Here is a 111,653-nt window from a genome sequence, read left to right as displayed (position 1 = left end):
CAATTACGGCCGCGGCCCTGATGGCGCGCTGACGCTGATCGACGACCCCGCCAGCAGCCGCTTTGCCGCGCCGCGCGCCATCTGCTCCGGCGGCGGCGGCCTGTGCTCCACGGCCGGGGATTACCTTCGCTTCTGCCAGATGATGCTGAACAAGGGCGAGTTGGACGGCGTGCGCCTGCTGGGCCGCAAGACCGTCGAGCTGATGACGGCCAACCACCTGGGCGGAGACATGGCCGCCATGGGGCAGCCGCGCTTCAGCGAGTCCAGCTACGAGGGCATCGGCTTCGGCCTCGGTTTCTCCGTCATGCTCGATCCCGCCCGGGCCCAGGTGCTCGGCACGCCCGGCGAGTATGCCTGGGGTGGCGCCGCGAGCACCGCGTTCTGGATCGACCCGGCGGAGGAGATGGCCGTTATCCTGCTCACGCAACTCATGCCTTCCTCCACCTACCCCATCCGGCGGGAGCTGCGCGTGCTGACCTATCAGGCCCTTGTCGACTGATGCGCGAGGCAGGGCTTCCGGCCGTCCGGCAGGACGGGGTGTTCGCCATCGAGATCGCCTTGATGCTCACCGGCCTGACTGAACGAACCCCAGGTTGCACGCGGCCCGCGACGCCGGCACCCGCTGGGAGGGGCAACGCCCGACGCGCATGACCACACACCCGATCATCGACTGCCACTTCCATCTCTACACCACCGACATGCCGCGCGTGGCCAGCGCCTGGCATCAGCCACCCTTCGACGCGACGCCGGAGGGGTTCCTCGAGGTCATGGACAAGCACGGGGTCACGTTCGGCGTCATCGCGGCGGCGAGCATGTACGGGGAATACAACGACTACACGATCCGGGCGACGCGTCGGCACAAGCGCCTGCGAGGCACCGTCATCCTGTCGCCCGACGCGGATTTCTATCGCATGGAGAGGATGAAGGAGGACGGCATCGTCGGCGTCCGGATCTTCTACCGGCATGTCGCAAGCCCGCCCGACCTGAAGTCGCCCGAGTACCAGCGGCTGTTGCGCCGGGTGCGTGACCTGAACTGGCACGTGCACGTCCTCGCCGAGAGCCATGACCTGCCGGCGGTGATCGAGGGGACGGAAGCGGCGGGCGTGAAGCTCGTGATCGACCATTTCGGTCGACCTGACCCTGGCCAAGGGGTGAACGCGCCCGGCTTCAAGGCCATGCTGGCCGCCGTGGAGCGGGGCAACACATGGGTGAAGATCTCCGCGGGCTACCGCATGCCGTCCGCGCAGGCGGCACGCGACTACGCGGCGGCCCTGCTCCGCGTGGCCGGGGGCGAGCGCCTTGTCTGGGGAAGCGACTGGCCCTTTGCCGCCTTCGAGGACCGCGTGACCTACGCCGATGCGGTCGCCACGCTGGCCGACTGGGTGCAGGACGAGCGGGTGCGCCAGCAAATCGCCGGCGAGACGCCACTCCGCCTGTACTTCAGCGACTGACGCCTTCCGGGCTCACACAGACGGTGCCGCGCGGGAGAGTCGCTGGCGCTACCGTGAGGCTGGTGCCGGAAAGTCGTACAGCTCTCGCGCCTGGTCCGACAGGATACGGTTGCGCACCGCCTCGTCGGGCACCCATTCCAGCAAGAGGTCGAGCAGATCGCCGTCATTGGGCATGACCCGGCCCGCCATGTTGACGTGCGGCCAGTCCGACCCCCACACCAGGCGTTCCGGCGCATGCGCGACGAGCGCCTTGGCGATCGGCGTCACGGACGGATAGGGGAAGTCCTCCTTCGTGCAGCGCATGGGGCCCGATACCCGCACCCAGACCCGCCCGGTGTCGAGCATCCGCAGCAAGGTCGTGAACGCGGCCTGCTCCGTGCCGCCCGCCGCCGGAATGGCCGCGAAGTGGTCGAGCACGATCTGTCCCGGCAGGTCTAGCAATCGGTCAGCGAAGCTCTCCAGTTCACCCTGGCCCGGATAGAATTGGATGACCCAGCCAAGATCGGCCGCCATGGCAGCGACGCGTTCGGAAATCTGCGGAAGGTGTGTGCCGTGCCGCGGGCTGACGAAGCGCGTCCCGCGCACGCCCAGACCGTGCAAACGCTCCATCTCCGCCGGCTGCGTGTCGCCGGGCAACAGGGCCACCCCACGAAAGCGGTCGGGGAAGCGCTGCAGGGTGTCGCAGAGGTGCCGGGTGTCCATCCCGTAGCCCCCGCCGCTGACGATCACGGCGTGGTCCAGGCCAAGTGTATCCTGGATACGGATCGATTCCTCCGGCAGCCTGTCCTCGGACACGTATTTGCTGCCGGGATCGAAGGGGTACTCGGTCGCAGGCCCGAAGAGATGGATCTGACAATCGACGGAGCCGGGCGGGCAGCGCAGCCGTGGCGCTCGCGGGTTTGGATCGGGCGGTGGCGTCAGCGGCGGGGTCATCGGTCTACTCCGGGCGGATGTTCGCGTCGCGGATCACGTCCCGCCATTGCGGGATTTCCTGCGCGATCCTGGCGGCGAAGGCTTCGGGGCTGCTGCCCACGACCTCGGCCCCTTGTTGGGCAAGCACCTTCCCGAGCGCGGGAGCTCTCACGGCCTCCTGCACCGCCTTTGCAAGGCGGCCCACGACCTCGGACGGGATACCAGCGGGCGCAAGGTAGCCCATCCACAGAATGCCCTCGAAGCCGGGCAGGCCCATCTCGGCAACCGTTGGCACGTCCGGCGCCATCGTGGATCGCCGCGGGCTGGCGATCGCAAGCACGCGGATGGCCCCGGCTTCGATCTGCGCCGCGGAGGTGGCGTAGGAGTCCAGTTTCAGCTGCACCCGACCTGCGACCAGGTCCGTGAAGGCCGGCGCCGCGCCGCGATAGGGCACGTGCATCACCTCCAGGCCCAGCCGGTGCAGCATCAGCTCCATCGTCACATGCGGGTGGGAACCGATGCCGGCGGAGGAATACGTCAGTTCGCGCGGATGACCGCGGGCGTAGGCGACGAATTCCTGGAAGGTCCGGAACGGCGCATCCTTGTGGCAGACCAGGATCTCGGGGATCTGCGCGCAAAGGGAGATCGGCGCGAAATCCTTTTGCGCGTCAAACCCGGCGTTCGGCATCAACCCGGGGTTGATGGTGTGGTTCGGCGCCGTGAACAGCAGCGTGTACCCATCCGCTGCCGCGCGCGCGACGCGTTGCGTCCCGACATTGCCTCCTGCCCCGGGCTGGTTGTCGATGACGATGGGCTGTCCCAGGATTTCGGATACGGCCGCGGCGATCGGCCGTGCGGTGACATCCACGGTGCCGCCCGGCGGGAATGGCACGACAAGCCGGATCGGCCGATCCGGATAAGCCGCAGCCCGCGCCGGCCAGGCAAGCGAGGTGCCCGCTGCACCCGCCAGAGCCCGCCGGGTAAGGGTGATGTCGATCATCTCGGGGTGTCCTCCGATGCAGCGCGTCACTGGCGCTGGATGTTCGCCTTCTCAATGACACTTGCCCAGGTCGCGACGTCGCGGCGGAGGAGCTCGCCCATCGCCTCGGGCGTACCCGGAGCGGGCTCGATCCCGAGGTCCAGGAGGCGCTTCTTGACCTCCTGCGTTTGGAGAACCTCCACAACATGGCGGTTCAGGATGTCCACGATCGGACGGGGCGTGCGGGCGGGGGCGAACAGCGCGTTCCATCCCACCACCGCGTAGGAAGCCAGGCCGCTTTCCTGCAGGGTCGGGACGTCCGGAAGAAGGCTGGAGCGCTTGGCCCCGGTGCTTCCGATGGCGCGAAGCTGGCCACCCTCCAGAAGGCTGCGAGCCGCCGCGTAGGACTCGAAGCCAATTTGCACGTCGTCGCGCTGCACGGCCGTCAGCACGTCCGCTGTCGCACGGTAGGGGACGATGGTTGCATCGGCGCCGATCGCCACGCGCAGCCATTCTCCGGCGAGGTTCTGCGTGCTGCCCGGGCTGATCGTACCGATGGCGAGGCCATCGCGCTTCGCGGCGAGCAAGTCGGCCAGGCTGCGAAGGCGTGAATTGGCGGCGACCAGCAGCAGCAAGTCGAAGTTGGCGATGCAGGACACCGGCACAAAATCGGCGAGCGGGTCGTAAGGCAGGTTGCGGAACAGGGTTTTGTTGATGGCGTTGCCCGTGCTCAGGATGGACAGCGTGTGGCCGTCGGGCGCGGCGGAGGCCGCAGCCATCGCGGCCGGCGTACCGGCCCCGCCCGGGTGGTTGTCGACCACGACCTGCTGGCCGAGGCGCTGCGACAGCGCCTCCCCAACCAGGCGCACGGTGATGTCGGCCAAGCCGCCGGCAGCGAAGCCGACCACAACCCGGATGGGCCTGGAGGGATAGCCGCTCGCCTCCTGCGCGATGCCAGTGGCAGGGTTGGCCAGGGCGCCCGCGGCGGAAAGGAAAATGCGCCGGTTAATGCGCGGATTGCCGGCGGTCTGCATCGTCGGCGCCCCGTGCAGCGTGTGCTCACTCATGGCATGGCGCATGACGTTCCCCCTTCCTCGGCAGCAACCCACCAGGACACAGGCTGTTTTCCCCCTAGCCCTGTGGGTCATGGTCGTCCCATCACTTTTCTGGTTCGCAGGACCACCCTGTCAGGGCCCAAGAATACAATTGTGCGATCAAGAATGCAGATGATAAGCTTGGACCAATAGGGGAAATGAAGCCGGGAGGGCCAGGTGTCGATGCATGACCGACGGCGGGCGGTGCGCTGATGCAGCGCGTCGCCCAGATCTCCGACACCCATCTCAGCCCGACGAAGCGGCATTTTGACGCGAACTGGGGGCCCTTGGCCGCCTGGCTGAGCGACGTCTCGCCGGACCTCATCATCCACACCGGCGACGTCACGGTGGACGGCGCGGACGTGGAGGAGGACATGCGCTTCTGCGCGGCTCGCCTCGCCGAATTGCCGGCTCCTGTCCTGACCGTTCCGGGCAACCACGATGTCGGCGAGCCCGGCCACCCCCACCAGCCCGTGAACCGCGAGCGCCTGGATCGCTGGCGGCGTCACTTCGGTCCGGACTGGTGGAGCCAGGACCTGGAGGCCTGGCGGCTGATCGGGCTGGATTCGATGCTGTTCGGCTCCGGCCTGCCGGAAGAAGCGGAGCAGATGGACTGGCTGCACCGGCAGGCCGGCGAGGCGGAGGGGCGTCGCCTGGCGGTCTTCACCCACCGGCCCCTCATGCTCGAACGCGCGAATGAGCCGGACACCGGCTACTGGTCCGTCAAGCCGGAACCGCGCTCGGCGCTTCTCCGGACCTTCGACCGGTACGATGTCGCCCTTGTCGCGACGGGCCATCTCCACCGCTCGCACGACGCGCTCATCGACGGGCGCCGGCATGTCTGGGGCGGGGCTGCGGCCTTTGCCGTCGGGCCATCGCTCTCGCCGCCGATGCCGGGCGAGGCCCGCCTGGGCGCGGTCCTCTACACCTTCGACGGGCGGGACGTGTCGGTGGCGCGCGCGGATGTGCCGGGGCTGACGACCTTCTGGATCGACGACGTCGTGCACGAGGTCTATCCAACGCCCGCGGCCAGCGCGGCGCCGGCGTAACGGCGGCGCCCGATGGCACGCGTCGAGCTCGAATCGATCGGCAAGAGCTTCGGCGACACCGCCGTCCTGTCCGGCATCAACCTGGACGTCGAGGATGGCGAGTTCCTGACCCTGGTCGGCCCCTCCGGCTGCGGCAAGTCGACGCTCATCCGCATCATCGCGGGCCTGGAGCCGCAAACGAGCGGGCGCATCCGCATCGATGGCGCCCCGGTGGACGACCTGCGCCCCCACGAGCGCCGCGTGGCCATGGTGTTCCAGAGCTACGCGCTCTACCCGCACCTGTCGGTCTTCGCGAACATGGCGCTGCCCCTGACCATGCAGCGCCTCTCCCTCTGGGAGCGCCTGCCGTTGCTGCGTCTCCTGTCGGCGCGGCGCCGTCGCGTCATGCCGGGTATTGCACAGGAGGTGCGCTCCGTCGCGGCGCAGCTCCAGATCGAGCCCCTGCTCCTCCGCCGGCCGGCCCAGCTTTCGGGCGGGCAGCGCCAGCGGGTGGCGCTCGGCCGGGCCATGGTGCGGCATCCCGGCGTCTTCCTGATGGACGAGCCGCTGTCGAACCTCGACGCCAAGCTGCGCGTTCACATGCGGTCCGAGCTGACGGAGCTGCACCAGCGGCTGAAGAGCACCTTCGTCTACGTCACGCATGACCAGGTGGAGGCGATGACCATGTCCGACCGGGTGGCGATGATGGATGCCGGGCGGATCCTGCAGCTCGGCACCCCGGCGGAGCTCTATGCCCGGCCGGCCAACGTGACGGTCGCGCAGTTCATTGGCAGCCCCGCCATCAACCTTCTGCCCGCTCGAATTGAGGACGGCGGGATCGCCGTGCTGGCGGATGGATCGCCGATCCTGCGCACGTTGCTGCCACCGGGCTCCACCGCGACCATCGGCCTGCGCCCGGAAACCCTGCGCCTGCTTCCCCCCGGCGACCCGACCCGGCCCGCGCCGTTCCAGGCGAGGCTGAGGCGTGTCGAGAATCTCGGCGCGGAGTGCATGCTGCACGTCGACCTGCCGACGCTGCCCGGGCAGGGCCTCGTCATCCGGGCTGCCTCGGCCGGCGATCTCACCCCGGGAACCATGGTCGGGGTCGCCTATGATCCGGCCGCCGCCCACGTGTTCGACGCCAGCGGAAACCGCGTCGCGGCGGTGGCAACGGCCGCGCCGGCCGCGCGCCTCGCGCAAGCCGAGGGCCGCGTGTCGTGACGGGGCCCGGGCTGCGGCAGGCGCGGATCGAGCGGCACACGGGCCTCGCCTTCATCTCGCCGGCCATGCTGCTGTTCCTCCTGACCAGCCTGGCGCCGCTGGCGGTTCTTCTCGGCCTCAGCGTCACGGATTACGAGCTCGGCGCCATCGACACCAAGGGGGTCGGCATGGCGAACTTCGCGAAGGCCTTCACCGATCCGGTCTTTCGACGGTCGCTCGGGAACACGCTGCTCTATGTCCTGATCGTGGTGCCGGGGGCCGTCGGTTTGGGACTGCTGATTGCCGTTCTCGTTCACGGGCGCCGGCGCAGCCGTGGCTTCTACGAGGTGATCTACTTCCTTCCCGTCACCTCCACCCTCATCGCCATGGCGACGGTCTGGCAGTTCCTGCTGCATCCCCGCCTCGGGCCGGTGAACGCCTTCCTCCGGTCGCTCGGACTGGGCGAGGTCGCCTTCCTCAGCGAACCCGCCCACGCCCTGCCCACGCTGGCCGTGATCGGCATCTGGCAGCTGCTCGGCTTCAACATGGTGCTCTTCCTGGCGGGCCTCTCGGCCATCCCGAAGGACCTCTACGAGGCGGCGGAGGTGGATGGCTGCACCTCGGCGGTGGACCGCTTCCTGACCATCACCTGGCCCCTGCTGACGCCCACGACGATGTTCGTGCTCGTCACCACCTCCATCACCGCCTTCAAGATCTTCGACACGGTGGCGGTGATGACGCGCGGGGGGCCGATGGGATCGTCGGAGGTCCTGCTCTACAACGTCTATCTGGAGGGCTTCCAGTACTTCCACATGGGCTATGCGGCGGCGCTGACCGTCGTCTTCCTCGCCTTCATCCTGGTGTTCTCCGCCGTCCAGAGCCTCGTGCTCGAGCGCAGGACGCATTACTGATGCGCGCGCTCCGCCACGCCGGATCGCTGATCCTGGTCCATGGGGTGCTGCTTGCCGGTGCGGCCTTCATGCTGCTGCCCTTCGTCTGGATGATCGCCACCTCCCTCAAGCCGCCAGAGGAGGTGTTCAGCGCCACCCTCCAGCTCCTTCCCAACCGCTTCCACGGGGCGGAGAACTATGGCTTCGCGCTCACCCAGGCGCCGCTGGTGCGCTTCGCGCTCAACGGCGCCATCGTCTGCCTGGGCATCCTGGCCGTGCAGTTGCTCGTGGCCATCCCCTGCGCCTACGCGCTCGCGAAGCTTCGCTTCCCCGGGCGGGACGCGCTGTTCCTGCTCGTTCTCCTGTCGCTCGCCATCCCCGTTCAGGTCCCGGCCCTGCCGCTCTACATCGCCCTCGCCGACCTGAGCCTGCTGAACACCTACCTCGCGATGATGGTGCCCTTCCTCTTCTCGGCCTTCGCGGTGTTCCTGCTGCGGCAGTTCTTCAAGTCCTACCCCGACGACATCCTCCAGGCCGCGCGGCTGGATGGGATGAGGGAGCTCGAGATCGTCTGGCGGATCGTGGTGCCGAGCGCCTGGCCGGCCATCGCGGCCTTTTCCGTCTTCTCGGTCGTCGCGCACTGGAACGATCTCTACTGGCCGCTGATCGTCATCACCGACAGCGCGCTGGCCACCCCGCCGCTGGGCATGATGCTGTTCGCCGACGCCGAGACCGGGTCCAACTACGGCGCGCTGATGGCGGCGGCGGCGATGCTGACCGCGCCGCTGGTGGTCGTGTTCCTCTTCGCGCGCCGGTGGTTCATCGCCGGCGTGACGATGACCGGCGTCAAGTAACAAGAACCAGGGAGAAGGTGCATGGCCTGTTCAAGACGGTTCCTCTGTTCCGCCGCGCTCGGCGCGCTGGCGTCCCGCGGTGCTGCGGCCCAGGGGCAGACCACGCTGGACGTGCAGTACTGCTTCCCGGCCTTCGCCAAGTTCCACGAGGCCGTGGCGGCGGAGTTCATGAAGCTGCACCCGGACATCCGCGTCACCTTCCGGGCGCCGGCGCCCACCTATGACGACGGCCACCAGGCGATGCTGCGCGCGGCCGTGACCAACCAGCTTCCGGACATCTACTATTCCGGCTTCCACCTTCAGGCGGAACTCGTCCGGGCGCTGCTGCGCCGGCAGCAGGTGACGGACCTCGGCCCGCTGCTCGCGGCCGAGCCGAAGGACTGGGTGGAGGCCAATTACTCTCCCCGCATCGTCGATCTCGGCCGGGTGGACGGCACGCTCTACGGAATGGCCGTCAATGCCTCGACGCCGCTGATGTACTTCAACACGGAGCTGGTGCGGCAAGCCGGCGGCGATCCGGCGGCGATGCCCGATACCTGGGACGCCACCATCGCCCTGGCATCGAAGATACGGGAGAGCGGGCCGAACCTAGCGGGCCTCGCCTACAACATCCATGAATGGCCGGATGACTGGCTGTTCCGCAGCCTGATCCACCAGGGCGGGGGCAGCATGCTGAACGCCGCCGGCAACGCGATCGCTTTCGGCGACGGCGTGGGCCTCAAGGCCATGCAGTATGTCCGCCGCTTCGTCACCGAGGGCGGCATGCCGCTGATCGACTGGGACCAGTCCCGGCAGCAGTTCATCGCCGGGCAGATCGGGCTCTTCTTCGACACGCCGGCGCGGCTGCGGCAGGTCACCGACTCCATCGGGCGGCGCTTCACGCTCGGCACCTCCACCTTCCCGGTGGATGACAAGGCGAAGGGCGGCCTCCCCACCGGCGGCAACGCGGCCATCGTGATGAGCCGGGATGCGGCAAAGCGGCGGGCGGCCTGGGAGTTCGTGAAGTACATGACCGGCCCGGAGGCGCAGAAGCTGGTGGTGGAGACCAGCGGGTACCTTCCGACCAACATCCGCGCGCTCGGCCCCGACTTCCTGGGCCCCTATTACGATGCCAACCCGAACTTCCGCACGATCACCCGGCAGATGGACCGCTCCGTGCCCTGGCAGGGCTATCCCGGCGGCAATTCGGTCCGAATCTGGCGCACCCAGCGCGAGATCATCAACCGCGTGATGCGGGGCGAGGTCACGGCGGAGGCGGGGCTCGAGCGGCTGGTGCGGGAGAGCACGGCCCTGATGGGCTGAAGGACGCGGGCGGCGCGCCGGCGACGGCCCGCCGCCCGAAGGCACCGCGGCGGGACGCCACCGTCGCGCCTCCCCCGATACCGCCCCGATCAGTCGAGCCGATCCGCCATGAGCAACGCCCTCTTCCTCCACGCCGCGCATGACGCCCGTGTCGCCCCCTTCAACCTGCGGGAGGGGCGGCCCGGGGAGACGCTGCTCGACGTCGCGTCCGTCGGACTCTGCGGAAGCGACCTGCACTACTACAAGGATGGCGGCATCGGCTCCGCGACGATCAAGGCGCCCTTCGTCCCCGGCCACGAGTTCGGCGGCTGGCTGACCGAGGACATCGGGGAGCTCGGCCTGCGGCGCGGCGCCCTGGTCGCCGTCGACCCCAACAAGGCCTGCGGGCACTGCGCCTATTGCCATGCCGGCCATGCCAATCTCTGCCCGAACGTCGAGTTCATCGGAGCGCCGCCCTTCGACGGCGCGATGACCCAGCGCATCTGGGTGCCGCGCAGCCAGATCGTCGCGCTGCCCGAGGGCTTCACGCCGCTGGACGCGGTCATGCTGGAGCCGCTCGGCGTCGCCATCCACGCGGTGGACCTGGCCAAGCCCCGCTTGCTGGAGCGCGTGGCGCTGCTGGGTTGCGGGCCGATCGGGCTGCTGATCCTCCAGGTGCTCAAGGCCGCCGGCGCCGGGGAGGTCCTCGCCGTCGACCCGCTGGAGCATCGCCGGGCCATGGCGCAGCGCCTGGGCGCCGACCGCGCCGGCACCTCCCTCGCCGATATCCAGGCCTGGACCGAGGGCGAGGGCGCGTCCCTGGTGATCGAGGCGACCAACTCCCCGCTCGGCTTCCGCGACGCCATCCTCTCCGCCCGGATCGGCGGCCGCGTCGTGCTGGTCGGCATCCCCGACGGCGACACCTACACGCTGCCGGCCGCCGATGCCCGCCGCCGCGCGCTGAAGATCAAGTTCTCCCGCCGCATGGGCGAGGTCTACCCGCGCGCGATCGCCCTGGTGGCGGCGGGGAAGGTGGACGTCGCCTCGCTCGTCACCCACCGTGTCGGGCTGGAGGAGGCGGCCGAGGCCTTCCGACGCCACGCGGCCGATACGCCCGGGGTGATCAAGACGCTCATCTACCCCAACGGCGTCGACGCCGCGGCCGCCTAGGTGCGGGACGGGCTCCTGCTGGCGGTCGATGTCGGCACTCTCTCGGCCCGGGCCGGGCTGTTCGACGCCGCCGGCGCGCTGATCGCCACCGCCTCCGCGGGCTTCGACCTGCTGCGCCCGGCCCCCGGCCACGCGGCGTACCGCATGGACGCCCTCTGGGCCGCCGTGGCCGCGGCCGTGCGCGGCGCGCTCGCCCGCCAGGAGGGGGCGGCGGCGCGCGTCAGCGCCATGGCCTTCGATGCCACCTCCTCCCTCGCCCTGTCCCACACCGGCGCGCCGCCCCTGGAAGGCGGCGTGGACGTCCTCTGCTGGGCCGACCACCGGGGGGAAGCCGAGGCGGAGATGATCACGGCCACGGGCGACCGGCTGCTGCACAGCATGGGCGGCACCCTCTCGCCCGAGATGCACCTGCCGAAGCTGCTCTGGCTCAAGCGGCACGATCCCGCCGCCTGGGCCCGCGTGACCGGCGCGCGGGACCTCTGCGACGCCCTCGCCTGGCGCGCCACGGGGGAGGACCGGCATTCCCTCTGCGGCTTGGCCTGCAAGTGGGCCTTCCTTCCCGCCGAGGGCGAGCAGGCCTGGCGGCGCGACCTGCTGGACCGGCTGGGTATCGCCGACCTGCTCGACCGCGGCGCGCTCGCGCGGCCGCCGCTGCCGGTCGGCGCCCTCCACGGCCGACTGGCGCCGGAGGCGGCGGCGGCGTTCGGCCTGCCCCCCGGCGTGCCGGTCGCCGTCGGGCTGATCGACGCGGAGGCCGGCACCCTCGGCGCGCTCGACGGCGGCTTCGAGCCCGCCATGAACAACACCGCCGTCCTCATCGGCGGCACCTCCACCTGCATCATGGCCTTCGCCCCGGAGGAACGCCGCATCCCCGGCGTGTGGGGCCCCTTCCGCGACGCCGTCTTCCCCGGGCTCTGGCTGCACGAGGCCGGGCAGTCCCTGACGGGCGCCGCGCTCGACGCGGTGCTGGCCTCCCATCCCGCGGGCCCGCGCCGCGCCGGCGCGGCGGAGCACGCGGCGGCGGTGGCCGAGATCGCCCGCCGGCTGGAGGAGGAGGGCCCGGCCTTCGCCGCCGGCCGGCACGTCGTGCCGGACTGGCTGGGCAACCGGTCGCCCCTGGGCGAGGGCCGGGCACGGGCCCTCCTCACCGGCCTCGGCGAGGAGCGGGGGGAGCGCGACTTCCTGGAAGCCTACTACGCCACCGCCCGGGGCATCGCGCTCCAGGCCCGCCAGATCCTCGACCACCTGGACGCGCACGGCTACGCCATCCGCCGCGTCGCGCTCTCCGGCGGGCACGCGCGCAACCCGCTCCTCGTCGCCCTCTACCGCGACGCGCTGGGGCGGGAGCTGGTGCTGCCGCGCAGCGCCGAGCCGGTGCTGCTGGGCACGGCGATGACGGCGGCCGTGGCGGCCGGCTGGCACCCGGACCTGCTCTCGGCGGTGTCGGCCATGGCGCCCGGCGCGGTCGCGCAACCCGCCCACCCCGCCTGGGCGCGGGCGCATGACCTGGCCCATGGCATCTACCTGGGCCTGTTCGAGGCCCGGAACGCCGCGATGCGCGCCTCGGCCGCCCTCGCGGCCTCAGCCCGCGAGTGACAGCGCGGCCCGGGCCGTCTCCTCGTCCGTGACCAGCACGCGCGGGATGCCGCCGCGCAGCGCGGCCGCGATCACCGCGGTCTTGTGCCGGCCGCCGGCGGCCAGCACCACGTGGCGGACCTCCGCCAGCTGGGCCGAGGGCAGGCCGATCACCCGTTCGTTGATCGGGTGGTCGATGGGCCGGCCCGTGGCATCGAGGAACTGCCCGAGCACGTCGCCCACCGCGCCGGCGGCCTTCAGCTCCCGCACCGTGACGTCGTTCGGCAGGCCGTGGCGGATGAGAAGGGAACGCGGGCTGAGGTCGCCCAGGCTCAGCAGCGCCAGGTCCACCGCGCGGATGCGGGCGAAGACCTCGGCGAAGACGTCCAGCGCCACCAGCGTGTCGCGCGACTGCGCGCTGCCCGCGTAGATCGGCGCGGCCAGGTAGGTGCACTGCGCGTTCAGCCGCCGCGCCAGCTCCCCCGCCGTCTCGAAGGTGTTCAGCTCCAGCCCCTGGGTCAGGCCCCCCATCATCGCCGTGACCCAGAGGTCCGGCAGGTCGGCCTGGGCGATGTGGCGGATCGTCTCCCGCAGGGTGGCGCCCCAGCCGACGCCGAAGACCGAGACCTCCGCCCGCGCGAGATAGCGGGAGAGATGGTCGCCGGCGGCCATGCCGATCAGCCCGGGCAGCTTCGCCGGGTCGTCCGGGGTCGGCACGATCACGGCGTCGGCGAGGCCGAAATCCTGTACCAGCCGGGCCTCCAGCGCGACGCAGCTTTCCAGGCGGGAGGCGAGGTGGACGCGCACGAGGCCGCTGGCCCGGCACTCCGACAGGATGCGGTTCACGCGCAGGCGGGTGAGGCCCAGCCGCGCCGCGATCTCCGCCTGGGTCAGGTCCTCCATGTGGTAGAGCCAGGCGACGCGCACCTGCAACTGCTCGTCCGATCCGCTCAAGGCCTGCTCCCTTCCGGCCGGGCAGGCGGGGCGACGCGGCGCCCGCTGTCACGCGGCGGCGCATATTACAATTGTGCGCTCCGATTTACACGTGCTTACCTGCCGATTAGCCTGCGGGCGCGGCCGGGATCGGCGGGCTGTCCCCTGCCCGACCGCATCGCAGCCGCCCAAGGCACCGCAGCGTGCCGGCGTGACAAAGGGAAGGAAGAGACGAGATGTCGATGGCAGTCTCCCGCCGCGCGATCCTGGCCGGCAGCGCCGGCGCGCTGCCTCTTCTCCGCGCCCGTCCGGCCTCGGCGGCCCCCCGGGAGATCCGCTTCTGGCACGCGATGAGCGGCGTGAACGGGGAGCGGCTGGAGGAGATGACGCGGCAGTTCAACGCGGCCCAGTCCGACTTCGCCGTGACGCCCATCTTCAAGGGCACCTACGACGAGCTGATCAACGCCACCGTTGCCGCCTACCGCACGCGCACCCAGCCGCAGCTCGTCCAGATCTACGAGCGAGGCTTCATGACCATGCTGCTCTCCGGCGCTGTCGTGCCGGTGCAGGAGCTGATGGCGGCGCAGCGGCACAACATCAACTGGGCCGACTTCATCAAGCCGATCGCCGGCTACTACACCCACAAGGGCGAGCTGGCGGCGATGCCCTTCAACTCCTCCACGCCCATCCTGTTCTTCAACAAGGCGCATTTCGCCAAGGCCGGGCTGGAGAAGCCCGCCGAGACCTGGCAGGCGCTGGAGCAGCAGCTGCGGCAGGTGAAGGCGGCCGGCGGCCCCGGCAGCATCATGGCCGACGACTACCACTGGAGCTGGTTCGAGAACTACAGCGCCATCAACGACTACCAGTACGCCACGAAGAACAACGGCTTCGGCGGGCTGGACACCGAGTTTACCTACAACCGCACCCCCGTGGTCCAGCAGGTCGGCCGGATGAAGCGCTGGATGGACGACGGGCTGCTGCAGACGGCGGGGCAAGGGGTCGCGGCGGCGGCGGTCTTCACCTCCGGCCGCTCGGCCACCTTCATCGCGTCCACCGCCACCCACGCCGCCGTCATGGCGGCCGCCAACCTCGAATGGGACGCGGTGCCCCTGCCCTATGAGGAAGGGCGCACGCCGCGGAACAGCGTCATCGGGGGCGCGGTGCTCTGGGCGCTGCGGGGGCATGCCGACGCCGACAACGCCGGCACGGCGTCCTTCCTGGCCTTCGTGGCCAAGCCGGAGACGCAGGTCTGGTGGCACAAGGCGACCGGCTACGTGCCCGCGACGAACGCCGCCTACGCGCTGGCGCAGAGCCAGGGCTGGTACCGGGAAAGGCCGACGCAGGAAATCGCGGTCAAGCAGCTGACGCGGGGCGAGCCGACGGCCAATTCGCTCGGCTACCGCTTCGGCAACTTCACCCAGACCATGTTCGCGCAGCGGGAGGAGGCGGAACGCGCCTTCGGCGGGCAGAAGCCGCCGCAGCAGGCGATGGACGACGCCGTGTCGCGCGGAAACGAGATCCTCCGCCGCTTCGAGCGGCTGAACGCCGGCCGCTACTGATGCCGGCGGCGCGCGCGTGAGCGAGACCGCGATCCCGGCCCTGCCCCCGCGGCGGCTGTCCTGGCCGGCCTTCCTGCGCCGCAAGGCACGTCCGGAGAGCCTGCACGGCATCAAGTCGTCGGGCTTCGCGGGTCAGGTCCTGCCGCTTGTCCTGCTGGCGCCGCAGCTCGTCATCCTCCTAATGTTCTTCTTCATCCCGGCCATCCGCGGCCTTGCCCAGGCCTTCCTGCTGCAAGACCCCTTCGGGCAAGAGGTGCACTTCGTCGGGCTGGAGAACATCACCGCCCTGCTGCGGAGCGCCGAGTACTGGGAATCGCTCCGCCTCTCCGTCAACTTCACCCTCGCCACCACCGCGCTGACCTTCGGCGTCGGGCTCCTCCTCGCCTTCGCGACCGACCGGGTGGCGCGCGGGCGCACCGCCTACCGCGCCGTGCTGTTGCTGCCCTACGCCATCGCGCCGGCCATCGCGGGCTTCGTCTGGGCCTTCCTGTTCAACCCGATCGTCGGTCCTGCCGCCGCCCTGCTCCACGCCCTCGGGATCGCCTGGGATCCGAACCGGTCGGGTGACGACGCCCTGCTGCTGGTGATCCTCACGGCGTCCTGGAAGCACCTTTGCTACGACTACATCTTCCTCGTGGCCGCGCTGGGCTCCGTGCCGCGCTCCGTGATCGAGGCGGCGGCGGTGGACGGGGCGCGGCCGCTCCGGCGCTTCTTCTGGATCGTGCTGCCGATGATCGCGCCGACGGTCTTCTTCCTGCTGGTCATGAACACCGTCTACGGCCTCTTCGAGACCTTCGCGATCATCGACGCCACCACGCGCGGCGGGCCGGCGGCGGCGACCAACATCCTCGTCTACAAGGTTTACGTGGACGGCTTCGTGAACCTCGACCTCGGCTCCTCGGCCGCGCAGTCGGTGCTGCTGATGATCTTCGCCATCAGCCTGACGGTCATCCAGTTCCGCCTCATCGAGCGGCGGATCAGCTACGACGTGTCGCAATGATCGAGCGCGCCTCCTGGCTCGACGCCGCCTGCCACGCGATCCTGGTCGTCGCGGCGCTGCTGACCTGCCTGCCGCTCTACTACGCGCTCGTCGCGGGTTCGCTGACGACCGCGGAGGTGCAGCAGGTCCCCCTCCCCTTTCTGCCCGGCGGCGCCTTCGTCGAGAACGCCCGGGCGGTCTGGACCCGCATCGGGCTGGGGCGGCTGTTGCTCAACTCCGTCATCGTCGCGCTCGGCATCGCCGTCGGCAAGCTCGCCATTTCGCTGCTCTCGGCCTTCGCGATCACCTATTTCCGCTTCCGGTTCCGCGGCACGGTCTTCTGGCTGATCTTCCTCTCGCTGATGCTGCCGGTGGAGGTCCGCATCGTGCCGACCTTCGAGGCCATGACGGACGTGCTCATGCCGCTGCGCCTGCTCGTGCAGCTGAGCGGCGTGGACAGCCTGGTGCAGGCCATGACCGGCTGGCGGCTGGAGGTCTCGGCGAACTGGAGCCTGCTGAACTCCTACTCGGGCCTCATCTTCCCGCTGATGGCCTCCGCGACGGCCACCTTCCTGTTCCGCCAGTTCTTCCTGACCATCCCGGACGAGCTCTGCGACGCCGCGCGGATCGATGGCGCCTCCCCCATGCGCTTCTTCTGGACCATCCTCCTGCCCATGTCGCGCCCCAACCTGGCGGCGCTGGGCATCATCTTCTTCCTGTTCGGGTGGAACCAGTATCTCTGGCCCCTGCTCTTCACGACCGAGCCGACGATGACGACCGTGGTGGTCGGCATCAAGCAGCTGGTGCCGCACGGCGACTCCATCCCCGCCTGGAACCTGACGATGAACGCTGCCCTGCTCGCCATGCTTCCGCCAATCGTGGTCGTGCTGCTGCTGCAGCGCTGGTTCGTGAAGGGTCTTATCGAGTCCGGGAAATGACCACCATCGCCAAGCGCATCATCGGCCATCGCGGTGCCCGCGACCTCTGGCCGGAAAACGGCCTGACGGGCTTCCGCAACGTGCTCGGCCTCGGCGTGGCCGGCGTGGAATTCGACGTGCATCCCACCCGCGACGGCGATCTCGCGATCATCCACGATCCCACCCTCGACCGCACCACCGATGCCAGCGGCCCGGTTGCCGCCCGCAGCATGGCGGAACTGCGCCGCACCCGCCTCCTCGGCAGCGAGGAAGGAGTGCCCTCGCTCGACGAGGTGCTGGACGTGCTCGCGCCCTCGGGCGTGGAGTTGCACATCGAGCTGAAGGTGGACGTCGCGGGGGTCCCCTACCCGGGCCTTGAGGCGCGCGTGGCGGAGCACCTGCGCCGGCGCGGCCTTGCGGAGCGCACGGTGCTGACGTCCTTCTGGCCGGACGTTCTGCAACGCCTGCGCACGGCCGCTCCCGACGGCCGTCTGCTGGCTTCGGTCAGCGGTTCCTCCGCCGAGAAGCTCGGGGGGCTGGAGGCGGTGCTGGACCGGCTGGATGAGATCCAGGCCGACTACGTCGCGGTTCACCACGCCCTTCTATCGCGGGAGATGGATGTCCTGCTGCGGCGGGTTGGTCCGGCTCGGCTCGGCGCCTGGGTCATCAACGACGAAGCGGAGATCGCTCGCTGGCTCGAGGCGCCGGTGGCGCTCATCACGACGGATCGGCCCGATCTCTTTCCTTCGTCCTGAAAGACGCGTCCCGCCGGCTCGTGCCGTTCAGTCTGCCTGGATGCCGGCCTCGTGGACCAGCCTTCCCCAGCGGATCACCTCGGCCCGCAGCATGGCGTCCGCGGCGGCGGGATCGGGGATGCCGGGCTCCAGGCCGACGTCCCGAAGGCGCGCCTGCATCGTCCCCGTGGCCAGGATGGCCGCGACCTCCTGCCGGAGCCGCTCGAGCAGCACCGGCGGCGTTCCCACGCGCGCGGACAGCGCGTGCCAGACGGTGAACCGGAAGCCCGGAACCCCCGCCTCCGCGACCGTCGGCAGGTCCGGGCTGCCCGGCGAGCGCCTCTCCCCCGTCGTCGCCAGGGCGCGCAGCCGACCGGACTGGATCTGCCCCATCACCTCCGACGGGCCGGCGAACATGAAGTCCAGCGTCCCGTTCACCAGGTCCGTCACCGCCGGGCCGCCGCCGCGGTACGGCACGTGCTGCGCCACGACCCCGGTCATCTTCGACAGCAGGACGACCGTGACATGCGACGGCGAGCCGATCCCGGGAGAGCCGTAGCTGAGTCCGCCCGGCTTCGCGCGCGCGAGGTCCAGCAGGCCCCGCAGGTCCCGGACGGGGCTGGATTGCGGCACCACCAGCACCGAGGACGAGGTGGCGGGAACGGCGACGGTCGTGAAGTCGCGCAGCGTGTCGTAGCCGGGGGTGCGCATGATGGCCGGCGTGATCGCGTGGGTTCCGATATGGCCTTCCACGAGGGTGTAGCCGTCCGCGGGAGCCTGGGCCGCGGCCGCCATGCCGATGGCGCCGTTGGCGCCCCCGCGGTTCTCGACCACCACGGCGAAGCGCCCCGTTTCGCCGGGCTGGCCCAGGCGCGCCTGCAACTCCGTCCCGATCAGCCGCGCGATGAGGTCGGAGCTGCCGCCGGGCGCGAAGGGCACGATGATCCGGACCGGCCGGTCGGGCCAGTCCGCGCGGGCCGGGTTGCCGGTGAGGAACGCGGGCAGGAACAGGGCGGTGCGGCGGTGGATCGGTCTCATGTTGGGTTCCGGGAGGGAGGTCCGTCGCGGAGCGGCCGCGGCACGATCTTCCGGGCTTCGAGGATGGCGTCGCCCGAGGGGTGCAGCAGCCCGCAGCCGCCGGCGATCGACCACCAGAGGTGATCGGCCCGCTGCACGATGAGGCATTCCAGGCTGCGGATCAGGTGCTCCCCCTCGAAGGAATGGGCGAGGGCGATGTGCGCCAGCTCCTCCGGCAGCCCGGCCGCGATGCAGAGATGCGCGCCGTAGACGGGATGGCGCAGGGAGGGCAGGCCCGTGGCCGAGGGATCGCCCGTCCAGCGCGCCCGGTTGGCCGCGTCGAACTCCCAGGGCTTGCCCACGTCGTGCGTGAGCCCGCCGGCGATCACCAGGTCGCGGTCGATCCGCACGGCCGGGTCCACCGCCGCGAACTCATCGGCGATGGAGAGGGCGAGGCGGGCCACGCCGCGCAGGTGCGTGGCCTGGTCGCCCCGCCTAAGCGCGAACTGGCCAGGGTTGGATTCCCCGGGGACCTCGGAGACGCGGGCGAAGCTGCTCTCTGAAAGGGCGAGGCACCAGACTTCGATGCACTTGCGCCGCAGCTCCTCGTTCCCGATCTGCGCCAGTTCCGGGAGGTCCTCCAGGACCGTGGCTCGCAGGGCATCGGTGATCTCGCGCCGCGGGCGGCGATCGAGGAAGTTCATGGCGCGCCTACTCCAGCACGATGTTGAGGTCGCGCGTCACGCTCCCCCACTTGGTGATTTCCGCATCGATGAACCGGGCGTAGTCGGCCGACGAGCCCTGTCCCGGGATGTAGCCGCTGGCCGCGAAGCGCTCCCGCAGCGCCGGATCCTGCAACGCCCCGGCGGCGGCGTCGTGCAGGCGCGCCACGATGTCGGGCGGGGTGCCGGCCGGAACGGAGAGGCCGAGCCATCCGACCGCGGAGAAGCCGGGGTAGCCGCTCTCGGCGACCGTCGGCGCCTCCGGGTAGAGCGGGCTGCGCGCCTCGCTGGTCACCGCCAGCACGCGCAGGCGGCCCGCCCGCACGTGCGGCAGGGGAATGTCCACGTTGATCATCACGATCGGCACCTGCCCCGCGATCACGTCGGTGATGGCGGGCGCCGCGCCGCGATAGGGAACGTGGAGCATCTCGATCCCCGCCGCGCGCATCAGCATCGCCATGGCGAGATGCCCGGAGGAGCCGCTGCCGGGGCTGGCGAAGGTGAGGTCACCCGGCTTCTCCTTGGCCAGGCGGACGAGGTCCTGCAGGGTGCGGGCGGGGAAGCCCTCGGCCACGACAAGGGCGTTCGGCAGGGAGGCAAGCTGGGCGACGTGGGTGAAGGCCGTGCGGGAATCGTAGGGCATGTTCCGGTACAGCCCGTGGTTCATCGCGTTCTGGCCGTTGCCGGAGACGAGCACCGTGTGGCCGTCCGGCGCCGCGCGCGCAACCGCGGCGGCGCCGATGTTGCCGTTGGCGCCCGGGCGGTTGTCCACCACGAAGGGCTGGCCCAGCGCCTGGGAGAGGGGCTGGGCCACCATCCGCGTCACCACGTCATTGCTGCCGCCCGGCGGGAAGGGCACGACGAGGGTGACCGGCCGCTCGGGCCAGGTGGCGGCGCGGGCTGCGCGGGGCAGCGCGAAGCCGTAAGCGGCCAGGGCTATCGTGCCCAGGGCCGAGCGGCGGGTCAGCTTCTGCATGTCGTCCTTTCCGTCAGGGATGGGGTGCTCAGGCCGCGAGGCGCCAGGTCTCGCCCATCCAGGGCGCCAGCCGCTCGGCCTGGAGGTCCAGCCCGGTGCCCGGCGCGTCCGGCACGACCATCGTGCCGTCCGCCTCGAGCGGGAGGGCACCGGCGATCTCGAGCAGGGGATTTGCGGAGGCGTCGACCTCGACCCACGGGTAGTCGCCCGGCGCGCCGCGGCGCGGGCTGACCAGCGCCGCGGCCTGGAGCGCCGCGCGCATGTTCACCACCGTCCCGAACACGTGCGGCATCACCGGGAGGTCGTAGGCAGCGGCGAGCGCCGCGATGCGGAGGAAGCCCGTGTAGCCGCCGCAGACCGTGAGGTCGGGCTGCAGCACGGACATCGCGCCCGCGGCCAGGACGTCGCGAAAGGCCGCGAGGCTGGCCAGCGCCTCCCCGCCCGCGATGGCGACCGGCACGGCGGCGGAGACGGCGGCGTAGCCCGCCACGTCCTCGGGCTGGACCGGCTCCTCTATCCAGAGCAGGCCCGCCTCCTCCATGCGGCGCGCCGACTCAATGGCCGCACGAGCCGTGTAGCCCTGGTTGATGTCCACCATGAGCGAGACCTCCGGGCCGACCTGCCGGCGCACCGCCGCGGCCATCGTGCCGTCCGCCCGGGGCGAGACGCCGGCGCGCGGCTTCAGGGCGCGGAAGTTGCGGCGGAGGATGCTGTCGATCTCGGCCTCGTAGTGGCCGTAGGGCTCCGCCGCGTCCGTGGTGATGAAGGGCGCGCTGGCATAGGCCGGCAGGCGTATCCGAAGGGCCCCGCCAAGCGCCTCCGCGACGCTCACGCCGCGGTCCCTCGCCGCGAGGTCGTGCAGCGCCATGTCCACGGCTGAGATCGCCATCATCCCAGGGCCGCGCCGGTCGTAACCGAGCGTGCCGAGCATGCGATCGTAGAGGCGGCCGTGGTGATGGGGCGAGGCGCCGAGGACGAGGGGCGCGAGCCGCGTGCGGACCAGGGCGGCCGCGGCGGCCGGCGAGGCGAAGACCTCGCCCCAGCCGCGGGCACCGGTGTCGGCCACCAGCTCCAGCAGGAGGAAGTCGCGCCGGCGGATCATGCGCGAGGCGTTGCCGATGGCGGGCGAAGGCGCGAAGCCCAGCAGGTAGGCGCGGATCTCTACCACCTTCAACGCAGCGTCCCTCCGTCCCAGGGCAGGCTCTCGGCGGCCTGACGCGCCCAGTTTGCCGCGCCGGCGATCATGTGCGCCAATGCCAATATGCGCAGGGATCATGCCCGGTGGTTATGACCTTCGACCTGCGGGAGATGGAGGTCTTCCGCCGCGTCATGGAGCTCGGCAGCGTCACTGCGGCGGCAGCGGCCCTGAACATCTCCCAGCCCGCCGTCACCCGCTTGCTGCAGAAGGCCGAGGCGCGGCTCGGCTTCGCTCTCTTCGTGCGGGAGCGACGGCGCCTGCGCCCGACGGCGGAGGCGCAGATCATGTTCCCGGGCACGCTCGGGGCCTTCACCGCCATCGAGCTGGTGCAGCGCATGGCCGAGGAGTTGCGCGAAGGGCGGGCGGGCGTCCTGGCCATCGCCGCCATCCCGTCGCTCGCGGCCTCCATCCTGCCGGCTTGCATCCGGCGTTTCCGGGAGAAGCGGCCGGAGAGCGCCATCACCCTGCAGACCTTCAGCGCCCACGAGATCATCCGGCGCATCGCGTCGCACCGGGATGACCTGGGTTTCATCATCGGCCCCGTGGGCCACGAGGCCTTGACGGTGCAGGACCTGCAGAGCACGGGCCTGGCCTGCGTGATGCCGCCCGGTCATGCGCTGGCGAGGCGCCGCAGCGTCGGTCCCGCGGACCTTGCCGAGCATCCGCTCATCTGCCCCAGCCGCAACCTGGTCCTGAGCGAACAACTGGCCCGCGCCTTCGCGGAACGGAACGTCCCGTTCCGCATCGCCGTCGAGGTGTCCCACACCCACGCCGCCTGCGCCCTCGTGCGCGCCGGGGCGGGCATCGCCTTGATGGACGGCTTCGGGCTCATGGGGGCTCGCGCCGAGGACCTGGTCAGCTGTCCCTTTCGACCAACCCTCCTGAGCACGGCCCGCCTGGTCACCGCACGCTTGCGCCCGGTATCGCGGCTCGCGCAGGACTTCATCGACGCGCTGGAGATGGACCCCGCGACGCCTGTTCGCCCGCGACGGACTCGCCGGGATTGATCCTCCGGCATCGTCGTGTGGCTCCACACCGCTCCGGCACGCGGAACCCGCATGCCTTTCGTCGTCAGCGCGCGCCGAACACTGGGGGGTGACGACGCCTGCGGTCTGGAGTTTTGCTGACTGGCAACCGACGGCCGGAGGAACACCGGCCGCCGCCACCGACTCTAGCGACTTGCCGGACGGAACGCCTCAAGGTCGATGCTGTTCGCCATCGCGGTGTACCCTGCCGGGCTCGGATGCAGGTGGTCGCCCGAATCATATTCAGGGCGCATCCGCGTCGGCCGCGCCGGATCCTGCGTGGCCGCGGCGAAGTCCAGGACGACGTCGTAGGCCCCGCTGCTCCGGATCCACTCGTTCAGCGCCTGGCGCTTCGCCTCTCCCTCCGGCGTCCAGTACGCCGCACCCTCGAACGGGGTGAGGGTCGCGCCGTAAACGCGAAGACCGCGCGCGCGGGCGCGTTCGATGAACTGGCGATGCCCGGCGATGAGCTCGGCAACGCTCGGGTTGGGCTTGGCTCCTCCGTTGCCGATGTCGTTGATGCCCAGCATGATCGTGGCGTGGGTCGCGCCAGCCTGGGCGAGCACATCGCGGTCGAAGCGCGCCAGACCGTTCGGACCGACCCCGTCCTCGAGCACGCGGCCGCCGCCGATGCCGCCGTTGACGACGCTCATGCGGATGCCCGCCGCCGCGAGGCGAGCGGCGAGAAGGTTCGGCCAGCGCCGGTTCTGGTCGAGGCCGGACTGGGTGCCGTCGGTGATGGAATCGCCGAAGGCCACCAGCACGGCGGTCGGCTGGCTCACCGAGACCTCGACCCGGCTCAGGAAGAACGAGGAAGCCGAGGGCAGCCCGTCGCTGCGGCGGTAGGCCGTGGTCGCCGCGACCGGGAACGAGACCGTACCGGTGTGATTGCCCCGCGCGGACACGTAGTTCGTCTGCCAGGAGGCTGGGTGATACGTCACCGGCGATCGGGATCCCGCGGTGTCGTCCGGCAGGTAGACGTCGACGACCACGTCGGCGGCGTCCGGCACCTCCATGTCGACGGGATCGCTCACCATCAGGGCGCCGGGCGGGATGGTGGGCTGCGCGAGTCCCCCGAAGGTAAGGACGCGGTTGGTACCGGCCGTGATGGACGCGCCCTTGTCGCGGCGCGCAACCTGGGCGGCGCCAACGCGCAGCGGCGCGGTGCCGAAGGTGTTCGTCAGGGTAACCCGCACGCGGGTTCCACCCGTGGAGATCCGGGCGATCTGCCGGAGGGTCTGGTCGTTGAAATGAAGGCGGGAGCCGCCGGCCACTTCGAGTTGCTGCCTCGGGGCGGCCTCGCGCACGGCCTCGGGCACGTCGCTTGCCCACGGAAAGGCCAGCGCGGCGGCGCCCAGCGTCTGCGCCGGCTGGTCGACGCGGGCCACGTCCGGCGCGGCCCATGTCGGGATCCAGCGCTCGGGCGCGGGCTGGGCCCAACTCGTCGATGACATGGCGACGGCGAGCGCCGCGGACGCGACAAGATGACGGAACCTCGGCATTCCACCTCCTCCCCTGCTGGAATGGATCATCCGGTCGCGCGAACGCCACCTTGTGGCCCTCGCCCCGTGCCCATCCCGTTGGTCCGATCATCCGCGCAGGGCTGGCGAGCGGCAAGGCCTTCGCAGGGCTCTGCGCCCCCTGCTCGCTGGGGGCAGCAGCGTGGAGCCGCGGCGATGGCGAAGGTCAGCTCACGGCACTCGCCCCAACGAGGCGGTGCCGGGAACGAAGCGGGCCGCGATCCAGGCCGCGACGTGGTCGAAGCTGCGGGCCATCGTGTCGCCGGATTGCCCGGGCGCGCGGGCGCAGGGCTCGCAGGGCGTGAAGCCGTGCGTGGCGCCCTCGACAAAGGCGATGGACTTGTCCCGGCTCGCGGTGTGCTCGCACGCTTTTCTTAGCCGCTGGAGCAGGCGGCACCGCTCAACCCCGCCGGAGGGTGCCCTCCTGGATCGCCTGGGCCCAGCGCTGGTCATCCTCCGCCACCGTCCTTGCCATCTCCGCCGGCGTCGTGATGTAGGTCTCCACCGCGAGCGACCTCAGCCGCTCCTGCACGGCCGCGGATTGCACGACGGCGTTGATGGACGCGTTCAGCCGGTCGGTGATGGCCTCCGGCAGCCTCGCGGGGCCGAAGAGGCCGAACCAGCCCGTGTAGGTGGCCTCCCCCACCCCGAGCTCCGCGAGGCAGGGCGTGTCGGGCAGGAAGGAGGAGCGGCGCGGGGAGGTCACCGCCAGCGCCCGGATGCTGCCGCCGGGCAGCAACGTCATCGCCGTTGCCGTGCTGAACCAGGCGAGGGGAAGATGCCCGCCGGTCAGGTCCCCCACCGAGGCGCCGGAACCCGAGTAGCGCACCTCGGTCATGTCCACGCCGGCGGCCCGCGCGAAGCGGCTTGCCACGTAGCCGGAGGCGACGTCCGCCGTGCCCTGCGCCAGCTCGCCCGGCTTCTCCTTCGCGCGGTCGATGACGGCCTGCGTGCTGCGGAAGGGCGAGTTCGCGGGGCAGACGAGCACGAAGCAGTAGCTGGCGAGCATGGCCACCGGCGTGAAGTCGGCGATGGGGTCGAAGGGAAGCTGCGGGGTGATGTGGCGCAGCATGGCGTGCGTGCCGTTGGGGGCCACGAAGCTGTAGCCGTCCGGCTGGCTGCGCGCGACCGCCTCGGCGCCGATGATGCCGTTCGCGCCGGCCCGGTTCTCCACGATGAAGGGCTGCCCGAGATCGCGCCCCAGGCCCTCGGCGATGGCGCGGTTGGTGACGTCCGTCCCGCCGCCCGGCGCGTAGGGCACGACGATGCGCACCGGCCGCGCGGGCCAGGCCGGCTGGGCGCGCACAGCGGGGGCGGCCAGCGCGGCGCCGATCCCGGCCAGGAGGGCCCGACGGCGGTCAAGGCGATCAAGGCGGTTCATGATGCTTCTTCCCCTGTCCGGCTCGCCGTCGTCACCCGGCTTCCGCGGCGGCACGGGCGGTGGCGAGGATCCGCCGCATGCGCGGCACGAGGTCCATCGCGACGAACTCGCCGTTCACGTAGGCGACGTTCTCCCCGCGCGCCGAAGCGGCCTCGAAGGCTGCCACGTAGCGCTCGGCATGCGCAACGGCCGCCGCGTCGGGCGTGAAGACGTCGTTCACCACGGCGATCTGGTCGGGGTGGAAGACCACCTTGCCGGAGAAGCCGAGCTCGCGCGCGAGGAGCGCGTCATCGCGCGTCCCCGCCGTGTCCCGCAGACCCATGAAGGGCGCGTCGAGCGCCTGCACGCCGGCCGCGCCGGCCGCCGCCGCGATCACGGCGCGCGGCATGGCGAGCCCGGCGGGGCTGATCGCGCCGCCGGTCTGCAGGGTGTAGTCGCCCGGGCCGAAGAAGAGGGCGAGGCAGCGGCGGGAGGCTTCCGCGATGACCATCGCGTTCAGCACGCCGCGCGGCGTCTCGAGCATGACAATGACGCCCGTCCCGCGGCCGCCCGGCAGCGCGTCGAGCCGGGCGTCGAGACGGTGGAGCTGCTCGGCGGCCTCGACCTTCGGCACCATGATGGCGTCCAGCCGGTCGAGTGGAAGCGCGGCGAGATCCTCCTCGAATTCGGGGGTGCCGATGGCGTTCACGCGCACCACGCGCTCCCGCCGTCCGAAGTCGAGCCCGCGCAGCGCCTCGGCGACCACGCGGCGCGCCTCGGGCTTGCGGTCGGGCGGCACCCCGTCCTCGAGGTCGAAGGCGAGGCTGTCCGCGGCGAGGGTCGCGGCCTTGGCGAGCCGTTCCCCCCGGTGCCCCGGCGTGAGGATCAGCGAGCGCCGGAGCCGCCAGGCGCGATCGTTCATGCACGCTTCTCCTTCGCGCGGCCGTCCGGCCCTGCCCGGTCCAGCCGTCCCATCGCCGTCGGCAGGGGGACGCCGAAGCGGCCGTAGCCGCTCTCGACGATGACGTGGCGGAAGGTCGCCTCCGCCAGGTCGGGGTCCCCGGAGCGGAGCGAGGCGAGGAAGCGCGCGTGGTTGTCCAGCCGCTTCTCCGGCTTCTGCTCGTAGCCGGGGTGATGGTGCAGGAAGAGGCGGACGAGATGGCTGATCGAGACCCAGGAGCGCAGGAGGTACTCGTTGCCCGAGGCCTCGCAGACCATCTCGTGGAACCGCCAGTCGCGGTCGCGCCACTCCGACATCCGCCCCGCCGCGGCGCTCTCCTCGATGAGGCGGTGCTGCTCGATGAGCGGGGCGCCGAGCTCGGGCGTGTAGCGGTCCGCGACGAGCCTCGCCGCGAGGCCCTCCAGCGTCGCGCGCATCAGGATCATCTGCAGCGCCCGGTCGACGGAGACGTCGGCGACGAAGAGGCCACGTCCCGCGCGCCGTTCCACCAGCCGCTCGGCCTCCAGCGCCTTCAGCCCCTCGCGCAGCGGACCCCGGCTGACGCCCAACCTCTTGGCCAGCGTCGCCTCGACGATGCGCTCGCCGGGGCTCAGCGCCCCGCCGCGCAGGGCCTCCATGAAGCGCCGGGCGACGAACTCGGGCAACGAGGTGCGCGGCGGCGGCGCCCAGAGGCCGGGCTCCTCCACGTCAGATCACCCCGGCGGCCGTCAGCCGGGCGATCTCGGCGTCGTCGAGGCCGAGCCGCTCCCGATAGACGTGGTCCGCGTGGGCCTGCTTGGCCGGGCCGAGCCACTTCACCCGGCCGGGCGTCTCGGTGAGGCGCGGCACGACGTTGGGGACGGCCAGCTCGCCGACCCGCTCGTCCTTCACGTAGGCGATGTTCTCGCGCGCCTTGTACTGCGGGTCCTCGAAGATCTCATCGATGCCGTAGACGGGGCCGCAGGGCACCTGGAACCGCTCGCAGAGCGCCAGCACCTCGTCGCGCGCGAAGCGGCTCGTCCAGGCGCCGACGGTGTCGTCGATGATCGCGCGCTCGGCCTCGCGCTGGCGGATCGTCCCCCACTTGCCCTCGCCGGCGACCTCGGGGACGCCCATGGCCTCGGCCAGCCGGCCGAAGATCTTGTCCGACGTGCAGGCGATGGCGATCCAGCGCCCGTCGCCCGTCGGGTAGTGGCTGTGCGGCACGACGTTCACCGTGCCCGGGCCCATGCGCTGACGGACGTAGCCGTTGAGCTGGTAGGAGGGCGCAAGCTCGTCGAGGATGCGGAAGATCGGCTCGTAGAGGCCGATGTCGACCACCTGCCCGCGGCCGGTCTTCTCCCGCGCCTTCATCGCCAGCAGCGCGCCGAGCGCGCCGTAGAGCCCCGCCATGTAGTCGGGGATGGTGGCGGAGCCCGGGGTGACCGGCGGCCGGTCCGGGTAGCCCGCCAGGAAGGAGAGCCCGCCGAAGGCGTTGCCGATGCGGCCGAAGCCCGGCCGGTCCCGGTAGGGGCCGGTCTGCCCGTAGCCGGAGATGCGGACCATGATCAGGCGCGGGTTCAGCGCGCTCAGCACCTCCCAGCCCAGGCCCCATTTCTCGAGCGTGCCCGGCTGGAAGTTCTCCACGAGGATGTCGGCGTCGGCGACCAGGCGCTTGAACAGCGCCGCGCCTTCCGGCTTGCGCAGGTCCAGCGCCGCGAGCTTCTTGTTCCGGCATTCCGAGAGCCAGGGCAGCGTGTCGCCGCACTCGGTGACGGAGCCGAACTTGCGCAGCGGGTCGCCCACGCCCGGCAGCTCGAGCTTGATGACGTCCGCCCCGAACTCGGCGAGCTGCGTGGAGCAGAAGGGGCCCGCGAGGAAGCTCGAGACGTCGATGACCCGGCAGTCGGACAGCGCCTCGGTTCCGGCGGCGGCGAGGATCGGGTTCATGGCGCAAGCTCCCTCGGGTGGCACGGGAGGGGCGCCCTGCGTCGGCCGGCCGGCACGCTCCAGCCGGCGGCGTTCCCCCCATGGCAGACCCTTGTCTGTCTTATTGTCGACAATCCTACCGGCATGGAGGGCTTGGGTGTCAAGGCAACTGGTCCGCGTCCTCCTCGGGCACCGGATGCTCGCCGCGTTGCCGTCCTCAACGGCCTGGATGATGCTGCTCCCCGTTGGCAGGAGGGCGCGAGGATGTCGGAGGGGAGCAAGCCGGCCCTCAACCGCGAGGAATTGCAGGCGCTCGAGGCCATCCTGGCGAAGCTGAGCGGGCGCGGCGCGGGCCTGCCGGCGCCGCTGTTCCGCTTCGTCACGGAAGTGAGCGCCACCGCCAACGTCGACCTGCTCGTCCGCGACCGGCAGCGGAGAGTCCTGCTCGCCTGGCGCGAGGACGCTTTCGGCGCGGGGTGGCACGTCCCGGGCGGCATCATCCGTCACCGGGAGGAGATCGCCCATCGCGTCGCCGCCTGCGCGCGGGACGAGTTCGGGTGCGAGGCGACGGTCGCCGCCGGGCCGGTCGCGGTCATCCAGATCTTCGATGGGCGGGGGCACACGATCTCGCTCTGCTTCCCCACGACCTTGCTCGGCGAGCCCGGCCGGCGTGTCGTGGCCGCGGGAGAGACGCCGGCGGCGGGGGACCTCTGCTGGTTCCCGTCGCTGCCGGAGCGGCTCTACCCGAGCCACCTCGTCTACCGGGAGCTGCTGGATGCGCTGGACCACGAGCGGCTTGGCGAGGGCGCGCCGTTGTTCACGCAGCACGCGGGCGGCCGGGACGCGGAGCAGAGGTCGCCCGAAGGAGGGATCGACGCGGCGCCCCTCGCGTGACGCGCCGCGCGGCGCGGCCCCGGTCGTCGCCCGGGAGGTAGCGCGGGACGGCAGCCGTTACTAGCATCGCGCCCCGAGGGACCCGCGGGCCGCGGGTGACAAAGGGGGAAACGCCGACATGAGGAACCACGCACACGGCTTCGTGCCGGTCCGTTGCGGCGGGCAAGGCCTGGAGCGGGGCCGCCGGCGCGCGGAGAGACTGGTGGGGAAGCGAGGGGTCCCGGCATGACGATCCACGCGGCGGACTTCCGCGAGCTTCGCCTCGAGGGCATGCGGCGCGCCTTCGGCACCGTGAACGCCCTCAAGGGCATCGACCTGCGCATCGCGCGCGGCGAGTTCATCGCGCTGCTCGGCCCCTCGGGCTGCGGCAAGTCCACGGCCCTGAACTGCCTCGCCGGCCTGCTGCCGCTGACCGGCGGCAGCATCTGGCTGGATGACCAGCGGATCGACACCCGCCGGCCCGAGCAGCGCGGCTTCGGCATGGTGTTCCAGAACTACGCCCTGTTCCCCCACATGAGCGTGCGGCGCAACGTCGCGTTCGGCCTCCTCATGCGCGGCGTGCCGAAGGCGGAGGCGGCGCGCCGGGTGGAGGAGGCGCTGGCCACGGTGCGGCTGCAGGCGCAGGCCGACAAGCTGCCGGGCCAGCTCTCCGGCGGGCAGCAGCAGCGCGTCGCGATCGCCCGCGCCATCGCGATCGAGCCGCCGGTGGTGCTGATGGACGAGCCGCTCTCGAACCTCGACGCCAAGCTGCGGCTGGAGATGCGGGCCGAGATCCGCCGCATCCACGAGGGCCTCGGCTCCACGACTATCTACGTCACCCACGACCAGGAGGAGGCCCTGTCGCTGGCGGACCGCATCGTGGTGATGCGCGAGGGCGAGATCCGCCAGGTCGGCACGCCGGAGGAGCTCTACGCCCAGCCGGCGCACCTCGATGTCGCGGACTTCATGGGCTACCGCAACCGGCTTCCGGGGCGCATCGCGGGGCGGGAGGGCGGCCTCGTGACCCTCGACATGGGCCAGGGCGGCCGCCTGACCGGCACGATGCGCGAGCCGCTGGGCGAGACCGCCGTGATCGCCGTAAGGCCCGACGACATGACCACCACGGACGAGAACGCCTCGGGCGTGCCGGCCACCGTGCGCGCGATCGAGTACCGCGGGCGGGAGTTCCACGGCATCGCCACGACCTCGGAAGGCATCGACCTCTTCTTCCACACCGAGCGCCCGGTCCAGGTCGGCACGCTGGTGCGCCTGGCGGCGGAGCCGCAGCGCGCCCTCGTCTTCGCGGGGGAGGCGGCATGAGCGCGACGGCGGGCCCCGCCCCCACGCTGCGGCTGCGCCTGGCGGCGCGCGGCCTCGACACGGTGACGCTGCTGGTGCTGCCGGCCGCGCTGGTGATCCTCGCGCTGTTCCTCTACCCCTTCCTCTACGGGTTGTGGCTGTCCTTCCGCCCGAAGGATGGGAGCCTTCTCGGCAACTACGGCCGCTTCTTCTCCGACCCGTTCCTCTACGACACGATCTGGACGACGATGCGGCTGGCGGTGCCGGTGACGGTGCTGAACCTGCTGCTCGCCCTGCCCGTGGCCTTCCGCGTGCGGCTGATGCGGCGCCAGCGGCTGCTGACCACCATCCTGATCCTTCCCATCACCCTGGGCACGGTCCTGGTGGCGGAGGGCATGCTCTTCTACTTCGGCGCCCAGGGCTGGTTCAGCCGCACGGTGATGACGCTCGGCCTGTCCTCCGGCCCGGTGAAGCTGACGAACAGCTACACCGGCGTGTTCCTCTCGCTGCTGATCACCGGCTTCCCCTTCACCTTCCTGCTGACGCTCTCCTACGTCACCGGCATCGACTCCTCGCTCGAGCAGGCGGCGGCGACGCTGGGGGCCGGGCCGCGCTCGCGCTTCCGCCACATCTTCCTGCCGCTGCTGCTGCCGGGCCTGGCCATCACCTTCTGCCTCAGCTTCGTGCAGGCCTACTCCGTCTTCCCCTCGGCGGTGCTGGTCGGCGAGCCCGCGCGGATCACGCGCGTCATCTCCATCGCCGCCTACCAGGCCGCCTTCGAGGAGTACGACTACTCCATGGCGTCGGCCATCGCGATGATCATGGGATTCACCCAACTCGCGGTCGTGGTTGCGGTGCTGGCGTCGCGGCAGCTTGCCTATCGCGGCCCCGCTGGCGGCGGGAAGGGCTGAGGAGAGACGCCGTGCACAGCAACCCCAGCCTTTCCACCCGCCTCTGGGCGACGGCCCTCTGGGTGGCCGTCGGCTTCTTCGTCCTCAACCTGCTGGCGCTGATCGGCTCGGTCGTGGTCAGCTCCTTCGGCACGCGCTGGCTCGGCACCTGGCTGCCGGCCGGCTTCACCACGCGCTGGTACGCTGCGGCCTGGCAGGAGTTCCAGCTCGACGACGTGCTGCTGGTCACCTTCCAGGTCGCCTTCTCCGTGGTGATCCTGTCCGGGCTCCTCGGCGTGCCGGCGGCCTACGCCATGGCGCGGCGGGAGTTCCCGGGCAAGCGGGCGCTCATGCTGCTGTTCCTGCTGCCGCTGCTGGTGCCGCCCATCACCTACGGCATCCCGATGGCGACGGTGCTGTACCAGACGGGGCTGGGCGGGACGATGGCGGGCGTCATCCTCGCCAACCTCGTGCCCACGGTGCCCTTCGTGATCCTGGTCATGATCCCCTTCGTGGAGCAGATCGACCCGCGCATCGAGGACGCCGCGCGCGTCTTCGGCGCCGGCACCTTCCGGCTCTTCGTCCACGTGCTGACGCCGCTGCTGCTGCCCGGCGTGCTGGCGGCGCTCCTGCTGGTGCTGGTCCGAACCATCGCGATGTTCGAGCTGACCTTCCTGACGGCCGGCCCGACCAGCCAGACGCTGGTGGTCGCGCTCTACTATTCCGTCTTCGCGGCGGGCGTGCGGGCGGTGCAGGCGGTGGACGCGATGGCGGTGATCTACATGCTTGCCACGCTGGTCTGGCTGGTGATCGCGCTACGTTTCGTCAGCCCGACCCAGATCGTCTCGCGCGCCAAGCAGCAGAACGCGCACTGAGCGGGAGGCCTGGCGGCGTCCCCGCGCCGTCGCGCGGCGCGGGGAGCCTGCCGCCTAGCGCGGCTTCTTCGAGCCGATCTGCTCGTCCCAGCGGCGGAAGGCCGCCACCAGGCGGTCGGGCGTCAGCGGCCGCGCGACCGGCCGGTCGCGGAACCAGGCCTCGTATTCGGGACGCCCGAACTCGCGCACCACGTCCTGGCTCTCCTGCGGGGCCATCGAGAGCGGCGCGTTCGCGATGACCGGGCCGGGATAGAGGTAGCCCTTGTCGTAGGTCATGGCCTGCTGCGGCGGCTCGAGCAGGAAGGCCATCAGCCGCGCGGCCACCGCCACGCGCTCCGGCGCCACGCCCTTGGGCACCGCCATGAAATGCGCGTCCGGCAGCCAGTGCGTGCCGTCGAGCATGAAGACCTTGGCCTCCTTCGGCACGATGCCGATCGCGCGCGGGTTGAGGTCCCACCCGCAGGCGGTCGCGATGATGTCGCGCGATCCCTCGCCGAACTCGCGCATCGTGGCGGCGGTGCCGGTCGGGTAGTAGTCGATGGTCTCGCCGAGGGCGTGCAGGAAGTCCCAGCTCTTGTCCCAGCCGTTGAGGGGATCGGTCGGGTCCTTGTCGCCGAGGATGTAGGGGAGGCCCTGCAGCAGCGTCCAGCCCGGGCCCGAATTGGCGGGGCGCGCGTAGACAAAGCGCTTGGGGTGCGCGCGCGCCCAGCCCAGCAGGTCCTCGGGCGTGCGGATCGTCGCGTTCATGCGGTCCGGCATGTACTCGAAAAGGGGGCCGGAGGGCGTGTAGGACACCTCCACGCCGTAGCCGCGGCCGAAGTTCTCCTGCAGCATCTTCGCGCCGGGGATCAGGATCTTGTCGAGGTCCGGCAGCACGTCGGAATAGGCGGGCAGCATCTGCGTCCAGACGCCCTGGTTGATGCCGTCCGACAGCGGGCCGAGCCCGAGCAGCACGAAGTCGATGTCCACCCGCCCCGCGTCCTGCTGCGCCTTGAGCTTGGGCGCCAGTTCGGGCGAGGGCGCGACCTGGATGTTGAGGCGCGAGATCAGCCGCGGGTTCTGCTGCCGGAACAGCTCGATGGCCGGGCGGTCGATCTGCAGCGCGCCCGCGACATCCATGATGGAGAGCGCGATCGGCGACCGTGGCAGCGCGGACGACTGGCCGTGGGCCTGCTGCAAGGCCACCGCCGTGGCGGAGCTGCCGGCCAGCAGCGCGCGCCGGCCAAAGGGGTTGATGGGCATGGATCCTCCGTTCTTGCTCTTCGTCGCGAGAGGGACGAGCGCTCGCGGAGCGCGCGGCGTCCGGTCGGGCGCCTGGCGCATCGCCGAAAGCATGCCGCACAACGGCCCGGCTTGGCATCCCTTCTTCGCGGAGCCCTGCCCTCAGACGGTGGTGGGCAGCGTCCGAACCCGGCAGGGGCGGCCGGTGCGCGCGCTCTCCAGCAGGGCGTCCACGAGGTAGTGGACCCGGAGCGCCTCGGCCCCGCTCGCGGCGGGCGGGCGGTTGTGGTCGAGCGCGTCGAGGAAATCGGCCAGCACGCTGCGGTGGTAGTCGTGCGGGAAGGCCATGGGGTCGGCGCCCGTGCCACCGCCGCCGCCGGGGCGGAGCTCGGTCACCCGGCCATCCGCGTGCTGCACGTGCAGGTCCACGCCGAGGAGCGTGGCCGAGGCGGCGGTGCCTGTGATCTCGATGCGCTCGGGAAAGCCGGGGAAGGCCGCCGTCGTCGCCTCGAGCGTGCCCAGGGCGCCGCTCTCGAAGCGGAGCGCGGCGCAGGCGAGGTCCTCCGTCTCCATGCGGTGCACGGCGCTGGTGAGGGCGTAGCCGGTGACCTCCGCCACCGGGCCGGCAAGGCTCTGCAGGAGGTCGAGGGTGTGGATGCCCTGGGTGATGAGCACGCCGCCGCCGTCCCGCGCCAGCGTGCCCCGGCCGGGCTCGTCGTAGTAGGATTGCGGGCGCCACAGGCGGATGCTGGCCGAGGCCGAGACCAGGGCGCCGATCGCGCCCTCGCGCTGCATGGCCGCGAAGCGCAGCGCGGCCGGGCGGAAGCGGTGCTGCAGCACGAGGCCGAGGGTGACGCCGGCCTCCCGGCAGGCCGCGACGAGCTGCTCCGCCCGCGCCGTCGTCACCTCCAAGGGCTTCTCGAGCAGGATGTGCTTGCCCGCCGCAGCGCAGCGGCGGACGAGGTCGAGATGCGTGTCGGGCGGCGTCAGGATCATCACGGCGTCCACCGTGCGGTCCGCGAGGAGGGCCTCCAGCCCGTCCACGACGGGAAAGGGGAAGCGCTCCGCGAAGGCCTGGCGGCGGGCGGCGCTGCGCGCGAAGGCACCGGCCACCCGCACCCGGTCCGACAGGTCCATCAACGACTTCGCGTGCGGCGTCACGGCCATGCCGAGGCCGATCAGCCCGATGCGATGCTGCGCCATCCCGTCCTGCCCCTGCTGTCCACCCGGACCCTGCGCCGCGCCCTGGGGCGCGGCACCGATCCCTGTCAGAACTGCGGCATGGGCGGCAGCGGGTCCATCGGCGCCTTGAACCAGCGCTGGTGGATGCGGTCCAGCTCGCCGCTCTGCACGAGGGAGGCGATGAAGCTGTTGCTCCAGTCGCGCAGCGCCTCGTCCTGCTTGCGGAAGGCCATGCCGTTGGCCTGGGCGCGCAGCGTGAACTTCGGCTCGATCTGCAGGTTGGGGTAGTTAGCGGTGAGCTGCGCCAGGACCGTGCTGCTGGCGCCGATCGCCTGCACCTGACCGGAGATGATCGACTGCGTGGTGGTGGCGTCGTCGTCGAAGCGCATCACGCGGACCTCGCGCGGCGCCACGGCCATCAGCGCGGAGTCCTGCGTGCTGGCGCGCGCCACGCCGACGCGCACGCCCTTCAGGTCCTCCGGCCCGCGGATGTTGGTGCTCCTGGGCGCCAGGATGTAGGTGGTGAAGGCGCTGTAGGGGTTGGAGAAGAGAACCTGCTTCGAGCGCTCCTCGGTGATGCCGAAGGTGGCGATCAGCATGTCCACCTTGTTGGTCAGCAGGAAGGGGATGCGGTTGGGGCCGGTGACCGGCACGAGCTGCAGCTCGACGCCCAGGGCCTTGGCCAGGAGCCCGGCGACGTCGACGTCGTAGCCGGCGGGCTTCTGGTTCTCGTCGATCCCGCCGAAGGGCGGGTAGTCCGTCAGGACGCCGACGGAGATCTGCCCGCGCCGCTTGATCTCGTCGGGCGTGGCCGCGGCCGCCCGGCGGGCGAGGCCCGGCAGCAGGACGGCCGCGCCGCCCAGTGCCACCGCCCCCAGGGTGCGACGTCCAACCGGCTTGCGTGTCATCGTGGTTCTCCCATGCGGCTTGTTCGGTCAACGGCTGGCGAGGGCCAGCTTGCGCTCCATGCGCTTGCTGTAGGCCGAGAGCGGCCAGCAGAGGGCGAAGTAGGTCAGGCCCACGATGCCGAAGATGGTGAAGGGGTGGAAGGTGGCGTTGTTGATCACCTGTGCGGCGCGGGTCAGTTCCACGAAGCCGATGATGGAGGCCAGCGAGGTGCCCTTGATCAGCTGCACGAGGAAGCCGACCGTCGGCGGGATGGCGATGCGGAAGGCCTGCGGCAGCACCACCAGGCGCATCTGGCTCCAGTAGCGCAGCCCGAGCGCGGCCGAGGATTCCCACTGACCGCGCGGCACCACCTCGATGCTGCCGCGCCAGATCTCGCCGAGGAAGGCGCTGGCGTGCAGCGACAGCCCCAGGGCGGCGGCGCCCCAGGGATTGACGTCGATGCCGAAGATGCCGGGCACGAAGAAGGCGAGGACGAGCTGCATCAGCAGCGGCGTGCCCTGGAACAGCTTGATGTAGCCGAAGGCGAACCAGCGCAGCGCCTTGATCCGGCCGCTTCGCATCAGGGCGATGAGGATGCCGCCGACGCTGCCGCCGACGAAGGCGCAGGCCGAGAGCAGCAGCGTCCAGCGCGCCGCCGCCAGGATGAAGAGGATCTCGTTGAGGCCGAGGCTGCGCATGCCGCCCCGTCCTCAGCGCGGCGCCGGCTGGCGGAGGAAGCGGCGCTCGATCAGCGCGAAGATTCCCCAGAACAGCAGCGACAGGGCGAAGTAGATGCCGGTGACCACGAAGTAGACCTCGAAGCTGCGGAAGTTCCGCGCCTGGATGTCGTTGGCGGCCCCGGTCAGCTCGCTCGCCGCGATGGCCGAGCAGACGCTGGAGTTCAGCATCAGGAGGATGAACTGGCTGGTGAGCGACGGGTAGATGGCCTGGATGGCAGGCTTGAGCACGACGAGGCGGAACACCTGCAGCGGCTTCAGGCCCAGCGCCTTGCCGGCCTCGACCTGCCCCGTGGCGATGCTCTCGATGCCGGCGCGGATGATCTCGATGCCGTAGGCGCCCACGTTGACCACGAGGGCCAGCAGCGAGGCCTGGTCGGCCTCGAGCCGGATGCCGATGGCGGGCAGGCCGAAGAACACGACGAAGATCTGGATGAGGAAGGGCGTGTTGCGGATGAGCTCGATGTAGGCGTCGATCAGCCAGCGCAGCGCCACCGGCCCGTTGGTCTTGCCCAGCGCGCCGAGCACCGCCACGACCATGCCGATCGCCATGGCGGCCGCGGACAGCCACAGCGTCCGCAGCGCGCCCGCCAGGAGCTCATCCCAGGCGGCGAAGACCTGCCCGAACTCGAACGCGTAATTCATGCCGGCGGGCTGCCGGCCCCTTGGCACGACGCTGACATGGAACTTCCTTCCCTGGTCGTCGGGCGCCGGCCGTTGTGGCTTGGCCTGCTCCTCGCCGCCGCGCGCCTTGCGGCGCGGCGGTGCCGGAGGGTGGCTCGCACCCGCACGCCTTGCAAGGGCCGGGCGATCACAGGGCGGTCACGCCATGGGCCGTCCTGGCGCGGTGGGCAGCGGCCCTTCGCAAGGCCGCCGGGAGGGCCGGGCGCGACGGACACCGCCGATGCCTGCCGCGCCGGTCTTGGATGTTTGCGTCGGCGCACGACCTGTGGAACGCATCGGGGTCCTGCCAAGAGGCGGCCGAACGAAGGGCCCGCGAGGAACCTGGAGGAAACGTCATTGTCGGTGCGCCAGGGCTATTCGCGGGCGGTGGACGAGGCGGTCGGCCCGCGTCCGGGAAGCCGGGAACCCGCGGGGGCGAGGCGCCTCCTCCTGCTGGTGTCGCTCGCCCACTTGATGAGCCACGTCTACATCCTCGCCCTGCCGCCGCTCTTCCCCTTCCTCCGCGACAGCCTGCGGGTCGGCTTCGTCGAGCTCGGCCTGGCGCTGACCGTTTTCAACGTCGTCTCGGCCGTGGCTCAGGCGCCGATCGGCTTCCTGGTGGACCGGATCGGCGCCCGGCGCGTGCTCGCGGCCGGGCTGGGGCTCGGCGGGCTGGCGCTCCTGTCCATCGGGCTGGTCGGGACCTATGCCGGGCTGCTCGCGGGGGCGGCGCTGGCCGGGCTCGCCAACGGCGCCTTCCATCCGGCGGACTACGCGCTGCTCTCGGCCGGCATCCCCAAGGCGCAACTCGGCCGCGCCTTCTCGCTGCACACCTTCGCGGGCTACCTCGGGACGGCCATCGCCCCCGCGGTGCTGATCGGTCTCGCGCTGCTCGCCGGGCCGGGCGTGGCGCTCGGCGTGGTGGGGCTCGCCGGGCTGCTGCTGGTCGGCCTCATCCTGCCCATGCGCCTTCCCGCCGCGCAGGGGGAGGACGCGGCGCGGGCACGCGCCGCCGGAGGCGCGGAGGCCGCGGGCGGCTCGGTGTTCACCGCGGCGATCGCCTCGCTGACCGTGTTCTTCACGCTGCTCAGCCTGTCCAACGGGGCCATCCAGAACTTCTCGGTCGCCGCGCTCGTCGGCGGCTACGGGGTGAGCCTCACGCAGGCGAACGCGGCCCTGACGGCCTTCCTCATGCTCAGCGCCTTCGGCGTGCTGGTTGGCGGCTTGCTGGCGGACCGCACGCGGCGGCACGGCGACGTCGCGGCGGGGGCCTTCGCGCTGACGGCGCTGCTGACCCTGTTCGTCGCCGTGGCCGATATCGGGCCGGTCGCGCTGATGCTGGCCCTCGGCGCGGCGGGGTTCCTCTCCGGCGTCATCGCGCCGTCGCGGGACATGATGGTGCAAGCGGCCGCGCCGCCGGGCGGGTCGGGACGGGCCTTCGGCATCGTCTCCACCGGCTTCAACATCGGGGGCGCCGCGGGGCCGCTCCTCTTCGGCTGGATCCTCGACCACGGGGCGCCGCGCTGGGTCTTCGGGGCCTCCGTGGGCTTCATGGCGCTCACCGTGGCGGTGGCCCTCGGCGACCGGATCTTCGCCCGTCGGAGGAGCAGCGCTGGGACGCCGGGCGCGTAAGCGCCAGGGGCGTCACGCGGCCTGCGTGTCGCGGAGGCCGGCGCGGGTGAGGTACTCGTTCTTGCTCGGCTGCAGGTGGTCCACACAGAGCTGGGCGAGGACCCAGTTGTCGCGGCCCTGGAGCATCCGGATCATCAGGCGGTGCTGGTCGTGCGAGACGCGGAGGGAGGCCTCGTCCGCCAGCGTCTTGGCGCGCACGGGCAGGCTCAGGCGCATGTAGTGCTGCACGGTGGCCAGCAGGTAGGCGTTGCCGCAGGCGCCGAAGAGGCAGAGATGGAAGCGGTCGTTGGTGTCGTGCACGCCGCGGAGGTCGCGCGCCTCCATGTGGCCGGCGAGCTCGGCGTTGATGGCCGTCAACGCCTCGACCAGGGCGGGCGGCGCCGGCAGCGGGATGCGGAGCGCGGCCTGGCGCTGCACGAGCTCCCGCACCTCGTAGATCTGCTCGACCTCGACGGGGGAGAGGGAGCGGACGGTGAAGCCCTTGTGGCGCTCGCCGACCGCGAGGCCGAGGCGCTCGAGCCGGTCCAGCGCCTGGCGGACGTAGTGGCGGGAGACGCCGAAGCGGGCGAGGAGCGCGTCCTCCACGAGGCGGGTCCCGGGCGGCAGGCGGCCGAAGATGATCTCCTCCTGCAGCGCCTGGACGATCTCGGGCTCGGGAGAGGTCACGGCGGGGCCGCCCTCCGGTCGCCGCGCTCCACCCGGCGCGGCGTCCCGGGGTTGTCGGCCCGGGCGCCCCGGACGAGACGATGCCGCGGGCTGGCCCTGCCGGCACCGACAAGGCCGACGCGGAGCACTAGTTCAGCGCCGCCCCGGCCGCCGGCCGGTCGGCCTCGATCGCGCGGCCGTCGGGGCCGAAGAGATAGGCGGCGGCCGAGGGGATGCCGAGGCGGACCGCGTCGCCGGGGCGGGCGGCGGTGTCGCGGTGCAGGCGCGCCGTCACCTCGCCGCCCGCGGTGTCCACGAGGAGGAGGGTTTCGGCGCCCAGCGGCTCGACGCTGGCCACCGTGCCCGCGATGGCCGGCTGGGGCGCGGCGTCGGGGGGGAGGAGGAGCATCTCCTCCGGGCGGATGCCGAAGCTCGCCTCCGCGACGCCCTCGAGGGCGGCGTCGGACCAGCGGGTCAGCGGCAGCTCGGCACCGGCCACCAGCGCGACGCTCCCCCCCGCGGCGCGGCGAAGGCGCGCGGGCAGGAGGTTCATCGGCGGGCTGCCGAGGAAGCGGGCGACGAAGGTGTCGGCGGGGTTGCGGTAGACCTCGAGCGGGGCGCCGACCTGGGCGATGCGGCCGCGGTTCATGACGCAGATGCGGCTGCCCATGGTCATGGCCTCCACCTGGTCGTGCGTGACGTAGATCATCGTGGCGCCCAGGCGCCGGTGCAGGCGCGTCAGCTCGTTGCGGGTGGCGACGCGCAGCGCGGCGTCGAGGTTGGAGAGGGGCTCGTCGAAGAGGAAGACCTTCGGTTCCCGCACGATGGCGCGGCCGAGGGCGACGCGCTGGCGCTGCCCGCCGGAGAGGGCCGCGGGGCGGCGGGCAAGGTACTCGGTCAGCCCGAGCATCTCCGCCGTCGCGGCCACGCGGCGCTCGATCTCGGCCCGCGGGGTGCCGCGGCGTCGGAGGCCGAAGGAAAGGTTGTCGGCCACGGTCATGTGCGGGTAGAGCGCGTAGGACTGGAACACCATGGCGATGTCGCGGTCCTTAGCGGGCACCGCGTTCATCGGGCGGCCGTCGATGGCCAGGCGCCCGTCGCTGATGCTCTCCAGCCCCGCGATCATGCGCAGCGTGGTGGACTTGCCGCAGCCGGAGGGGCCAAGCAGGACCATGAACTCCCCGTCGGCGACGGTCAGGCTGACGTCCTGCACGGCGGCGAGCCCCCCCGCGCCGCCGTAGCGCTTGCAGACATCCTGGAGCTGGACGGTCGCCATGGTCGTTGGTCGTTCCCTACTTGACGGCCCCGGCCGTCATTCCCTGGATCAGCTTCTCGGAGAAGAAAGCGTAGACGACGATCACCGGGATGACCGCGATCATCACGCCGGTCGCGATCATGCCGATGTCCTGGAAGTAGTCGCCCATGAAGCGCTGGATACCGACCGGCAGGGTCCGCAGGTCCTCGTCGCTCACGAGCACGACGGCGAAGAGGTACTCGTTCCAGAGATGGACGAAGTTGAGGATGACCGTGGTGACGATGGCGGGCATCCCCACGGGGACCACGATGCGCAGGAAGATCTGGAAGTCGGTGTAACCGTCGATGCGCGCGGCCTCGAAGAGGTCCTGCGGGATGCGGGCGAAGAAGGCCTCAAGGATAAAGACCGTGAGCGGCAGCTGGAGCGAGACGTAGACGAGGACGAGGCCCGTCCGCGTGTTGTAGAGGTCGTAGTTCACGAGGATCTGGAAGAGCGAGAGCAGCACGATCTGCGGCGGGAAGATGATGGAGGAGAAGAGGACGAAGTAGATCAGCCGGTTGCCGGGGAAGCGGTAGCGCGCGAGCGCGTGGGCCGCCATGGCCCCGAGCACCGTCACGATCGCGACCGCGGAGACGACGACGACGGTGCTGTTCCAGAAGTAGCCGGCGAAGTTGCTGTCCACCCAGGCCGCGCGGAACTTGCCCCAATGGGCCGGCGAGGGAAGGCCGTAGTGGTCGGCGCTGATCTCGGCGGTGGTGCGGAGCGACATGGCGCCGACCCAGAGGAAGGGCAGCGTGGTGTAGAGGGTGTAGAGGACGAGCACGGCGAGCAGCGGGCCGCGGCGGAGGAGCGCGGTCAGGCGATCGCCCCGCCCCTGTTCTCGCATGGGGATGTCCGGCACGCTCAGTACTCCAGCTTCTCGCGCTGCCGGAAGGCCAGGTGCAGGACGGCGGCGGCGGCCAGCACGATGATGAACCAGACGACCGCGATGGCCGAAGGGTAGCCGAGGTCGAAGGTGTTCCAGGCGAAGGCGCGCTTGTAGACGTAGGTGGACACGGTCTCCGTGGACCACATCGGCCCACCCTGCGTCATGATCCAGACGAGGTCGAAGACCTTCATCTTGCCGATGAAGGCGAGGATGTAGAGGTTCAGCAGCGTCGGCCGCATCATCGGGATGATGATGTGGCGAAGCTTGGCGGCCCAGCCGCAATGGTCGAGCTCGGCCGCCTCCAGCACCTCGGAGGGCAGGGCGTGGAGGGCGGCGAGGCAGACCACCATGTTGAAGCCGGCCCACTTCCAGGCGTGGGTGACCATGAGGGCGGCGAGCGCGGTGCTGGACTCCCCGAGCCAGGCGCGGGCCCAGCCGTCGAGGCCCAAGGCGCGGAGCGCGAGGTTCAGAGCGCCCCAGTCGTAGTTGTAGATCCAGAGCCAAAGGATGGAGACGACGACGTAGGAGAGCAGGACGGGCGTGAACCAGGCGATGCGGAGGAAGCGGGCGAAGGGCACGCCGGCGTAGAGGCAGAGCGCCAGCAGCAGGCCCGTCGCGACGTCGAGGAAGGGCGCGACGAAGGACCAGACGAGGGTGTTGCGGATGGCGCGGAGGAAGGTCTCGTCCGACCAGATCGCGACGAAATGGGCGAGGCCGACGAAGCGCGGCGCGTCCATGTTCTCGAGGTCGTAGAGGCTGTCGGCGAAGGTGCGGACCACGGGATAGGCGGTGAGCCCTGCGTAGAGCAGCAGGGCCGGCGCCAGGAAGGCCATGAGGGTGAGCCAGGAGGGAGCGCCGGGATCGCGCTCCCCCCGCCGGGCGGCGGGCCACCACCGCCGCGGTGCCGCGGCGGCGGGGAGGCGCGCGGCGTCGGCCGGCGCCGACACGCGGCGGCCTATTGCGGCGCCGCGGCGCAGGCGGCGTCCATCTGCGCGGCCGCGTCCTGCGGGGTGATCTGCCCGCCCGGGAGCGCGCGGTTCAGCACCTGCTGGAAGGTGTCGGCGCAGCGGCCGGTCATGTACTGCAGGGGCGTGCCGATGAAGAAGCGGGCGCCCTCGGAACGCTGCTGGAGCTCACGGAAATAGGGCGCGTTGATGCCGGAGATCCGGCTGGGATCGGTGCGGATGCCGGTCTGCAGCAGCACGCCCTCCATCCACTGGTTGCCGCTCTCGATGTTGACGAAGGAGTTGAGCAGCGCGCCGGCGCAGTCCTTGTTGCGGCTGCGGGCGTACATGACGTAGCTGCCGCCGACGGCGAGCGTCTTGCACTCCGGGCAGTCGCTGTTGTCCATCACCGGGTACTGCATGAGGCCGAGCGGGAAGCCGGGGGGCTGGCCGCCGCTCTCGGGCGGGACGAAGGCGCGGCCGGTGTACCAGCTCGCGATCGGGAACATCAGCGCGCCGGGGTTCGTGTGGAAGTAGTAGTGGGACTCGCCGAGCTTCAGGGTCGCCATGCTGCGGGGATAGGCGCCGATGTCCACGAGCTCGCGCACCCAGGTCATGGCGGCCATCACGCGTGGGTCGCGGAAGGGAAGCTGGCCCGTCAGCAGCTTGCGGTAATCGTCGGGGCCGAGGCGGCGGAGCAGAACCTCCTCGAGGAAGTAGGCGCCCGGGAAGGGCCGGTCGGCCACGCCCTGGGCGAGCGGCGTGACGCCGGCGGCCACGCCGCGGCGGACGAGGTCGGTGAACTGCGCCTGGTTCATCTGCCCGTTGGCGGGAACCTCGACGCCCAGGGCGCGGACGCGGTCGCGGTTGTAGTAGAGCTCGACGGTGTAGGCCTCGAGCGGCAGGCCGTAGACGCGGCCGTTATGCGTCCAGGAGGCGCGGGCCCAGTCCTCCAGGCCGTTGAGGTCGACGTACTTGTCGAGGGGCTCGAGGAAGCCGTTGCGCGCGAAGGCGATCTCGTCGGGCTCGAGCCAGAAGATGTCGGGGGCCTGGCCGGTGCGCACCGCGGCGCGGGCGGAGGTGTAGATGTCGGCCTTCTGGATGAAGCTCAGCCGGACGCGGCACTGGGGGTTCGACGCCTCGAAAGCGCGGACGCGTCCCTCGACGTAGGTCCGCTTGGAGGCCTCGTCCGGCCAGTGGCTCCACATCGTGACGGTCTGCGGGTTGGCGGCGGTCGGCTGGGCGAGGACGGGCGGCGCGGCCGCGAGGAGGCCCAGGGCGGCGGCGCCCGCGCGGAGCCAGCCGAACTTCGTCGTGGACATTTCCGGGTCCCCCTCGCCCTTGTTGCGGCCAGGGGAGCAGCCGGCTGGCCGGATTGTCAATATTCTTTCCGGAAGCTTTCCGTTGAGGGGCCTCCGCAGCCCCTCGGAACGCCTAGCGCCGGCCAGGCGCGGCCTGGATCATCAATAATGCGGACTCACGCTCTCGCGGCGCCAGGGGGCGCTAGGCGCCGATGCCCCGCATGACCGCGTAGAGCTCCGACTGGCCCTCGAAGCCGATGCCCGGGCGGTCCGGCAGGCGCAGCCAGCCGTCCTCCACGCGCGCGTCGTCGGCGTAGCCCGCGAAGGCGCCGAAGACGCCGGGGTAGGATTCGCACCCGCCCAGCCCCAGCCCGCCCACCACGGCAAGCGACATCTGGTTGCCGCCATGGGGGAAAATCTGCGCGCGCGAGAAGCCGGCCGCCTGCGCCATGGCCACGATCCGCACGAAGGTCCCGATCCCGAAGGCCTGGGGCGGGTCCACCTGGAGGATGTCGCGGTCCGGCCGCAGCCCCCCGAAGCGGACCATGTTGGTCAGGTCCTGCAGCGAGTAGAGGTTCTCGCCCGTGCCGACCGGGGGCGCGTAGGCGCCGCAGACCTCGGCGTAGAGCGCGAGGTCGAGCGGGTGCACGGGCTCCTCGAACCAGCGCAGGCCGTAGGGCGCGAGCATTTCGGCGTAGGCGAGCGCGCGCTCGCGGTCGAAGGCGCCGTTGGCGTCCACCGCGAGGTTGGCCCCCTCCCCCACGATGGCAAGCACGCCCTCGATCCGCCGCCGGTCCTCGTCGATCGCGAGGCCGCCGACCTTGGTCTTGAGCTGGACGTAGCCGGCGTCGCGGTGCCGGCGCATCTCGTCCTGCAGGTCCGCGACCGTCTGCCCCGGCCGGTACCAGCCGCCGCCGACGTAGCAGCTCACCCGCCCGCCCGGGCTGCCCGGGCCGTAACGGCGGGCGAGGAGCGACCAGAGCGGCTCGCCCCGCGCCTTCGCGCAAGCGTCCCAGAGCGCGGTCTCGATGGTGCCGATGGCCCAGGCGCGCTCGGCGTCGCCGCCCGGCTTCTCGCGCCGGTTCATGACGGGCAGGCAGCGCTCGGGGTCGATGAAGCCCTCCGCGTCCAGCAGCGCCTCCGGCGCCTCGGCCAGCAGGCGCGGGATGAAGCGATCGCGCATGGTCGCGCCGCAGGCGTAGCGGCCGGTGCCGTTGAAGGCGTAGCCGACGACGGGGCGCCCCTCCACGACCCGGTCCGTAACCACGGCCACGACGGAGGTCGTCATCTCCCCGAAGTCGAAGACGGCGTTGCGCATGGAGGAGCGGACGGGCACGGCCGCCTCGCGGATGCTGAGGATGCGCAGAGCCTGGGTCTCCTTCAGTCGGCGCGGATGCCGGCCTCGCGCACCAGGGCCGCGAGCGCGGGCACCTCGGTCGCGAGCTGGGCGGCGAAGGCGGCGGGGGTGCTCGCCACGGGGCGGAAGCCGATGCCGCGCAGCCGCTGCCCGGCCGCGGGCCCGGCCAGCGCGGCGGCGACCACGGCCGCGATCCGCGCCGTCGCGGCCGCGGGCGTGCCGGCGGGGGCGAGGAGCGACTGCCAGGTCTCCGCCTCGAAGCCGGGCAGCACGGCCTCGGCCACCGTCGGCATCCCCGGCAGGTCCGGCCAGCGCACGGGACCGGTGGTGGCGAGCCCGACCAGCAGGCCCCCGCGGATCGGCCCCTGCGCGGCCGGCATGGCCGAGAAGCCCAGCGGCACCGTGCCGCCGAGCACCGCCTGGATTCCCGGCGCGCCGCCGTTGAAGGGCACGTGGGTGAGCTCGATCCCCAGCGCGCGGCGGAACATCTCGGCCGTCAGGTGCGGGCCGGTGCCGCTGCCCGGGCTGGAGTAGTCGAGCCGCCCCGGCTCCGCCCGCGCGCGGGCCACCAGCTCCGCCAGGGTCGCGATGCCGGCGCCGGGGTGCGCGACGATGGCGTTGGGGGAGGTGACGGCGACGGTGATCGGGGCGAAGTCGCGCAGCGGGTCGTAGGTCGCGGGCCGGTCGGCCGGCTGCAGGGCGGGGTTCGCCGCGAAGGCGGAGGAGCAGAACAGCAGCGTGTGCCCGTCCGGCGCCGCGCGCGCCGCCACCTGGATGCCGATGTTGCCGCCCGCCCCCGGCCGGTTCTCGACGACCACGGGCTGGCCGAGCTCCGCCGCCAGCGGCTCCTGCAACAGGCGGGCGATGATGTCGGTCGGCCCGCCGGCGGCGAAGGGCACGATCACGCGCACCGGGCGGACGGGCGCCCAGGCGGCCTGGGCCCTGGCCAGGCGGGGGAGGAGGGCGGGCGCGGCGAGCGAGAGCACCAGCGCGCGGCGGCGAGGGGCGTTCATGGGGGACCTCCTTGTCCGATCCGTCGGGCCGGCACCTCACGCATGCCCGGGCGTCCCCGCCTGGAGGACGCCGAGGACGAGAACCTGCGCCAGGCACATCTGCGCCACCAGGGAGCGGAAGCCGAAGAGCTCCGCGTCCCGGACGTCGAGCGCCACCGAGGCGGAGGCGAGAAGGGGGCTGAGCGGGCCGTCGGAGAGGGCCACCACGGAGACGCCGTGCTCCGCCGCCCAGGCCGCCGTCTCCACCGCGTCGGCCGAGTAGGGGTGCAGGCTGATGACGACGAGCGCGTCGCCGGGCCGCATCGTCTCCGCCTCGTCCCGCAGCATGCCCGCGGCGCCGGCCAGGAGGCGCGCCGCCCGGCCCGAGCGGGTGAGCCCGTAGGCGATGTAGCCCGCGACGGGGTGGGAGCGCCGCTGCCCGACGACGTGCACCAGCGGCGCCCGGGCGAGGAGCGCGACCGCCCGGTCCAGCGCCGCCGCGTCCACCGTGTCGAGCAGGTTCTGCAGGGAGAGCTGGTTCAGCGCGCCGGCCTGCCGCAGCAGGCCCATCGCCCCGCTCTCCGCCCCGGCGGCGCGGAGCTGGTGCACCCGCTCCCCGTAGCTCGGCGAGGCCGCGGCCAGGGCGGAGCGGAGCACCTTCTGCATCTCGGAGAAGCCGGAGAAGCCGACGGCCTGGGCAAGGCGGATCAGGGCGGAGGGCTGCACCCCGGCGGCCTCGCTCAGCGCCGTCACCGTGCTCAGGGCCGCCTGATTCGGGTGGTCGAGGATGTGGCGCGCCGCCTGCCGCAGGCGCGGGCTGAGCCCGGCGTAGCGCCGCTGCAACTCGTCCAGCAGCCCTGCCCGCCCCGCGTCCACCGTCATCCCGTCACCCCGGCCGCGCAGATTGGAACACATTTTCCAGGATTGGAAAGTTGAAATTCACGCTTCAGACCGCTAGCGTGCCATCGGGAAGGAAACGCGGGAAGAATGGGCTACACGTTCCAGTTCGGCGCCGTGCTCGCGAGCCTCGACCTGCTCGCGAAGGGCGCGTGGCTCACCGTCCAGCTCTCCCTCGCCGCCATGCTGGCCGGGCTGGCCTTCGGCACGCTCTTCGCCGTGCTGCGCAGCTTCGGCGGGCGCGGGGCGGGGATCGCGATCGGCGCCTACGTGGAGTGCATCCGCAACACGCCCTTCCTCATCCAGCTCTTCCTCATCTACTTCGGCCTCCCCTCCCTCGGCATCGCGCTCGACCCGGTGGAGGCGGCGCTGATCGGCATGTCCGTCAACTGCGCCGCCTACAGCACCGAGATCATCCGCTCGGGCATCATGGCCGTGCCGCGCGGGCAGATCGAGGCCGCGCGGGCGCTGGCCTTCTCCACCACCGACATCATCCGCCACATCGTCCTCTTCCCCGCGCTCCGCGTCGCGGCGCCGGCGCTCGGCAGCCAGTTCGTGCTCGTGATGCTGGGGTCGAGCGTCGTCTCCACGGTGTCGGCGGAGGAGCTGACGGCGGTGGGCCACGTGCTGGAGACCGAGACCTTCCGCCCCTTCGAGGTCTACATCATCGTCACGCTGATCTACCTCCTCATCGCCTTCGCGCTGAAGCTTCTCTTCGCCTGGCTCGAGCAGGCCTGGTTCTCCCGCCGGGGAAGGGCGTGATGCGGAGCTTCGGCACGCCCGAGTTCCTCTTCATGCTGCGGGCCACGCAGTGGACCGTCGCGCTGTCGCTCATCGCCTATGCCGGCGGCGGCGCCCTCGGGCTCGTGCTGGCCTTCATGCGGGTGTCCGGCCACCGGCTGGCGAACGGCGTCGCCCGCGCCTGGATCCTCCTCTTCCAGTGCACGCCGCTGCTCATGCTGCTGTTCCTCGTCTTCTTCGGCCTGGCGCTGGCCGGCCATGGCCAGAACGCCTACTTCGCCGTCACCGTCGCGCTCTCCTGCTACGCCGGCGCCTATTTTGGGGAGATCTGGCGCGGCGCGATCGAGGCGGTGCCGCAGGGGCAGTGGCAGGCCTCGGCCGCCCTCGGCTTCAGCCGCGCCGAGCAGTTCCGCCACGTGATCGTGCCGCAATCCCTGCGCATCGCTACGCCGCCCACGGTCGGCTTCATGGTGCAGGTGGTGAAGAACACGTCCCTCGCCTCCATCATCGGCTTCCAGGAGCTGACCCAGGCCTCGCAGTTCGTGAACAACCTCACCTTCCAGCCGATCAGCGTCTACCTCGTCGCGGCCGCCCTCTACTTCATCCTCTGCTTTCCCCTGACCCTGCTCAGCCGCCGGCTGGAGAAGAGGCTGCATGTCGATCGTCCAGCTCCGCTCGCTGCATAAGCGCTACGGCAGCCAGACCGTGCTCGACGGCGTTTCGCTCGACGTCGCGGCGGGCGAGGTGGTGGCGATCATCGGCCGCAGCGGCTCCGGCAAGAGCACGCTGCTCCGCTGCATCAACGGGCTGGAGGCGATCGACGGCGGCAGCATCACGGTGGCCGGCCACGCCGTCAGCCGCGCGCCCGGGGCGCTCCGCGCGCTGCGCCAGGACGTCGGCATGGTGTTCCAGAGCTTCAACCTCTTCCCCCATCTCACCGCCCGCGAGAACGTGGCCCTGCCCCAGACCGTCGTGCTCGGGCGCGGCAAGGCGGAGGCGCGGGCGATGGCCCAGACCCTGCTCGACCGCGTGGGCCTGGCGCCGCGGGCGGATGCCTATCCCTCGGCCCTCTCCGGCGGCCAGCAGCAGCGCGTGGCCATCGCCCGCGCCCTCGGGCTCGAGCCGAAGGTCCTGCTCTGCGACGAGATCACCTCCGCCCTCGACCCCGAGATGGTGGGCGAGGTGCTGGAGGTGGTGCAGGACCTCGCCGCGCGCCGCATGACCATGCTGCTGGTGACCCACGAGATGAGCTTCGCGCGCCGGGCGGCGAACCGCGTGATCTTCATGCACGCCGGCCGCGTCCACGAGGAAGGCTCGCCCGCCGAGATCTTCGAGCGCCCGCGGACGCCGGAGCTCGCCCAGTTCGTGCGCGCCATCAGCATCCGCGACTAAGAAGCCAAGGGAGAACACCATGATCGACCGCCGCCGCCTTCTCGCCCTCGCGCCCCTGCTGCCCCTTGCGGCGGGCACGGCCCGTGCCCAGTCCGGCGCCGTGACCACCGACGAGATCCGCCGGCGCGGCAAAATCCTGATCGCGATGGACACGAACAACCCGCCCTGGGGCATGCTCGACACCGCCATGCAGCCGGACGGCTACGACATCGCGGTGGGGCGGATGCTCGCGCAGGAGCTCGGCGTGCCGATGGAGCTGGTGCCCGTCACCAGCCAGAACCGCATCCCGTTCATCCTCACGGGCAAGGCCGACCTCGTGATGGCCACCCTGACCATCACGCCCCAGCGCGCCGAGCAGATCCTCTTCTCCAAGCCCTATTGCGCGCAGGAGAGCATCATCATGGCCCCGCGCGACACGGCCATCCGCAGCTTCGAAGACCTGCGCGGCAAGCGCGTCTCGGTCGTGCGCGGCGCCATCCAGGACCCGATCGTGGTGGAGCGCGCGCCCGGCGCCGTCATGATGCGCTACGACAACGACGCGAGCACCATCCAGGCGCTGATGTCGCGCCAGGTGGAGGCGACGGCGACCGGGTTCCTCATCCCCGCCCAGACCAACCGCCTGCAGCCCGGCCGCAACTACGAGAAGAAGCTCTCCCTCGGCACGCAGATGATCGGCATTGGCATGCGCCACGGCAGCGACGACCTGCTGCGCGCCGTGAACGGCTTCATCGACAAGGCCAAGGCGGACGGTCGCCTGGCCGAGGCCTTCAAGCGCTACACCGGCGTGGACCTGCTGCCGCTGGCCGACGCCTGACCCGCATGGCCCTCGTCGCCTGCGTGGGGATGACGGTGCACGACCGGATCCTGTCCGTGCCGTCCCTCCCCGCCCAGGCGACGAAGCTCTACGCCAGCGCGGTCGCCGAGGCCGGCGGCGGGCCGGCCGCGACCGCCTCCGTCGCGATCGCGGCGCTCGGCGGCACGGCGCGGCTGTTCGGGCGCGTCGGCGCCGACGACACGGGCCGGGTGATCCGGGCGGAACTCGAGCGCTACGGCGTGGACGCGACCGGGGTGGCGGTGCTGGAGGACGCGCAGTCCGCCTGGTCCGCCGTGGCCGTCGACCCCGCGGGGGAGCGGCTGATCCTGAACTTCCCGGGCCGCGGGCTGCAGGTCGAGCCCGCCTGGCTCGATCCCGCGCGCCTCGTGGGCTGCGGCGCGGTGCTCGTGGACATGGGCTGGCCCCTGGGCGCGGCGCGCGCGCTGGCGCTCGCGCGGGAGCACGGCGTGCCGTCGGTGCTGGACGCCGATCTCGGCCCCCTGCCGGAGGCCGCGGCGCTGATCGAGCGCGCGGGGCACGTGGTCTTCTCGGAACCCGCGCTGCGCCACCATTCCGGCCAGACCTCGCCCGAGGACGGGCTGCGCGCCCTGCGCCGGCGCTTGCCGGGGGCCGTCCTCGGCGTCACCATCGGACCCGGGGGCTACCTCTGGCTGGAGGGGGACGCGCTGAGCCGGATCGCGCCGCCGCGCCTGGCCGTCGTGGACACGCTGGGAGCGGGGGACGTGTTCCACGGCGCCTACGCGCTCGCGCTCGCCGAGGGCGCCGGCCTCGCGCGGGCAGCGCGCTTCGCGGTCGCGTGCGCGACGCTGAAATGCACCCGGCCCGGCGGGCGGGCGGGCGTTCCCTCCCGCGCCGCGGTCGAGGCGCTGCTGGCTCAGCCCTGGTAGTGCCGCAGGAAGTCCGGTCCGCCGTCCTCCATCACGAGCCCGCCGGCGAAGGCGGGCTTGGACGTCCAGGGCCGGCCGTGCTGCGCGAGCAGCGACTGGACGAGGGAGACATAGGGCAGGCCGTGCTCGCGCACGCGGGCGCGGAAGGCATCCCAGTCCGGATATTCCAGCGCCGCCGGCCACCAGATCGCCCGCCCCGCCAGGTAGCCGCTGGCCCCGGCGCGGAAGGCGTAGGTGAGGATGCGGCGGAAGGGCTCCATCGCGGCGCCGGCCGAGAGCATCACCCAGGGACGGTCGAGAAGCGCGTCGATCCGGTCGAACCACGCCTGCGTGCGCGCCGCCTCGGCGCTGCCGTCGTCGGGGTCCACGATCACCGCCGCGGCCACGGGGGTCTCGAGCTTGAAGATGTCGATGCCGTAGCGCTCCTTGCGGAACTCCTCGACGGTGGCGAGCACCATCTCCGGGCGCTTGCCGGCGTCCTCGTGGTAGGAATCGCCCGCGGCGCTGCCGCCGAGGGGATAGACGAGCGGCTCCAGCAGGAAGGCGATGTCGTGCTCCCGGCACTCGCGCCCCACCCGCTCGACCAGCGCGTGCTGGTGCGCCAGCACGTCGGGCGCGGCGTCCGGCCGGTACCACAGCATGAGCTTCACGCCGTCCGCGCCCAGGCGCTTGATCTTGGCGACGGACCAGCCCGGGTAGACCAGCGTCTTGCGCCCGCCCGGCCCTTCCTCGCAGGCGAACTGCTCGAGGGTGATCAGCAGCCCCCGCGCCGGGTCCACGGCGAGGTGGGCGTAAGGAAAGGCGTATTGCGGGTCGAGCAGCATGGCCGAGGCGAAGGGCGAGAGCTCCTCAATGAGCAGGCGCTTGATCCGTCCGATCTCCTCCCAGTCAGGGGAGCCGTGGCGCTCGGCGACGAGCTGCTCCACGCCGGGGCGCTGGTCCACCGCGATCATGGTGAAGAAGCCCCGCGCGTCCGACAGCCGGCGGAGCGACCAGAGCTTGCCTGCGGAAATCTGCATCCTTCCCCCCGTTCCGGCAGGACCCTTATGGCGCCTATTTTCCAAATACGGAAGAATGGAATGAATTATTCATCGGGAGGGGCAAGGCCATGAAACGGGTCGGCTTCGTGCACACCGTCGGCTTCCTGGTCGACCATTTCCGCGAGAGGATGCGCGCCGCCCATCCGGGGGTGGACGCCTTCCACATCCTCAACGAGAGCCTTCTGCAGGACCTCCTGCGGGGCGCGCCGACGGCCCTGGTGCATCGCCGCGTCGTCGCGCAGATCGTGCTGGCGGCCGAGGCCGGGGCCGACCTCGTCGTGGTGACCTGCTCCTCGACCTCGCCGGCGGTCGACGTTGCCCGGCGCCTGGTCCAGCAGCCGGTTCTCAAGATCGACGACCCGATGGCGGCGGAGGCCGTCCGCCGCGGCAGGCGGATCGGGCTGCTCTGCACCGCGTCCAGCACCGTCGAGCCGAGCAGCGCCCTGCTGCGCGCGCACGCGGCGGAGCAGGGGCGGACGGTTGCCATCGAGCCGGTGGTGAAGCCCGACGCCTACGCCGCCCTCATGGCGGGCGACCGGGCGGGCCACGACGCGATCGTGCGCGACGCCGCGTCGGTTCTGGCGCGCGGCTGCGACGTCCTGGTGCTCGCCCAGGCCTCGCTCGCGCATCTGCAGCCGGCCCTGGACGACGAGCTTGCCGTCCCCGTGCTGGCCAGCCCGCCCCTGCTGATGCGCGCTCTCGACGCCGCGCTGAAGGCGGCGCCGCGCGACGCGGCGCCCGCATAGCCCGCGACCCGCGGCCGCGGTAGCGTCGGGCTGCACCAAGGGAGGGGATCGATGGGCCGGCTCGAGGGAAAGATAGCGTGGGTCACCGGCGCCGGCAGCGGCATCGGCGAGGCCGTGGCAGACCGCTTCGGCGCGGAGGGCGCGACGGTGGTGCTGACCGGGCGCCGCCAGGACCGGCTGGAGGGGGTGGCGGCGCGCCTCCGCGGCAAGGGCGGGCGCGCCGAGGTCCAGCCCGCCGACCTCACGGCATCGGCCGAGGTGCAGCGCGTGGCGGACTGGATCGGCGGAACCTTTGGGCGGCTCGACGTGCTGGTCAGCAACGCCGGGTTGAACGTGACGGCGCGGCGCTGGGCGGACCTCACCCCCGAGGGGATCGACGGGCTCGTCCAGGGCAACCTCTCCTCCGCCTTCTACGTCGCGCGCGCGGTGCTGCCGATCATGCGCGCCCAGGGCGGCGGCGTCATGATCCACACGGCGTCGATGGCGGGACGCAACCTCGGCGTGATGAGCGGCCCCGGCTACCAGGCCGCGAAGCACGGCGTCGTCGCCATGAGCCACAGCCTCAACATGGAGGAAGGCGTCAACAACATCCGCAGCACCGCCTTCTGCCCCGGCGAGGTGAACACCGAGATCCTGGCGAAGCGGCCCAACCCGCTGAGCCAGGAGGACCGGGACCGCATGCTGCAGCCCGGGCACTGCGCGGACCTGATCCTCTACGTGGCGACCCTGCCGCCCGCCGTCACGCTGAACGAGGTCTGGCTGACGCCGACCCACAACCGCAGCTACGTCGCGGCGCTGCAGCGGAAGTTGTAGGCGCCGCGCGGCCGCCACGGTGTTTGACCCTCAACGTGCCCTGTGCAAGCTTTCACACCCTGGCCGGGGAGCAGCGCGCCGCCACGTCGGGCCCGCCCCGGAGCGGGCTGATGCGTCTTGCTGACGCCGGTCCTGACATCGCGTCGGACGGCGGCGGAGCAACCCCGGCAAGGTGCCGCCATCCCGGCGCGGACGGTTGAGGCCAAGCGATGCACAGCATAGCGGTCGAGCGGGTGTCGAAGACCTGGAACGGCGTGGCCGCGGTCGAGGACGTGAGCTTCACCGTCGAGGCCGGCGACCTGGTCGCGCTGCTCGGCCCCTCCGGCTGCGGGAAGTCGACGACCCTTCGCCTCATCGCGGGCCTGGACGCGCCGACCGCCGGCCGGATCGTGATCGCCGGGCGGGAGGTGACGGGGCTGCCGCCCGCGCGGCGCGGCATCGCCATGGTGTTCCAGAGCTACGCGCTGTTCCCCCACCTGTCCGTGGCCGAGAACATCCTTTTCGGCCTGAAGGTGCGGAAGGTCCCGCGCGCGGAGCGCGACGGCCGCCTGGCCAAGGCCGCGGAGACGCTCGGGCTCGCGCCGCTCCTCGATCGCCGGCCGTCGCAGCTCTCGGGCGGGCAGCAGCAGCGCGTCGCGCTGGCCCGCGCCCTCGTGGCCGAAGCCTCCGTCTGCCTCATGGACGAGCCGCTCTCCAACCTCGACGCGCAGCTTCGCCTGGAGATGCGGCGCGAGATCCGCGCCCTCCAGCAGCGGCTGGGGATGACGATGATTTACGTCACCCACGACCAGGTCGAGGCCATGACCATGGCCGACCGCGTCATCCTCATGCGGGGCGGGCGGATCGAGCAGAACGCGACGCCGGCCGAGCTCTACGACCGGCCGAGCTCCGCCTTCGCGGCTCGCTTCGTCGGCACGCCGCCCATGAACGTCGTGCCCGCCACGGCGCTTGCCGGGCGGGACTGGGCGCTGCCGGACGCGGCGGCCGGGGGCCTGGGCAGCCTCTCCGTCGGCGTGCGGCCGGAAGCCGTGCGGCTCGACCCGGCCGGCCTGCCCGCCGAGATCGTGGCGGCCGAGTACCTCGGCGCCGACACGCTGATCGAGACGCGCCTCGGCGGCGTCCCCTTCGTGGCGCGGACGGCGGGCCGGATCGGGATGAAGGCGGGCGAGACGATCCATCTCGCCTGGTCGGCCGGCGACGCGCATTGGTTCGACCGCGCGAGCGAGCGGCGGATCGCCTGAGCGGGGCCGTCACACGGGTGTCATGCTTGGCGTGGGTGCAGCGCGCCGGACGCAACCGGCAAGGAGGGAACGATGGACAGGCGACATTTCCTGGCGGGCTCGGCCGCCGCGGCGCTGGCACGGCCGGCCCTGGCGCAGGGCGGGCCGACCGAGTTCTCGTTCTTCTACCCCGTGGCGGTGGGCGGCGCGATCACGCGGGTCATCGACAGCTACGCCGGCGACTTCGCGCGGGAGAACCCGGGCATCAAGGTGACGCCGGTCTATGCCGGCACCTACCAGGAGACCCTGGTCAAGGTCCTGACCGCCCACAAGAGCGGCACGCCCCCGACCCTCTCCGTCCTCCTCTCGACCGACATGTTCACGCTCATCGACGAGGAGGCGATCGTCCCGCTCGACGGTTTCGTGAAGACGGACGCCGACAAGACCTGGCTGGGCGACTTCTTCCCGGCCTTCATGCTCAACAGCCAGACCGCGGGCCAGACCTGGGGCCTGCCCTTCCAGCGCTCGACGATCGTGCTCTACTGGAACAAGGCGCTGTTCCGGCAGGCGGGCCTCGACCCCGAGAAGCCGCCGGCCACCTGGGCGGAGCACGCGGCCTTTGTCGAGAGGCTGACGAAGCGCGACGCCGCCGGCAACGTCAGCCAGTGGGGAACCCAGATCCCCTCCACCGGCTTCGGCTACTGGATGCTGCAGGCGCTGGCGATCGAGGCAGGCGAGGTGCTGGCGAATCAGGAGGGCGACCGCACCTTCTTCGACAAGCCCGGCGTCGTGGAGGCGCTGCAGTACTGGGTGGACCTCGCGCAGAAGTCGAAGGTCTACCCGCCGGGCATCGTCGAGTGGGGCACCACGCCGCGCGACTTCCTCGAGGGGAAGACCGCGATGATGTGGACCACGACCGGCAACCTGACGAACATCCGCACGAACGCGCGCTTCGACTTCGGTGTCGCCATGCTGCCCGCCGGCAAGCGGCGCGGCAGCCCAACCGGCGGTGGCAACTTCAGCATCGCGAAGAAGGCGACGCCGGCGCAGCAGGAGGCGGCCTTCCGCTTCGCCCGCTGGATGACCCAGCCCGAGCGGGCGGCGCGCTGGAGCATCGATACCGGCTATGTCGGCGTCAGCCGCGCCGCCTACGGGACGGCGGCGATGAAGGACTACCTGGCCGGCTTCCCCGCCGCGGCCGTGGCGCGCGACCAACTCGAGTTCGCCGTTGCGGAGCTCTCCACGCACGAGAACCAGCGCGTCACCAAGGCGCTGGGCGACAACATCCAGGCGGTCCTGACCGGCAGCAAGGCGCCGGACCGGGCGATGCGGGACGCCCAGGCAGAGGCCGAGCGCATCCTGCGGCCCTACCGCTAGCCATGCCCCGCCGGGGGACGGCGCGGGACCTCCCGCCGTCCCCTCCCCCCTTCACCAGCCGCTGCCAGGGACCGATGAAGAGCCGCCTTTCCGCCGCCGTCCATGGCTGGCTCCTGCTCCTGCCGGCCATGGCGCTCCTCGTCGCCTTCACGCACTGGCCGGCGGTCGCGAGCCTCGTCGAGAGCTTCACCTCCACGCCGCGGCCGCGCCGGCCGTCGCGCTTCGTGGGCGTCGCGAACTACGAGCAGATGCTGGCGGATCCCGTCTTCTGGCAGTCGCTCGTGAACAATCTCCGGTTCGCGCTCGGCACCATCCCGCTCGCGATCGGGCTCGCGCTGCTGATGGCGGTCTGGGTGAACGACCGCATCCCCGGGCGCACCTTCGCCCGCATGGCCTACTTCACCCCGACCATCCTGCCGATGATCGCGGTCGCGAACATCTGGCTGTTCTTCTACACGCCGCAGTACGGGCTGCTGGAGCAGGTGACGGCGGCGCTCGGCCTGCCCTCGCACAACTGGCTGGGGTCGCGGGAGACGGCGCTCGCCGCCGTCACGCTGGTGGCGGTGTGGAAGGAGGCGGGCTTCTTCATGATCTTCTACCTCGCCGCGCTGCAGGGCATCTCGCCGACGCTCGCGGAGGCGGCAGCGCTGGAGGGTGCCTCGCGCTGGACCTTCTTCCGCCGCGTCCAGTTCCCGCTCCTCATGCCGACGACGCTCTTCGTCCTCATCAACGCCGTGATCAACGCCTTCCGCACCGTCGACCACATCATCGTCATGACCCGTGGCGGGCCGGACAACGCAACCTCGCTGCTGCTGTTCTACGTCTACCAGGTGGGCTTCAACTTCTGGGACACGTCCTACGCGGCGGCGCTCACGGTCGTCCTCCTCGTGATGCTGGCGGTCGCGGCCCTCGTCCAGTACGGATGGCTCGAGCGCCGGGTGCACTACCGGTGAGCGGCGTTCCCCTGGCCGGCCCCGCGGTCCGCCGGCGCCCCGCCCCGCCCGAGCTCCGGCCCTCGCCCTACGAGCCCACCGGCTTCTGGCGCGCGCTGGAAGGGCTCGGCGCGGTGCTGCTCGCCCTGCTCTGGGTGCTGCCGCTCCTCTTCGCGGTCTGGGCCGCCTTCCACGGGGCCGAGGACACGGCGCGGCTCGACCTCGACGCGCCGCTCACCCTGTCGAACTTCCGCCGCGCCTGGGAGGCGGCGCCCTTCGCCCGCTACTTCCTCAACACGATCGTGCTGGTCACGCTCATCTTCGCCGGCCAGGTCGTGCTCGGCACGCTCGCCGCCTTCGCCTTCGCCCGCTACGACTTCCCGGGGAGCGGCATCGCCTTCGCGCTCGTGCTCGTGCAGCTCATGATCATGCCGGACGTGCTGATCGTGGAGAACTACCGCACGATGAGCCGCCTCGGGCTGGTCGACACCATCCCGGGCATCGCCCTGCCCTACATCGCCTCGGCCTTCGGCATCTTCCTCCTGCGGCAGACCTTCAAGACGATTCCGAAGGAGCTGGACGACGCGGCGCGGGTCGAGGGCGCGAGCGCCCTTCAGGTCCTCCTCCGGATCTACGTCCCGCTGGCCAAGCCCGTCTACGTCGCCTACGGCCTCGTCTCCGTCAGCTACCACTGGAACAACTTTCTCTGGCCGCTGATCGTCACCAACTCGGTCGAGGCGCGCCCGCTCACCGTCGGGCTGCAGGTCTTCGCCGGCGGCGACCAGGGCGTGGACTGGGCGGTGATCTGCGCGGCCACCCTCATGACCTCGGCCCCCCTGCTGGTGGGCTTCCTGCTCTTCCAGCGGCAGTTCGTGCAGAGCTTCATGCGCGCGGGGATCCGGTAGGCCATGCAGCTCGTCACCTGGAACATCCAGTGGGGCCTGGGGATGGACGGGCGGGTGGACATCGCCCGCATCGTCCGCCACGCGCGCGCCCTCGCCGACTTCGACGTATTGTGCCTGCAGGAGGTGGCCGACAACCTGCCGGACCTGCAGGGCAGCCGCGGCGAGGACGAGTTCGCCGAGCTAGCGGCGCTCCTGCCCGGCTACCGCGCCGTGGCCGGGGTCGGGCTCGAGATCATGGACGGCGACGGCGCGCCGCGGCGCTTCGGCAACGTGATCCTCTCCCGCCTGCCCGTGCTGCAGGTGCTCCGGCACGCCCTGCCCTGGCCCGGTGGGGCGGACCGCAGCATGCCGCGGGTGCTGCTCGAGGTGACGGTGATGGCGCCCTTCGGCCCGCTGCGCGTCATGACCACCCATCTCGAGTACTTCTCGGCCGAGCACCGGCGGGCGCAGGTCGAGGCCATCCGCGACGCGCACGCCCTCGCGCAGGACCGCGCCGCCCGCCCGAGGCAGCCCGGCAGCGGTCCCTACGCCCCCCGGCCGAGCCCGCGCTCCGCCATCCTGACGGGCGACTTCAACATGCCGCCGTCCGACGCGACGAAGGCGCGCCTCTCGGCCCCGTTCGATAACGGCGCGCCGCCGCTCCTCGACGCCTGGGGCCTTCGCCACGGCGAGGCCCCTCACCCGCCCTCCTTCTGCATCGCCGACCAGACCTATGGCGAGCCGCATTGCTGCGACTACCTCCTCGTCACGCAGGATCTCGCGCCGCGGGTGCGCGCGGTGAGCTACGACGTCGACGTCCGCCTGTCGGACCACCAGCCGGCGGTGCTCACCCTCGGCTGACCCTCGCGGCCGCGCGGGCCCGCCGGGCCGGCGCTTGCCGGACCCTGGTTCCGGCCTATCTGCAACGAATGCCCCTTGCCGCTCCCTGCACACCCGACGCGCGCGCTGGCCGGCGCGGTCTGCGCCCCACGGCGACCCCGTCGCCGGCCGTTCCGCCGCCGGTCCGCCCGTCGCGATGACGGCGCTTCGCTTCCTCGTCGCCGAGAGCGAGACGCCGGAGGACCGCGAGCGGCGCCGCGAGAGCGTGGGGCGCAGCAGCGGCGAGACCTATCTCGACACGCTGCGCGCGATCGTGCCTGAGGCCGTCTGCGAGCTGGTCCGGCCGGCGGAGGAGGGCGCGGCCGCGCCGGGTGTTGAGGCGCTGCGCGAGCAGGACGGCGTCTTCCTCACGGGATCGCCGCTGCACGTCTACGAGGACACGCCCGAGGTGCGCCGCCAGCTCCGCTTCATGCGCGACGTGTTCCGGTCGGGAACGCCCTCCTTCGGGTCTTGCGCGGGGCTTCAGGTGGCCACGGCCGCCGCCGGGGGCCGGGTGCGGGAGAACCGGCGCGGGCACGAGGCGGCCTTCGCGCGGCGCATCACCGCGACCGAGGCCGGGCGCGAGCATCCGCTCCTGGCCGGGCGGCCCGCGGCCTGGGACGCGCTGGCCATCCACACCGACGAGGTGGAGCGCCTGCCGGAGGGCGGCACCGTGCTCGCCGGCAACGGGGTGAGCGCCGTGCAGGCGGCCGAGATCCGGCACGAGGGCGGCACCTTCTGGGGCGTGCAGTACCACCCCGAGCTGCCCCTGGACGAGGTGGCGGCGGCGCTGCGCCGGCAGGCCAAGGACCTGATGGAGCAGGGGCTGGCGCGCGACGAGGCGGCGGTCGACGCCCAGGCCTCGCTCATCGAGGCGCTGCACCGGGAGCCGGAGCGACGCGACCTTGCCTGGCGGCTCGGCGTGGACCGGCAGGTGACCTGCGCCGCGCAGCGCCAGGTGGAGCTGCGCAACTTCATCGAGCACCTCGTCCGGCCGGTCCACCGGGCGCGCGGCCGGGCCTGACGCCGCGGCGCGCCGGGCCTCCCGGCCGGCCGATGCGCGGGGGGCGTTGGCCTTGCGCCCCCAGCCTGCGTATCGTTCCCCCATAACCCGGGAGGAATCACATGCAAGCAACCCGTCGCTCGGCCTTGGCCGCGGCGCTCGCCACGCCCTTCGTGCGGCCGGCCGCGGCGCAGCCGGCCTGGCCGAACCGCCCCGTGCGCGTCATCGTCCCCTGGCCGCCCGGCGGGTCCACCGACGTGCTCTGCCGTTTGCTCTGCGAGCAGATGCAGCAGCGGCTCGGCCAGACCTTCGTGCTGGAGAACCGGCCCGGCGCCGGCGGCAACATCGGCGCGGACGCGCTCGCCAAGGCCACGCCGGACGGCTACAGCATGGCGCCGCTGACGCTCGGCGCCTGGCACATCAACCAGTTCCTCTACTCCACGCTCCCGTACAACCCCCAGCGCGACTTCCAGCCGATCTCGATGCACTGGGAGCTGCCGAACGTCCTCGTCGTCTCCAGCCAGCACAACCCGGCGAACAGCTTCCAGGAGTTCGTCGCCTGGGCGAAGGCGCGGCGCGAGGGCATCAGCTACGGCTCGCCCGGCGTCGGCACCACCGCCCATCTCAGCGGCGCGCTGTTCACGAGCCGCCTGGGCATCGACGGCACCCACGTGCCCTTCCGGGGCGCCGCGCAGATCATTCCCGCGATGCTTTCCGGCGACCTGACCTGCGCGATGGACAACCTCGCGAGCTACGTGCCCGTGATCCAGGAGGGCCGCATGAAGGCCTTCGTGATCACCGGCGCCGAGCGCTGGCCGAACCTGCCGAACGTGCCGATCATGCAGGAGGTCGGCGTGCCCGACTTCGTGGTGACGAGCTGGTGCGCCATGGCCTTCCCCGCGGGGGTTCCGGCCGCGATCGTGGAGCGGGCGGCGGCCGCGATGCGCGAGATCGGCCAGGACGCGGCCGTGCAGGAGCGGTTCCTGCGCGCCGGCGCCAAGTGCGTCTGGAGCACCCCGGCCGAGGTGACCGCCCGCGTGGACCGCGAGCGCCCGACCTGGCGGGAGGTCGTGCGGATCTCCGGCGCGCGCCTGGACTAGGCCCGCCGGACGGGCGGCACAGCGGCCCGGGCGCTCGCCACCCGGGCCATCCATCCCCATCTCCGGTAGATGAGCGCCTCCCCGTCCGCCACCGCCCCCACCGAGGCCCTGGCGGGTCTGGTGGAGCGGGTGACCTACCACAACGCCGAGAACGGCTTCTGCGTGCTGCGGGTGAAGGCGCGCGGGCACAAGGACCTCGTCACGGTGGTGGGGCACGCGGCCAGCATCGCGGCCGGCGAGTGGGTGCAGCTCTCCGGCAGCTGGACCAACGACCGCACCCACGGGTTGCAGTTCCGCGCGGGCTTCCTCAAGGCGAGCCCGCCGACGACGCTCGAGGGCATCGAGCGCTACCTCGGCTCGGGCATGATCCGCGGCATCGGCCCGGCCTATGCCAGGAAGCTCGTCCGCGCCTTCGGGGACGCCGTGTTCGACCTCATCGAGGCCGAGCCCGCGCGGCTCCGCGAGGTCACGGGCATCGGCCCCAAGCGGGCGTCGCGCATCGTGGCGGGCTGGGCCGAGCAGAAGGTCATCCGCGAGATCATGCTCTTCTTGCACGCCCACGGGGTCGGCACCTCGCGCGCCGTGCGGATCCACAAGACCTACGGCGCGGAGGCGGTGCGGGTGATCAGCGAGAACCCCTACCGCCTCGCCCGCGACATCCGCGGCATCGGCTTCCGCACCGCCGACCTCGTGGCCCAGCGCCTCGGTATCGAGCCCACCGCCATGATCCGGGTGCGCGCCGGCATCTCCTTCGCGCTCGCCGAGGCCACGGGCGAGGGCCATTGCGGGCTGCCGCTCGCGGAGCTCACCGCCCAGACCGCGGCCCTCATCGAGGTGCCACCTCCCCTCATCGAGACCGCGCTCGAGCTGGAGCTGGCCGAGGGGGACGTGGTGGCCGACACGCTGGAGGGCGAGCGCTGCGTCTTCCTGGCGGGGCTGTACCGCGCCGAGCAGGGGATCGCCGAGCGGCTGCGGGCGCTGGCCCAGGGGGCGCCGCCCTGGCCCGCCATCGACGCCGATCGCGCCATCCCCTGGGTGGAGGGCAAGACCGGCCTCTCGCTCGCCCCCAGCCAACGGGAGGCCCTCGCGCTCGCCACCCGCTCGAAGGTGCTGGTGATCACCGGCGGGCCGGGCGTGGGCAAGACCACGCTCGTGAACTCGGTCCTGCGGGTGCTGCGCGCCAAGGGGGTGGAGGTGGCGCTCTGCGCGCCGACGGGGCGCGCGGCCAAGCGCCTGTCCGACAGCACGGGGATGGAAGCACGGACCATCCACCGCCTGCTGGAGACCGACCCCAAGACCGGCGGATTCAAGCGCACGGAGGAGCGGCCGCTGGACTGCCAGCTTCTCGTGGTGGACGAGACCTCGATGGTCGACGTGCCGCTCATGCGCGCCCTGCTGCGGGCGTTGCCGGACGAGGCGGCGCTGCTGCTGGTGGGCGACGTGGACCAGCTCCCCTCCGTCGGGCCTGGGCAGGTGCTGGCCGACATCATCGGCTCCGGCGCCCTCCCCGTCGTGCGGCTCACCGAGGTGTTCCGCCAGGCCGCCGAGAGCCAGGTCATCGTCAACGCGCACCGCATCAACGAGGGGCACATGCCCGAGCTCCGCCCGGGCGAGGGGTCGGACTTCTTCTTTGTCGACGCCGCCGATCCCGAGGAGGGCGTGCGCAAGCTGCTGACGGTGGTGCGGGAGCGCATCCCCGCCCGCTTCGGGCTCGACCCCGTGCGCGACGTGCAGGTGCTCTGCCCGATGAACCGCGGCGGCCTCGGCGCGCGCTCGCTCAACATCGAGCTGCAGAAGGTCCTGAACCCGCCGGGCGAACTGCGGGTGGAGCGCTTCGGCTGGACCTTCGGCCCCGGCGACAAGGTCATGCAGGTGGCCAACGACTACGACCGCGAGGTCTACAACGGCGACCTCGGCGTGATCGCCTCCATCGACATGGAGGAGGGCGAGCTCACGGTGCGCTTCGAGGGGCGGGAGGTCGCCTACGGCTTCGGCGAGCTCGACGAGCTGGTGCTCGCCTACGCCACCACCATCCACAAGGCGCAGGGCTCGGAGTACCCGGCGGTGGTCATCCCGCTCACCACCCAGCACTACGCCATGCTGGCCCGCAACCTCCTCTACACCGGCGTGACCCGCGGCAAGAAGTTGGTCGTGCTGGTCGGGCAAAGGCGGGCGCTCGCCATCGCCGTCCGGAACAGGAACACCCGGCAGCGCTGGTCGAAGCTCCGCGAGTGGCTGGCCTAGGGGCCGCGGAGCGCAGCGCGGGCTCCCGCGCCCCGCTCAGTCCTGCTCGTTGAGGAAGGGGTTGGACCGGCGCTCCTCGCCGAAGGTGGAGCCCGGCCCGTGGCCGCAGAGAAAGCGGATCTCGTCACCGAGCGGCAGCAGCTTGCCCTTGATCGCCGCGATCAGCGCCGCGTGGTCGCCGTAGGGGAAGTCGGTGCGCCCGACGGAGCCGCGGAAGATCACGTCCCCGACCACCGCCACGCCGAGCGCCGTGGAGACGAAGGCCACATGCCCCGGCGTGTGGCCGGGGCAGTGCAGCACGGCGAAGTCCTGCCCGGCGATGGAGACCGTCTCGCCCTCGGCCAGCCAGCGGTCCGGGGTCACGTTCTCCAGCCCCTCGATGCCGAAGCGCTCGCCCTGGTCGGCGAGGCTTTCGAGGAGGAAGGCGTCGCGCCGGTCCGGCCCCTCGATCGGCACGGCCCCGCCCTGCCGCGCCTCCAGCTCGCGCTTCAGCCCGGCCGCGCCGCCGGCGTGGTCCAGGTGGCCGTGGGTGAGCAGGATGCGGTCCACGGTGACGCCGGCCTTGTCGAGCGCGGCCAGGATGCGCGGCACGTCGCCGCCGGGGTCGACCACCGTGCCGCGCCCCGTCTCCGCGTCCCAGACAAGGGCGCAGTTCTGCTGGAAGGGCGTGACCGGGATTTGGGCGGCCTGGAGCTGGGGCATCGGGCGGGCCTGCCACGCAGGGCGGGGGCGGTCAACGGTCGCGCCCTCGCGCCGGCGGGGACGCCCCGGCATGGCTGGCACCGCGGGGCTGGGCTAGCGTCGCGCGACAGGCCCGGGCCCGACGGCGGCCGGCACGGCTTCTTTCAAAGGCGATCCAATGCCCACTCCCCTCGAGCAGTTCACCGCCATGACGGCAGCCATCGCCGAGGCGGCGGCGCGGAGCCAGCTCGGGCAGGATCTGGTGATCACGGAGGAGCCCCGGCACGTCGACGACCTGGACCTGGGCACGGAGGCCGGCCCGCCCGCGGTCACCGGCCGGTTCGGCGTGCTGATGGGCGGGGCGCCGGGCGGCATGACCGTCTCCCTGTCCCCGGGCGAGGACGAGGGCACCTTCGACTTCCAGCTCGTGACCGCCCTCGACGGCAGCGACGAGCAGGTGGTGTTTACGGCGACGGTCGAGGACACGATGGACCTGTCGGCCACCTACCAGTCCCTTCTGGAGGCCCGGCGCGACCCCGGCGCCGATCCCGACATCCAGAACACCGTGGCCTGACGGCCCGGCGGCCGGGCCCGGTCAGGCGCGGAAGCTTTCCAGCAGGTCGGGCGGGCCCATCTGGCCCCCCTTGAGCATGACCTCGATGCCGTCCAGCGCCGGGTCGTCGCTGTGGCCGCGGCACCAGGCGACGCCGGGCGCGATCACGCCGCCATACGAGAGCCCCCAGAGGTCGATCGCCCGCGCGCCCAGGCTCGAGGTGTCGCCGCCCGCGATGCCCAGGCGCCGCACAGGCTGCCGGCGCAGGACGCGCCCAAGCAGCGCAGCGGTGGCCTCCGCGGCCGCCCCGGGAGTTGGGCCAGCCGCTCCCGGGCGCTCGGTCACGAGGAGGACGTCGCGGCCCTCCCCCAGCAACCGGCAGGCCTCGGCGGCCTCCGCCTCCGCGTAGGCCGTATCGGCGCCGAGCCGGGCGGGGTCGACGGCACGATGGACGCGGTGATCACGCAGAACCCGCGGGCGATGCTGATCGACTACGCCACCGTCTTCGCGAACCTCCGCAGCGGGCGCGCGGCGGAGCACGGCATGGGCCGACCCGTCGGCGAGATCATCCTCCGCGAGAACCTGCCCTGAGCGGACGTCCCGCTCAGACGAAGCGCGGGATTGGCCCGCGCTGCGGCGTCTGGTCTGGCAGCTCGACCTCGATGTCGTCGACGTAGCACCACCCCCAGCCCTCCGGCGGGTCGTAGCTCTCGATGATCGGGTGCGCCGTCGCGCGGAAATGGGCGCGCGCGTGGCGGTGCGGCGATTGGTCGCAGCAGCCGACATGGCCGCATTCGCGGCAGAGGCGGAGGTGGACCCAGGGGCTGCCGATCCTCAGGCACTCCTCGCAGCCTTTCGCGCCCGGCTCCACGGTCCGGATCCTTTGCGTGTGGGTGCAGGGCATCAGGCCATCTCCCGGGCGGGTGTCGCGGCGAGCAGCGCGTGCAGCTGGGCGACCACCGCGGCCCCCTCGCCCACCGCCGCGGCGACGCGCTTGGTGGAGCCCGCGCGGACGTCGCCGATGGCGAAGACGCCGGGCCGGCTCGTCTCCAGCGGCAGGTCGCCGGCCCCGGTGAGCACGAATCCCTTGGCGTCCGTCTCCACGCAGTCGCGCGCCCATCCCGCGTTGGGGTCGGCGCCGATGAACAGGAAGACGTGCCGCACCGCGCGGCGGTGGCGCGTGCCGTCGCGGCGGTCCTGGAACGTCGCGGCCTCGAGCCCCGTCTCGCGTCGGCCCTCCAGGCCGACGATCTCGCTGCCGACGTGCAGCTCTACGTTCGGCAGCGCGGCGATGCGGTCGATCAGGTAGCGCGACATCGTCTGCGCGAGGTCCCGGCGCACCACGAGGTGGAGCTTTCTCACTTGCGGCGCGAGGAAGACGACGGCCTGGCCGGCGGAGTTGCCGCCGCCGACCAGGACGACCTCCTCCCCGGCGCAGAGCCGCGCCTCGACCGCCGAGACCCAGTAGGACACCCCGGCCCCCTCGAACTCCGCCAGATTGGGGATGTCCGGCCGGCGGTAGCGGGCGCCGGACGCAATCACCACCGATCGCGCCCTCACGTGGCGGTCGCCGGCGCAGAGCAGGGTCAGGCGGGAGGGCGCGCACTCCAGCCGCTGCACCGCGACCGGGATGGCGATCTCGGCGCCGAACTTGAGCGCCTGGTTGAAGGCCCGCCCGGCGAGGGCCTGGCCCGAGATGCCCGTGGGGAAGCCGAGGTAGTTCTCGATGCGCGCGGAGGCGCCGGCCTGCCCTCCCATGGCGCGCGAGTCCAGCACGATGACCGACAGCCCTTCGGACGCCGCGTAGACGGCGGTCGCCAGCCCCGCCGGGCCGGCGCCGACGATCGCCACGTCGTAGAGCCGATCCGGGTCGATGGGCGGGACGATGCCGAGGCAGGCCGCCAGCTCCTCGTCGCTCGGCCGCTTGAGCACGGGGCCGGCGGGGCAGACGACCAGCGGCAGCTCCTCGGGCAGCACGCCGGTGCGCTCCACGAGGGCGCGGCCCTCCTCGTCCGCCCGCGCGTCGAGGACGAGGTTGGGCAGGCCGCTGCGCCCGAGGAAGTCTTGCAGCCGCAGGACGTCCGGGCTGCCCGGCACGCCCACCAGGATCGTGCCCGCGCCACCCTCCTCGATGAGGCTCACCCGCCGCAGGATAAGCGCCCGCATGACGAGCTCGCCCAGGTCGGCCGACCCGACCATGAGCGCGCGCAGGTGGGCGGGGTCCAGCGGCAGCGCCGTGCAGCCGTCCGGGCCGGCGCGGCCGGACGCGATGGAGGGGCGGCCCGCCAGCTGGTTCACCTCCCCCGAGAACTGCCCGGGACGGTGGGTGGTGACGACGGCGTCGCGGCTCAGCCCGTCGCGGCGCAGGACCTCGATCGACCCCTCCAGCACCAGCCAGGCGGGCGCGCCGTGGTCGCCGATCGCGTAGAGCGTCGCGCCCGGGGGAAACCGCACCGCGGGACCGCTGGCGAAGCGGCGTGCCGTGTCGATCTGCGCGGCGGTGAGGACGGGGAACATCTGGTGCTCGCGCGTGTCGATCGTGCTCATGCCGTCCTCCGTGGTGCCGGCCGCCCCCGCGCCCCTGGAGGGCGAGAGGCGGCGGGGCACCTCAACGCTGCCGGCGTCTCACCCCGCGACGCAAGTCCTGCAAGGCCCGGGCCAGTTGAAGGCAGACCCCTGAGGGACCGGCGCAGGGGTCACGGGGCTTCTCCCGCCAGGTCTGCCTCGGCCGGTGCCGCGTTGCCCGTCCTTCTCCAGAAGGCGGCGGCGCGGCGGTGTCCCTCGAGGCCTTCGCGGGCGCTCTGGCGGATGGCAGGCGGGGCGACGGCGGCCACGCCGCGCGGGTCCAGCCACTGGTGCGTGCAGACCTTCAGGTAGGAGCCGACCCAGAGGCCGCCCGTGTAGCGCCCGGCGCCGAGGGTGGGCAGGGTGTGGTTGGTGCCGCAGCACTTGTCGGAATAGACGACGCTGGCCAGCGGCCCGATGAAGAGGGAGCCGTAGTTGCGCAGCTTGCGCGCGGTGGCCTGCGGGTCGGCGGTGTGGACCTGCAGGTGCTCGGCGGCGACGCGGTCGGAGTACGCGATCATCGCGGCCTCGTCGGCGCAGAGGACGACCTCGCCGTGGTCCCGCCAGGCCGGGCCGGCGACATCGGCCGTGGGCAGGTCGGTGAGCTGGCGCTCGACCGCGGCGACGGTCGCCTCCGCGAGGGCCCGGCTGGTGGTGATCAGGCCCACGCGGGTCATCACGTCGTGCTCGGCCTGGGCGAGAAGATCGGTGGCGATCATCTCGGCGTCGCCGGTCTCGTCGGCGACGACGTAGATCTCGCTCGGCCCGGCGAGCTGGTCGATGCCGACGGTGCCGAAGACCTGGCGCTTGGCCTCGTTCACGTAGGCGTTGCCGGGGCCGACGATCTTGTCGACGGCCGGCACGCTCTCGGTCCCGAAGGCCATGGCGGCGATCGCCTGGGCGCCGCCGATGCGGAAGATGCGGTCGGCGCCCGCGAGGTGGCAGACGGCGATCATGTCGGGATGCGCGCCCGGCGGCAGGCAGGCGATGACCTCGTCGCAGCCGGCCACGCGGGCGGGGACGATCGTCATGACGGGGGCGGAGAGCAGCGGGTAGCGGCCGCCGGGAACGTAGGCGCCCACGCGCCGGATCGGGATGAGGCGATGGCCGAGGTGCAGCCCGGGAAGGGGCTCGACCTCCAGCGGGAGCATCGTGCCGAGCTGCGCGGTGGCGAAGTCGCGCACGCGGGCGATGGCGAACTCGGCGTCGGCGCGGGCGGCCGGGTCCAGGCGGGCGAGGGTCTCCTCTCGCTCCGCCGGCGTCACCTCGAAGGCCGCGAGGTGCGACCGGTCGAAGGCGGCGGCGTACTCGCGCACCGCGGCGTCGCCGCGCCGCCGGACGTCCTCCAGCACGGCCCGCACGGTGGCGCCGCGGGCGTCGTCGTCCTGGAGGGAGGCGCGGCGGGCCGGCTTGATGACGGTCAGGCCGGCATCGGCCGTGTCTGGGGCGGGCATGCGGGCCTCCTCGGGCGATGGCGCCGGCCGCCGAGGCGGCCAGCGCGGGCCGGCAGGGTGGCGCCGCCGGGCCACCGGCCGAAAGTGGGCGAGCGCGAGGCCGTCGATTATCCTCAACGCTGAGCCGGGGCGGGAGGCGCCCGATGGCGAGGCCGGGATGAACCAACCGACGATGCCCACGGCTTCAAAAGCCCGCAGCCCCACCGCTTTCGTAGCGTCATCCTGGGGGTGAGCGGGATCGTGAGCGCCGTCACGCCGCCTACCGACCGAGCCGGCGATTATCCTGCCCGCCCCTCCCCGCCCGCTTGCGCCACACGGCCCGCCCGGGCTGTCCTTTGGGGGCAGAGCGCGGGGGCGGCGATGGCGAAGAGGCGTATCCTGGCCGGCGGCATCGCGCAGGAGTCCCACAGCTTCAACCCCGTGCCGACGGGCCGCTCCTGGTTCAACATCCGCGCCGGGCGGGAGGCGGTGGAGGGCGCCCGCGGCAGCAACTCCGTGCTCGGCGGCATCGTGGACGCCGCGGAGGCGAGCGGCGCCGAGGTGATCGTGCCCGTCCTGTTCCGCGCCCAGTCCGGCGGCCCCGTGGAGGAGGCCGTCTTCGCCGATGCGCGCGACATCCTCTGCGACGCGGCCCGGCGCGGCGACTTCGACGCGATCGTGCTCCCGCTGCACGGGGGAATGCTGACGCCGAGCCTGGAGGACCCGGAGGGCGCGCTGATGGCGGCGCTGCGCGCCATAGTCGGCGACGACGTCCCGATGACCGCGGGCTTCGACCTGCACGCCCATGTCACGCCGGAGATCCTGGCGCGCTGCGACCTGCTGGCGGGCTACCTCACCAACCCGCACGCGGACCAGGGAAGCACCGGCCGGCGCGCGACGCGGGCCGCGCTGGACATGCTGGAGGGGCGGCTGCGGCCGGCCCTGGCCGCCGTCCACCTGCCGATGCTCACCCTCGGCCACGACCGCACGGACGAGGAGCCGCTGCTCTCCCTGCACCGCCGCGCGCGCGAGGCGGTCGAGCGCGGCGCGGCCCATGACGTGTCAATCTTCAACGCGCAGCAGTTCCTGGACGTGCGCGGCCTTGGGCAATGGGTGCTCGCCTACGGCAACGGGACGCCACCGGACGACGTGGCGCTGGAGCTGGCGCGGACGCTCTGGGATCGGCGACGGGAGCTGATCGGGACCTACCCATCCCTCGAGGAGCAGCTCGACCGGGCGGCGCGCGGCACGCCGCGGCCGCTGGTCCTCGGCGACCAGGGAGACCGGGTGGCGGGCGGCAGCCCGGGCGACGGGACCCACGTATTGCGGGCGTTGCTCGCGCGGGGCGACCTGCCGGCCTCGGCCGTGCCGGTCGTGGACGCGGAGGCGGTGCGGGCCTGCCTGGCCGCGGGGCCGGGGCGCGAGGTGACGCTGACGGTCGGCGGCCGCTTCTCCAGGGTCGCGCCGCCGACGGAGGTGACCGGCGTCGTCGTCGCGGCCGGGACCTCGGCGGAGGTGGTCTATGACGGGCCGGCGGACGCGGGCTACCGCGCCGCGCTGGGTGCCCATGCGGTGCTGCGCGCGGGGAAGGTGCACGTCGTGCTGACGGACCAGCCCTATTCCTACCTCGATCCCGGCTACTTCCGCGCCATGGGCGTCGATCCCGCGCAACTGGGGATCGTGGTCACCCGCTCCGGCTACCACTTCACCCTCAACTACGCCGCGATCGGGGAGTGCGTGACGGTCGACACGCCCGGCATGACCTCCTACCGCGTGGCGGAGCTGCCCTTCACCGTCGCGCGGCCCTTCTTCCCGCTCGACGACATCGAGGTCACGCCGCGGCTGCACGCGCGCGGCAGCGGGGTTCCCTGAAAAGGCCTTGCCACCGCGCCAGGGGGCTTGTTGGATCGCCGCGATGTTCCCGCGGGGCGGGAGGGTCGGGGCCATGAAGGAGGGATCGATGCATCGTCGCTCGCTGTTCAAGGGGGCTGCCGCCGGCGCCGCCCTCTCCGTGCCCGCCCTGGCGCAGGGCACGGCGCGCACCCTGCGCTTCATCCCGCAGATCGACCTCGCCTTCCTCGACCCGCACTGGACGACGGCGAACGTCACCCGCAACCACGGCTACATGGTGTTCGACACCCTCTACGGGCTCGACGAGAACGACGTGGCGCACCCGCAGATGGCCGAGGGCCACCGCGTGGAGGAGGACAGCCGGCGCTGGACCATCCGGCTCCGCGAAGGGCTGCTCTTCCACGACGGCACGCCGGTCCTCGCGCGGGACTGCGTGGCGAGCCTGCGGCGTTGGGGCGCGCGGGACGCCTTCGGCGGCGCGCTGATGCGGGCGACCGACGAGATCTCGGCACCCGACGACCGCACCATTGTCTTCCGCCTGAAGAAGCCCTTCCCGCTGCTGCCGGACGCCCTGGCGAAGCCCACCGCGATGATGCCGGCGATCATGCCGGAGCGCGTGGCGCAGACCGACCCCGGCACGCAGATCACGGAGATCATCGGCAGCGGCCCCTTCCGCTACGTCGCGGACGAGCGGCTGCAGGGCGCGCGCAACGTCTACGCCAGGTTCGACCGCTACCGGCCGCGCGACGGCGGGCCGGCGATTGGCAGCGCGGGACCGAAGGTCGTCCACTACGACCGCGTGGTCTGGACCACCATCCCCGACAGCTCCACCGCGGCCAGCGCCCTCGTCTCGGGGGAGCAGGACTGGTGGGAGCAGGTGGCGCACGACCTGAAGCCGATGATCGCGCGCGGCCGCAACCTGAAGATGCTCGTGCAGGAGGAAGCGGGCACGATCGGCATGCTGCGGCCGAACAGCACGCAGGCCCCGTTCAACAACGCCGCCATCCGCCGCGCCGTCATGGGCGCGATCGACCAGACCGCCTACATGCAGGCGATCGTCGGCGACGACCGCGCGTCCTTCCGCGTGCCCACCGGGTTCTTCTGCCCGGGGACGCCGATGGCGACGGAGGTCGGGCTCGAGCCGCTCCGCAAGCCCAAGGACGACGCAGCGGTGCGGCGCGACCTGGAGGCCGCGGGCTACAAGGGCGAGAAGGTCGTCCTGCTGGTGCCGACGGACTACGTGACCATCAAGGCGCTCGGCGACGTGGCGGCGGACATGCTGCGGCGCATCGGCATGAACGTGGACTACGTCGCGACGGACTGGGGTACCATGCTGCAGCGGCGCAACAACCGCGGCCCGGTGGAGAGCGGCGGCTGGAGCCTCTTCGCGACGAGCTGGACGGGAACCGACCTGATGAACCCGGCGACCCATGTCGGCGTGCGCGGCAACGGCGGCGCGGGCTATGCCGGCTGGTACGAGAGCGCGCGGCTGGAGGGGCTCTACAACACCTGGTTCGACGCGCCCGACCTGGCCGGGCGCCAGGCCGTGTGCCGCGACATCCAGATGGCCTGCCTCGAGGAGGTGCCCTACTACCCGCTCGGCCAGTTCACGCAGCAGACGGCGACGCGGGGCATCCAGGGGCTGCAGACGGGCTTCACGCGCTTCTGGGGCATCCGACCGGCGTGAGGCGCCCGCGGCGGCGCCGGCCGCGCGGAACTTCCGCCGGTCGCGCGCGCTTCCCGCACGGGCGCGGGCGGCGGGGCGTCATGCTCCACCTCATCCGGCGCCATCCTGGCAGGAGTGACGGATGACCATTCTCAAGATCGCGCGCATGGGCCATCCCGTCCTTCTCGAGAAATGCGAGCCCGTCGCCGATCCCGGGGCGCCGGAGATCCGGCGCCTCGTGCAGGACATGATGGAGACGATGGAGGACGCACCCGGCGCGGGCCTCGCGGCGCCGCAGGTGCATGTGCCGCTCCGGCTCTTCGTCTTCCGCGTCCTTCCCTCCCGCACCAGCGGGGTGCCGGGCGACACGGTCGTCGGCAACACGGTGCTCATCAATCCCGTCGTCGAGCCGCTGGGGGAGGAGAAGCACCTTCGCTGGGAGGGCTGCCTCTCCATCCCCGGCCTGCGGGCCGCCGTGCCGCGGTACCGGCGCGTCCGCTACACGGGCCTCGATTGCGACGGCCGGACGGTGACGGCCGAGGTCGCCGGCTTCCACGCCGGCGTCGTGCAGCACGAGAACGACCACCTCGACGGCATCCTCTACCCCACCCGGATGGAGAACTTCACGCTCATGGGCTTCAACGAGGAACTCGCCCGCGCGGACGAGCTGGCGGCGCAGGCCGACGCCGCACGGGCGCGGTGGAACACCGGGGCGGAAGCGGCCGCCTCCCGCTAGCGCTCCCCTCCTCCATCCACGGCACGAACGATCCGCCGGTGCCGAAGGGGAGGAACGATGAGGGTCCTGCTGACGCGCGTGTCGCCGTGGAAGGGAGCAACCGCGGGCGTCACCCCCGGGCTTGGCGCGTCGCCTTCGCCCGTTCCAGGGAGGCCGCCTTGCGGCGCTCCTCCCGCAGCGTCTCGATGGTGGGCTGCCACCAGCCGCGCGCCCGCTCCTCCGGGCCGGGCGGCGTGCGGGCCGGCCAGGCCTGGACCAGCTCCTCGTGGCCGGGCCGGCGCCAGGTCGCCCAGGTCAGGGCGGCAGGATCCGCGGCGACTGCGGGGTAGAAGCGGGCGACGATGGCGGGCTCGGCAAGTTCGCCGGTGGCGTCCTCGAACACCACGCATCCCGCGTGGGTCATCAGCACGCGGCCGGCGGGCGGCAAGGCGTCCTCGGGCACGGGGTAGCGGTGCCGGCGGCGCTCGGCGGCCTCCGCCCGCCGGTCCTCCTCCTCCGGGGAGGCCTTGCGGTCCCTCTCGCGCTTGCGCCGCTCCTCGGGCTCGCCCAGGCGCGCCGCCTCCTCGATGGTGGGCCAGCGCTTCCGCAGGTCCTCCAGCGACCGGAACGGCACGCGCCAGGCCTTCGCGGAGGGGTCCCATCGCGCCCAGGGCACCTCCCGCAGCGCCGCGATCACCGCGCGCGCGTAGGGCGTGCGGACCACGAGGTCGTCGGCGGCCTCGAGGTAGGGGCTCTCGATCGGCTCGAAGGCGAAGGCGTCGCGGCCGCGCTGGTCGGCATAGGCCAGCACGCCCGTCCACTCCCGGCCCATCCAGGCCGTGAGGCGCCGCTCCGCCCGCGCGCCCGGCACGAACCAGGCCCCGAGGTCGTCGCGCCAGCGCGCGCGGGGGAAGGCCTCGCGGAAGCGCTCCACGGTCATGCGGTCGTAGGGGAAGGCGGCGGTGGCGCCGGGCGGCCCGTCGCCGGCCTCGCGCTGCCTCGCGCGGAACCCCGCGGCCTCCTCCGTCACGCGCCGCTCCCAACGCTGCCCCGCATCCCGCCGCTTTTCGCGCCCGTCAGGCCATGAAACGCGGAAAGGGGCGCAAGGAGGCGGCGTGGCCTCAGGGCTCGGCGCCGAGGGCCCCGTTCAGGCGCGAGCGCGCCCGGCCGAGGTCGGTCTCGGCGCGCGCCCGGGCCCCCTGCGCCTCCAGCGCGATCTGGCGGACCCGGAAGAGGTCGAAGGCGCCGATCTCCCCCTGGCCGAAGGCACGGCGGGCGCCGTCGGACTGCTGCGCGGCGACGCGGGCGCGCTCGCGCGCGAGGCCGGCGAAGCGCTCCGCCGCGGCCAGCGCCGCCCGCGCGCCCTCCACCTCCGCGGCGCGCAGCCGGCGCTGCGCCGCGAGCTCCGCCTCGGCGCGGGTCACCTCCGCCTCGGCCTCCGCCCGGCGCGGCGCGTTGCGCTGCTCCGTCGCCAGCGGGATGCGCACCCGCACCCCGACCGAGCTGCTCTCGGAGGCGGCGAGGCCGGCCTCGTGGCGCCCGTAGACGCCGACCTCCGGGTTGTCGCGCGGCGTGGCGAGCACGAGCTGCCGCCGCGCCTGAGCCGCGGCGAGGCCCGCCTCCGCCGCGCGGACCGCCGGATGGAAGGCGGCGACGGCGGGGCGCTCGGGCGTGCCCGGCGGCGGTTCCGACCCGCCGGTCAGCGTCGCGTAGGCCAGGCGCGCGGCGGCGAGCGCGGCCTCGGCGCGGGCGAGCTCGGATTGCGCGGCGAGGGACTCCGCCTCCCCGAGCAGGGCCTCCTGCCCGGAGAGGTCGCCGAGCTCGGCGCGGCGCCGGATGTCGCGCGCGATGTCGCGGGCGGTGGCGAGGCGGTCGCGCGCGACGCCGAGGTCGCGGCGGGCCAGCTCCGCGTCCCACCAGGCCTCCCGCAGCAGCGCCGCCACCTCCAGCCGGCGCCCCGCGAGGCGGCGGTCCACCTCCTTGACGGCGGTCGCGACGGTGCCGCGGATCGCGTCGCGCTGGCCGGGGAGCCAGACCGGGGCCGCGGCCTCCAGGTCGAACTCCCGCGCGCGGTCGGGCCCGCGGAGGTCGGTGCGGCCGCCGCCGAGGATCGCGGGCGGCCCGGCGACGGGGGAGCGCGCGATGGCCCCGCGCGCCTCGGCCGCCCGGCGGGCGCCCAGCAGGGACCGCGCGGGGGCGTCGAGCGCGAGCGCGCGCTCGAGGTCGGCCGCGAGGCGGGCGGAGCCGCCCGTGGAAGGCGCCTGCGCCGCCGCGGGCGCGGCGAAGGCGAGAAGGACGAGGAGGGTGCGGATCATCGGGGTCACGCCGGCACCTCGGCGGAGACGGGCTGCGCCGCGGGCTGGCCGAAGCGGGCGTAGAGGATCGGCAGCAGCACGAGGGTGAGGACGGTCGCCGTCACGAGCCCGCCGATGACGACGATCGCCAGCGGCCGCTGGACCTCGGCCCCCGGCCCCGTGGCGAAGAGGAAGGGCACGAGGGCGATGGCGGCGATGGTCGCGGTCAGCGTCACGGGCGTCATCCTCCGCCGCGCGCCCTCCACCGCCGCCTCCCGCGCCGAGAGGCCGCGCGCGGCGACGAGGGAGTTCACGTAGCCGACCATCACCACGCCGTTGAGCACGGCGATGCCGATGAGGCAGAGGAAGCCGACCGAGGCGGGCACGGAGATGAACTCGCCGGAGGCCCAGAGCGCGATGACGCCGCCGATGGCCGCGAAGGGCACGTTGCAGAACACGAGCACGGCCTGCCGGACGGAGCCGAAGGTGAGGTAGAGAAGGAGGAAGATCGCCGCCAGCGCGATCGGCACCACGACGGCCAGGCGCGCCGCCGAGCGCTGCTGGTTCTCGAACTGCCCGCCCCAGGCGAGGTCGTAGCCGCGGGGCAGCGGCACCTTCTCCGCCACCCGCGCCTGCGCCTCCGCGACGAAGCCGACGAGGTCGCGCCCGCCGGTGACGTTGGAGAGCACGGTCGCGAAGCGGCGCGCGTCCTCGCGGATGACCTGCACCGGGCCGTCCTCCTCCCGAATGTCGGCGACCTGGCTCAGCAGCACCGTGCCGCCGTTCGGCAGCGCGATCGGCACGCGCGCGAGGTCGTCGGCGGAGCGGCGGCCCAGGTCCTCGCCCCGGAGGGTGATGGCGATGCGGCGGTTGCCGGGTTCCAGCACGGAGCCGACGCCCACGCCGTCCACGAAGACGCGGAGCGACGCCTGCACGTCGGCCGCGTTGAGGCCGAGGCGCCCGGCGGCGAGGCGGTCGACGCGCACGGTGAGGTAGCGCATGCCCTCGTTGCGCAGCGCGAAGACGTCGGAGGCGCCGGGCACGCCGCGGATCGCCTCGGCCACCTCCCGCACGATCCGGTTCAGCTCGCCGATCTCCTCGCCGAAGACGCGCACCACCACGTCGCCGCGCGCGCCGATGATCATCTCCTGCACGCGCATGTCGATCGGTTGGGCGAAGGCATAGGAAAGGCCGGGCATCTCGTCGAGGGCCTGGCGGATCTGCTCGAGCAGCCAGGGCGTGCCGCCCGAGGGGTTCCGCCAGGCCTCGCGCGGCGCGAGGGTGAAGAACATGTCGGTCTCGTTCAGCCCGACGGGGTCGAGGCCGAGCTCGTCCGCGCCCGCGCGTGCCATGATGCCCCGGACCTCCGGCACCCGTTCCCGGATGTGCCGCTGGAGGCGAAGGTCGGTGTCGGCCGCGTCGGCGACGCCGATCGTGGGGTGCTTGCGGACGGTCACGACCGGCGTGCCCTCGTCCATGGTGGGCATGAAGGTGCTGCCGATGCCCGTGAAGGCGACGCCCGCCGCAACCAGCCCCGCGCCCGCCACGCCCGTCACCTTCAGCGGGTTCCGCATCGCCCAGTCGAGGAAGGGGTCGTAGGCGGCGTGGAGCTTCCGGACGAGCCAGGGCTCGCGCGGCGGCACGCCGTCCTTCGGGGGTCGAAGCAGCATCGCGCAGAGGGCCGGCACGACCGTGAGGGCAAGGAGGAGGGCGGCCCCGAGGGCGAAGGCGATGGTCAGCGCGACGGGGGAAAAGAGCCGCCCCTCCAGCCCCTGCAGAGAGAGCAGCGGCACGAAGACGGTGACGATGATCACCACGCCGGAGACGAGCGTGGGCGCGACCTCCCGCGTGGCCTCCAGCGTCATCCGTGCGCGGTCGGCGGCCGTCGCCCGGCCCGGCGCGTGCTGCAGGCGGTGGGCCACGTTCTCCACAACCACCACGGCGCAGTCCACGAGGAGGCCGATCGCGATGGCGATGCCGCCGAGGGACATCACGTTTGCAGAGAGCCCGTAGGCCGCCATGATGCCGAAGGTCGCGAGCACGGCGAGGGGCAGGATGGCCGAGACGACGATCGCCGCGCGGAGGTTGCCGAGGAAGAGCACGAGCAGCACGACGACGAGCGCGATCGCCTCCAGCAACACCTTCTGGACGGTCCAGACGGCCTTCCCGATGAGGTCGGCGCGGTCGTAGAAGAGGGCGATCCGCACGCCCTCGGGAAGCAGGCGCTCCACCTCGGGCAGGCGCTCCTTCACGCCCTCCACCACCTGGCGCGCGTCCACCCCGCGCAGGCCGAGGACGAGGCCCCAGACCGCCTCCCCCTCCCCGTCGCGCGTCACAACGCCGTTGCGCGGCAGGGCGCCGAAGCGCACGTCGGCGACGTCGGCCAGGCGCACGATCCCGCCCGGGCGGAGCGGCGTGCCGTCGCCGGCGACATGGGAGACGACGATGCTGCGCACGTCCTCGAGCGAGCGGATGCGGCCCTCGGCGCGCACCAGCAGCGCCTCCTCCCCGTCGGGCAGCCGCCCCGCGCCCTCGTTGCGGTTGTTCGCCTCGATCGCCTCGCGCAGCCTCTCCGTCGTGATGCCGCGCGCGGCCATGGCCGCGGGGGAGGGCACGACCTCGTAAGTGCGGACGAAGCCGCCGAGGACGTTGATGTCGGCAACCCCGGGCACGGCGCGGAGCGCCGGGCGGATCACCCAGTCCATCAGCGAGCGCGCCTCCTCCGGCGAGAGCGGCGCGGCGCCCGGCCCGGTCCGCTCGAGCGTGAACATGAGCATCTCGGCCAGCGGCGTGATGATGGGCGCGAGGCCGCCGGAGGCGGCGGAGGGCAGCCCCTCCAGCGCGCCCTGCAGCCGCTCGTTCACCTGCGCGCGGGCCCAGTAGATGTCGGTTCCCTCGGCGAACTCGAAGGTGAGGAGGGTGACGGAGAAGCGCGTGGTGGAGCGCATGCGGACAAGGTCCGGGATGCCCTTCATCGCGAGCTCGACGGGCACGGTGACGCGCGCCTCCAGCTCCTCCGGCGTCAGGCCAGGGGCGCGGACGGAGACGAGGACCTGGGTGGGCGAGACATCCGGGAAGGCGTCGATCGGCAGGCCACGATAGGCCTGGAAGCCCCAGATCGCGAGCAGCGCCGCGGCCAGCAGGGTCAGGAGGCGCTGGCGCAGCGCCACCTCGGTCAGGCGCGCGAGCATCGGTCAGCCCCCGGCCGCGTCGGCGAATTCCGCGAGCAGCGCGACCATGCCGCGCACCGCCACGCTGTCCCCGGCCGAGAGGCCGCGGCCGCTGAGGGAGACGGACTGCGCCGTCTCGGACAGCACGGTCACGGGCACCGCCTGGAAGCCCTCCGGCACGCGCCGGAACACCCAGTGGCGGTCGCGCTGGCGCACCACCGCGGCGGACGGGACGCGCCACTGGGGGGAGCCGTTCGTCGCGATGCTGATGGCCACGCCCACGACCTGACCGGGGCGGAGCGCCGCCGCGCCGCGCGTCACCTCAGCCGTCATCGTCACGCTCTGCGTGGCGGCGTCGGTGCTGCGGCCGATGCGGATCACCCGCCCCTCCGCGCCCTGGCCGGGCACGACGACGCGCGAGGCGTGTTGCAGGGCCGGGACGCGGGCGATCGGCACCTGGACGCTGATCCAGAGGGGATCGAGCTGCGCCACCTGGAACAGCGGCGCCGCGTTCGCCACGCGCTCGCCCACGGCCACGCTGCGCTGCAGGATCACCCCCGCGCCTGGCGCCCTGACTTCCAGGTTGGGGGCGATGCGGCGGGTGTCGCGGAGCGCGGCGAGGTCCTCCTCGGCCATGCCGTAGAGGGCGAGGAGCTGCGTGCGCTCGTCCAGCACCGCCCGCGCCGCGGCGGCCTCGGCGCGGGTGGTCAGCACGCGGCGCTCCGGGATGATCCGCTCGCGGAAGAGCTGCTCGTCCCGCGCCTGGGCCTGGCGCGACAGGTTCTCCCGCGCCGCGGCCTCGAGATAGGCGCGCTGCGCCTCGATGAGCTCCGTGCTGCGCAGCCGCGCGAGGGGCTGGCCGGGCGTGACGAGCTCGTCGGGCACCGCGAGCAGCGCCTCGATCAGCCCCGCCGCCGGCGCCGCGATGACCGTGAGCTGCCCGGGCGGCACGACGACCGTGCCGGGAAGGGTGAACTCGGTCTGCCCGGATTCCGGCTCGACGCGCGCCGCCTCGATGCCGGCGGAGCGGATCGCGCGGTCGTCGAGGCGGAGGAGCACGCCCTCCGCGCGCGCTGCCGGGACGGCGAGCAGGAGCGCGGCCAGGACAAGGGGCACCCGGCGGGCAAGCGGCAGGAAGGGGATCGACACAGGGCCTCCAGGAGCGAACCCCTTGCGGGAAGGGCTGATGGAGGTCCGACATCGCCGGGGCGGCGCCAGGGCGGCGCCGATCCGGCCAGAGGGGCCCGGACCTTACCGCGATGTAATCTTCCCGGTGCCGTCTTCAACCCTCCCCGAGGCGGCCGTCGGCGGCGGCCCCGTCGTCACCGGAGACCGGCAGCTCCAGCATGCGCGAGGCGAGGCACTTCCCGTGCGCGTCGAGCGCGAGGGAGCGCGTGACGCCGCCGCCGAGCGCGCCCTCCAGCACGAAGTTCAGCGCGCCGAGGCCCGGCAGGGCGTAGCGACGCACCGCCCCGCGCAGGTGGCCCGCGAAATGCGCCCGGACCCGCTCGACCGTGACCTCGCGCTCCAGGCGCGGGTAGTCGGCGGGGTCGCGGGCGATGACGGAGATGCAGGAGATGTCGCCCTTGTCGCCGGCCCGGGCGTGGGCAAGGTCGCGCAGGATCATGTCAGGCCTCCACCCAGGTGAGCCCGGGGCGCGCGTCGGCCTCGGGGATGAGGCAGGAGCGGATGCCAATCACCTCGCGCACCGACTTCACCACGCCGCCCCCGCTCGCCGGGCCGTTGAGGTAGAGGCTGTCCACCTCGTGCCCGATCCGCTCCGCCTCCTCGGGCGAGTGGCAGCGCCCGATGACGCGGGCGCGCACCTCGCGCGGCGCCGGCGCCCCGTCCGCGCCGGAACCCGCATCGGGACCGAGGATCGAATCCACGCCGATGAGGTCGAAGCGCAGCTCCTCCGCCTCGTGGCCGATGAGGCGCAGCCGCTCGCGGACGATCTCGAGGGCGAGCCGCCCGCGCGCCAGCGCCCCGGGTCCGGCGTAGGAGATCTGCCCCTCGCCGAACCAGCCCTCGTGGCAGCCGACCGAGACCTTGAGGCTCCCGGTCCGCGGCGCGCCGTCGCCGCCGGAGACGCGGACCGCGTCCTCGCCCAGGGCCTCGACCCGCACGCCCGAGAAGTCCGCGGCCACGTCGGGCTGGAGGTAGCGCGCGGGGTCGTGCACCTCGTAGAGAAGCTGCTCCTTCACCGTGGCCGGCGTCACCCGCCCGCCTGAGCCCGGCACCTTCGTGATCGTCGCCGTCCCGTCCTCGGAGACCTCCGCCAGCGGGAAGCCGAGGCGCGCGAGGTCCGGCACCTCCTTGCGCCCGGGATCGGCGAAGTAGCCGCCGGTCACCTGCCCCGCGCATTCGAGGAGGTGCCCGACGAGGGTCCCGCGGCCGAGGCGGGTCCAGTCGTCCTCCGCCCAGCCGAACTCGTGCAGCAGCGGGCCGAGGAAGAGCGCGGGGTCGGCGACGCGCCCGGTCACCACCACCTCGGCGCCGGCCGCGAGGGCCTCCTGGATCGGGCGGGCGCCGATATAGGCGTTGGCCGAGACAAGCCGGTTGCCGAGGGCGGCCACCGTGCCGCCCTCGTCGAGCGCGGCGTCCGTGCCGCGCAAGCGGTCGGTCACGTCGTCGCCGGTGACGGCCGCGACCCGCAGCCCCTGGAGGCCGAGGTTCCGCGCCACTTCCGCCACGCGCCGCGCGGCCGCGACCGGGTTGGCGGCGCCCATGTTCGTGACGATGCGGATGCCCTGCCGCCGGCAGGCCGGCAGCACGGCGCGCATCCGGGCCGCGAGGAGGGAGTCGTAGCCCCCCTCCGGGTCGCGCCGCTTCGCGAGCTGGGCGAGGGCGATGGTGCGCTCGGCCAGGCACTCGAAGACGAGGTAGCGGAGGCCGCCGTGCTCGGCCAGCTCCACCGCGGGCTCGATGCGGTCCCCGGCGAAGCCCGAGCCAGCGCCGATGCGAAGGGTCCTCATGCCCCTAGTCCGGCCGGATGTTGCCGGCGCGGACCACCTCGCGCCATTTCGCAATGTCGGCCTCGAGCCAGGGCCGGAATTCGGCGGGCGGCAGGCCGACCGGCTCCAGCCCCTGCTCGTTCAGCTTCGGGCGCAGCTCCGGGTCGTTCAGGGCGACCGTGAGCGCGCGGAAGAGGCGGTCGAGGACGGGGGCGGGCAGGTTCGCGGGCGCGAAGAGCCCGTGCCAGGCCGCGACGTCGAAGGGCCTGACCCCCTGCTCCTCCACGGTCGGCACCTCGGGCGTCCATTCGAGGCGGCGCGCCGAGGTGGTGGCCAGGGCGCGCATCTTGCCATCCCGCACGAAGGGCAGCACGGCCGTGACCTGGTAGACGGTCATCGCGACCTGCCCCGAGATGATGTCGGTGAGCGCCTGCGCGCCGCTGCGGTAGGGAACGTGCTCCAGCGGCACGCCGGTGCGCTGCTTCAGCAGCTCGCCCGCGAGATGGCTGGAGGTGCCGTTGCCGGCGGAGGCGTAGGAGGCCCCGCCGCGCTGCGTCCGCGCCCAGGCAAGGAACTCCTGCAGGTTCCGGGCGGGCACGTGGTTCCCGACGACGAGCAGGTTGGGCGCGTTCGTCACCAGGGAGACCGGCGTGAAGTCGCGCAGCACGTCGTAGGGAAGGCGCGGCATGAGCGAGACGTTCACGGAATGGGAGGCGATGCTTCCCATGCAGAGGTTGTAGCCGTCGGGCGCGGACTTCGCGACGGCCTCGGACCCGACCACCCCGCCCGCGCCCGGGCGGTTCTCGACGACGATCGGCTGGCCGAGCTCCTGCGACATCCGCGGCGTCACGAGGCGCGTCATGATGTCCGTGCTCGTGCCCGCGCCGAAGGGCACGATCACGCGGATGGGCCGGTCGGGCCAGCCGGCCTGGGCGCGGGCGGCGCGGGGCAGCGCGGGAGAGGCGAGGGCCGCCGCGGCGGCCAGGGCCTGGCGGCGCGACGGTACGGGTGACCTGGGCATGGCGGGGCTTCCTCCGGTGTTTTGCCGAGGGAGCCCGCACCGGGGGAATAATACAATTGAAACCTTTTTAGGCCGCCCATAAGGGTTTTCTATGAGCCTGACCTTGCGGCAGATGCGGGCGGTGGTCGCGGTCGACCGGACGGGCAGCCTCGGGCGCGCCGCGGCACTGCTTCACCTCTCCCAGCCCGCCCTGACCGTCCAGCTCCGCGAGGCCGAGGGGGCGCTCGGGCTGCGGCTCTTCGACCGCGGCGCGCGCGGGGCGCAGGCGACCGGGCTGGGCCGGCCGCTGGTCGAGGCCTTCGCCCGGGTGCTGGAGGACCTCGACGCCGTCCTCGCCGGAGCGAAGGAGGCGGCCGCCGGCCGCACGGGGCTCGTCCGCCTGGCGGTGCTCCCCTCGGTCGGCGCCACGGTGCTGCCGCCCGTGCTCCTCCGCCTGCGCGCGGCCAACCCGGGCATCCGGGTGGTCGTCCGCGACGCGGTGGCGGACGGCGTCGTGGAGCTCGTGCGGTCCGGCGCGGTGGAGATCGGCATTGGGATCGAGATGGAGCGCGACCCGGAGATCGAGGTGACGCCGCTCTTTGAGGACCGGATGGTCGCCGTGCTCCCGGCCGGCCACCGGCTCGAGGCCCGCCGCACGGTGCCCGTCGCGGCCCTGGCGGGCGAGGCGCTCGTGCTGATGGACCCGCGCAGCAGCGTGCGAGCCCTCTTCGACCGGGCCTGCCGCGCGGCGGGCACAAGCCCCCTGCCCGCCTACGAGGCCACCTACATGAGCACGGCCGTCGCCCTCGTGCGCGCCGGGCTCGGGGTGGGCGTCCTGCCCTCCTCGGCCGTGGACCTGCGGATCGCGCCGGCGCTGGAGACGCGGCCCATCGCCGCGCCCGAGATCCGGCGCTCCATCGGCCTCATCCGGCGCGCCGGGCGCACGCTCTCGCCCGCGGCGGCGGCCCTGGTGGCGGGGCTCCTCGCGGGGGCGGCGCCCGCGTCAGCCGATCGCCCCTGAGACCTCCCGCCCGCGCTGCCAGACGGCGCGGACGCGATGGACGTTGCGGATGTCGGCCAGCGGGTCCGCGTCCAGCACCAGCAGATCGGCGCGCCGCCCCGGCCGCAGCAGCCCGCGGTCCTCAAGGCCGAGCAGGGCGGCGGAGCCGCCCGTCGCGCAGCGCATCGCCTCCTCCGGGGTGAGGCCCGCCTCGACCATCAGCTCCAGCTCGCGGTGCTCGGCGAAGCCGGGGATGCGGTTGGCCGTGGCGCCGGAATCCGTGCCGAAGCCGATCCGCACGCCGGCCGCGTGCAGCGCCTTCAGGTTGCGCTGGTTGACCGCTACCTCCTGGCGGGAGGAGGCGGCGGCCTCCAGGGCCTTGCGGCGCCACTCCGGGTCGCCGAACTGCGCGCGAAGCCCCGCGTTCAGCGCCCGCGCGAAGAAGGGGTCGGACAGCAGCTCCGGGCGATCGGCGTAGAGGTAGTTCGCCTCGTTGATCTGGATCGTCGGGATGTACCAGGTGCCCCGCTGCCGCATCGCGGCGATCAGGGCGGCGTCCACCGGCATGTCGCGGACGCCGTGGGCGACGACGTCCACGCCGGACTGCACGACGATGCGCGCCTGCTCGAGGTCGTGGATATGCGCGGCGACGCGGAGCCCCTGCGCGTGCGCCTCCTCGGTGGCGGCGACGATGATCTCCGGCCGCATCATCGGGACCGTGCCGCCGAGGTCGTCCACCCAGAGCTTCACGATGTCCACGCGCCGCCGCGCCATCATGCGGATGGCCTCGCGCGCCTCCTCCGGCGTGTTCGGGCGCGCGACCTGGCTGTCGTTGAGGTTCATGGGCGCGGCCGGCGGCGTGCCGTCGGGGACGCCGACGCCCATGCCGGCGCCGAGCAGGTCGGCGCCCCCGGTGCCGCCGCGGCGCACCTCCTCGCGGATGTCGAAGAAGGCCGCGGGGCCGAGGCCGAGGGCGGTCACCGTGGTCACGCCGTAGGCGGCGAACTGGCGAAGCTGGTCGAGCACGTTCTCGCGCGTGTAGAAGCGCCCGCCCGTCTCGGCGCCGCCGCTGTTGCCGACATGGGAGTGCGCGGAGATCAGCCCCGGCACGACGACGCGCCCGGCGAGGTCGACCCGGCGGGCGCCAGCCGGCACCGTCACGGAGGCCGCGGGGCCGATGGCGCGGATGACGTCGTCGGCGACGAGGATCGTGGCCCGGCCGATCCGGCGCTCGCCGTCGAAGACCTCGGCCCCCTCAAGGGCCACGAGGGTCTCGGCGCGGGCCGGCCGGGTGGCGGCGAAGGCGGCAAGACCAAGAGGCAGCAAGCTGCGGCGCGCCAGTCTCATGACGATGTTCCTCCTGCGGCCTTCGTTCGGGCCCTGGCAAAGCAAGCCGCACGGCAGGGGGCTTGGCAAGGCGCGTCTCGCCCTCGCGCCCGGACCGCCCGCGCGTGACGCCCGGCGGCATCGAGGTTACACCCCCTTCATGTCCTCTGTTCATCATCACCCGCTCCGCTGGGACGGCTGGCTCCCCTCCGTCCTCGGGCTCGGGGCGGCGCTCGCCACCGGTCTCTCGGCCACGGGCTGGCTGGCCCTGCCCGTCTTCGTGCTTCTGCTGCTCGCGGTCCGCGCCGCCGTGCACCACGCCGAGACGGTGGCCGCGCGCGTCGGCGAGCCCTTCGGCACCCTCGTGCTCGCCCTCGCCGTGACGATCATCGAGGTGGCGCTGGTCGCCTCCGTCATGGTGACGGCGGACCCGCCGAAGGTCACGCTCGTGCGGGATACGATCCACGCGGTGGTGATGCTGGTGGTCACGGGGCTGACGGGGCTCTGCATCGTGCTGGCGGCGCTGCGGCACCGTGAGCCCGGCTTCAACGCCGACGGCGCGACGGCCCTCCTCTCCGTCGTCGGCGCCATGGCGACGCTGGCCCTGATCCTGCCGAACCACGTGCGCGCCGCGCCGGGCGGGGAGTTCGCGCCCGTGCAGGTGGCGACCGTCGCGGGGCTCTGCCTCGGGCTGTGGGTCGTCTTCGTCCTCGTGCAGACGGTGCTGCACAAGGCCTATTTTATCCCGGCCGAGGACCAGGCCGCCCTCCTGAACACCGCCGAGGCGATCGAGGCGGTGACCGGCCGCCCGACGCCGCGGGAGGCGTTCCTGGCCTCGGGGATGCTGCTGCTGGCGCTGGCCGGGGTCGTGCTGCTGGCGAAGACCGTGGCGCCGGCGATCGGGCAGTCCGTCGCCGCGGCCGGCCTGCCGCCGGGCGTCGAAGGCGTCGTGGTCGCGGCCATCGTCCTCATGCCGGAGACCGCGACGGCCCTTCGCGCCGCCCTCGCGGACCGGCTGCAGGCGAGCCTCAACCTGGCCCTCGGCAGCGCCATCGCGACGGTCGGGCTGTCGGTGCCCATCCTCGTGGGCGTGGCGGCCTGGCTGGGCCAGCCGCTGGAGCTCGGGATCTCCCCGGCCGACACCGTGCTGCTGGTGCTCGCCATCGTCACGGGGGTGCTGGCGCTGTCCGGGCGCATCACCAACCTTCTCCAGGGCAGCGTCCTGCTGGTGATCTTCGCGGCCTGGCTGCTCGTGGTGCTGGTGCCCTAGGCCGGCCAGCGTGGCCCCGGGCGCGAAAGGTCCTTGAGGTCGCGCGGCACGGCGGGACAGACTTCCGGCCAGAAGAGGAACCGGGAGAGAACGCCATGACCCCTGCGCCGCGCCGCGCCCTGCTGGCCGCGCCCTTCCTGCTGGCCGCCGGCGCCGCGCGGGGACAGGGAGCGGCCTTCCCCAGCCGCAGCGTCACCATCGTCGTCCCCTACGCCGCGGGAGGGCCGACCGACGTCATCACGCGGCTCGTCGCGGAGGGAATGACGAAGGACCTCGGCGTGGCCGTGGTGGCGGAGAACGTGACGGGCGCGGGCGGCACGCTCGGCGCCTACCGCGTCGCCCAGGCGCGGCCGGACGGGCACACGCTGCTGATGCACCATATCGGCCACGCGACGCACGCCACGATCTACCGGCGCCTGCCCTACGACGTGGAGGCGTCCTTCGCGCCGCTCGGCCTCGTCTCCGACGCCGCGATGACGCTGATCGCGCGGCCCGACTTTCCCGCCGACGACCTCGCCGGGCTGATGGCGATGATCAAGGAACGGGGGGAGCGGCTGAACCTCGCCCATTCCGGCGGCGCCAACCATCTCTGCGGCCTGCTGATCCAGAGCGCGGCGGGGGCGGAGATGACGCCGGTGGTCTTCCGCGGCTCCGCGCCCGCCATCACCGAGATCATGGCGGGTCGCGTCGACATGATGTGCGACCAGGCGACGAACACCGTCCCCTACATCCGCGACCACCGGATCAAGGCCTACGCCATGACGCTCGACCGGCGCGCGGCGGGGCTGGACCTGGCAACGACGGCGGAGCTGGGCCAGCCCAGCATCGTGATGAGCACCTGGCACGGGCTCTACGCCCCCGCGGGCACGCCGGAGGAGGTGCAGGTCCGGCTGAACCGCGCGCTGCGCGCGGCCCTCGCGGAGGAGAAGCTCCGCGCCCGCTTCGCCGAGCTGGTCACCGAGGTCGCCCGGCCCGAGCAGGTCGAGCGCGACTTCCACCGCCGGCACCTCGCGGCGGAGGTGGCGCGGTGGCGGCCGATCATCCAGGCCGCCAACGCCTACGCGGACTGACGGCGCGGCCGGGGGTCCTAGTCGGGGCGGACGTTGTTGTCGCGCACCACGCGCCCCCAGGTCTCGATCTGCTGGTCGAAGAAGGTCTTGAGGCCCCCCGGGTCGGACAGCACCAGCCGCGCCTGCTGGGTCTGCTCGAGCTGGCGGCGGAGGTCCTCCGCCTCGAAGGTCTCGCGCAGGGCGGCGTTCACGCGGGCGACGATCGGCGCCGGCGTGCCGGCAGGCGCGAAGACGCCCCACCAGGCCACGGCCTGCAGGCCGGGGAAGCCCGCCTCCTCGGCCGTCGGCACCGCCGGGAGCGAGGGTAGCCGGGCCGGGCCGAACTGCGCGAGCGCGCGCAGCGCCCCGCCCTCAACCTGCGGCATCAGCAGCGCCGCGCTGCCGATCACGGCCTCGACGTTGCCGGCGATGGCGTCGCTCACGGCGGGACCGCCCCCGCGGTAGGCGATGTGGGGCATCGAGACGCCGGTGCGCGCCTGCAGGAGGATCATCGTCAGGTGCCCGAGCGTCCCGTTCCCCGCCGAGGCGTAGGAGACGCCGTCCGGCCGCGCCTTGGCTGCGGCGACGAGGTCGCCCAGCCCGCGGTAGGGCTTGTCCGCCCGTGTGCCGATCACGTAGGGCGCGCCGCCGATCAGCATGACCGGGTCGAGGTCCTCGGTCAGGTTGAAGGAGAGGCGGGGGAGCAGGGCCGCCAGCACCGCGTGGCTGTCGAAGGTCAGCAGCAGGGTCTGGCCGTCCGGGCGCGACTTGGCGACGGCGTCGGCCCCGATGCTGCCCGCGCCGCCGGAGCGGTTCTCCACCACCACCGGCTGGCCGAGGCGCCGGGTCAGGCCCGGTGCGGCGAGCCGCGCGACCACGTCGGTGGAGCCGCCGGGCGCGAAGGGGACGACGATGCGGATCGGCCCGTTCGGCCAGGCGGTCTGCGCGCGCAGGGCGGGCGCGGCGAGAAGCGCGCCGGCCAGGCCGAGGGCGGCGCGGCGGTTCGGGCGATGGATCACGGTCGTCATCCTCCGGTTGTCTGGTCCTGATCGTCGCGCCGCGGGGCCGCGGCCCAGCCCCTCAGGGCGTGCCGAAGCCCTGGCCCGGCACGCGGTACTCCGGGCGGGGCGGGGCGAAAATGTCGAGGACGCGCGCCCCCTCCGGTCCCGCGCGCATGGTGTGGGGCACGCCGCCGGGCGTGCGCCAGAAGTCGCCCTTCTTGACCGGGATCTCCTCGCCGCCCTGCACGCGCACGGCGCTGCCCTCCAGCAGCACGCCCCACTGCTCCTCGGAATGGCTGTGGAGCGTGCCTGCGGCGTTCGGCGCGATGGTGACGATGGACAGCATCGCGCCCTCGCCGGGGAAGATGCAGGCGTCGACGCCCGGCGCGAGGTCGCGTTGGATGCCGCCGGCCGGCGCATTGAGGTTGTGGAACTCGTCGAGCTGGCTCATCGCCGTCCGTCTTCTCCCGCGTCTCCCGCCATCCTCGCGCGCCCTGGGCCGTGGCGGACCGGCCGGGGGGCTGCCGCGGGCACGGAACGGTGCCCGGCCCCGCGTCGCTCCAGCGCCGGAATGGAATCGGGGCGTCCCGGCAGGGTCGAGGCCAGACCAGCATTTCGCCACCCGCGGCGCAATCGAGGCGCGGCACGGGCGCCGGCGGGGATTGATTCGGCCGACGCCGGCCCGCAGCCTGGGGCCTCGCGAACGCCGGACCTGCCCAGGATGCCGCTGCCCCCCACGCCCCTCGCCGCCCTCCTCGGCGAAGCCCTGGACGCCCTGGCGCTGCCGCCGGCGGCCGCCGGGCGGCTGCGGGTCACGGGCGACGGAAGCCTGCCATCCTGCTTCCCGGTCACGGATCTGGCGGTGGCGGCCATCGGCGCCGCGGGGCTCGCCGCGTCGGAGCTGCTGGGCCTGGACGGCCGAACCCCGCCGCCGGTCACGGTCGACCGCCGCCTCGCCTCGGCCTGGTTCGCCGTGTCGCTGCGGCCGCAGGGTTGGTCGCTGCCGTCCCCCTGGGACCCGATCGCCGGCGACTACCGCTCGGCCGACGGGTGGATCCGTCTCCACACCAACGCGCCGCACCACCGCGCGGCCGCCCTGGCGGTGCTCGGCTGCGCGCCGGAGCGGGAGGGGGTGGCGGCCGCGGTGGGGCGCCGGGACGCGGCGGAACTGGAGGCGGAGGTGCTGCGCGCGGGCGGCTGCGCCGCCGCCATGCACGGCCCGGCGGCATGGCGCGGCCACCCGCAGGGACGGGCGGTCAGGGACGAGCCGCTTGTCCGGAGCGAGACCACCGGCCGGCCCGCCGTCGCGGCCGGGCCGCGGCTGCCCGACCCGGACCGGCCCCTCGCGGGGATCCGGGTGCTCGACCTGACCCGCGTGCTGGCCGGCCCGGTCGCGACCCGCTTCCTGGCCGGCCTGGGGGCCGAGGTGCTGCGGATCGACCCGCCGGGCTGGGACGAGCCGGCCGTGGTGCCCGACGTCACCCCCGGGAAGCGCTGCGCGCGGCTCGACCTCCACCGGGCGGCGGACCGGCAGACCTTCGAGACGCTGCTGGCCGGCGCGGACATCCTCGTGCACGGCTATCGCCCGGGCGCGCTGGAAGGGCTGGGCTACGGGGAGGCGCAGCGGCGCGCGATCAACGCCGCCCTGATCGACGTCTCGCTCTGCGCCTACGGCTGGAGCGGGCCCTGGGCGGCGCGGCGCGGCTTCGACAGCCTCGTGCAGATGTCGTCCGGCATCGCCGCGGCCGGGATGGCCTGGAAGGGCGCCGACCGGCCCGTGCCGCTGCCGGTGCAGGCGCTGGACCACGCGACCGGCTACCTCATGGCCGCGGCCGCCCTGCGCGGCCTCGCCGGCCGCTGGCGGGACGGCCGACCCGCCACCGCCCGGCTCTCCCTCGCGCGGACGGCGCTGCTCCTCGCCGACCATGCCGGGTCCGACGCGGGGCCCGCGCTCCGGGAACCGTCGGAGGACGATGCCGAGCCGACGGTCGAGCACACGCCCTGGGGCCCGGCCTTGCGGCTCCGCTCGCCGGTCGCGATCGGCAACGCGCCCCTGCAATGGGACCGGCCGGCGGCGGAACTCGGCTCGTCGGACGCCGCCTGGGAGAAGCCAGGGCCGGGCGCGCGACCAGCGACGGTTCAGGGTTGAAATCCATCATCACGGACGATACCATCACTTTCTCGTGATGTTCTCGCCGACCCTTGGTGGAGCCGCGCCTTGACCGACCGCGACAGCAAACGCCTCCTTTCCGCCTTCGGCCTGGAGAGCACGGCGAACCACCCGGACGCCGTCCTCCTGGCGGCGATCGACCGCTACATCGGGATGCGCGACGAGATGGCCGCCAAGGTGCGGGCGCGGGGGAACGCCGAGCCCGCCCGGTCCGGCACCACCTGGCGCGCGCTCGACGCCCTCGAGGCGGAGATCGGCCGCATCCCCGCGGCCACGTCCCTCGGGGCACGCGCCAAGCTCGGCCTAGCGCTGGACCTGTTCCCCCGGGACGGCCGGGTCTACGCCATCCCGGCCTCCGCCCTCCGGGACTACCTCGCCGCCATGGACGCCGAGGCCGCCGAGGGCAAGCGGGCCGCGGACCGCTAGGCCCGACCCCGGGCCGGACCGCGCGTCAGGCCGCCCGCCGGCGCCGCACGGCGGCCAGCCCGGCGAGGCCGACGCCGAACAGGGCAAGGGACATCGGCTCCGGCACGGCGGTCGGCGACACCAGCCCGGCGAGCTGCTCGCCGACGAGGCGGTGCACGGCGGTGGTCACGTGGACGCTGTCCCAGAAGACGTACTGGTCCGGGTTGGCACAGACCGTCCCGTTCGCGACGCAGGTGTCGGTCGCGTTGGTGAAGCCGTAGTCGCGGAAGTTGGCGATGATGGTGTCGAGGATGGCGCCGCGCTCCACCGCGAAGACATCCGCCGAGAGCGTCGTGGCGAGCGAGGCCGCGAGGGAGCGGTAGGCGGTGTTGAGGCTTCCCGACAACTGACCGTAGAGCTCCGCCCGCGCGGGCTGCGCGACGGGCAGCGTGCCGATGTTGTTGATGGTGGAGACCGCGACGTGCTCCGCGCCGAGGCCGACGAGGGTCCGCACCTCGGAGGCGACGCTGCTGACCGCGTTCGGCACGACGGTCGCGGGATCGGTTCCGAAGAAGCCGGTGCGCAGGATGTCGTTCCCGCCGCCGATGATGAGGAACAGGGTCGTGGCGGGGTTGAAGGAAAGGCTGCCGGCGCTAACGCGCGCCTGGAAGTCGCCGACCTGGTCGAGGATGCCGTAGCCGTTGCCGAGGGCGGGCACGTTGTTCCGCGTGTCCGTCAGCGAGCCGCCGATCGCGAAGTTGAGGCTCTGGTTCCCCGCCGAGGGGTTCTCGGAATAGGTCAGGGGGATGCCGAGGCTGCGCGCCATGTACTCCACGGCGACTGGGCCGTTCGAGTAGCGCTGGGCGTAGGGCGGGCTTTGCGGCGTCGTGCCGTTGGTCAGGGCGTAGATGTTGCCGCTGTCGGATTCGCTCGCGCCGAAGACGAAGAGGCTGTCGTAGGTCGCGCCCATCGCCGGCGCGGCGGCAAGCCCCGCGACCACGATGGCGGCCGCCCATGCGCGAACAGAATTCATGCACGTTTCTCCCGGATCCGTCCCGCTCGAAAGGCGGACTTGCCGGACCGTAGCGCGAGCCCCGCGCCGGGGCCCGATCACATCAAGATCATTCCTCCTCGCGACGCTCCCGTGCCGGTTGCGCAACGGCGGTGCTTGCGCCCGCCGCGCGGTGGCGCAACCATCGCCGGAAAAACAGGGGAGGTCGTCGCCATGTACCGCCGCGCCGTGCTCGGATCCGCCCTCGCGGCCTCGCTGGCCGCGCCCGCCCTCGCCTACCCCGACCGCGCCGTCACCCTGGTCACGGGCTTCGCGCCCGGCGGGTCCACCGACGTGACGGCGCGGCTGGTCGCGGACCGGCTGGGCCCCGCGCTGTCCGGCGGCCGGGTCGTCGTCGAGAACCGCCCGGGCGCGGCCGGCGTGGTCGCCAGCGACTGGCTCCGCCGCCAGCCGCCGGACGGCTACACGCTGATGCTCGTCGAGGCCTCCTCCCACGCGCTCGCCCCGAACGCGGTCCAGGGCGGCACGCGCTACGACGTCATGGTCGACTACACCCACATCGCCATGATCGGCACGGGCCCCATGATCATGGTCGTGCCCCCCGGCTCTCCCGCGCGCACCACCGCCGAGGCGATCGCGCGCTTCCGCGAGGCCTCGCCGGAGACGCTGCCCTTCGCCTCCTCCGGCGTCGCCTCTATGCCGCATCTCTCGGCGGAGATGGTGGCCGCGGTCATCGGGCTCGGCGGCCGCTTCCCGCACGTGCCCTACCGGTCCGGCGGGCAGATGGTGGAGAGCATCGCGCGGGGCGAGACCCAGTGGGGCGTGGCGGTGCTCGCCTCGGCGGCTGGGCAGGTGAACGACGGGCGCGTGCGCGCCGTGGCGGTGACGGGCCTCGAGCGCTTCCCCTCCTTCCCCGACGTACCGACCCTGAACGAGTCCGTCCTTCCCGGCTTCGACCTCGAGAACTGGTTCGCCGTCATCGGCCCGCGGGGGCTGCCGCCCGAGGTCACGGCGGCGGTCAACCGCGCGATCCGCGCCGCGATCGCCGAGCCGCGGCTGAGGGAGCGCCTGCTGACGGCCGGCGTCGCGCCGTGGACGCGGCCGAACGAGCCGCGCGACGCCGAGGCCTTCCTCGGGGCCGAGCTCGCGAAGTTCCGCGGCGTCGTGGAGCGGACCGACGTGCGCCTGGAACCCTGAGCGGCGGCGGCCCCGCCGGGACGCGGCCGTCCGCCGCGCGCCTCACCGCCCCCAGCGCAGCACCCGCGCGCCCGCGCGCGCCGCCACCTCGATCAGGCCGGCGCGCGTGGCGGGGTGCAGCGGCGCGAGCGGCGCGCGCGGCGCGTCGCAGGCGATGATCCCGCCCTCCTTCATCAGCGCCTTGGCCGCGAGCAGGCCGCATTGCCGGTTCTCGTAGTTGATGAGCGGCAGCCAGCGCTGGTAGGCCTCGGCCGCCTCGTCCCGCCGCCCGTCCCGGTAGGCGTCCACGATCTGGCGGATGCCGTCGGGGTAGCCGCCACCCGTCATCGCGCCGGTGGCCCCGGCGTCGAGGTCCGCCATGAGGGTGATCGCCTCCTCCCCGTCCCAGGGGCCCTCGATGGCGTCCCCGCCGAGCTGCAGCAGCTCGCGCAGCTTCGCGGCGGCGAAGGGCACCTCCACCTTGAAGTAGGAGACCTGCTCGATCTCGCGCGCGAGGCGGGCGAGGAACGGCGCCGAGAGCGGGGTTCCGCTGACCGGCGCGTCCTGGATCATGATCGGGATCCCGATCGCGTCCGACACGCCGCGGAAGAAGTCGTGGATCCGCGCCTCGGGGACACGGATGGTCGCGCCATGGTAGGGCGGCATCACCATCACCATGGCGCCGCCGGCTGCCTGGGCTTGGCGGGAACGCTCGGCGCAGACGCGGGTGGAGAAATGCGTGGTGGTCACGATAACCGGCACGCGCCCGGCCACGTGATCGAGGATCGCCCCGGTCAGCACCTCGCGCTCGTGGTCCGAGAGGACGAACTGCTCCGAGAAGTTCGCAAGGATGCAGAGGCCGTCGGAGCCCGCGCCGATCATGAAGTCCACGCAGCGCTTCTGCCCCTCGAGGTCGAGCTCCCCGGCCTCGTCGAAAATCGTGGGGACCACGGGGAAGACGCCCCGGTAGCGCGGGCGGGTCTGGCTCATCGGCATTCTCCGGACGGATCAGGCAGCAGGAAGAGGGGTGTCGCGGCGAAGCGCCTGCAGGAGCGATCCGTCGAGCTCCACCGCGCTCTCGGGGACGAGGCTGCCGCGCGCCACGTCGCGGCGCAGCGGCTTGTTGGCGGCGAGGTAGAAGGGCGCGAGGCCGTCCGCCTCGCCGGCCGGCAGAAGCAGGGCCGTGCAGTCCTCCATGACGTGGTGGTGGCCGCCCATGCGCAGCACCTCGCCCGCTTGGAAGTCGCGGTCGGCCCGCGCGACCATGACCGCCTGCACGCGCTGCCGGTCGCCGCCCGAGGGCCGGCCGTGGAGCACGGCGGAGAGAAGCGACAGCGGCGTCTCCACGCCCATGAGGTGGTAAGGAAGGAAGATGCAGGCGTGGCGCCCGTCGCGCGACACGACGTGGCCCTTCCCGCGCAACGTCTCCCAGGTCGCGGGGTCGGCGCAGCGGACGACGACGAAGACGCCGCCGCCGAAGCTCACCTCGTCCGGCCTGCGGATGAGGTTGAACACGTCCACCACGCCGGTGCGGTCCAGCACGCCGCCGCTCGCGCGGGGCACGAAGATGTCCGCCAGCTCCGTGATCCGGCAGAGCGGGTAGCTGAGCGCGTCGCGCGACGGAAGCAGCCCTGTGGAGTTGGCGACGACGTTCATCTCGCAATAGTCGGGCGTCGCGCTCTGCGGCAGCGCCGCCAGGGCTTCCGCCCGGCGCGCCAGGGTCGCGGCCACGTCGTCGCCGAGTTGCCAGAGGCCGGCCAGGGCCGGCGCCTCGCACTCACGGTCCGTCCAGGCGACGCGCCCGGTCGCGGGGTCGAAGACAAAGTCGTACTCGCTGGATTTGCCGGCGGCGACCACCTCCAGCCCCAGCTGCCGCGCCCAGGTGACCAGGCCGATGAGGTTCGCGGGCTGGTCGCCCTCGGCCGTCGTGTAGACGAGCCCCCGCGCCGACGCGCGCTGGTTGAGGTGCGGCCCGACGACCGAATCGACCTCCTTGCTGACCATCGCGACATGCGCGCCCCGCTCGATCGCGTCGAGCGCGACGCGGGCGCCGACCTCGGGATGGCCGGTCGCCTCCACCACGACGTCGTGCGGCACCGCGCCCAGCAGGGCGTGGTCGCGCACCACGGCGATGCGTCCCTCCCGCGCGGCGGCGGCGGCCGCAGCCGCGTCCTCGCAGACGGCTGCGGCGTCCTCGGGGAAGCGGAGCTCCCGCAGCAGGGTCACGACGCCCGCCGGGTCCAGGTCGCAGAGGACGGCGGGCTGCAGCCAGGGGAGGAGGCGGACCTGGCCCAGCAGCGTGCGGGAGAAGCCCCCTTTCGCCCCCGTCAGGGCGAAGCGGATGCGACGGTCGCCGAGGTCGCGGAACAGGATCTCGTGGTTCACGGTCGGCTCAGTGGTTGTCGCGCGCGACCGGCGAGCCGCTGCCACCGACGAGGAAGTCGAGGTCCACGCCCCTGTCCGCCCCCTGCACGTGCTCGACATACATGCGGGTGTAGCCGCGCTCGGCCAGCGGCGTCGGCGGCGGCGACCAGGCGGCGCGGCGCGCGGTGAGAACCGCGTCCTCGACATGCAGGTGCAGGCTGCGCGCCGCCACGTCGAGCGTGATGAGGTCCCCGTTCTCGACGAGCGCCAGGTTGCCGCCCGCCATCGCCTCGGGCGCGACGTGCAGCACGACGGTGCCGTAGGCGGTGCCCGACATGCGCGCGTCGGAGATGCGGATCATGTCCCGCACGCCCTGGCGGAGCAGCTTGGGCGGCAGGGGCATGTTCCCCACCTCCGCCATGCCGGGGTAGCCTTTCGGCCCGCAGTACTTGAGCACCATGACGCAGCTCTCGTCGATGTCGAGCGCCTCGTCGTTGATGCGCGCGTGCAGGTCCTCGATGCTCTCGAAAACCACCGCGCTGCCGGTGTGGCGCAGCAGGTGGGGCGAGGCGGCGGAGGGCTTGATGACCGCGCCGTTCGGGCAGAGGTTTCCGCGCAGGATGGCGATGCCCGCCTGGGGCTTGAAGGGCGCGTCATAGGCGTGGATCACGTCGCGGTTCCAGCACTCCGCGTCCGCCACGTTCTCGGCGAGGGTCCGGCCGTTGGCGGTCGGCGCGTCGTTGTGCATCAGCCCGCGCTCGACGAGCTCGCGCAGCACGACAGGCAGGCCGCCGGCGTAGTAGAAGTCCTCCATCAGGTGCTCGCCGGAGGGTTTGAGGTTCACGAGGCAGTTCACCTCGCTCGCCAGCCGGTCGAAGTCCTCGAGGTCGAGCGGCACGCCGATGCGCCCGGCGATGGCGAGCAGGTGCACGACGGCGTTGGTCGAGCCGCCGATCGCGGCGAGGGTGCGGATCGCATTCTCGAAGGCCTGACGCGTCAGGAGCTTCGAGAGCCGGAGGTCTTCGCGCACCATCTCGACGATCCGCCGCCCGGCGAGGCGCGCCAGCTCGTTGCGGCGGGCGTCGGGGGCGGGGATGGCGGCGTTGCCGGGCAGGCCGACGCCGAGCGCCTCCACCATCGAAGCCATGGTGGAGGCCGTGCCCATCGTCATGCAGGAGCCGGCCGAGCGCGACATCGCGGCCTCGGCCTCGTGGAACTGGCGCAGCGTGATCTCGCCGGCGCGGAGCTGCTCGCTCATGGAGATGGTGTTCGTGCCCGAGCCGATCTTCTGCCCGCGGTAGTGGCCGTTCAGCATCGGCCCGCCCGAGACGCCGATGGTCGGCAGGTCGACGCTCGCCGCGCCCATCAGCAGGGCGGGCGTGGTCTTGTCGCAGCCCATCAGCAGCACGGCGCCGTCGATCGGGTTGGCCCGCAGCGCCTCCTCCACGTCCATGGAGGCGAGGTTGCGGTAGAGCATCGCGGTCGGGCGCATCTGCGTCTCGCCGAGGCTGAGCACCGGGAACTCGAGCGGGTAGCCGCCCGCCTCCAGCACGCCGTAGCGGACGTGCTCCGCGATGGTGCGGAAGTGGCCGTTGCAGGGCGTCAGCTCGGACCAGGTGTTGCAGATGCCGATGACGGGCCGGCCGTCGAACTGGTCGTTGGGCAGGCCGCGGTTGCGGAGCCAGGAGCGGTAGTAGAACCCCATCTTGTCCTGGCGGGCGAACCAGGCGCGGGAACGCAGCTCCCCGGGCTTGCGATGATCGTTCGCGTCGTCGGTCAAGTCGTCGGTCCTCTCTGCGGGACGGGGTGGCGGCGCGCCCGCGTCGGCGGGGCGGGTGCTCGGAAGGGGGGGCGGAAGGCTAGGCGCCGGGCTCCGGCGGCGCCAGCCTCATCGCCTTGCTCGTCCGCCGCCAGCCCAGCAGCGCCGAGGCCAGGGGCCAGAGCAGGAAGAGAGCGGCGATGGTGGAGAGCGTGCCCACCAGCGGGTTCGACCAGAGTACCCCGAGCGAGCCGCTGGACATGAGCATGGACTGGCGGAAGGCGTCCTCGGCCTTGTCGCCGATGACCATGGCCAGCACGAGCGGCGCGAGCGGGTAGTCGAGCTTCTTCATCAGGTAGCCCGCGACGCCGAACGCGACCGCAAGCCAGAGGTCGAAGGGTGCGCCGGCCACGGTGTAGGCGCCGACGAGGCAGACCGTGACGATGACTGGCCCGATGATGGAGAAGGAGACGGAGAGCATCGCAGCGAAGAGCGGCACGGTGGCGAGGGCCAGGATCACGCCGATGACGTTGCCGAGGTACATCGAGGCGATCATGCCCCAGACGAAGTCGCGCTGCTCGATGAACAGCATGGGGCCGGGGTTGAGGCCCCAGATCATCAGGCCGCCGAGCATCACCGCCGAGGTGGCGGAGCCAGGGATGCCGAGGGAGAGCATGGGCAGCATGGCCGAGGTGCCGGCGGCGTGGTCCGCGGTCTCCGGCGCGATCACCCCCTCGGGCTCGCCCTGGCCGAAGCGGACGCCGTTGCGCGAGGTGCGGCGCGCCAGTCCGTAGGACATGAAGGAGGCCGCCGTGGGCCCGCCGGGGGTGATGCCCATCCACACGCCGACCGCGCTGCCGCGCAGCACCGCCACCCAGTAGCGGGGCATGCTGGCCAGGGCGCGCAGCATGCCCCGCGGGTCCAGCCGGCCGCTGGCGCCCTTGAACTCGGGTCCCTCCTCGATGGTGAGCAGCAGCTCGCCGAGCCCGAAGAGGCCGATGACGACGACGAGGAAGGAGATGCCGCGGATCAACTCGGGGATGTCGAAGGTCAGGCGCATGGAGCCGGACACCGTGTCCATCCCCATCATCCCGAAGCCGAAGCCCAGCGCGAGCGAGACGATCGTCTTGAGCGGCGCGCCGCCGCCGAAGGCGATGAAGGAGGCGAAGGCAAGGAGGTAGACCGCAAAGTATTCCGGCGGCCCGAAGCGGAGCGCGAAGGAGGCGACCGCGCTCGAGAGAAGGGTGATGACGACGATGCCGACGAGCGCGCCGATGCCGGCGGAGACGAAGGCGTAGGTCAGCGCCTCGCTCGCTCTTCCCTGGCGCGCCATCGGGTAGCCGTCGAAGGTGGTCGCGACCGAGGAGGGCTCGCCCGGGATGTTGAAGAGGATGGATGTGGTGGAGCCGCCGAAGAGCGCGCCCCAGTAGAGGCTGGTCAGAAGGATGATGGCCGAGACCGGGTCCATCGAGAAGGTGAGCGGCAGCAGCAGCGTGACGCCGTTCGGCGCGCCGAGCCCGGGCAGAACGCCGACCAGGATGCCGAGCAGGACGCCGGCGACCATGAGCAGGAGGTGGTGCGCGGTCAGCGCGACGGAGAAGCCGTGCATCAGCGCGTCGAGGTTGGACAGCATCGGCGCGCCCCTCAGCCCAGGCCCAGCATGACTTCGAGCGGGCCCTTCAGCAGCGGGACGGAGAACCACCGCTCGAACACGACGAAGGTGACGGCCGTGACGCCGATCGCAACCCCGAGCGCCACCGTCCAGCGGCGCCCGCCCGCGAAGCGGATGGCGCCCAGGAGGTAAAGGGCCATGGCGACGTAGAGGCCGAGCCACTGCGCGACGAGGACCATCCCCAGGATGGGCAGCCCGAAGCGCAGAACCCGCGCGCCGCCCTCCCCCTCGACCACCACGACGCGCGAGAGCGCCACCCGCGCGCGCCAGGCGTTCAGCGCGACGAGAGCCGAGGCCGCCATCAGGATCAGCGACACGCGGAGGGGAAAGAACCCGGCCTGCGGGCCGTCGGACGTCCAGCCGGTATCAAGATCGGCCGTGCCACGGAGGCCGACGAGCCCGACGAGGAAGACGCAGGCGGCAAAGCCCAGCTCGAGGTGCAGTCGGCGCAGCATCAACCCGCCCTCCCCACGCCGGTTGTCAGTTCACCAGCCAGCCTTCGGGGCCGTAGAGCTCGCGGGCCGAGCGCTCCTCCCGCTCCATCATCTCGCGCATCTCGGCCGGCGCCAGAAGGGCGGCGCTCTGGGCTGTGCGCTGGATGTAGTCCTTCCACTCCGGCGTCTCGCTCACGCGGCGCATCACGTCGGTCCAGTAGGCCTGGGCCGCGGGGGGAACGGTCGGCGGCAGGAAGACCGTGCGCGGCATGCGGAACTCCTCCACCGCGATGCCCTGGCTGGCACAGGTGGGCACGTCGGACCAGGACTGAGTCTCGGTCACGCGCGGGCCGACCGGCAGCGGTTCCCGGCGGAAGACGCAGACCGGGCGCACCTGACCGCCGCGCCAGCCGCCGACGCTCTCGGAGGGGTTGTTGGTGTTGGCGTCGATGTGCCCGCCGGCGAGCTGCACGCCCACCTCCCCGCCGCCGCGGAAGGGGATGTAGGTGAAGCGCGTGCCCGTCGCCTTCTGGATCAGCAGGGTCAGCGTCTGGTCGGTGTCGCGCGTCTGGCTGCCGCCCATGCGCAGCGCGCCCGGCCGCTCGCGCGCCGCGGCGACGAGGTCGGCGCCCGTGCGGTGGGGGGCGTCTTCCTTAACCCAAAGCATGAACTCGTCGAAAGCCATCGCCGTGACCGGCGTCAGGTCCAGCGGCTTCCAGGCGACCCGGGCGACGAGCGGAAGCAGCCACTCGTTGTTCGTCCCGAAGATCACCTTGTGCGGGTCGCCCTGCGCGCCGCGGCCGTAGACGAAGCCCTCGGCGCCCGATCCCGCCCCCTTGTTGGTGACGACGATGGAGGTGGGAACGAGGTTGTGGCGCGTGATCGCCGCCTGCACCGTGCGGGCGAAGAGGTCCGTGCCCCCGCCTGCACCGGAGGTGACCACGAACTCCACCGGGCGGGTCGGCTGCCAGGCGGGCTGGGCCGCCGCCGGGAGCGCCACGCTCAACGCGGTGCCGATGACGGCGGCCGCCTTGGGGAACATCCTCATGAACTCTCCTCCTGGACGGGGTCCGTGCGCCCTTTGCGGGTCTGCGCGTCGGCGTGGTGCGCTAGGCGGCCGCGGCGGCCTCCCGGCCGGCCATGCGCGCGGCCAGCAGCATGGCGTTCCTCATGGCGCCGGGATGGGCGATCCCCTTGCCGGCGATGTCGTAGGCCGTGCCGTGCGCGGCCGTGCAGATCGGGAAGGGAAAGCCCCCCATCAGCGTGACGCCCGCGTCGAAGCCGATGAGCTTCATCGCGATCTGGCCCTGGTCGTGGTACATCGTCAGCACGGCGTCGAAGTCGCCGCGCCGGGCGCGCAGGAAGACGGTGTCAGCGGGGAACGGGCCGTCGCAGCCGATCTGCGCGCGCTTCCCCTCCTCCACCGCCGGGGCGATCACCTCGATCTCCTCGCGCCCGAAGTTGCCGTTGTCGCCGGCATGGGGGTTCAGCGCGGCCACCGCGATGCGGGGCCGGGCGATCCCCGCCGCGCGCAGCGCGTCGTCGGTCAGCCGCAGGTTGTCCAGGATGCCCTGCCGGGTGAGCAGCCCGGCCACGTCCTTCAGCGGCACGTGGGAGGTCACGCGGGCGTTCCAGAGGCCGTCGAGGACGTTGAACTCCTTCGCCACGCCATGAAAGCCGATCGCCTCCGCGCTGAAGCCGATCTCGTCGTCGTAGCCGGGGGTGACGAGGCGCATCGCCGCCTTGTTGAAGGGCGTGAAGCAGACCGCGTCCGCCTCCCCGCCCGCCGCCATCGCCAGCGCGCGGCGGAAGTTCACTGTGGCGAAGCGCCCGCTCGCCTCCGAGATCTCCCCGAGCGGGATCTCCGCGGGGTCGCAGTGTTGCAGGTCGATGAGGAGGGGCCGGCCGGCCCGCCGCGGCCGGGGCTCGCCGTCCCGGGCCACGTCGATGTCGAGAGAGACGCTGGCGACGCGGGCACCTTTCGCCAGGACCCGCTCTTCCCCGATCACGGTGATCTCGGCCGCCGCGCGCACGCCCTCGTCCGCGAGGACCTTCGCCGTCAGCTCGGGCGAGATGCCCGCCGCGTCGCCCATGGCGAGCGCGAGGCGGGGACGATAGGCCACGGCCACTTCCTGGATCATCGCCCTCTCCCCGCCGCTTCATTCTTCGAAGTGTATGCAGTATGCAAGGCCTACCGAGGCGTGCCCGGTCCGTCAAGCGGCCGCAGGGGTGGCAGAATGCAAACCGAGACGATCCCGGCCGCGGCGCCGGGGACGGACAGCGCGACGGACGGCCGCATCGTCCGCCGGCCCCTGCAGGAGGAGGTCGCGGCGAGGCTGCGGGACCTCATCACGCTCGGCAGCATCCCGGCGGGCGAGCGGCTGAACGAGGTGGTGCTGGGCGCCCGCATGGGCGTCTCGCGCACGCCGATGCGGGAGGCCATCCGTCTGCTGGCAGGCGAGGGCCTGGTGGAGCTGGTTCCCGCGCGGGGCGCGGTGGTCCGGAAGCTGAGCGCCAAGGACGTGTCCGACAGCCTCGTCGTCCTCCGGTCCATGGAGGAGCTCGCCGGCCACCTCGCCTGCCGGGAGGGCACGGCCGGGGGCATCGAGGCGGTCTGCGCCCTCCACCGCGCGATGCTGGAGCGGTACGCCGCGCGCGACCCACTGGCCTATTTCAAGATCAACCAGGCCATCCACTCGGCCATCGTCGCGCTCTCCGGCAACGCGACGCTCGCCTGGACGCACGAGGTCATCCAGGCGCGCATGAAGCATATCCGCTTCATCGGCAACGCGGAGCCGGACAAGTGGGCCGGCGCCGTGGAGGAGCACGAGGAGATGATCCGCGCCCTCCGGGCCCGCGACGGCGCCCGGCTGGCGGCGGTGCTGGGCCTGCACCTCGACCGGACATTCGACCGCGTGCGGGCGATGCTGTAGGCGGACCCGCCCCCCTCCCGCCGCGCGCCGGCCGGGGGAGGAGCATTCCACGGCCGTCCGGCGCAAGGTGGCCCGCGCCCGGCACCCTCCGCCCGCCGCCGCCCGTCGAGAGAGACCCTGCATGCCCCCCCGCCGAACCCGCACGAGCCGCCTCCGCCTGAGCTCCCTCCTCGGCCTCGGCCTGCTCGCGGCCGCGCCGGCCGCCCGCGCCACGGACATTGACGATCTCGACGTCTTCCTGCCGACCACGCTGGAGGACGCCTTCACGGGCGAGCCGAAGCAGGGGGAGGCGCAGACAGGCCTCCGCTTCGACCGCCGGCGCGGCCATGACGACCTGCTGATCTTTCCCCAGTTCCAGGCAAGCCCAGCGAACGGCCTCCTGCTGAACTTCAGCCTTCCCTACGTCGTGGGCTCGGGGAACCGGGCGAACCAGGGCGAGGTGAGCGCCGGCGCGCTCTACAACCTCAACCGCGAGACGCGCTGGCTGCCCGCCTTCGCGGTGGCCGTCGACGCCAGCGCGCCGGTCGGGCCGGGCGACCGCGCGACCCAGCTCCAGTTCACCGGCGTCGCGAGCCGCACCATCGACCCCGCCGGCAACAAGCGCCTGCACCTCAACGCGTCCTGGATCACCCGCTTCGCGCCCTCCGAGGACGAGCGGCACAACCGCTACCGCGTGGTCGCGGGCTACAGCCAGCGTCTCGGCAACGACACTGCGCTCATCCTCGACTACGTGCGCGAGCGGCAGGAGCGTCGCGAGCGGGACGCCAACGTCATCGAGATCGGCTTCCGGCAACGGCTGAGCGAGGGGGTGACGCTGGGCTTCGGCGGAGGCGCCGGGATCGGCCGGGACTCCCCCCGCTACCGCGCGCTGCTCAGCCTGGAGGTCGACCTCTAGGCGGCACGCCCCGGCGGGATCAGAGCCGCAGCCCCGTGCGGCGCACGGCCTCGCCCCAGAGCCGGGATTCCGCGGCGATGAAGGCCGCGGCCTCGTCCGGCGCGTTCGCGACGGGCTTGACCGCCTGCTCGACGAAGCGCCGCTCCACCTCCGGCTGCCGGATGACCGAGACCGCGTCCCGGTTCACCCGCTCGATCACCGCGTCCGGCGTGCCGGCCGGCGCCATCAGCGCGTACCAGGCGATGGCGGAGAAGCCGGGCAGCCCGGCCTCGGCGACCGTCGGCACGTCCGGCAGCTGCGGCGCGCGCTCGGCCTGGCAGAGGGCGAGGATCCGCGTGGAGCCGGCCAGGTGAAAGGAGAGCGAGGAGGAGAGGTTGTCGAAGAGAAGGTCGACATGCCCCGCCACGAGGTCGTTCAGCGCAGGCGCCGTGCCGCTGTAGGGCACGTGGTTGAACCTCACGCCCGCCGCCGCCTCGAACATCGCGGCGGTGAGGTGGGACGTGGTGCCCAGCCCCTGGTTGGCCGCGTTGATGCCGCCCGGCTTCGCCCGGGCCAGGGCGATGAGCTCCGCGAGGCTGCGCACCTCCATCCGGTTGGAGACCTCCACTACGTTCGGCGAGGTGCCCATGATGGTGATGGCGCGCAGCCGCGCCGGGTCGAAGGGGAGGCGCGCGTAGAGGTGCTGGTTGATGGCCAGCGGCGGCGGCGGCGAGGCCAGCAGCGTGGTGCCGTCCGGCTCGGCGTTCGCGAGATGCGCCGTGCCGATGTTCCCCGCGGCGCCCGGGCGGTTTTCGATGACCACGGGCTGCCGCCACATCGCCCGCAGCCCCTCCGCCACGAGGCGCGGGACGGAATCGGCCGTGCCGCCCGCGGGGAAGGGCACGATGATCCGCACGGGCTGGGCCGGCCAGCCCGCCTGGGCCTGGCCGCGCTGCGGGACCAGGGCCGGGAGGCCCGCCGCCCCGAGGACCGCGCCGAACGCACGACGCCGCATGCTCTTCCCTCCCTCGATCGTCCTACCCGCGCGGCCCCGGAGGGGGCGCGTCAGGTCAGCGCGACCTCCAGCCCGGCCGAGACGTCCCGCCCTTCCCGGAAGGCGAGGGCCGCGGCCTCGATGTCGTAGTCGTAGAGCTGGCGGCGGAACCGCGCCGCGTTGGCGATCTCCCGGTCGCGCTGCTCGAGGCTGCCCGAGCGGGAATCGTAGCGCAGGCCGTTGCGCCGCGCCTCGGCCTGGATGACGTCCGTGCGGACGCGCCGCAGCGCCTCGTAGCGCGGCAGAACACCCGGCACCTCCGCCGGGTCGCAGCCCTCGAGGAGCACCGCGAGGGCGACGCCGTCCTCGATCGCCTGGTTGGCGCCCTGGCCGAGATGCGGGAGCATCGGGTGCGCGGCGTCGCCGAGCAGGGCGAGGCGCCCCCGGGTCCAGGACGGCAGCGGGCGGCGGTCGTAGAGGCCCCACCAGAAGCAGCTCTCCACCTTCGACAGCAGCGCCGTCACCGGCGCGTCCCAGCCCGCGAAGGAGGCCGCCAGCTCGTCCCGGTCGCCGACCGCGGACCAGGATTCGACGGTCTGGTGGCTCGTCGGCACGAAGCCGACGTAGTTCAGGAGCTGCCCGCCGCGCACAGGGAAGACCATGAAGTGCTTCCCGTCGCCCATCCAGACCTGGTGCGCCTCCTCCCGCCAGCCCGGCAGCCGGTCGCGCGGGACGAGGCCGCGGTAGGCGCGCGAGCCCGAGTACTCGGGCGGCATCGGCTCGACGACGTAGCGCTGCAGCGCCGAGTGGATGCCGTCGGCCGCGACCACGAGGTCGGCCTCCGCCGTGCGGCCGTTCTCGAAGCGAAGCCGCGCGGTGTCCCCGTCCTGCTCCAGGGCGGTGCAGCGATGGCCGGTGCGGATGGCCTCGCGCGGCAGGGCGGCGGCGAGCGTGTTCAGCAGGTCGGCCCGGTGCATGCCGTACATGCCGTTCCAGCCGCTCGAGTCCGTCGTCGGGATCGGGCCGACGACCGTGCCGTCCATCCGGCAGTAGCGCGAGGCGGGGCCGACCTTGCCGCCCAGCCGCGCCAACTCCGGACCGAGCCCGAGGCGCTCCATCTGGCGAAGGCTGTTCGGGAAGATGAAGACGCCGGCGCCGACCTCGCCCAGCGCGTCGGCCCGCTCGAAAACCGTCACCCGGTGGCCCCGGCGGAGCATCGCGTTCGCCGCGGCCAGGCCGCCGATGCCGCCCCCCACGATCGCAACGTTCAACGGCCTGGCGGGCATGGCGCGTTTCCTCCGGGTTCCTCAGGCCCGGGCGCGGGTCCCGGGGCGCGGACACTCTGGCGCCCCGGCGCGGGCGCGCAAGGGCCTTCGATTCCTCGCCTTTACGTCCGCTAACATGGATCAAAGTCCCGTGCTCGATCCCGACCGCACCTCGGCAAGCGTCGTTACGGTGCCACGTCCCCGCGAGGCCTGCGCTCCGGGCGCCGTGGCCGGCGACGTTCGGAGATCGGATGCACGACAAGGAAGGGGCGGCGGTGCCGCCCGACGAGCGGTTGCGCGGCGCCTCCGCCGTAATCGCCATCCCCGCTCGTGACGAGGAAGCCTGCCTGCCCGCCTGCCTGCTGGCGCTGGACGGGCAGCGCGACGCCCGCGGCCGCCCGCTGCGCCCGGGGTCCTTCGCCGTGCTCCTGCTGGCGAACAACTGCCGGGACCGGACCGCGGAGGTCGCGCGCGGCCTCGCGCCCGGCCTGTCCTACCCGCTCCTCGTGCGGGAAGCCGTGCTCCCGGCGGCGCGCGCCCATGCCGGCGGGGCGCGCCGGGCCGCGATGGACGCCGCGGCCGAGCTGCTGGCCGGCGGCCCGCCGGGCGCGGCCATCCTCACCACCGACGCGGACGGGCGGCCCGACCCGGGCTGGCTCGGGGCCAACCTTGCGGCGCTGGCGGCCGGCGCCGAGGCCGTGGCCGGCACCATCCGGCCGGCCCTCGACGAGTGGGGGGCGCTGCCCGAGGCGCTCCGTGAGCGCGAGCAGCGCGAGGCCCGCTACGCCGCCCTGCTCGACGAGCTGGCGGCGCGCCTCGACCCCGACCCGCACGACCCCTGGCCGCGGCACGGGATCCACTCCGGCGCCTCAATCGCCCTCACGCTCGACGCCTACCGCCGCATCGGCGGGCTGCCGCTGGTGCCGTCGGGGGAGGACCGGGCCCTCTTCGCCGCGCTCCTTCGGGCGGACATGCGGGTCCGCCACTGCCCGGACGCCCGCGTGACGGTCTCCTGCCGGCTCGACGGGCGGGCGGCGGGGGGCATGGCCGACACCATGCGGCACCGCCTGCAGGACGAGGACGCGGCGCCCACCGACCCGCGGCTGGAGCCGGTGCGCGACGCCTTCCGGCGCTTCCGCCGCCGCCGCGCGCTCCGCCGGCTGCGCGCCGGGCGCGGCGACCCGCGGCGGCTGGCCCGCGCGCTGGGCCTTGGGGTCGATCGGCTGGTGGACATCGCGGCGCGGCGCGGCTTCTGGCGCGCCTGGGAGGAGCTGGAGACGGCCGCCCCGGCGCTCAGCCGCCGCGCGCTCCCGGCCGGCGCGCTCCTCGCCGAGACGGCGCGGGCCGCGGCGCTCCTCAGCGCCCTGCGGGGGGCCTGAGCCCGGGAGCCTGGAGGAGGTCGAGCCGGTAGCGCTCCGCGCGCTCCGCCCGGCGGACCTCCAGGCCGGGCGAGGCCGCGACGAAGCGCTCCACCGCCTCGTCGCCGGAGAGGGGGTAGTCGGTCTCGCCGGTCCAGTGGACCAGCAGGACGTCCCCGCCGGGCGCGAGGGAGGCCGCGACGCGCGCGGCCAGCCGCTCCACGTCGGGCGGGCTGAGGTAGTAGACGACCTCCGACAGCAGGATCAGGTCGAAGGGCGCCGCGTCCTCCGGCCAGGCCGCCGGCACGCCGGCGAGGGCGAAGGCGACGTGGGGCTGGCCGGCCAGCCGCTCGCGGGCGCGGCGGAGCGGCGCCTCGGCCGCGTCCAGGGCGAGCAGCGCCTCGCAGCGCGGGGCGAGGTCCGCCGTCAACACCCCGATGGAGCAGCCGACCTCCAGCGCCCGGGCGTAGCGCGCACACGGCAGGGCGGCGAGGGTGGCGTCGTACTTGCCGCGCTCGTAGTCGCTCGTCTCGAAGCGCCAGGGATCGGGGTCGCGCGCGTAGAGCGCGTCGAAGTACTCGGCCGGCAGGGAACGGTTCGCGCGCTCGCTCACGGCGGCTCCTCCAGGAACAGCTCGAAGGGTCGGAAGGCGAGGGAGAGCGCCGCCTCGGGCAGGGCGAAGCCCCCGGGATCGTCCGTGATCACGCGTCCGAGCTGGGAGGCATGGCCGGCGACCGCCGCCCGCTTGGCCGCGAGCCAGGGCCCGGCCTGGAAGCGGACACCGCGCGGCGGCCCTTCGAGCTCCGGCTCGGGCGGCAGCGGGAAGCCGGGGACCGGGTGCGCGTGGGCGAGCCCCCAGACGGGATAGGCCAGCAGGCGGGCGCCCGGCACGCCGCGCCGCAGCGCCTCGGCGAGCCGCCAGGTCGCGACGTGGTCCCGGTGCGGGTCGTGCCGCCAGGTCGCGAGGATGGTGGCGGGGGCGGGGTCCTCGCGGAGCCGCGCCAGCGCCGCCTCGAAGGCGGGCCCGCCCTCCGGCACGGCGGCGTCGGGCAGCCCGAGGAAGAGGAGGTCCCGCGCGGGGTCGAGGCCGAGGGCGGCGACGGCCGCGCGCGTCTCCTCCTGCCGCAGCGCGGCCAGCCTCGCCCGCGGGTAGGCGCGGGAATGGGGGTGCGACATGCCGCCGTCGCTCACCACGGCGACGCGCACCGTCCGCCCGGCCGCCGCCAGGGCCGCGAGCAGCGCGCCGCAGCCGAGGCTCTCGTCATCGGGATGCGGCGCGAGGACGAGGACCGGGCCGTCGCCCACGACAAGGCTGGGATCATCGAGGAGCGGCAGGTCGCGCTCCGCGGCCCGGAGCCAATCGCCCGCGCGCACCCCGTCAGTCCCAGAGGTCGCCGGGGTGGCCGGGCGCCTCGAGGACGTGCCGCGCCGCGGCGGCGAGGGCGCCGTCCGGGTTGGGCTGGCGGAGGTAGGTGGCGAGGTCGCGCATGACGCGCTCGACCGGGTTCGGGCGCATGTAGGCGGAGAGGCCGACCGAGCGCGCGGCGAGCTCCAGCACGTCCAGCCCCGCGCGCTCCACCGCCAGACGGGCGAGGTTCACGAAGGCGATCGCGCCCTCGCCGGGGTCCTCCGCCGCCCGCGGCGCCTCGGCGCGCTCGGCCGCGGCCTCCACCCAGAGGCGGGCGGATTCCACCGCCAGCGCGGCCGTGCCGAGCCGGGCCGCCTGGTGCGGGTCGCCGCCGCGGCCGGTGCGGCGCAGGTGGTCGCGGAGGTGGCCGAGCACCGCCTCCGCGCCCCCGCAATGGACGGCGGCGAAGCGCCAGGCGCCGGCCGAGAAGTCCGGCTGGCGCGCGTAGTCGCCGGGCGAGCCGACGACCCGCTCCTCCCCCACGGCAAGCCCCGTGAAGTCCACCGCGCCGGTGGCCGAGGCCCGCATGCCCTGCGCCGTCCAGGGCGAGAGGTCGGCCCGCTCCGCCGGCGCGAGCGGGGCGAGGACCATGCGCGGCGGCGCCGCGGGATCGGCGGCGTCCCGCGCGGTGACGAGGGCGCGGGCGACGTGGCCCGCGCCGGAGCAGAGGATCTTCCGCCCGCGCAGCACGCCGTCGGCGCCGAGCGTCAGCGGCGCCTCGCCCGGCGCCTCGGTGTTCCAGACGCCGAAGAGAAGCCCGGCGCGCGCCTCCTCGGCGGCGAGGCGCACCGCGGCGGGCGCGCCGCGCCGCTGGACGAGGCGGAGTGCGTTGACGTGGCCCTCGAGGAGCCGGCCCAGAGGCAGGCTCGCGCGGCCGACGAGGCGGAGGGCGGTCGCGGTGTCGCGGGCGGCCAGGGGTTCCAGCCCCCAGCCCGCCCCACCCAGGCCGGTGGCGAGGGGCGCGGCGAGAAGCCCGGCCTCGCGCAGCGCCGCCACCGAGCCGGAGGGAAAGGCGCCGTCGTGGTCAAGCTCGGCCGCCTCCGCCAGGACGCCCGGCAGCAGCGCGCGCAGGGCGTCGAGGGGGCCGGGCCTGGCCTGGCTCCGCAGGGGTGTTGGGGGCGGGATGGGACGGTCTCCGAATGCGGTCGCAACGCGAGGGCGAAGGGCATGGTTGCCCGGCCCTGGCCGTTGGACAGGCCGGCCATCCTGGGGAACCTTCCCCCGGACAGAGAAAGACGGAGAGGGACGCCATGCACGCGAACGACATCACGAACGCCGCCCGGCGGAGGGCCGGCCGGTGAAGGCGGGCACGCCGGGCACGGTGATGGGCGTAGCCCACAGCCCCGTGGCCTTCGAGGTGCCCGCGGGCGCCTGCGACTGCCACGTCCACGTCTTCGGCCCGGCCGCGCGCTACCCGCTCGACCCGGCCCGCGCCTACACGCCCGGCGACGCCTCGGTCGAGGAGCTGCTGGCCCTGCACGACGCGCTCGGCATCGAGCGGGTGGTGATCGTGCATCCTAGCCCCTACGGCACGGACAACCGGTGCACGCTGGACGCGGCGCGCCGCCTGGGCGAGCGGGCGCGCGCGGTGGCGGTGATCGACGAGGGCACCGCCGACGCGGCGCTGGAGGGGATGCACGCCGACGGGGTGCGCGGCGTGCGCGTGAACCTCGAGACGGCCGGCCAGCACGACCCCGCCGCCGCCCGCTCGCTGCTGGAGAGGGCCGCCGCGCGGGTCGCGCCGCTCGGCTGGCACGTCCAGACCTACACCAACCTCGGCGTGATCGCGGCGCTGCACGAGGCCCTCCTGGCGCTGCCCGTGCCCCTCGTGGTGGACCATTTCGGCCGCGCCCGCGCGGCGCAGGGCCCGGGCCAGGTGGGCTTCGGCGCGCTGCTCTCGCTGCTGCGGGCCGGGCGGGCCTACGTGAAGATCTCCGCCCCGCACCGGATCTCGGACCAGCCCGGCGCCGCCGACGCCGGGGCGCTGGCGCGCGCCCTGTTCGAGGCCAACCCGGACCGGGTGGTCTGGGGCACCGACTGGCCCCATCCCGGCGGCGCCCGGCGCGACCCCGCGGCGGTCGAGCCCTTCGATCCCATCGACGACGGCGCCGCGCTGAGCCGGCTGGCCGACTGGTTCCCCGACCCGGTGGCGCGGCGGCGCATCCTCGTCGAGAACCCCGCGCGCCTCTACGGCTTCGGCTGAAGGCGCCGCGGCTCAGCCCTCCGCGCGCCCGTCGAGCTGGCGGAGCAGCCAGGCGATGCGGTGGCGCTGGGCGGAGCGCAGATGCGCCGCCATCGCCGCCTCCGAGGCCGCCCCGTCGCGCCGCTTGAGGGCCTCGAGCAGCGCGCGGTGCTCCTCGTGCGACTGCCGCGCGCGGGCGGGGTCGCCGAGCATCGTCGGCAGCAGCGCCATGTTGTCGGTGAGCTGCGCGAGGGCGCGGAGGAGGTAGCGGTTGTGCGCCGCCCGGTGCAGCAGGGCGTGCAGGCGAAGGTTGATGGCCGACAGCTCCGCCGGGCGGTCCAGCACCCGCCCCTCCCCGGCCACAAGCTGGGTGAGGGCCTCCAGCTCGGCCTCGCTGGCGTGCTGGGCGGCGAAGCGGGCGGCGGTGCCCTCCAGCACCTCCCGGATGGAGTAGAGCTCGATCACCTGCTGGTGGTCCGGCCGGCTGACGACGACGCCCCGCCGCGGCTCGTGGCTGACCAGCCCCTCCGTCTCCAGCCGGGTCAGCGCCTGGCGGATCGGCGTGCGCGAGATGCCGAGCCGCGCGACCAGCTCCGCCTCGGTTAGCCGGGTGCCGGGCGGCAGGGTCCCCTCCCGGATGGCGGCCTTCACCCGCTCGTAGGCGTCCCGCCCGAGGTCGGGCGTGGGGGGGCGGGCGGCGGGCTTCATGGGGCCTGGATAGGGCGCGCGGCCCTCCTCGCCAAGCGGCGCCTCGACAGGCCGGGATGCTCTGGGATACGAGGGTATCCGAACCGGACTGGATGCCGATGAGCCAGCGCAACGCCATGCACCTGATCGTCCTGCCCGGGGACGGCATCGGGCCGGAGATCACGGCCGCGACCGTGGGCGTGCTGGAGGCGGTCTCCGAGCGCTTCGGCCTCGGCCTGCGCCTCGAGCACGACATCGCCGGCCACGAGAGCCTCAGCCGCCACGGCACCACGGTGCGGCCGGAGTTGCTGGAGCGGGTGCGCGCGGCGGACGGGCTGGTGCTCGGGCCGATGTCCACCTTCGAGTACACGGACGAGAGCAAGGGCGGGATCAACCCCTCCATGTTCTTCCGCAAGAACCTCGACCTCTTCGCCAACATCCGCCCCGCCCGGACCTACCCGGGCGTCACCCACCACGCGGTCTCGGCGTTCGACCTCGTGGTGGTGCGCGAGAACACCGAGGGCTTCTACGCCGACCGCAACATGGAATCGGGCGGCAGCGAGATGTTGGTGACGCCGGATGTCTGCGTCTCGCTCCGCCGCATCACCCGCCCCTGCTGCGAGCGCATCGCGCGCGCGGCCTTCCGCCTGGCCATGACGCGCCGCAAGCGCGTGACGGCCGTGCACAAGGCCAACGTGCTCAAGATCGGCGACGGGATGTTCCTCGAGGAGTGCCGCAAGGTGGCCGCCGAGTTCCCCGAGGTGGCGCTGGACGAGATCATCATCGACGCGATGTGCGCCCATGTCGTGCGCGCCCCCGCCCGCTTCGACGTCGTCGTCACCACCAACATGTTCGGGGACATCCTGTCGGACCTGACGGCGGAGCTGTCGGGCAGCATCGGCCTCGGCGGGTCGGTGAACGCCGGCGCGCGCCACGCCATGGCGCAGGCCGCGCACGGCTCGGCGCCCGACATCGCCGGGCAGGACCGGGCGAACCCGCTCTCCCTCATCCTCTCCGCCGCCCAGCTCCTCGACTGGCATGCGGACCGGCTGGGAAGCCGCGCCTTCGGCGAGGCCAGCCGGGCGATCGAGGCGGCGGTGGCGGACGCCGTGGCGGCGGGGGAATCGACGGCCGATGTCGGCGGGCGGCTCGGGACGGCGGCGACGGGCGAGCGGATCGCGGCCCGCCTGCGCGCCCTGCCCGCGCTCGCCTGACCGCCGGGCCGGGACGGGAGGGGCCGGGGATGCTCAGGCGCCGCGTCTGCGGGGCGGGGCTCGCCCTGCCCGCCCTTCTCGGCAGCGGCCGCGCGCGGGCCCAGGACCTGCCGGCGGGCTGGCCGGGCCGGCCGATCCGGCTGATCGTGCCCTACGCGGCCGGCGGCGGCACGGACGTGCTCGCCCGCGCGGTGGCCGACAAGGCGGGGCAGCGGCTGGGCACCACCATCGTGGTGGACAATCGCCCCGGTGGCGCCGGCAACCTGGCGACGCAGCTCGCCGCCGAGGCCGCGCCGGACGGCACCACGCTGCTCGTCGGCAACA

Annotated in this window: 107 protein-coding genes (2 of these 107 cut by a window edge); 51 read left to right on the top strand and 56 right to left on the bottom strand. The window is 73.0% G+C overall.

Annotated features, from left to right (window positions below; genetic code table 11):
- Together EAH89_RS10325 and EAH89_RS10320 are read left to right on the top strand one after the other, a co-directional pair.
- Positions 1-499 carry the final stretch of a serine hydrolase domain-containing protein gene (locus EAH89_RS10325; protein WP_241666944.1) on the top strand. Its footprint begins 713 nt before the window's first position, so the window shows 499 of its 1,212 coding nt (coding positions 714-1,212); its start codon lies beyond the left edge, outside the window; it ends in the stop codon at positions 497-499.
- A gap of 148 nt (positions 500-647) precedes the next feature.
- Entirely contained in the window at positions 648-1,451 is an 804-nt protein-coding gene (locus tag EAH89_RS10320; RefSeq protein WP_140882727.1) for an amidohydrolase family protein, read from the top strand.
- 48 nt (positions 1,452-1,499) lie between these two features.
- On the opposite strand, the gene EAH89_RS10315 is transcribed toward EAH89_RS10320, so the two are convergent.
- Genes EAH89_RS10315 through EAH89_RS10305 form a run of 3 tightly spaced genes read right to left on the bottom strand, consistent with a single transcriptional unit; the run spans position 1,500 to position 4,421 of the window.
- Complete coding sequence (locus EAH89_RS10315) at positions 1,500-2,384, bottom strand: amidohydrolase family protein (protein ID WP_140882726.1); 885 nt, start codon at positions 2,382-2,384, stop codon at positions 1,500-1,502.
- 4 nt (positions 2,385-2,388) lie between these two features.
- Positions 2,389-3,363 carry a Bug family tripartite tricarboxylate transporter substrate binding protein gene (locus EAH89_RS10310; RefSeq protein WP_140882725.1) on the bottom strand — a complete coding sequence of 325 codons (975 nt, stop codon included), beginning with the start codon at positions 3,361-3,363 and terminating at the stop codon, positions 2,389-2,391.
- A 26-nt stretch (positions 3,364-3,389) separates the two neighbouring features.
- Positions 3,390-4,421 (bottom strand): Bug family tripartite tricarboxylate transporter substrate binding protein, encoded by a 1,032-nt coding sequence (locus EAH89_RS10305; protein ID WP_161993536.1) that lies wholly within the window; start codon positions 4,419-4,421, stop codon positions 3,390-3,392.
- A 227-nt stretch (positions 4,422-4,648) separates the two neighbouring features.
- On the opposite strand from EAH89_RS10305, the gene EAH89_RS10300 reads away from it, so the two are divergent.
- The 7 genes from EAH89_RS10300 (at position 4,649) to EAH89_RS10270 (ending at position 12,455) form a co-directional block, all read left to right on the top strand.
- Positions 4,649-5,485 (top strand): metallophosphoesterase family protein, encoded by an 837-nt coding sequence (locus EAH89_RS10300; RefSeq protein WP_140882723.1) that lies wholly within the window; start codon positions 4,649-4,651, stop codon positions 5,483-5,485.
- A 12-nt stretch (positions 5,486-5,497) separates the two neighbouring features.
- Complete coding sequence (locus tag EAH89_RS10295) at positions 5,498-6,685, top strand: ABC transporter ATP-binding protein (RefSeq protein ID WP_140882722.1); 1,188 nt, start codon at positions 5,498-5,500, stop codon at positions 6,683-6,685.
- A complete protein-coding gene (locus EAH89_RS10290) occupies positions 6,682-7,575 on the top strand; it encodes a carbohydrate ABC transporter permease (RefSeq protein WP_241666943.1) in 894 nt (297 codons plus the stop codon). Before EAH89_RS10295 ends, EAH89_RS10290 begins: the two co-directional genes overlap by 4 nt.
- Complete coding sequence (locus EAH89_RS10285; RefSeq protein WP_140882721.1) at positions 7,575-8,408, top strand: carbohydrate ABC transporter permease; 834 nt, start codon at positions 7,575-7,577, stop codon at positions 8,406-8,408. The genes EAH89_RS10290 and EAH89_RS10285 overlap by 1 nt, the downstream gene beginning before the upstream one ends.
- Positions 8,409-8,429: 21 nt before the next feature.
- Complete coding sequence (locus EAH89_RS10280) at positions 8,430-9,710, top strand: ABC transporter substrate-binding protein (RefSeq protein WP_140882720.1); 1,281 nt, start codon at positions 8,430-8,432, stop codon at positions 9,708-9,710.
- Between the two features lie 108 nt (positions 9,711-9,818).
- Positions 9,819-10,859: a zinc-dependent alcohol dehydrogenase gene (locus EAH89_RS10275; protein ID WP_140882719.1), complete on the top strand. Its 1,041-nt coding sequence runs from the start codon at positions 9,819-9,821 to the stop codon at positions 10,857-10,859.
- Positions 10,860-12,455 (top strand): FGGY-family carbohydrate kinase, encoded by a 1,596-nt coding sequence (locus EAH89_RS10270; RefSeq protein ID WP_140882718.1) that lies wholly within the window; start codon positions 10,860-10,862, stop codon positions 12,453-12,455. It abuts the gene before it with no gap.
- Here the strand turns inward: EAH89_RS10270 and EAH89_RS10265 are convergent.
- A complete protein-coding gene (locus EAH89_RS10265; RefSeq protein ID WP_206667501.1) occupies positions 12,441-13,388 on the bottom strand; it encodes a sugar-binding transcriptional regulator in 948 nt (315 codons plus the stop codon). The two genes, EAH89_RS10270 and EAH89_RS10265, sit on opposite strands and share 15 nt — an antisense overlap.
- Before the next feature lie 215 nt (positions 13,389-13,603).
- Between EAH89_RS10265 and EAH89_RS10260 the strand changes: the two genes are divergently transcribed.
- Genes EAH89_RS10260 through EAH89_RS10245 form a run of 4 tightly spaced genes read left to right on the top strand, consistent with a single transcriptional unit; the run spans position 13,604 to position 17,577 of the window.
- A complete protein-coding gene (locus EAH89_RS10260) occupies positions 13,604-14,926 on the top strand; it encodes an extracellular solute-binding protein (protein ID WP_206667500.1) in 1,323 nt (440 codons plus the stop codon).
- 16 nt (positions 14,927-14,942) lie between these two features.
- Positions 14,943-15,926, top strand: a complete 984-nt coding sequence (locus EAH89_RS10255; RefSeq protein WP_241666942.1) for an ABC transporter permease subunit — start codon at positions 14,943-14,945, stop codon at positions 15,924-15,926.
- On the top strand, positions 15,923-16,843 hold the full coding sequence (locus EAH89_RS10250; protein WP_140882717.1) for an ABC transporter permease subunit: 921 nt from the start codon (positions 15,923-15,925) through the stop codon (positions 16,841-16,843). Before EAH89_RS10255 ends, EAH89_RS10250 begins: the two co-directional genes overlap by 4 nt.
- Positions 16,840-17,577, top strand: coding sequence for a glycerophosphodiester phosphodiesterase family protein (locus EAH89_RS10245; protein WP_140882716.1), 738 nt, complete (start codon positions 16,840-16,842; stop codon positions 17,575-17,577). Before EAH89_RS10250 ends, EAH89_RS10245 begins: the two co-directional genes overlap by 4 nt.
- A 27-nt stretch (positions 17,578-17,604) precedes the next feature.
- On the opposite strand, the gene EAH89_RS10240 is transcribed toward EAH89_RS10245, so the two are convergent.
- From EAH89_RS10240 to EAH89_RS10225, 4 genes are read right to left on the bottom strand one after another with little or no spacing between them, the layout of a single operon-like run.
- The gene (locus EAH89_RS10240; protein ID WP_161993535.1) at positions 17,605-18,594 is read right to left on the bottom strand and encodes a Bug family tripartite tricarboxylate transporter substrate binding protein; all 990 of its coding nucleotides are present in this window, start codon (positions 18,592-18,594) and stop codon (positions 17,605-17,607) included.
- On the bottom strand, positions 18,591-19,277 hold the full coding sequence (locus EAH89_RS10235) for an HD domain-containing protein (protein WP_140882714.1): 687 nt from the start codon (positions 19,275-19,277) through the stop codon (positions 18,591-18,593). Before EAH89_RS10235 ends, EAH89_RS10240 begins: the two co-directional genes overlap by 4 nt.
- A 7-nt stretch (positions 19,278-19,284) precedes the next feature.
- A complete protein-coding gene (locus EAH89_RS10230; RefSeq protein ID WP_140882713.1) occupies positions 19,285-20,271 on the bottom strand; it encodes a Bug family tripartite tricarboxylate transporter substrate binding protein in 987 nt (328 codons plus the stop codon).
- Positions 20,272-20,299: 28 nt separating this feature from the next.
- On the bottom strand, positions 20,300-21,439 hold the full coding sequence (locus EAH89_RS10225; RefSeq protein ID WP_241666952.1) for a mandelate racemase/muconate lactonizing enzyme family protein: 1,140 nt from the start codon (positions 21,437-21,439) through the stop codon (positions 20,300-20,302).
- A gap of 119 nt (positions 21,440-21,558) precedes the next feature.
- On the opposite strand from EAH89_RS10225, the gene EAH89_RS10220 reads away from it, so the two are divergent.
- A complete protein-coding gene (locus EAH89_RS10220) occupies positions 21,559-22,476 on the top strand; it encodes a LysR family transcriptional regulator (RefSeq protein ID WP_140882711.1) in 918 nt (305 codons plus the stop codon).
- 164 nt (positions 22,477-22,640) lie between these two features.
- Here EAH89_RS10220 and EAH89_RS10215 read toward each other — a convergent pair whose 3' ends face one another.
- The 5 genes from EAH89_RS10215 to EAH89_RS10195 form a co-directional block, all read right to left on the bottom strand.
- Positions 22,641-23,996, bottom strand: coding sequence for an SGNH/GDSL hydrolase family protein (locus EAH89_RS10215; RefSeq protein WP_161993533.1), 1,356 nt, complete (start codon positions 23,994-23,996; stop codon positions 22,641-22,643).
- Positions 23,997-24,414: 418 nt separating this feature from the next.
- On the bottom strand, positions 24,415-25,395 hold the full coding sequence (locus EAH89_RS10210) for a Bug family tripartite tricarboxylate transporter substrate binding protein (RefSeq protein WP_140882709.1): 981 nt from the start codon (positions 25,393-25,395) through the stop codon (positions 24,415-24,417).
- A gap of 31 nt (positions 25,396-25,426) precedes the next feature.
- A complete protein-coding gene (locus EAH89_RS10205; protein WP_140882708.1) occupies positions 25,427-26,296 on the bottom strand; it encodes an HpcH/HpaI aldolase/citrate lyase family protein in 870 nt (289 codons plus the stop codon).
- On the bottom strand, positions 26,293-27,021 hold the full coding sequence (locus EAH89_RS10200) for a GntR family transcriptional regulator (RefSeq protein WP_140882707.1): 729 nt from the start codon (positions 27,019-27,021) through the stop codon (positions 26,293-26,295). The genes EAH89_RS10205 and EAH89_RS10200 overlap by 4 nt, the downstream gene beginning before the upstream one ends.
- Before the next feature lies 1 nt (position 27,022).
- Positions 27,023-28,243, bottom strand: a complete 1,221-nt coding sequence (locus tag EAH89_RS10195; protein WP_140882706.1) for a CaiB/BaiF CoA transferase family protein — start codon at positions 28,241-28,243, stop codon at positions 27,023-27,025.
- A 243-nt stretch (positions 28,244-28,486) separates the two neighbouring features.
- Here EAH89_RS10195 and EAH89_RS10190 point away from each other — a divergent pair, with 243 nt between their 5' ends.
- The 4 genes from EAH89_RS10190 to EAH89_RS10175 all read left to right on the top strand — a co-directional run bounded on the left by EAH89_RS10190 (position 28,487) and on the right by EAH89_RS10175 (position 32,159).
- On the top strand, positions 28,487-29,116 hold the full coding sequence (locus EAH89_RS10190; protein WP_140882705.1) for an NUDIX domain-containing protein: 630 nt from the start codon (positions 28,487-28,489) through the stop codon (positions 29,114-29,116).
- A gap of 225 nt (positions 29,117-29,341) precedes the next feature.
- A complete protein-coding gene (locus EAH89_RS10185) occupies positions 29,342-30,415 on the top strand; it encodes an ABC transporter ATP-binding protein (RefSeq protein ID WP_140882704.1) in 1,074 nt (357 codons plus the stop codon).
- A complete protein-coding gene (locus tag EAH89_RS10180) occupies positions 30,412-31,305 on the top strand; it encodes an ABC transporter permease (protein ID WP_140882703.1) in 894 nt (297 codons plus the stop codon). Before EAH89_RS10185 ends, EAH89_RS10180 begins: the two co-directional genes overlap by 4 nt.
- Positions 31,306-31,316: 11 nt before the next feature.
- Positions 31,317-32,159: an ABC transporter permease gene (locus EAH89_RS10175; RefSeq protein ID WP_140882702.1), complete on the top strand. Its 843-nt coding sequence runs from the start codon at positions 31,317-31,319 to the stop codon at positions 32,157-32,159.
- 54 nt (positions 32,160-32,213) lie between these two features.
- On the opposite strand, the gene EAH89_RS10170 is transcribed toward EAH89_RS10175, so the two are convergent.
- The 5 genes from EAH89_RS10170 to EAH89_RS10150 form a co-directional block, all read right to left on the bottom strand.
- Positions 32,214-33,401, bottom strand: a complete 1,188-nt coding sequence (locus EAH89_RS10170) for an extracellular solute-binding protein (protein ID WP_140882701.1) — start codon at positions 33,399-33,401, stop codon at positions 32,214-32,216.
- Positions 33,402-33,542: 141 nt separating this feature from the next.
- Complete coding sequence (locus EAH89_RS10165; RefSeq protein WP_140882700.1) at positions 33,543-34,583, bottom strand: Gfo/Idh/MocA family protein; 1,041 nt, start codon at positions 34,581-34,583, stop codon at positions 33,543-33,545.
- 65 nt (positions 34,584-34,648) lie between these two features.
- Positions 34,649-35,470 (bottom strand): transporter substrate-binding domain-containing protein, encoded by an 822-nt coding sequence (locus tag EAH89_RS10160; RefSeq protein WP_140882699.1) that lies wholly within the window; start codon positions 35,468-35,470, stop codon positions 34,649-34,651.
- 27 nt (positions 35,471-35,497) lie between these two features.
- Positions 35,498-36,148 carry an amino acid ABC transporter permease gene (locus EAH89_RS10155; protein WP_140882698.1) on the bottom strand — a complete coding sequence of 217 codons (651 nt, stop codon included), beginning with the start codon at positions 36,146-36,148 and terminating at the stop codon, positions 35,498-35,500.
- 12 nt (positions 36,149-36,160) lie between these two features.
- A complete protein-coding gene (locus EAH89_RS10150) occupies positions 36,161-36,832 on the bottom strand; it encodes an amino acid ABC transporter permease (protein WP_140882697.1) in 672 nt (223 codons plus the stop codon).
- 381 nt (positions 36,833-37,213) lie between these two features.
- Between EAH89_RS10150 and EAH89_RS10145 the strand changes: the two genes are divergently transcribed.
- Entirely contained in the window at positions 37,214-38,482 is a 1,269-nt protein-coding gene (locus tag EAH89_RS10145) for an MFS transporter (RefSeq protein ID WP_241666951.1), read from the top strand.
- A gap of 12 nt (positions 38,483-38,494) precedes the next feature.
- Here EAH89_RS10145 and EAH89_RS10140 read toward each other — a convergent pair whose 3' ends face one another.
- The 8 genes from EAH89_RS10140 to EAH89_RS10105 all read right to left on the bottom strand — a co-directional run bounded on the left by EAH89_RS10140 (position 38,495) and on the right by EAH89_RS10105 (position 46,786).
- Complete coding sequence (locus tag EAH89_RS10140) at positions 38,495-39,148, bottom strand: GntR family transcriptional regulator (RefSeq protein ID WP_140882696.1); 654 nt, start codon at positions 39,146-39,148, stop codon at positions 38,495-38,497.
- Positions 39,149-39,275: 127 nt separating this feature from the next.
- Entirely contained in the window at positions 39,276-40,403 is a 1,128-nt protein-coding gene (locus EAH89_RS10135) for an ABC transporter ATP-binding protein (RefSeq protein WP_140882695.1), read from the bottom strand.
- Between the two features lie 16 nt (positions 40,404-40,419).
- Positions 40,420-41,283 (bottom strand): carbohydrate ABC transporter permease, encoded by an 864-nt coding sequence (locus tag EAH89_RS10130; protein ID WP_206667498.1) that lies wholly within the window; start codon positions 41,281-41,283, stop codon positions 40,420-40,422.
- 2 nt (positions 41,284-41,285) lie between these two features.
- Positions 41,286-42,257 carry a carbohydrate ABC transporter permease gene (locus tag EAH89_RS10125; RefSeq protein ID WP_140882694.1) on the bottom strand — a complete coding sequence of 324 codons (972 nt, stop codon included), beginning with the start codon at positions 42,255-42,257 and terminating at the stop codon, positions 41,286-41,288.
- A gap of 8 nt (positions 42,258-42,265) precedes the next feature.
- Positions 42,266-43,576, bottom strand: coding sequence for an ABC transporter substrate-binding protein (locus EAH89_RS10120; protein WP_140882693.1), 1,311 nt, complete (start codon positions 43,574-43,576; stop codon positions 42,266-42,268).
- Positions 43,577-43,757: 181 nt separating this feature from the next.
- Positions 43,758-44,891, bottom strand: coding sequence for an enolase C-terminal domain-like protein (locus EAH89_RS10115; protein WP_241666941.1), 1,134 nt, complete (start codon positions 44,889-44,891; stop codon positions 43,758-43,760).
- Positions 44,892-44,935: 44 nt separating this feature from the next.
- A complete protein-coding gene (locus tag EAH89_RS10110) occupies positions 44,936-45,925 on the bottom strand; it encodes a Bug family tripartite tricarboxylate transporter substrate binding protein (RefSeq protein WP_140882692.1) in 990 nt (329 codons plus the stop codon).
- Between the two features lie 36 nt (positions 45,926-45,961).
- Positions 45,962-46,786 carry a MurR/RpiR family transcriptional regulator gene (locus EAH89_RS10105; RefSeq protein ID WP_161993532.1) on the bottom strand — a complete coding sequence of 275 codons (825 nt, stop codon included), beginning with the start codon at positions 46,784-46,786 and terminating at the stop codon, positions 45,962-45,964.
- Between the two features lie 105 nt (positions 46,787-46,891).
- On the opposite strand from EAH89_RS10105, the gene EAH89_RS10100 reads away from it, so the two are divergent.
- From EAH89_RS10100 to EAH89_RS10080, 5 genes are read left to right on the top strand one after another with little or no spacing between them, the layout of a single operon-like run.
- The gene (locus EAH89_RS10100) at positions 46,892-47,563 is read left to right on the top strand and encodes an amino acid ABC transporter permease (protein ID WP_140882690.1); all 672 of its coding nucleotides are present in this window, start codon (positions 46,892-46,894) and stop codon (positions 47,561-47,563) included.
- Positions 47,563-48,228 (top strand): amino acid ABC transporter permease, encoded by a 666-nt coding sequence (locus tag EAH89_RS10095; RefSeq protein ID WP_140882689.1) that lies wholly within the window; start codon positions 47,563-47,565, stop codon positions 48,226-48,228. The genes EAH89_RS10100 and EAH89_RS10095 overlap by 1 nt, the downstream gene beginning before the upstream one ends.
- Positions 48,197-48,934: an amino acid ABC transporter ATP-binding protein gene (locus tag EAH89_RS10090; RefSeq protein ID WP_140882688.1), complete on the top strand. Its 738-nt coding sequence runs from the start codon at positions 48,197-48,199 to the stop codon at positions 48,932-48,934. Before EAH89_RS10095 ends, EAH89_RS10090 begins: the two co-directional genes overlap by 32 nt.
- A 19-nt stretch (positions 48,935-48,953) precedes the next feature.
- On the top strand, positions 48,954-49,748 hold the full coding sequence (locus EAH89_RS10085; protein WP_140882687.1) for a transporter substrate-binding domain-containing protein: 795 nt from the start codon (positions 48,954-48,956) through the stop codon (positions 49,746-49,748).
- Positions 49,749-49,753: 5 nt separating this feature from the next.
- Positions 49,754-50,656, top strand: coding sequence for a PfkB family carbohydrate kinase (locus EAH89_RS10080; RefSeq protein ID WP_140882686.1), 903 nt, complete (start codon positions 49,754-49,756; stop codon positions 50,654-50,656).
- Here the strand turns inward: EAH89_RS10080 and EAH89_RS10075 are convergent.
- Positions 50,644-51,675, bottom strand: coding sequence for a tagatose 1,6-diphosphate aldolase (locus EAH89_RS10075; RefSeq protein ID WP_140882685.1), 1,032 nt, complete (start codon positions 51,673-51,675; stop codon positions 50,644-50,646). The genes EAH89_RS10080 and EAH89_RS10075 overlap by 13 nt on opposite strands.
- An 89-nt stretch (positions 51,676-51,764) precedes the next feature.
- Here EAH89_RS10075 and EAH89_RS10070 point away from each other — a divergent pair, with 89 nt between their 5' ends.
- The 10 genes from EAH89_RS10070 to recD2 all read left to right on the top strand — a co-directional run bounded on the left by EAH89_RS10070 (position 51,765) and on the right by recD2 (position 62,894).
- Positions 51,765-52,442 carry an aspartate/glutamate racemase family protein gene (locus tag EAH89_RS10070; protein ID WP_140882684.1) on the top strand — a complete coding sequence of 226 codons (678 nt, stop codon included), beginning with the start codon at positions 51,765-51,767 and terminating at the stop codon, positions 52,440-52,442.
- Between the two features lie 51 nt (positions 52,443-52,493).
- Positions 52,494-53,255 carry an SDR family oxidoreductase gene (locus tag EAH89_RS10065; protein WP_140882683.1) on the top strand — a complete coding sequence of 254 codons (762 nt, stop codon included), beginning with the start codon at positions 52,494-52,496 and terminating at the stop codon, positions 53,253-53,255.
- Between the two features lie 209 nt (positions 53,256-53,464).
- Entirely contained in the window at positions 53,465-54,496 is a 1,032-nt protein-coding gene (locus tag EAH89_RS10060; RefSeq protein WP_140882682.1) for an ABC transporter ATP-binding protein, read from the top strand.
- Positions 54,497-54,568: 72 nt separating this feature from the next.
- A complete protein-coding gene (locus tag EAH89_RS10055) occupies positions 54,569-55,852 on the top strand; it encodes an ABC transporter substrate-binding protein (protein WP_140882681.1) in 1,284 nt (427 codons plus the stop codon).
- Between the two features lie 74 nt (positions 55,853-55,926).
- A complete protein-coding gene (locus tag EAH89_RS10050) occupies positions 55,927-56,805 on the top strand; it encodes a carbohydrate ABC transporter permease (RefSeq protein WP_140882680.1) in 879 nt (292 codons plus the stop codon).
- Positions 56,802-57,689: a carbohydrate ABC transporter permease gene (locus EAH89_RS10045; RefSeq protein WP_456306495.1), complete on the top strand. Its 888-nt coding sequence runs from the start codon at positions 56,802-56,804 to the stop codon at positions 57,687-57,689. Before EAH89_RS10050 ends, EAH89_RS10045 begins: the two co-directional genes overlap by 4 nt.
- Positions 57,690-57,692: 3 nt before the next feature.
- Positions 57,693-58,529 carry an endonuclease/exonuclease/phosphatase family protein gene (locus EAH89_RS10040; RefSeq protein ID WP_140882678.1) on the top strand — a complete coding sequence of 279 codons (837 nt, stop codon included), beginning with the start codon at positions 57,693-57,695 and terminating at the stop codon, positions 58,527-58,529.
- Between the two features lie 175 nt (positions 58,530-58,704).
- Positions 58,705-59,571 carry a type 1 glutamine amidotransferase gene (locus EAH89_RS10035; protein WP_140882677.1) on the top strand — a complete coding sequence of 289 codons (867 nt, stop codon included), beginning with the start codon at positions 58,705-58,707 and terminating at the stop codon, positions 59,569-59,571.
- Between the two features lie 101 nt (positions 59,572-59,672).
- Positions 59,673-60,650, top strand: a complete 978-nt coding sequence (locus EAH89_RS10030) for a Bug family tripartite tricarboxylate transporter substrate binding protein (protein WP_140882676.1) — start codon at positions 59,673-59,675, stop codon at positions 60,648-60,650.
- Between the two features lie 69 nt (positions 60,651-60,719).
- Positions 60,720-62,894 (top strand): SF1B family DNA helicase RecD2, encoded by a 2,175-nt coding sequence (recD2, locus tag EAH89_RS10025; protein WP_140882675.1) that lies wholly within the window; start codon positions 60,720-60,722, stop codon positions 62,892-62,894.
- Between the two features lie 36 nt (positions 62,895-62,930).
- Here recD2 and EAH89_RS10020 read toward each other — a convergent pair whose 3' ends face one another.
- On the bottom strand, positions 62,931-63,596 hold the full coding sequence (locus EAH89_RS10020; RefSeq protein WP_140882674.1) for an MBL fold metallo-hydrolase: 666 nt from the start codon (positions 63,594-63,596) through the stop codon (positions 62,931-62,933).
- 157 nt (positions 63,597-63,753) lie between these two features.
- On the opposite strand from EAH89_RS10020, the gene EAH89_RS10015 reads away from it, so the two are divergent.
- The gene (locus EAH89_RS10015; RefSeq protein WP_140882673.1) at positions 63,754-64,149 is read left to right on the top strand and encodes a hypothetical protein; all 396 of its coding nucleotides are present in this window, start codon (positions 63,754-63,756) and stop codon (positions 64,147-64,149) included.
- A gap of 21 nt (positions 64,150-64,170) precedes the next feature.
- Here EAH89_RS10015 and EAH89_RS10010 read toward each other — a convergent pair whose 3' ends face one another.
- Complete coding sequence (locus EAH89_RS10010; protein ID WP_241666949.1) at positions 64,171-64,596, bottom strand: nucleotide-binding domain containing protein; 426 nt, start codon at positions 64,594-64,596, stop codon at positions 64,171-64,173.
- Here EAH89_RS10010 and EAH89_RS32525 point away from each other — a divergent pair.
- Positions 64,576-64,719, top strand: a complete 144-nt coding sequence (locus EAH89_RS32525) for a hypothetical protein (protein ID WP_241666953.1) — start codon at positions 64,576-64,578, stop codon at positions 64,717-64,719. The genes EAH89_RS10010 and EAH89_RS32525 overlap by 21 nt on opposite strands.
- A gap of 13 nt (positions 64,720-64,732) precedes the next feature.
- On the opposite strand, the gene EAH89_RS10005 is transcribed toward EAH89_RS32525, so the two are convergent.
- The 3 genes from EAH89_RS10005 to hisD form a co-directional block, all read right to left on the bottom strand.
- Entirely contained in the window at positions 64,733-65,032 is a 300-nt protein-coding gene (locus EAH89_RS10005) for a UBP-type zinc finger domain-containing protein (protein ID WP_140882671.1), read from the bottom strand.
- Positions 65,032-66,675 (bottom strand): FAD-dependent oxidoreductase, encoded by a 1,644-nt coding sequence (locus EAH89_RS10000; protein WP_140882670.1) that lies wholly within the window; start codon positions 66,673-66,675, stop codon positions 65,032-65,034. The genes EAH89_RS10005 and EAH89_RS10000 overlap by 1 nt, the downstream gene beginning before the upstream one ends.
- Positions 66,676-66,824: 149 nt before the next feature.
- Positions 66,825-68,147 carry a histidinol dehydrogenase gene (hisD, locus tag EAH89_RS09995; protein WP_140882669.1) on the bottom strand — a complete coding sequence of 441 codons (1,323 nt, stop codon included), beginning with the start codon at positions 68,145-68,147 and terminating at the stop codon, positions 66,825-66,827.
- A gap of 360 nt (positions 68,148-68,507) precedes the next feature.
- Here hisD and EAH89_RS09990 point away from each other — a divergent pair, with 360 nt between their 5' ends.
- The 3 genes from EAH89_RS09990 to def all read left to right on the top strand — a co-directional run bounded on the left by EAH89_RS09990 (position 68,508) and on the right by def (position 72,379).
- Positions 68,508-69,998, top strand: a complete 1,491-nt coding sequence (locus EAH89_RS09990; protein ID WP_140882668.1) for a M81 family metallopeptidase — start codon at positions 68,508-68,510, stop codon at positions 69,996-69,998.
- A gap of 88 nt (positions 69,999-70,086) precedes the next feature.
- Complete coding sequence (locus EAH89_RS09985) at positions 70,087-71,664, top strand: ABC transporter substrate-binding protein (protein ID WP_140882667.1); 1,578 nt, start codon at positions 70,087-70,089, stop codon at positions 71,662-71,664.
- Positions 71,665-71,785: 121 nt separating this feature from the next.
- A complete protein-coding gene (gene def / locus EAH89_RS09980; RefSeq protein ID WP_140882666.1) occupies positions 71,786-72,379 on the top strand; it encodes a peptide deformylase in 594 nt (197 codons plus the stop codon).
- Positions 72,380-72,488: 109 nt separating this feature from the next.
- Here the strand turns inward: def and EAH89_RS09975 are convergent, their stop codons facing one another.
- From EAH89_RS09975 to EAH89_RS09945, 7 genes are all read right to left on the bottom strand, one after another.
- Complete coding sequence (locus EAH89_RS09975) at positions 72,489-73,388, bottom strand: hypothetical protein (RefSeq protein ID WP_140882665.1); 900 nt, start codon at positions 73,386-73,388, stop codon at positions 72,489-72,491.
- Positions 73,389-73,479: 91 nt separating this feature from the next.
- Positions 73,480-74,673 carry a TolC family protein gene (locus EAH89_RS09970; RefSeq protein ID WP_140882762.1) on the bottom strand — a complete coding sequence of 398 codons (1,194 nt, stop codon included), beginning with the start codon at positions 74,671-74,673 and terminating at the stop codon, positions 73,480-73,482.
- 5 nt (positions 74,674-74,678) lie between these two features.
- Positions 74,679-77,843, bottom strand: a complete 3,165-nt coding sequence (locus EAH89_RS09965) for an efflux RND transporter permease subunit (RefSeq protein WP_140882664.1) — start codon at positions 77,841-77,843, stop codon at positions 74,679-74,681.
- A 3-nt stretch (positions 77,844-77,846) separates the two neighbouring features.
- Complete coding sequence (locus EAH89_RS09960; protein ID WP_140882663.1) at positions 77,847-78,971, bottom strand: efflux RND transporter periplasmic adaptor subunit; 1,125 nt, start codon at positions 78,969-78,971, stop codon at positions 77,847-77,849.
- Positions 78,972-79,104: 133 nt separating this feature from the next.
- Positions 79,105-79,449, bottom strand: coding sequence for an AtuA-related protein (locus EAH89_RS09955; RefSeq protein ID WP_140882662.1), 345 nt, complete (start codon positions 79,447-79,449; stop codon positions 79,105-79,107).
- A gap of 1 nt (position 79,450) precedes the next feature.
- Positions 79,451-80,797: an acyclic terpene utilization AtuA family protein gene (locus EAH89_RS09950; RefSeq protein WP_140882661.1), complete on the bottom strand. Its 1,347-nt coding sequence runs from the start codon at positions 80,795-80,797 to the stop codon at positions 79,451-79,453.
- A 4-nt stretch (positions 80,798-80,801) separates the two neighbouring features.
- Positions 80,802-81,797 (bottom strand): Bug family tripartite tricarboxylate transporter substrate binding protein, encoded by a 996-nt coding sequence (locus EAH89_RS09945; protein ID WP_140882660.1) that lies wholly within the window; start codon positions 81,795-81,797, stop codon positions 80,802-80,804.
- Positions 81,798-81,888: 91 nt separating this feature from the next.
- Here EAH89_RS09945 and EAH89_RS09940 point away from each other — a divergent pair, with 91 nt between their 5' ends.
- Positions 81,889-82,797: a LysR family transcriptional regulator gene (locus tag EAH89_RS09940; protein WP_140882659.1), complete on the top strand. Its 909-nt coding sequence runs from the start codon at positions 81,889-81,891 to the stop codon at positions 82,795-82,797.
- Here EAH89_RS09940 and EAH89_RS09935 read toward each other — a convergent pair.
- Positions 82,780-84,123, bottom strand: a complete 1,344-nt coding sequence (locus EAH89_RS09935; protein WP_241666940.1) for an amidohydrolase family protein — start codon at positions 84,121-84,123, stop codon at positions 82,780-82,782. The genes EAH89_RS09940 and EAH89_RS09935 overlap by 18 nt on opposite strands.
- A gap of 139 nt (positions 84,124-84,262) precedes the next feature.
- Between EAH89_RS09935 and EAH89_RS09930 the strand changes: the two genes are divergently transcribed.
- Positions 84,263-85,372, top strand: a complete 1,110-nt coding sequence (locus EAH89_RS09930; protein ID WP_161993531.1) for a calcium:proton antiporter — start codon at positions 84,263-84,265, stop codon at positions 85,370-85,372.
- A gap of 95 nt (positions 85,373-85,467) precedes the next feature.
- Positions 85,468-86,442 (top strand): tripartite tricarboxylate transporter substrate-binding protein, encoded by a 975-nt coding sequence (locus EAH89_RS09925; protein WP_140882657.1) that lies wholly within the window; start codon positions 85,468-85,470, stop codon positions 86,440-86,442.
- A gap of 17 nt (positions 86,443-86,459) precedes the next feature.
- On the opposite strand, the gene EAH89_RS09920 is transcribed toward EAH89_RS09925, so the two are convergent.
- Complete coding sequence (locus tag EAH89_RS09920; RefSeq protein ID WP_206667496.1) at positions 86,460-87,440, bottom strand: tripartite tricarboxylate transporter substrate binding protein; 981 nt, start codon at positions 87,438-87,440, stop codon at positions 86,460-86,462.
- A gap of 61 nt (positions 87,441-87,501) precedes the next feature.
- Positions 87,502-87,873, bottom strand: coding sequence for a cupin domain-containing protein (locus EAH89_RS09915; RefSeq protein ID WP_140882655.1), 372 nt, complete (start codon positions 87,871-87,873; stop codon positions 87,502-87,504).
- Positions 87,874-88,143: 270 nt separating this feature from the next.
- On the opposite strand from EAH89_RS09915, the gene EAH89_RS09910 reads away from it, so the two are divergent.
- Positions 88,144-89,571, top strand: a complete 1,428-nt coding sequence (locus tag EAH89_RS09910) for a CoA transferase (protein WP_140882654.1) — start codon at positions 88,144-88,146, stop codon at positions 89,569-89,571.
- A gap of 69 nt (positions 89,572-89,640) precedes the next feature.
- Complete coding sequence (locus tag EAH89_RS09905) at positions 89,641-90,018, top strand: hypothetical protein (protein ID WP_140882653.1); 378 nt, start codon at positions 89,641-89,643, stop codon at positions 90,016-90,018.
- A 25-nt stretch (positions 90,019-90,043) separates the two neighbouring features.
- Here EAH89_RS09905 and EAH89_RS09900 read toward each other — a convergent pair whose 3' ends face one another.
- Positions 90,044-91,030, bottom strand: coding sequence for an SGNH/GDSL hydrolase family protein (locus EAH89_RS09900; RefSeq protein ID WP_140882652.1), 987 nt, complete (start codon positions 91,028-91,030; stop codon positions 90,044-90,046).
- 192 nt (positions 91,031-91,222) lie between these two features.
- Between EAH89_RS09900 and EAH89_RS09895 the strand changes: the two genes are divergently transcribed.
- On the top strand, positions 91,223-92,206 hold the full coding sequence (locus EAH89_RS09895; protein WP_140882651.1) for a Bug family tripartite tricarboxylate transporter substrate binding protein: 984 nt from the start codon (positions 91,223-91,225) through the stop codon (positions 92,204-92,206).
- Positions 92,207-92,248: 42 nt separating this feature from the next.
- On the opposite strand, the gene EAH89_RS09890 is transcribed toward EAH89_RS09895, so the two are convergent.
- The 7 genes from EAH89_RS09890 to EAH89_RS09860 form a co-directional block, all read right to left on the bottom strand.
- Positions 92,249-93,181, bottom strand: a complete 933-nt coding sequence (locus EAH89_RS09890; protein WP_206667495.1) for a dihydrodipicolinate synthase family protein — start codon at positions 93,179-93,181, stop codon at positions 92,249-92,251.
- A 12-nt stretch (positions 93,182-93,193) separates the two neighbouring features.
- The gene (locus tag EAH89_RS09885) at positions 93,194-94,570 is read right to left on the bottom strand and encodes an NAD(P)H-dependent oxidoreductase (protein ID WP_140882649.1); all 1,377 of its coding nucleotides are present in this window, start codon (positions 94,568-94,570) and stop codon (positions 93,194-93,196) included.
- 7 nt (positions 94,571-94,577) lie between these two features.
- A complete protein-coding gene (locus tag EAH89_RS09880) occupies positions 94,578-96,329 on the bottom strand; it encodes an IlvD/Edd family dehydratase (protein ID WP_140882648.1) in 1,752 nt (583 codons plus the stop codon).
- 79 nt (positions 96,330-96,408) lie between these two features.
- Positions 96,409-97,941, bottom strand: coding sequence for a tripartite tricarboxylate transporter permease (locus EAH89_RS09875; RefSeq protein ID WP_140882647.1), 1,533 nt, complete (start codon positions 97,939-97,941; stop codon positions 96,409-96,411).
- 11 nt (positions 97,942-97,952) lie between these two features.
- A complete protein-coding gene (locus EAH89_RS09870; protein ID WP_140882646.1) occupies positions 97,953-98,435 on the bottom strand; it encodes a tripartite tricarboxylate transporter TctB family protein in 483 nt (160 codons plus the stop codon).
- A 25-nt stretch (positions 98,436-98,460) separates the two neighbouring features.
- Positions 98,461-99,462: a Bug family tripartite tricarboxylate transporter substrate binding protein gene (locus EAH89_RS09865; protein WP_140882645.1), complete on the bottom strand. Its 1,002-nt coding sequence runs from the start codon at positions 99,460-99,462 to the stop codon at positions 98,461-98,463.
- A gap of 61 nt (positions 99,463-99,523) precedes the next feature.
- Positions 99,524-100,555 (bottom strand): 4-hydroxythreonine-4-phosphate dehydrogenase PdxA, encoded by a 1,032-nt coding sequence (locus tag EAH89_RS09860; protein WP_241666939.1) that lies wholly within the window; start codon positions 100,553-100,555, stop codon positions 99,524-99,526.
- Positions 100,556-100,651: 96 nt separating this feature from the next.
- On the opposite strand from EAH89_RS09860, the gene EAH89_RS09855 reads away from it, so the two are divergent.
- Together EAH89_RS09855 and EAH89_RS09850 are read left to right on the top strand one after the other, a co-directional pair.
- Positions 100,652-101,347: a GntR family transcriptional regulator gene (locus EAH89_RS09855; protein ID WP_140882644.1), complete on the top strand. Its 696-nt coding sequence runs from the start codon at positions 100,652-100,654 to the stop codon at positions 101,345-101,347.
- Between the two features lie 121 nt (positions 101,348-101,468).
- The gene (locus EAH89_RS09850; protein WP_140882643.1) at positions 101,469-102,242 is read left to right on the top strand and encodes a hypothetical protein; all 774 of its coding nucleotides are present in this window, start codon (positions 101,469-101,471) and stop codon (positions 102,240-102,242) included.
- A 19-nt stretch (positions 102,243-102,261) separates the two neighbouring features.
- Here the strand turns inward: EAH89_RS09850 and EAH89_RS09845 are convergent, their stop codons facing one another.
- Together EAH89_RS09845 and EAH89_RS09840 are read right to left on the bottom strand one after the other, a co-directional pair.
- Positions 102,262-103,236, bottom strand: a complete 975-nt coding sequence (locus EAH89_RS09845) for a Bug family tripartite tricarboxylate transporter substrate binding protein (RefSeq protein WP_140882642.1) — start codon at positions 103,234-103,236, stop codon at positions 102,262-102,264.
- Positions 103,237-103,286: 50 nt separating this feature from the next.
- Positions 103,287-104,501, bottom strand: a complete 1,215-nt coding sequence (locus EAH89_RS09840; protein WP_140882641.1) for an FAD-dependent monooxygenase — start codon at positions 104,499-104,501, stop codon at positions 103,287-103,289.
- Between the two features lie 230 nt (positions 104,502-104,731).
- Between EAH89_RS09840 and EAH89_RS09835 the strand changes: the two genes are divergently transcribed.
- Complete coding sequence (locus EAH89_RS09835; RefSeq protein ID WP_140882640.1) at positions 104,732-105,859, top strand: glycosyltransferase; 1,128 nt, start codon at positions 104,732-104,734, stop codon at positions 105,857-105,859.
- Here EAH89_RS09835 and EAH89_RS09830 read toward each other — a convergent pair.
- Genes EAH89_RS09830 through EAH89_RS09820 form a run of 3 tightly spaced genes read right to left on the bottom strand, consistent with a single transcriptional unit; the run spans position 105,837 to position 108,242 of the window.
- Entirely contained in the window at positions 105,837-106,451 is a 615-nt protein-coding gene (locus EAH89_RS09830; protein ID WP_140882639.1) for an SAM-dependent methyltransferase, read from the bottom strand. The genes EAH89_RS09835 and EAH89_RS09830 overlap by 23 nt on opposite strands.
- Complete coding sequence (locus tag EAH89_RS09825) at positions 106,448-107,212, bottom strand: PIG-L deacetylase family protein (protein WP_140882638.1); 765 nt, start codon at positions 107,210-107,212, stop codon at positions 106,448-106,450. Before EAH89_RS09825 ends, EAH89_RS09830 begins: the two co-directional genes overlap by 4 nt.
- 4 nt (positions 107,213-107,216) lie before the next feature.
- Positions 107,217-108,242, bottom strand: coding sequence for an acyl-CoA dehydrogenase family protein (locus EAH89_RS09820; protein WP_241666938.1), 1,026 nt, complete (start codon positions 108,240-108,242; stop codon positions 107,217-107,219).
- 301 nt (positions 108,243-108,543) lie between these two features.
- On the opposite strand from EAH89_RS09820, the gene EAH89_RS09815 reads away from it, so the two are divergent.
- Entirely contained in the window at positions 108,544-109,449 is a 906-nt protein-coding gene (locus EAH89_RS09815) for an amidohydrolase family protein (protein WP_206667494.1), read from the top strand.
- A gap of 12 nt (positions 109,450-109,461) precedes the next feature.
- On the opposite strand, the gene EAH89_RS09810 is transcribed toward EAH89_RS09815, so the two are convergent.
- Complete coding sequence (locus tag EAH89_RS09810) at positions 109,462-110,136, bottom strand: GntR family transcriptional regulator (protein ID WP_140882636.1); 675 nt, start codon at positions 110,134-110,136, stop codon at positions 109,462-109,464.
- 98 nt (positions 110,137-110,234) lie between these two features.
- Between EAH89_RS09810 and EAH89_RS09805 the strand changes: the two genes are divergently transcribed.
- Both EAH89_RS09805 and EAH89_RS09800 read left to right on the top strand, forming a co-directional pair.
- The gene (locus tag EAH89_RS09805; RefSeq protein WP_241666937.1) at positions 110,235-111,329 is read left to right on the top strand and encodes an isocitrate/isopropylmalate dehydrogenase family protein; all 1,095 of its coding nucleotides are present in this window, start codon (positions 110,235-110,237) and stop codon (positions 111,327-111,329) included.
- A gap of 29 nt (positions 111,330-111,358) precedes the next feature.
- A protein-coding gene (locus tag EAH89_RS09800) for a Bug family tripartite tricarboxylate transporter substrate binding protein (RefSeq protein ID WP_140882635.1) crosses the window boundary here: on the top strand, positions 111,359-111,653 show its start. 692 nt of this gene lie beyond the right edge of the window; 295 of the gene's 987 nt are visible here — the first part of the coding sequence; the start codon lies at positions 111,359-111,361; its stop codon lies beyond the right edge, outside the window.

It is taken from the genome of Muricoccus nepalensis, assembly GCF_006438825.1.
Classification (GTDB): Bacteria; Pseudomonadota; Alphaproteobacteria; order Acetobacterales; family Acetobacteraceae; genus Roseomonas; species Roseomonas nepalensis.
This window is presented reverse-complemented; position numbering and strand designations above follow the sequence as displayed.

Coding starts and splice junctions, on each gene's coding strand:
- EAH89_RS10320 (WP_140882727.1), top strand. CDS start 648: ATGACCACACACCCGATCATCGACTGCCACTTCCATCTCTACACCACC.
- EAH89_RS10315 (WP_140882726.1), bottom strand. CDS start 2,384: ATGACCCCGCCGCTGACGCCACCGCCCGATCCAAACCCGCGAGCGCCA.
- EAH89_RS10310 (WP_140882725.1), bottom strand. CDS start 3,363: ATGATCGACATCACCCTTACCCGGCGGGCTCTGGCGGGTGCAGCGGGC.
- EAH89_RS10305 (WP_161993536.1), bottom strand. CDS start 4,421: ATGCGCCATGCCATGAGTGAGCACACGCTGCACGGGGCGCCGACGATG.
- EAH89_RS10300 (WP_140882723.1), top strand. CDS start 4,649: ATGCAGCGCGTCGCCCAGATCTCCGACACCCATCTCAGCCCGACGAAG.
- EAH89_RS10295 (WP_140882722.1), top strand. CDS start 5,498: ATGGCACGCGTCGAGCTCGAATCGATCGGCAAGAGCTTCGGCGACACC.
- EAH89_RS10285 (WP_140882721.1), top strand. CDS start 7,575: ATGCGCGCGCTCCGCCACGCCGGATCGCTGATCCTGGTCCATGGGGTG.
- EAH89_RS10280 (WP_140882720.1), top strand. CDS start 8,430: ATGGCCTGTTCAAGACGGTTCCTCTGTTCCGCCGCGCTCGGCGCGCTG.
- EAH89_RS10275 (WP_140882719.1), top strand. CDS start 9,819: ATGAGCAACGCCCTCTTCCTCCACGCCGCGCATGACGCCCGTGTCGCC.
- EAH89_RS10260 (WP_206667500.1), top strand. CDS start 13,604: ATGTCGATGGCAGTCTCCCGCCGCGCGATCCTGGCCGGCAGCGCCGGC.
- EAH89_RS10250 (WP_140882717.1), top strand. CDS start 15,923: ATGATCGAGCGCGCCTCCTGGCTCGACGCCGCCTGCCACGCGATCCTG.
- EAH89_RS10245 (WP_140882716.1), top strand. CDS start 16,840: ATGACCACCATCGCCAAGCGCATCATCGGCCATCGCGGTGCCCGCGAC.
- EAH89_RS10240 (WP_161993535.1), bottom strand. CDS start 18,594: ATGAGACCGATCCACCGCCGCACCGCCCTGTTCCTGCCCGCGTTCCTC.
- EAH89_RS10235 (WP_140882714.1), bottom strand. CDS start 19,277: ATGAACTTCCTCGATCGCCGCCCGCGGCGCGAGATCACCGATGCCCTG.
- EAH89_RS10230 (WP_140882713.1), bottom strand. CDS start 20,271: ATGCAGAAGCTGACCCGCCGCTCGGCCCTGGGCACGATAGCCCTGGCC.
- EAH89_RS10220 (WP_140882711.1), top strand. CDS start 21,559: ATGACCTTCGACCTGCGGGAGATGGAGGTCTTCCGCCGCGTCATGGAG.
- EAH89_RS10215 (WP_161993533.1), bottom strand. CDS start 23,996: ATGCCGAGGTTCCGTCATCTTGTCGCGTCCGCGGCGCTCGCCGTCGCC.
- EAH89_RS10210 (WP_140882709.1), bottom strand. CDS start 25,395: ATGAACCGCCTTGATCGCCTTGACCGCCGTCGGGCCCTCCTGGCCGGG.
- EAH89_RS10205 (WP_140882708.1), bottom strand. CDS start 26,296: ATGAACGATCGCGCCTGGCGGCTCCGGCGCTCGCTGATCCTCACGCCG.
- EAH89_RS10195 (WP_140882706.1), bottom strand. CDS start 28,243: ATGAACCCGATCCTCGCCGCCGCCGGAACCGAGGCGCTGTCCGACTGC.
- EAH89_RS10190 (WP_140882705.1), top strand. CDS start 28,487: ATGTCGGAGGGGAGCAAGCCGGCCCTCAACCGCGAGGAATTGCAGGCG.
- EAH89_RS10185 (WP_140882704.1), top strand. CDS start 29,342: ATGACGATCCACGCGGCGGACTTCCGCGAGCTTCGCCTCGAGGGCATG.
- EAH89_RS10180 (WP_140882703.1), top strand. CDS start 30,412: ATGAGCGCGACGGCGGGCCCCGCCCCCACGCTGCGGCTGCGCCTGGCG.
- EAH89_RS10170 (WP_140882701.1), bottom strand. CDS start 33,401: ATGCCCATCAACCCCTTTGGCCGGCGCGCGCTGCTGGCCGGCAGCTCC.
- EAH89_RS10165 (WP_140882700.1), bottom strand. CDS start 34,583: ATGGCGCAGCATCGCATCGGGCTGATCGGCCTCGGCATGGCCGTGACG.
- EAH89_RS10160 (WP_140882699.1), bottom strand. CDS start 35,470: ATGACACGCAAGCCGGTTGGACGTCGCACCCTGGGGGCGGTGGCACTG.
- EAH89_RS10155 (WP_140882698.1), bottom strand. CDS start 36,148: ATGCGCAGCCTCGGCCTCAACGAGATCCTCTTCATCCTGGCGGCGGCG.
- EAH89_RS10150 (WP_140882697.1), bottom strand. CDS start 36,832: ATGAATTACGCGTTCGAGTTCGGGCAGGTCTTCGCCGCCTGGGATGAG.
- EAH89_RS10135 (WP_140882695.1), bottom strand. CDS start 40,403: ATGGCGACCGTCCAGCTCCAGGATGTCTGCAAGCGCTACGGCGGCGCG.
- EAH89_RS10120 (WP_140882693.1), bottom strand. CDS start 43,576: ATGTCCACGACGAAGTTCGGCTGGCTCCGCGCGGGCGCCGCCGCCCTG.
- EAH89_RS10110 (WP_140882692.1), bottom strand. CDS start 45,925: ATGAACGCCCCTCGCCGCCGCGCGCTGGTGCTCTCGCTCGCCGCGCCC.
- EAH89_RS10105 (WP_161993532.1), bottom strand. CDS start 46,786: ATGACGGTGGACGCGGGGCGGGCAGGGCTGCTGGACGAGTTGCAGCGG.
- EAH89_RS10100 (WP_140882690.1), top strand. CDS start 46,892: ATGGGCTACACGTTCCAGTTCGGCGCCGTGCTCGCGAGCCTCGACCTG.
- EAH89_RS10095 (WP_140882689.1), top strand. CDS start 47,563: ATGCGGAGCTTCGGCACGCCCGAGTTCCTCTTCATGCTGCGGGCCACG.
- EAH89_RS10090 (WP_140882688.1), top strand. CDS start 48,197: ATGTCGATCGTCCAGCTCCGCTCGCTGCATAAGCGCTACGGCAGCCAG.
- EAH89_RS10085 (WP_140882687.1), top strand. CDS start 48,954: ATGATCGACCGCCGCCGCCTTCTCGCCCTCGCGCCCCTGCTGCCCCTT.
- EAH89_RS10080 (WP_140882686.1), top strand. CDS start 49,754: ATGGCCCTCGTCGCCTGCGTGGGGATGACGGTGCACGACCGGATCCTG.
- EAH89_RS10075 (WP_140882685.1), bottom strand. CDS start 51,675: ATGCAGATTTCCGCAGGCAAGCTCTGGTCGCTCCGCCGGCTGTCGGAC.
- EAH89_RS10070 (WP_140882684.1), top strand. CDS start 51,765: ATGAAACGGGTCGGCTTCGTGCACACCGTCGGCTTCCTGGTCGACCAT.
- EAH89_RS10065 (WP_140882683.1), top strand. CDS start 52,494: ATGGGCCGGCTCGAGGGAAAGATAGCGTGGGTCACCGGCGCCGGCAGC.
- EAH89_RS10060 (WP_140882682.1), top strand. CDS start 53,465: ATGCACAGCATAGCGGTCGAGCGGGTGTCGAAGACCTGGAACGGCGTG.
- EAH89_RS10055 (WP_140882681.1), top strand. CDS start 54,569: ATGGACAGGCGACATTTCCTGGCGGGCTCGGCCGCCGCGGCGCTGGCA.
- EAH89_RS10050 (WP_140882680.1), top strand. CDS start 55,927: ATGAAGAGCCGCCTTTCCGCCGCCGTCCATGGCTGGCTCCTGCTCCTG.
- EAH89_RS10040 (WP_140882678.1), top strand. CDS start 57,693: ATGCAGCTCGTCACCTGGAACATCCAGTGGGGCCTGGGGATGGACGGG.
- EAH89_RS10035 (WP_140882677.1), top strand. CDS start 58,705: ATGACGGCGCTTCGCTTCCTCGTCGCCGAGAGCGAGACGCCGGAGGAC.
- EAH89_RS10030 (WP_140882676.1), top strand. CDS start 59,673: ATGCAAGCAACCCGTCGCTCGGCCTTGGCCGCGGCGCTCGCCACGCCC.
- recD2 (WP_140882675.1), top strand. CDS start 60,720: ATGAGCGCCTCCCCGTCCGCCACCGCCCCCACCGAGGCCCTGGCGGGT.
- EAH89_RS10020 (WP_140882674.1), bottom strand. CDS start 63,596: ATGCCCCAGCTCCAGGCCGCCCAAATCCCGGTCACGCCCTTCCAGCAG.
- EAH89_RS10015 (WP_140882673.1), top strand. CDS start 63,754: ATGCCCACTCCCCTCGAGCAGTTCACCGCCATGACGGCAGCCATCGCC.
- EAH89_RS32525 (WP_241666953.1), top strand. CDS start 64,576: ATGGACGCGGTGATCACGCAGAACCCGCGGGCGATGCTGATCGACTAC.
- EAH89_RS10005 (WP_140882671.1), bottom strand. CDS start 65,032: ATGCCCTGCACCCACACGCAAAGGATCCGGACCGTGGAGCCGGGCGCG.
- EAH89_RS10000 (WP_140882670.1), bottom strand. CDS start 66,675: ATGAGCACGATCGACACGCGCGAGCACCAGATGTTCCCCGTCCTCACC.
- hisD (WP_140882669.1), bottom strand. CDS start 68,147: ATGCCCGCCCCAGACACGGCCGATGCCGGCCTGACCGTCATCAAGCCG.
- EAH89_RS09990 (WP_140882668.1), top strand. CDS start 68,508: ATGGCGAAGAGGCGTATCCTGGCCGGCGGCATCGCGCAGGAGTCCCAC.
- EAH89_RS09985 (WP_140882667.1), top strand. CDS start 70,087: ATGCATCGTCGCTCGCTGTTCAAGGGGGCTGCCGCCGGCGCCGCCCTC.
- def (WP_140882666.1), top strand. CDS start 71,786: ATGACCATTCTCAAGATCGCGCGCATGGGCCATCCCGTCCTTCTCGAG.
- EAH89_RS09970 (WP_140882762.1), bottom strand. CDS start 74,673: ATGATCCGCACCCTCCTCGTCCTTCTCGCCTTCGCCGCGCCCGCGGCG.
- EAH89_RS09965 (WP_140882664.1), bottom strand. CDS start 77,843: ATGCTCGCGCGCCTGACCGAGGTGGCGCTGCGCCAGCGCCTCCTGACC.
- EAH89_RS09955 (WP_140882662.1), bottom strand. CDS start 79,449: ATGATCCTGCGCGACCTTGCCCACGCCCGGGCCGGCGACAAGGGCGAC.
- EAH89_RS09950 (WP_140882661.1), bottom strand. CDS start 80,797: ATGAGGACCCTTCGCATCGGCGCTGGCTCGGGCTTCGCCGGGGACCGC.
- EAH89_RS09945 (WP_140882660.1), bottom strand. CDS start 81,797: ATGCCCAGGTCACCCGTACCGTCGCGCCGCCAGGCCCTGGCCGCCGCG.
- EAH89_RS09940 (WP_140882659.1), top strand. CDS start 81,889: ATGAGCCTGACCTTGCGGCAGATGCGGGCGGTGGTCGCGGTCGACCGG.
- EAH89_RS09935 (WP_241666940.1), bottom strand. CDS start 84,123: ATGAGACTGGCGCGCCGCAGCTTGCTGCCTCTTGGTCTTGCCGCCTTC.
- EAH89_RS09930 (WP_161993531.1), top strand. CDS start 84,263: ATGTCCTCTGTTCATCATCACCCGCTCCGCTGGGACGGCTGGCTCCCC.
- EAH89_RS09925 (WP_140882657.1), top strand. CDS start 85,468: ATGACCCCTGCGCCGCGCCGCGCCCTGCTGGCCGCGCCCTTCCTGCTG.
- EAH89_RS09915 (WP_140882655.1), bottom strand. CDS start 87,873: ATGAGCCAGCTCGACGAGTTCCACAACCTCAATGCGCCGGCCGGCGGC.
- EAH89_RS09910 (WP_140882654.1), top strand. CDS start 88,144: ATGCCGCTGCCCCCCACGCCCCTCGCCGCCCTCCTCGGCGAAGCCCTG.
- EAH89_RS09900 (WP_140882652.1), bottom strand. CDS start 91,030: ATGAATTCTGTTCGCGCATGGGCGGCCGCCATCGTGGTCGCGGGGCTT.
- EAH89_RS09895 (WP_140882651.1), top strand. CDS start 91,223: ATGTACCGCCGCGCCGTGCTCGGATCCGCCCTCGCGGCCTCGCTGGCC.
- EAH89_RS09890 (WP_206667495.1), bottom strand. CDS start 93,181: ATGCCGATGAGCCAGACCCGCCCGCGCTACCGGGGCGTCTTCCCCGTG.
- EAH89_RS09875 (WP_140882647.1), bottom strand. CDS start 97,941: ATGCTGTCCAACCTCGACGCGCTGATGCACGGCTTCTCCGTCGCGCTG.
- EAH89_RS09870 (WP_140882646.1), bottom strand. CDS start 98,435: ATGCTGCGCCGACTGCACCTCGAGCTGGGCTTTGCCGCCTGCGTCTTC.
- EAH89_RS09865 (WP_140882645.1), bottom strand. CDS start 99,462: ATGAGGATGTTCCCCAAGGCGGCCGCCGTCATCGGCACCGCGTTGAGC.
- EAH89_RS09860 (WP_241666939.1), bottom strand. CDS start 100,555: ATGATCCAGGAAGTGGCCGTGGCCTATCGTCCCCGCCTCGCGCTCGCC.
- EAH89_RS09855 (WP_140882644.1), top strand. CDS start 100,652: ATGCAAACCGAGACGATCCCGGCCGCGGCGCCGGGGACGGACAGCGCG.
- EAH89_RS09850 (WP_140882643.1), top strand. CDS start 101,469: ATGCCCCCCCGCCGAACCCGCACGAGCCGCCTCCGCCTGAGCTCCCTC.
- EAH89_RS09845 (WP_140882642.1), bottom strand. CDS start 103,236: ATGCGGCGTCGTGCGTTCGGCGCGGTCCTCGGGGCGGCGGGCCTCCCG.
- EAH89_RS09840 (WP_140882641.1), bottom strand. CDS start 104,501: ATGCCCGCCAGGCCGTTGAACGTTGCGATCGTGGGGGGCGGCATCGGC.
- EAH89_RS09835 (WP_140882640.1), top strand. CDS start 104,732: ATGCACGACAAGGAAGGGGCGGCGGTGCCGCCCGACGAGCGGTTGCGC.
- EAH89_RS09810 (WP_140882636.1), bottom strand. CDS start 110,136: ATGAAGCCCGCCGCCCGCCCCCCCACGCCCGACCTCGGGCGGGACGCC.
- EAH89_RS09805 (WP_241666937.1), top strand. CDS start 110,235: ATGAGCCAGCGCAACGCCATGCACCTGATCGTCCTGCCCGGGGACGGC.